Origin of the sequence: Cognatundibacterium rugosum, from assembly GCF_014284365.1 — a bacterium.
Classification (GTDB): Bacteria; Pseudomonadota; Gammaproteobacteria; order Burkholderiales; family Burkholderiaceae_D; genus Undibacterium; species Undibacterium rugosum.
The window spans coordinates 57,672-173,014 of sequence record NZ_JACOGG010000003.1; the positions used below are offsets into that span (position 1 = coordinate 57,672).

The 115,343-nt window shown below is 51.1% G+C and carries 104 protein-coding genes, 6 tRNA genes and 1 riboswitch (1 of these 111 only partly in view); of the genes, 76 read left to right on the top strand and 34 right to left on the bottom strand.

Annotated elements, in window-relative coordinates; genetic code table 11:
• Positions 1 to 43 precede the first annotated feature (43 nt).
• The 28 genes from H8K47_RS03485 (at position 44) to H8K47_RS03620 (ending at position 28,293) form a co-directional block, all read left to right on the top strand.
• Positions 44 to 1,759 carry an acetolactate synthase 3 catalytic subunit gene (locus H8K47_RS03485; RefSeq protein ID WP_186880048.1) on the top strand — a complete coding sequence of 572 codons (1,716 nt, stop codon included), beginning with the start codon at positions 44 to 46 and terminating at the stop codon, positions 1,757 to 1,759.
• Positions 1,759 to 2,250, top strand: a complete 492-nt coding sequence (ilvN, locus tag H8K47_RS03490; protein ID WP_186880049.1) for an acetolactate synthase small subunit — start codon at positions 1,759 to 1,761, stop codon at positions 2,248 to 2,250. The genes H8K47_RS03485 and ilvN overlap by 1 nt, the downstream gene beginning before the upstream one ends.
• Before the next feature lie 126 nt (positions 2,251 to 2,376).
• Positions 2,377 to 3,393, top strand: coding sequence for a ketol-acid reductoisomerase (gene ilvC / locus H8K47_RS03495; RefSeq protein WP_186880050.1), 1,017 nt, complete (start codon positions 2,377 to 2,379; stop codon positions 3,391 to 3,393).
• Positions 3,394 to 3,584: 191 nt separating this feature from the next.
• On the top strand, positions 3,585 to 4,319 hold the full coding sequence (locus H8K47_RS03500; RefSeq protein ID WP_186880051.1) for an SIMPL domain-containing protein: 735 nt from the start codon (positions 3,585 to 3,587) through the stop codon (positions 4,317 to 4,319).
• 132 nt (positions 4,320 to 4,451) lie between these two features.
• On the top strand, positions 4,452 to 5,309 hold the full coding sequence (pssA, locus tag H8K47_RS03505) for a CDP-diacylglycerol--serine O-phosphatidyltransferase (protein WP_186880052.1): 858 nt from the start codon (positions 4,452 to 4,454) through the stop codon (positions 5,307 to 5,309).
• Positions 5,310 to 5,660: 351 nt separating this feature from the next.
• Positions 5,661 to 7,199 (top strand): 2-isopropylmalate synthase, encoded by a 1,539-nt coding sequence (locus tag H8K47_RS03510; protein ID WP_186880053.1) that lies wholly within the window; start codon positions 5,661 to 5,663, stop codon positions 7,197 to 7,199.
• Positions 7,200 to 7,327: 128 nt separating this feature from the next.
• Positions 7,328 to 7,597, top strand: coding sequence for a 30S ribosomal protein S15 (rpsO, locus tag H8K47_RS03515; protein ID WP_186880054.1), 270 nt, complete (start codon positions 7,328 to 7,330; stop codon positions 7,595 to 7,597).
• Between the two features lie 245 nt (positions 7,598 to 7,842).
• Entirely contained in the window at positions 7,843 to 9,981 is a 2,139-nt protein-coding gene (gene pnp / locus H8K47_RS03520; RefSeq protein ID WP_186880055.1) for a polyribonucleotide nucleotidyltransferase, read from the top strand.
• Positions 9,982 to 10,169: 188 nt separating this feature from the next.
• Complete coding sequence (locus H8K47_RS03525) at positions 10,170 to 11,150, top strand: NAD(P)H-quinone oxidoreductase (RefSeq protein ID WP_186880260.1); 981 nt, start codon at positions 10,170 to 10,172, stop codon at positions 11,148 to 11,150.
• A 118-nt stretch (positions 11,151 to 11,268) separates the two neighbouring features.
• The gene (gene tpiA, locus H8K47_RS03530) at positions 11,269 to 12,021 is read left to right on the top strand and encodes a triose-phosphate isomerase (RefSeq protein ID WP_186880056.1); all 753 of its coding nucleotides are present in this window, start codon (positions 11,269 to 11,271) and stop codon (positions 12,019 to 12,021) included.
• Between the two features lie 39 nt (positions 12,022 to 12,060).
• Positions 12,061 to 12,420 (top strand): preprotein translocase subunit SecG, encoded by a 360-nt coding sequence (gene secG, locus H8K47_RS03535; protein WP_186880057.1) that lies wholly within the window; start codon positions 12,061 to 12,063, stop codon positions 12,418 to 12,420.
• A gap of 191 nt (positions 12,421 to 12,611) precedes the next feature.
• Positions 12,612 to 12,696: transfer RNA gene (locus H8K47_RS03540), tRNA-Leu, on the top strand.
• A 112-nt stretch (positions 12,697 to 12,808) separates the two neighbouring features.
• Positions 12,809 to 13,168 (top strand): NADH-quinone oxidoreductase subunit A, encoded by a 360-nt coding sequence (locus tag H8K47_RS03545; RefSeq protein WP_186880058.1) that lies wholly within the window; start codon positions 12,809 to 12,811, stop codon positions 13,166 to 13,168.
• Positions 13,169 to 13,174: 6 nt separating this feature from the next.
• The gene (locus H8K47_RS03550) at positions 13,175 to 13,651 is read left to right on the top strand and encodes a NuoB/complex I 20 kDa subunit family protein (protein WP_162020074.1); all 477 of its coding nucleotides are present in this window, start codon (positions 13,175 to 13,177) and stop codon (positions 13,649 to 13,651) included.
• Positions 13,652 to 13,680: 29 nt separating this feature from the next.
• The gene (locus tag H8K47_RS03555; protein ID WP_186880059.1) at positions 13,681 to 14,277 is read left to right on the top strand and encodes an NADH-quinone oxidoreductase subunit C; all 597 of its coding nucleotides are present in this window, start codon (positions 13,681 to 13,683) and stop codon (positions 14,275 to 14,277) included.
• On the top strand, positions 14,277 to 15,530 hold the full coding sequence (locus H8K47_RS03560; RefSeq protein ID WP_186880060.1) for an NADH-quinone oxidoreductase subunit D: 1,254 nt from the start codon (positions 14,277 to 14,279) through the stop codon (positions 15,528 to 15,530). Before H8K47_RS03555 ends, H8K47_RS03560 begins: the two co-directional genes overlap by 1 nt.
• Before the next feature lie 34 nt (positions 15,531 to 15,564).
• Positions 15,565 to 16,053, top strand: a complete 489-nt coding sequence (gene nuoE / locus H8K47_RS03565) for an NADH-quinone oxidoreductase subunit NuoE (RefSeq protein WP_186880061.1) — start codon at positions 15,565 to 15,567, stop codon at positions 16,051 to 16,053.
• Positions 16,053 to 17,348: an NADH-quinone oxidoreductase subunit NuoF gene (gene nuoF, locus H8K47_RS03570; protein ID WP_162020078.1), complete on the top strand. Its 1,296-nt coding sequence runs from the start codon at positions 16,053 to 16,055 to the stop codon at positions 17,346 to 17,348. The genes nuoE and nuoF overlap by 1 nt, the downstream gene beginning before the upstream one ends.
• A 32-nt stretch (positions 17,349 to 17,380) precedes the next feature.
• On the top strand, positions 17,381 to 19,687 hold the full coding sequence (gene nuoG / locus H8K47_RS03575) for an NADH-quinone oxidoreductase subunit NuoG (protein WP_186880062.1): 2,307 nt from the start codon (positions 17,381 to 17,383) through the stop codon (positions 19,685 to 19,687).
• On the top strand, positions 19,687 to 20,751 hold the full coding sequence (gene nuoH, locus H8K47_RS03580; RefSeq protein WP_186880063.1) for an NADH-quinone oxidoreductase subunit NuoH: 1,065 nt from the start codon (positions 19,687 to 19,689) through the stop codon (positions 20,749 to 20,751). The genes nuoG and nuoH overlap by 1 nt, the downstream gene beginning before the upstream one ends.
• Positions 20,752 to 20,764: 13 nt before the next feature.
• Positions 20,765 to 21,253, top strand: a complete 489-nt coding sequence (gene nuoI / locus H8K47_RS03585; RefSeq protein ID WP_162020081.1) for an NADH-quinone oxidoreductase subunit NuoI — start codon at positions 20,765 to 20,767, stop codon at positions 21,251 to 21,253.
• A 16-nt stretch (positions 21,254 to 21,269) separates the two neighbouring features.
• Positions 21,270 to 21,902: an NADH-quinone oxidoreductase subunit J gene (locus tag H8K47_RS03590; RefSeq protein ID WP_186880064.1), complete on the top strand. Its 633-nt coding sequence runs from the start codon at positions 21,270 to 21,272 to the stop codon at positions 21,900 to 21,902.
• Positions 21,903 to 21,904: 2 nt separating this feature from the next.
• Positions 21,905 to 22,213: an NADH-quinone oxidoreductase subunit NuoK gene (gene nuoK, locus H8K47_RS03595; RefSeq protein ID WP_162020083.1), complete on the top strand. Its 309-nt coding sequence runs from the start codon at positions 21,905 to 21,907 to the stop codon at positions 22,211 to 22,213.
• Between the two features lie 78 nt (positions 22,214 to 22,291).
• Complete coding sequence (nuoL, locus tag H8K47_RS03600; protein ID WP_186880065.1) at positions 22,292 to 24,343, top strand: NADH-quinone oxidoreductase subunit L; 2,052 nt, start codon at positions 22,292 to 22,294, stop codon at positions 24,341 to 24,343.
• Between the two features lie 26 nt (positions 24,344 to 24,369).
• Entirely contained in the window at positions 24,370 to 25,863 is a 1,494-nt protein-coding gene (locus H8K47_RS03605; protein WP_186880066.1) for an NADH-quinone oxidoreductase subunit M, read from the top strand.
• 77 nt (positions 25,864 to 25,940) lie between these two features.
• Positions 25,941 to 27,416 carry an NADH-quinone oxidoreductase subunit NuoN gene (gene nuoN / locus H8K47_RS03610; protein WP_186880067.1) on the top strand — a complete coding sequence of 492 codons (1,476 nt, stop codon included), beginning with the start codon at positions 25,941 to 25,943 and terminating at the stop codon, positions 27,414 to 27,416.
• A gap of 9 nt (positions 27,417 to 27,425) precedes the next feature.
• On the top strand, positions 27,426 to 27,749 hold the full coding sequence (locus H8K47_RS03615; RefSeq protein WP_230405004.1) for a DUF2818 family protein: 324 nt from the start codon (positions 27,426 to 27,428) through the stop codon (positions 27,747 to 27,749).
• Positions 27,742 to 28,293: an NUDIX domain-containing protein gene (locus H8K47_RS03620; protein WP_186880068.1), complete on the top strand. Its 552-nt coding sequence runs from the start codon at positions 27,742 to 27,744 to the stop codon at positions 28,291 to 28,293. Before H8K47_RS03615 ends, H8K47_RS03620 begins: the two co-directional genes overlap by 8 nt.
• Before the next feature lie 86 nt (positions 28,294 to 28,379).
• Here the strand turns inward: H8K47_RS03620 and H8K47_RS03625 are convergent, their stop codons facing one another.
• A complete protein-coding gene (locus H8K47_RS03625) occupies positions 28,380 to 30,008 on the bottom strand; it encodes an electron transfer flavoprotein-ubiquinone oxidoreductase (protein WP_186880262.1) in 1,629 nt (542 codons plus the stop codon).
• A gap of 486 nt (positions 30,009 to 30,494) precedes the next feature.
• Between H8K47_RS03625 and H8K47_RS03630 the strand changes: the two genes are divergently transcribed.
• Positions 30,495 to 31,271, top strand: a complete 777-nt coding sequence (locus H8K47_RS03630; protein ID WP_162020089.1) for an SDR family oxidoreductase — start codon at positions 30,495 to 30,497, stop codon at positions 31,269 to 31,271.
• Complete coding sequence (locus H8K47_RS03635; RefSeq protein WP_186880069.1) at positions 31,268 to 31,732, top strand: acyl-CoA thioesterase; 465 nt, start codon at positions 31,268 to 31,270, stop codon at positions 31,730 to 31,732. The genes H8K47_RS03630 and H8K47_RS03635 overlap by 4 nt, the downstream gene beginning before the upstream one ends.
• Positions 31,733 to 31,758: 26 nt before the next feature.
• Here H8K47_RS03635 and H8K47_RS03640 read toward each other — a convergent pair whose 3' ends face one another.
• Positions 31,759 to 32,310: a LuxR C-terminal-related transcriptional regulator gene (locus tag H8K47_RS03640; protein ID WP_186880070.1), complete on the bottom strand. Its 552-nt coding sequence runs from the start codon at positions 32,308 to 32,310 to the stop codon at positions 31,759 to 31,761.
• Positions 32,311 to 32,529: 219 nt separating this feature from the next.
• On the opposite strand from H8K47_RS03640, the gene H8K47_RS03645 reads away from it, so the two are divergent.
• Both H8K47_RS03645 and H8K47_RS03650 read left to right on the top strand, forming a co-directional pair.
• A complete protein-coding gene (locus H8K47_RS03645; RefSeq protein WP_186880071.1) occupies positions 32,530 to 33,231 on the top strand; it encodes a CoA transferase subunit A in 702 nt (233 codons plus the stop codon).
• Between the two features lie 14 nt (positions 33,232 to 33,245).
• A complete protein-coding gene (locus tag H8K47_RS03650) occupies positions 33,246 to 33,887 on the top strand; it encodes a CoA transferase subunit B (protein WP_186880072.1) in 642 nt (213 codons plus the stop codon).
• Positions 33,888 to 33,962: 75 nt separating this feature from the next.
• On the opposite strand, the gene H8K47_RS03655 is transcribed toward H8K47_RS03650, so the two are convergent.
• On the bottom strand, positions 33,963 to 34,757 hold the full coding sequence (locus tag H8K47_RS03655) for a 3-hydroxybutyrate dehydrogenase (protein ID WP_186880073.1): 795 nt from the start codon (positions 34,755 to 34,757) through the stop codon (positions 33,963 to 33,965).
• 200 nt (positions 34,758 to 34,957) lie between these two features.
• On the opposite strand from H8K47_RS03655, the gene H8K47_RS03660 reads away from it, so the two are divergent.
• The 13 genes from H8K47_RS03660 to H8K47_RS03720 all read left to right on the top strand — a co-directional run bounded on the left by H8K47_RS03660 (position 34,958) and on the right by H8K47_RS03720 (position 48,405).
• Positions 34,958 to 35,830, top strand: a complete 873-nt coding sequence (locus tag H8K47_RS03660; protein WP_230405006.1) for an alpha/beta fold hydrolase — start codon at positions 34,958 to 34,960, stop codon at positions 35,828 to 35,830.
• A 3-nt stretch (positions 35,831 to 35,833) separates the two neighbouring features.
• Positions 35,834 to 36,184 carry a RidA family protein gene (locus H8K47_RS03665; RefSeq protein ID WP_186880074.1) on the top strand — a complete coding sequence of 117 codons (351 nt, stop codon included), beginning with the start codon at positions 35,834 to 35,836 and terminating at the stop codon, positions 36,182 to 36,184.
• A gap of 17 nt (positions 36,185 to 36,201) precedes the next feature.
• Entirely contained in the window at positions 36,202 to 38,442 is a 2,241-nt protein-coding gene (locus H8K47_RS03670; RefSeq protein WP_186880075.1) for a RelA/SpoT family protein, read from the top strand.
• Positions 38,443 to 38,712: 270 nt separating this feature from the next.
• Entirely contained in the window at positions 38,713 to 40,104 is a 1,392-nt protein-coding gene (locus tag H8K47_RS18580) for a methyl-accepting chemotaxis protein (RefSeq protein WP_329604136.1), read from the top strand.
• A gap of 155 nt (positions 40,105 to 40,259) precedes the next feature.
• Positions 40,260 to 40,336: transfer RNA gene (locus H8K47_RS03680), tRNA-Val, on the top strand.
• Between the two features lie 222 nt (positions 40,337 to 40,558).
• The gene (gene thrS / locus H8K47_RS03685) at positions 40,559 to 42,469 is read left to right on the top strand and encodes a threonine--tRNA ligase (RefSeq protein ID WP_186880077.1); all 1,911 of its coding nucleotides are present in this window, start codon (positions 40,559 to 40,561) and stop codon (positions 42,467 to 42,469) included.
• Positions 42,470 to 42,492: 23 nt separating this feature from the next.
• Positions 42,493 to 43,062, top strand: a complete 570-nt coding sequence (infC, locus tag H8K47_RS03690) for a translation initiation factor IF-3 (protein ID WP_222610978.1) — start codon at positions 42,493 to 42,495, stop codon at positions 43,060 to 43,062.
• Between the two features lie 182 nt (positions 43,063 to 43,244).
• Positions 43,245 to 43,442 (top strand): 50S ribosomal protein L35, encoded by a 198-nt coding sequence (rpmI, locus tag H8K47_RS03695; protein WP_162020098.1) that lies wholly within the window; start codon positions 43,245 to 43,247, stop codon positions 43,440 to 43,442.
• 28 nt (positions 43,443 to 43,470) lie between these two features.
• The gene (gene rplT / locus H8K47_RS03700; protein WP_162020099.1) at positions 43,471 to 43,830 is read left to right on the top strand and encodes a 50S ribosomal protein L20; all 360 of its coding nucleotides are present in this window, start codon (positions 43,471 to 43,473) and stop codon (positions 43,828 to 43,830) included.
• 126 nt (positions 43,831 to 43,956) lie between these two features.
• Complete coding sequence (gene pheS / locus H8K47_RS03705) at positions 43,957 to 44,973, top strand: phenylalanine--tRNA ligase subunit alpha (RefSeq protein WP_162020100.1); 1,017 nt, start codon at positions 43,957 to 43,959, stop codon at positions 44,971 to 44,973.
• A gap of 165 nt (positions 44,974 to 45,138) precedes the next feature.
• Positions 45,139 to 47,565, top strand: a complete 2,427-nt coding sequence (pheT, locus tag H8K47_RS03710; RefSeq protein WP_186880078.1) for a phenylalanine--tRNA ligase subunit beta — start codon at positions 45,139 to 45,141, stop codon at positions 47,563 to 47,565.
• 42 nt (positions 47,566 to 47,607) lie between these two features.
• On the top strand, positions 47,608 to 48,021 hold the full coding sequence (locus H8K47_RS03715; protein WP_186880079.1) for an integration host factor subunit alpha: 414 nt from the start codon (positions 47,608 to 47,610) through the stop codon (positions 48,019 to 48,021).
• 9 nt (positions 48,022 to 48,030) lie between these two features.
• Complete coding sequence (locus tag H8K47_RS03720; protein ID WP_186880080.1) at positions 48,031 to 48,405, top strand: MerR family transcriptional regulator; 375 nt, start codon at positions 48,031 to 48,033, stop codon at positions 48,403 to 48,405.
• 82 nt (positions 48,406 to 48,487) lie between these two features.
• Here H8K47_RS03720 and H8K47_RS03725 read toward each other — a convergent pair whose 3' ends face one another.
• From H8K47_RS03725 to H8K47_RS03745, 5 genes are all read right to left on the bottom strand, one after another.
• A complete protein-coding gene (locus H8K47_RS03725) occupies positions 48,488 to 50,494 on the bottom strand; it encodes a methyl-accepting chemotaxis protein (protein ID WP_186880081.1) in 2,007 nt (668 codons plus the stop codon).
• Between the two features lie 464 nt (positions 50,495 to 50,958).
• Positions 50,959 to 51,034, bottom strand: a tRNA-Asn gene (locus H8K47_RS03730).
• Between the two features lie 152 nt (positions 51,035 to 51,186).
• A tRNA-Asn gene (locus tag H8K47_RS03735) sits at positions 51,187 to 51,262 on the bottom strand.
• 74 nt (positions 51,263 to 51,336) lie between these two features.
• Positions 51,337 to 51,412: transfer RNA gene (locus tag H8K47_RS03740), tRNA-Asn, on the bottom strand.
• Positions 51,413 to 51,468: 56 nt separating this feature from the next.
• Positions 51,469 to 52,683, bottom strand: coding sequence for an amino acid aminotransferase (locus tag H8K47_RS03745; RefSeq protein WP_186880082.1), 1,215 nt, complete (start codon positions 52,681 to 52,683; stop codon positions 51,469 to 51,471).
• Between the two features lie 258 nt (positions 52,684 to 52,941).
• Here H8K47_RS03745 and uvrB point away from each other — a divergent pair, with 258 nt between their 5' ends.
• Complete coding sequence (gene uvrB, locus H8K47_RS03750; RefSeq protein WP_186880083.1) at positions 52,942 to 55,047, top strand: excinuclease ABC subunit UvrB; 2,106 nt, start codon at positions 52,942 to 52,944, stop codon at positions 55,045 to 55,047.
• Between the two features lie 111 nt (positions 55,048 to 55,158).
• On the opposite strand, the gene H8K47_RS03755 is transcribed toward uvrB, so the two are convergent.
• The gene (locus tag H8K47_RS03755; RefSeq protein WP_186880084.1) at positions 55,159 to 56,040 is read right to left on the bottom strand and encodes an alpha/beta hydrolase; all 882 of its coding nucleotides are present in this window, start codon (positions 56,038 to 56,040) and stop codon (positions 55,159 to 55,161) included.
• 234 nt (positions 56,041 to 56,274) lie between these two features.
• Positions 56,275 to 58,698, bottom strand: coding sequence for an alpha/beta hydrolase family protein (locus H8K47_RS03760; protein ID WP_186880085.1), 2,424 nt, complete (start codon positions 58,696 to 58,698; stop codon positions 56,275 to 56,277).
• 317 nt (positions 58,699 to 59,015) lie between these two features.
• On the opposite strand from H8K47_RS03760, the gene H8K47_RS03765 reads away from it, so the two are divergent.
• From H8K47_RS03765 to H8K47_RS03780, 4 genes are all read left to right on the top strand, one after another.
• On the top strand, positions 59,016 to 59,219 hold the full coding sequence (locus H8K47_RS03765) for a hypothetical protein (RefSeq protein WP_186880086.1): 204 nt from the start codon (positions 59,016 to 59,018) through the stop codon (positions 59,217 to 59,219).
• Positions 59,220 to 59,270: 51 nt separating this feature from the next.
• Positions 59,271 to 59,987: a helix-turn-helix transcriptional regulator gene (locus H8K47_RS03770; protein ID WP_222612723.1), complete on the top strand. Its 717-nt coding sequence runs from the start codon at positions 59,271 to 59,273 to the stop codon at positions 59,985 to 59,987.
• 397 nt (positions 59,988 to 60,384) lie between these two features.
• Entirely contained in the window at positions 60,385 to 60,549 is a 165-nt protein-coding gene (locus tag H8K47_RS03775) for a hypothetical protein (protein WP_186880087.1), read from the top strand.
• 243 nt (positions 60,550 to 60,792) lie between these two features.
• Complete coding sequence (locus H8K47_RS03780; protein ID WP_186880088.1) at positions 60,793 to 62,949, top strand: TonB-dependent receptor plug domain-containing protein; 2,157 nt, start codon at positions 60,793 to 60,795, stop codon at positions 62,947 to 62,949.
• A 262-nt stretch (positions 62,950 to 63,211) separates the two neighbouring features.
• Here the strand turns inward: H8K47_RS03780 and H8K47_RS03785 are convergent, their stop codons facing one another.
• The gene (locus tag H8K47_RS03785; protein WP_230410144.1) at positions 63,212 to 64,483 is read right to left on the bottom strand and encodes a GGDEF domain-containing protein; all 1,272 of its coding nucleotides are present in this window, start codon (positions 64,481 to 64,483) and stop codon (positions 63,212 to 63,214) included.
• A 383-nt stretch (positions 64,484 to 64,866) separates the two neighbouring features.
• Between H8K47_RS03785 and H8K47_RS03790 the strand changes: the two genes are divergently transcribed.
• Positions 64,867 to 65,406, top strand: a complete 540-nt coding sequence (locus H8K47_RS03790) for a cysteine hydrolase family protein (protein WP_186880090.1) — start codon at positions 64,867 to 64,869, stop codon at positions 65,404 to 65,406.
• Between the two features lie 9 nt (positions 65,407 to 65,415).
• Here H8K47_RS03790 and H8K47_RS03795 read toward each other — a convergent pair whose 3' ends face one another.
• Entirely contained in the window at positions 65,416 to 66,450 is a 1,035-nt protein-coding gene (locus H8K47_RS03795) for a sulfate ABC transporter substrate-binding protein (RefSeq protein WP_186880091.1), read from the bottom strand.
• Between the two features lie 263 nt (positions 66,451 to 66,713).
• Between H8K47_RS03795 and H8K47_RS03800 the strand changes: the two genes are divergently transcribed.
• From H8K47_RS03800 to H8K47_RS03815, 4 genes are all read left to right on the top strand, one after another.
• The gene (locus tag H8K47_RS03800; RefSeq protein WP_186880092.1) at positions 66,714 to 68,282 is read left to right on the top strand and encodes a thioredoxin family protein; all 1,569 of its coding nucleotides are present in this window, start codon (positions 66,714 to 66,716) and stop codon (positions 68,280 to 68,282) included.
• Between the two features lie 184 nt (positions 68,283 to 68,466).
• Entirely contained in the window at positions 68,467 to 69,507 is a 1,041-nt protein-coding gene (locus tag H8K47_RS03805) for a methionine ABC transporter ATP-binding protein (RefSeq protein WP_186880093.1), read from the top strand.
• A 2-nt stretch (positions 69,508 to 69,509) separates the two neighbouring features.
• Positions 69,510 to 70,169, top strand: a complete 660-nt coding sequence (locus H8K47_RS03810) for a methionine ABC transporter permease (RefSeq protein ID WP_186880094.1) — start codon at positions 69,510 to 69,512, stop codon at positions 70,167 to 70,169.
• Positions 70,170 to 70,272: 103 nt separating this feature from the next.
• Positions 70,273 to 71,001, top strand: coding sequence for a MetQ/NlpA family ABC transporter substrate-binding protein (locus tag H8K47_RS03815; protein ID WP_408057822.1), 729 nt, complete (start codon positions 70,273 to 70,275; stop codon positions 70,999 to 71,001).
• Between the two features lie 240 nt (positions 71,002 to 71,241).
• Here H8K47_RS03815 and H8K47_RS03820 read toward each other — a convergent pair whose 3' ends face one another.
• The 3 genes from H8K47_RS03820 to gloB all read right to left on the bottom strand — a co-directional run bounded on the left by H8K47_RS03820 (position 71,242) and on the right by gloB (position 73,996).
• Positions 71,242 to 71,817, bottom strand: coding sequence for an elongation factor P (locus tag H8K47_RS03820; RefSeq protein ID WP_162020115.1), 576 nt, complete (start codon positions 71,815 to 71,817; stop codon positions 71,242 to 71,244).
• 120 nt (positions 71,818 to 71,937) lie between these two features.
• Positions 71,938 to 73,116 carry an elongation factor P maturation arginine rhamnosyltransferase EarP gene (gene earP / locus H8K47_RS03825; RefSeq protein WP_186880096.1) on the bottom strand — a complete coding sequence of 393 codons (1,179 nt, stop codon included), beginning with the start codon at positions 73,114 to 73,116 and terminating at the stop codon, positions 71,938 to 71,940.
• A gap of 94 nt (positions 73,117 to 73,210) precedes the next feature.
• The gene (gene gloB, locus H8K47_RS03830; RefSeq protein ID WP_186880097.1) at positions 73,211 to 73,996 is read right to left on the bottom strand and encodes a hydroxyacylglutathione hydrolase; all 786 of its coding nucleotides are present in this window, start codon (positions 73,994 to 73,996) and stop codon (positions 73,211 to 73,213) included.
• A gap of 8 nt (positions 73,997 to 74,004) precedes the next feature.
• Between gloB and H8K47_RS03835 the strand changes: the two genes are divergently transcribed.
• The 3 genes from H8K47_RS03835 to H8K47_RS03845 all read left to right on the top strand — a co-directional run bounded on the left by H8K47_RS03835 (position 74,005) and on the right by H8K47_RS03845 (position 75,695).
• Positions 74,005 to 74,766, top strand: coding sequence for a class I SAM-dependent methyltransferase (locus tag H8K47_RS03835; RefSeq protein ID WP_186880098.1), 762 nt, complete (start codon positions 74,005 to 74,007; stop codon positions 74,764 to 74,766).
• A gap of 3 nt (positions 74,767 to 74,769) precedes the next feature.
• A complete protein-coding gene (gene rnhA / locus H8K47_RS03840; RefSeq protein WP_186880099.1) occupies positions 74,770 to 75,213 on the top strand; it encodes a ribonuclease HI in 444 nt (147 codons plus the stop codon).
• A gap of 74 nt (positions 75,214 to 75,287) precedes the next feature.
• Entirely contained in the window at positions 75,288 to 75,695 is a 408-nt protein-coding gene (locus H8K47_RS03845) for a hypothetical protein (RefSeq protein WP_186880100.1), read from the top strand.
• 138 nt (positions 75,696 to 75,833) lie between these two features.
• Here the strand turns inward: H8K47_RS03845 and cphA are convergent, their stop codons facing one another.
• Both cphA and H8K47_RS03855 read right to left on the bottom strand, forming a co-directional pair.
• On the bottom strand, positions 75,834 to 78,404 hold the full coding sequence (gene cphA, locus H8K47_RS03850; RefSeq protein WP_186880101.1) for a cyanophycin synthetase: 2,571 nt from the start codon (positions 78,402 to 78,404) through the stop codon (positions 75,834 to 75,836).
• 160 nt (positions 78,405 to 78,564) lie between these two features.
• Positions 78,565 to 80,742 carry a cyanophycin synthetase gene (locus H8K47_RS03855; protein ID WP_186880265.1) on the bottom strand — a complete coding sequence of 726 codons (2,178 nt, stop codon included), beginning with the start codon at positions 80,740 to 80,742 and terminating at the stop codon, positions 78,565 to 78,567.
• A 385-nt stretch (positions 80,743 to 81,127) separates the two neighbouring features.
• Here H8K47_RS03855 and H8K47_RS03860 point away from each other — a divergent pair, with 385 nt between their 5' ends.
• Both H8K47_RS03860 and H8K47_RS03865 read left to right on the top strand, forming a co-directional pair.
• Complete coding sequence (locus H8K47_RS03860) at positions 81,128 to 83,386, top strand: cyanophycin metabolism-associated ABC transporter (protein ID WP_186880102.1); 2,259 nt, start codon at positions 81,128 to 81,130, stop codon at positions 83,384 to 83,386.
• Position 83,387: 1 nt separating this feature from the next.
• Entirely contained in the window at positions 83,388 to 83,858 is a 471-nt protein-coding gene (locus H8K47_RS03865) for a cyanophycin metabolism-associated DUF1854 family protein (RefSeq protein WP_186880103.1), read from the top strand.
• An 11-nt stretch (positions 83,859 to 83,869) separates the two neighbouring features.
• On the opposite strand, the gene H8K47_RS03870 is transcribed toward H8K47_RS03865, so the two are convergent.
• Positions 83,870 to 84,424: a GNAT family N-acetyltransferase gene (locus tag H8K47_RS03870; protein ID WP_186880104.1), complete on the bottom strand. Its 555-nt coding sequence runs from the start codon at positions 84,422 to 84,424 to the stop codon at positions 83,870 to 83,872.
• A 229-nt stretch (positions 84,425 to 84,653) separates the two neighbouring features.
• Between H8K47_RS03870 and H8K47_RS18585 the strand changes: the two genes are divergently transcribed.
• On the top strand, positions 84,654 to 86,531 hold the full coding sequence (locus tag H8K47_RS18585; RefSeq protein ID WP_186880105.1) for a methyl-accepting chemotaxis protein: 1,878 nt from the start codon (positions 84,654 to 84,656) through the stop codon (positions 86,529 to 86,531).
• A 21-nt stretch (positions 86,532 to 86,552) separates the two neighbouring features.
• Here H8K47_RS18585 and xth read toward each other — a convergent pair whose 3' ends face one another.
• Entirely contained in the window at positions 86,553 to 87,317 is a 765-nt protein-coding gene (gene xth, locus H8K47_RS03880) for an exodeoxyribonuclease III (protein ID WP_186880106.1), read from the bottom strand.
• Between the two features lie 108 nt (positions 87,318 to 87,425).
• The gene (locus H8K47_RS03885) at positions 87,426 to 88,934 is read right to left on the bottom strand and encodes a leucyl aminopeptidase (RefSeq protein WP_186880107.1); all 1,509 of its coding nucleotides are present in this window, start codon (positions 88,932 to 88,934) and stop codon (positions 87,426 to 87,428) included.
• Positions 88,935 to 88,984: 50 nt separating this feature from the next.
• Here H8K47_RS03885 and lptF point away from each other — a divergent pair, with 50 nt between their 5' ends.
• The 3 genes from lptF to H8K47_RS03900 are packed head-to-tail and all read left to right on the top strand — an operon-like array spanning position 88,985 to position 91,604.
• Positions 88,985 to 90,115, top strand: coding sequence for an LPS export ABC transporter permease LptF (gene lptF, locus H8K47_RS03890; protein ID WP_186880108.1), 1,131 nt, complete (start codon positions 88,985 to 88,987; stop codon positions 90,113 to 90,115).
• Positions 90,112 to 91,242, top strand: a complete 1,131-nt coding sequence (gene lptG / locus H8K47_RS03895; protein WP_186880109.1) for an LPS export ABC transporter permease LptG — start codon at positions 90,112 to 90,114, stop codon at positions 91,240 to 91,242. The genes lptF and lptG overlap by 4 nt, the downstream gene beginning before the upstream one ends.
• On the top strand, positions 91,242 to 91,604 hold the full coding sequence (locus H8K47_RS03900; protein WP_186880110.1) for a sirohydrochlorin chelatase: 363 nt from the start codon (positions 91,242 to 91,244) through the stop codon (positions 91,602 to 91,604). Before lptG ends, H8K47_RS03900 begins: the two co-directional genes overlap by 1 nt.
• Before the next feature lie 40 nt (positions 91,605 to 91,644).
• Here the strand turns inward: H8K47_RS03900 and cobA are convergent, their stop codons facing one another.
• The 7 genes from cobA to H8K47_RS03935 form a co-directional block, all read right to left on the bottom strand.
• The gene (gene cobA / locus H8K47_RS03905) at positions 91,645 to 92,361 is read right to left on the bottom strand and encodes a uroporphyrinogen-III C-methyltransferase (protein ID WP_230405008.1); all 717 of its coding nucleotides are present in this window, start codon (positions 92,359 to 92,361) and stop codon (positions 91,645 to 91,647) included.
• Positions 92,358 to 93,692, bottom strand: coding sequence for a sulfate adenylyltransferase subunit 1 (locus H8K47_RS03910; protein ID WP_186880111.1), 1,335 nt, complete (start codon positions 93,690 to 93,692; stop codon positions 92,358 to 92,360). Before H8K47_RS03910 ends, cobA begins: the two co-directional genes overlap by 4 nt.
• Positions 93,692 to 94,627 (bottom strand): sulfate adenylyltransferase subunit CysD, encoded by a 936-nt coding sequence (gene cysD, locus H8K47_RS03915; protein WP_186880112.1) that lies wholly within the window; start codon positions 94,625 to 94,627, stop codon positions 93,692 to 93,694. The genes H8K47_RS03910 and cysD overlap by 1 nt, the downstream gene beginning before the upstream one ends.
• A 31-nt stretch (positions 94,628 to 94,658) precedes the next feature.
• Positions 94,659 to 95,384 carry a phosphoadenylyl-sulfate reductase gene (locus H8K47_RS03920; protein WP_186880113.1) on the bottom strand — a complete coding sequence of 242 codons (726 nt, stop codon included), beginning with the start codon at positions 95,382 to 95,384 and terminating at the stop codon, positions 94,659 to 94,661.
• Positions 95,381 to 95,914 carry a DUF934 domain-containing protein gene (locus H8K47_RS03925; RefSeq protein WP_186880114.1) on the bottom strand — a complete coding sequence of 178 codons (534 nt, stop codon included), beginning with the start codon at positions 95,912 to 95,914 and terminating at the stop codon, positions 95,381 to 95,383. The genes H8K47_RS03920 and H8K47_RS03925 overlap by 4 nt, the downstream gene beginning before the upstream one ends.
• Before the next feature lie 14 nt (positions 95,915 to 95,928).
• Complete coding sequence (locus H8K47_RS03930; RefSeq protein WP_186880115.1) at positions 95,929 to 97,635, bottom strand: nitrite/sulfite reductase; 1,707 nt, start codon at positions 97,633 to 97,635, stop codon at positions 95,929 to 95,931.
• Between the two features lie 77 nt (positions 97,636 to 97,712).
• Positions 97,713 to 98,486, bottom strand: a complete 774-nt coding sequence (locus tag H8K47_RS03935; RefSeq protein WP_186880116.1) for a sulfite exporter TauE/SafE family protein — start codon at positions 98,484 to 98,486, stop codon at positions 97,713 to 97,715.
• A 274-nt stretch (positions 98,487 to 98,760) separates the two neighbouring features.
• Positions 98,761 to 98,918: riboswitch (FMN riboswitch) on the top strand.
• Between the two features lie 122 nt (positions 98,919 to 99,040).
• Between H8K47_RS03935 and ribB the strand changes: the two genes are divergently transcribed.
• From ribB to H8K47_RS03950, 3 genes are all read left to right on the top strand, one after another.
• Positions 99,041 to 99,766: a 3,4-dihydroxy-2-butanone-4-phosphate synthase gene (gene ribB, locus H8K47_RS03940; protein WP_186880117.1), complete on the top strand. Its 726-nt coding sequence runs from the start codon at positions 99,041 to 99,043 to the stop codon at positions 99,764 to 99,766.
• A 92-nt stretch (positions 99,767 to 99,858) separates the two neighbouring features.
• Positions 99,859 to 100,074, top strand: coding sequence for a hypothetical protein (locus H8K47_RS03945; protein ID WP_186880118.1), 216 nt, complete (start codon positions 99,859 to 99,861; stop codon positions 100,072 to 100,074).
• Between the two features lie 310 nt (positions 100,075 to 100,384).
• Positions 100,385 to 101,317 carry a methyltransferase domain-containing protein gene (locus H8K47_RS03950; RefSeq protein ID WP_186880267.1) on the top strand — a complete coding sequence of 311 codons (933 nt, stop codon included), beginning with the start codon at positions 100,385 to 100,387 and terminating at the stop codon, positions 101,315 to 101,317.
• A gap of 90 nt (positions 101,318 to 101,407) precedes the next feature.
• Here H8K47_RS03950 and yiaA read toward each other — a convergent pair whose 3' ends face one another.
• Positions 101,408 to 101,854, bottom strand: coding sequence for an inner membrane protein YiaA (gene yiaA / locus H8K47_RS03955; RefSeq protein WP_186880119.1), 447 nt, complete (start codon positions 101,852 to 101,854; stop codon positions 101,408 to 101,410).
• Between the two features lie 234 nt (positions 101,855 to 102,088).
• Here yiaA and H8K47_RS03960 point away from each other — a divergent pair, with 234 nt between their 5' ends.
• The 4 genes from H8K47_RS03960 to H8K47_RS03975 all read left to right on the top strand — a co-directional run bounded on the left by H8K47_RS03960 (position 102,089) and on the right by H8K47_RS03975 (position 105,116).
• The gene (locus tag H8K47_RS03960) at positions 102,089 to 103,000 is read left to right on the top strand and encodes a peptidylprolyl isomerase (RefSeq protein WP_186880120.1); all 912 of its coding nucleotides are present in this window, start codon (positions 102,089 to 102,091) and stop codon (positions 102,998 to 103,000) included.
• Positions 103,001 to 103,120: 120 nt separating this feature from the next.
• Entirely contained in the window at positions 103,121 to 103,786 is a 666-nt protein-coding gene (gene leuE, locus H8K47_RS03965; protein WP_186880121.1) for a leucine efflux protein LeuE, read from the top strand.
• Positions 103,787 to 104,215: 429 nt separating this feature from the next.
• The gene (locus H8K47_RS03970; protein ID WP_186880122.1) at positions 104,216 to 104,632 is read left to right on the top strand and encodes a hypothetical protein; all 417 of its coding nucleotides are present in this window, start codon (positions 104,216 to 104,218) and stop codon (positions 104,630 to 104,632) included.
• 58 nt (positions 104,633 to 104,690) lie between these two features.
• Complete coding sequence (locus H8K47_RS03975) at positions 104,691 to 105,116, top strand: GNAT family N-acetyltransferase (protein WP_186880123.1); 426 nt, start codon at positions 104,691 to 104,693, stop codon at positions 105,114 to 105,116.
• A gap of 54 nt (positions 105,117 to 105,170) precedes the next feature.
• Here H8K47_RS03975 and H8K47_RS03980 read toward each other — a convergent pair whose 3' ends face one another.
• From H8K47_RS03980 to H8K47_RS04005, 6 genes are all read right to left on the bottom strand, one after another.
• Complete coding sequence (locus H8K47_RS03980) at positions 105,171 to 105,851, bottom strand: Fe2+-dependent dioxygenase (protein ID WP_186880124.1); 681 nt, start codon at positions 105,849 to 105,851, stop codon at positions 105,171 to 105,173.
• 178 nt (positions 105,852 to 106,029) lie between these two features.
• Positions 106,030 to 108,300, bottom strand: coding sequence for a catecholate siderophore receptor Fiu (locus tag H8K47_RS03985; RefSeq protein ID WP_186880125.1), 2,271 nt, complete (start codon positions 108,298 to 108,300; stop codon positions 106,030 to 106,032).
• Positions 108,301 to 108,528: 228 nt separating this feature from the next.
• Complete coding sequence (locus tag H8K47_RS03990; protein WP_186880126.1) at positions 108,529 to 109,572, bottom strand: quinone-dependent dihydroorotate dehydrogenase; 1,044 nt, start codon at positions 109,570 to 109,572, stop codon at positions 108,529 to 108,531.
• Between the two features lie 98 nt (positions 109,573 to 109,670).
• Entirely contained in the window at positions 109,671 to 110,399 is a 729-nt protein-coding gene (locus H8K47_RS03995; protein WP_186880127.1) for an arginyltransferase, read from the bottom strand.
• Positions 110,396 to 111,112: a leucyl/phenylalanyl-tRNA--protein transferase gene (gene aat / locus H8K47_RS04000; RefSeq protein WP_186880128.1), complete on the bottom strand. Its 717-nt coding sequence runs from the start codon at positions 111,110 to 111,112 to the stop codon at positions 110,396 to 110,398. Before aat ends, H8K47_RS03995 begins: the two co-directional genes overlap by 4 nt.
• Positions 111,109 to 111,681 (bottom strand): NUDIX hydrolase, encoded by a 573-nt coding sequence (locus H8K47_RS04005; protein WP_186880129.1) that lies wholly within the window; start codon positions 111,679 to 111,681, stop codon positions 111,109 to 111,111. The genes aat and H8K47_RS04005 overlap by 4 nt, the downstream gene beginning before the upstream one ends.
• Positions 111,682 to 111,885: 204 nt before the next feature.
• Between H8K47_RS04005 and H8K47_RS04010 the strand changes: the two genes are divergently transcribed.
• From H8K47_RS04010 to nusA, 5 genes are all read left to right on the top strand, one after another.
• Positions 111,886 to 111,962: transfer RNA gene (locus H8K47_RS04010), tRNA-Met, on the top strand.
• 272 nt (positions 111,963 to 112,234) lie between these two features.
• Entirely contained in the window at positions 112,235 to 113,104 is an 870-nt protein-coding gene (gene scpB / locus H8K47_RS04015) for an SMC-Scp complex subunit ScpB (RefSeq protein WP_186880130.1), read from the top strand.
• Positions 113,094 to 114,632: a pseudouridine synthase gene (locus tag H8K47_RS04020; protein ID WP_186880131.1), complete on the top strand. Its 1,539-nt coding sequence runs from the start codon at positions 113,094 to 113,096 to the stop codon at positions 114,630 to 114,632. Before scpB ends, H8K47_RS04020 begins: the two co-directional genes overlap by 11 nt.
• Positions 114,633 to 114,850: 218 nt before the next feature.
• Positions 114,851 to 115,336, top strand: coding sequence for a ribosome maturation factor RimP (gene rimP, locus H8K47_RS04025; protein WP_186880132.1), 486 nt, complete (start codon positions 114,851 to 114,853; stop codon positions 115,334 to 115,336).
• A protein-coding gene (gene nusA / locus H8K47_RS04030) for a transcription termination factor NusA (protein WP_162020156.1) crosses the window boundary here: on the top strand, positions 115,333 to 115,343 show its 5' end (the start). It continues 1,549 nt past the right edge of the window; the window shows 11 of its 1,560 coding nt (coding positions 1-11); the start codon lies at positions 115,333 to 115,335; the stop codon falls past the right edge of the window. The genes rimP and nusA overlap by 4 nt, the downstream gene beginning before the upstream one ends.

The window sequence follows — 115,343 nt, forward strand, 5'->3', positions numbered from 1 at the left end:
GAGCATCCGATCAATTTCCTATGGACCTTGAAAGGACAACATAATGAGTTCAGAGTTTACAGGCGCAGAGATACTGGTTAAGTGTCTGGCCGAAGAGGGTGTTGAGCACGTTTTCGGATATCCGGGCGGCGCAGTACTCTACATCTACGATGCAATTTTCAATCAGGATAAGTTTCAGCACGTGCTGGTTCGCCATGAACAGGCTGCCATCCATGCTGCAGATGCTTACTCCCGTTCCTCCAATAAAGTCGGTGTCGCGATTGTGACTTCCGGACCCGGTGTAACCAATGCGGTGACCGGTCTGGCGACGGCTTATATGGATTCCATTCCTATGGTGGTAATTTCCGGTCAGGTGCCCAGCGCTGTGATTGGTCAGGATGCCTTCCAGGAATGCGATACCGTTGGCATTACACGTCCTTGCGTCAAACATAATTTCCTGGTGAAAGACGTCAGGGACCTGGCTGAAACAGTCAAAAAAGCATTTTACATTGCAACGACCGGGCGTCCAGGTCCGGTGCTGGTGGACATTCCTAAAGACATCAGCATGCATAAAACCTCTTTCCATTATCCGAAAGAAGTCGAGATGCGTTCTTACAAGCCGGTAGATAAAGGTCATGCGGGCCAGATCCGTAAAGCCGTGCAATTGTTGTTGCAGGCTGAGCGTCCTATGATCTATACCGGTGGCGGCGTGATACTCGCGCATGCTTCCGATGAGTTGAATCAACTGGTGGATATGCTGGGCTTTCCTTGCACCAATACCTTAATGGGTCTGGGTGCTTACCGCGCCAGCGATTCCAAATTCGTCGGTATGCCGGGCATGCATGGGACCTATGAAGCCAACATGGCGATGCAGCATTGTGATGTGTTGATTGCGATTGGCGCGCGCTTTGACGACCGTGTCATTGGTAATCCTAAGCATTTTGCTTCGCATCCACGCAAGATCATTCATATCGACATTGATCCATCGTCGATTTCCAAGCGCGTCAAGGTGGATATTCCTATCGTTGGCAACGTCAAAGACGTGCTGATAGAAATGCTGTCCCAGTTGCGCACAGTTGAGACCCGACCTGACCAGAAAGCGCTGGCTGCCTGGTGGAAACAGGTTGAGGAATGGCGTAGCCGTGATTGCCTGAAATATCCGACTTCAAGCGAAGTGATCAAGCCGCAATCTGTGGTGGAGAAAGTCTGGGAAGTCACGCAGGGCGACGCTTTCGTGACCTCCGACGTGGGCCAGCATCAGATGTGGGCTGCGCAGTACTACCGTTTCAATAAGCCACGCCGCTGGATCAACTCCGGTGGTCTGGGTACCATGGGTGTCGGCTTGCCGTATGCCATGGGTGTGCAAATGGCGAATCCGGGAGCAACAGTTGCCTGTATTACCGGTGAAGCGTCGATACAGATGTGTATTCAGGAATTGGCTACCTGCAAACAATATCATCTGACGCCTAAGATCATTCTGCTCAATAACCGCTTTTTGGGCATGGTGCGTCAATGGCAGCAGATCGATTACGGATCACGTTATTCCGAATCCTATATGGACTCTTTACCTGACTTTACTAAGCTGGTTGAAGCCTATGGACATGTGGGTATGAAGATAGAAAATCCTGCCGATGTCGATGGCGCAGTACGTGAAGCGTTTGCGATGAAGGACAGACTGGTATTCATGAATTTCATTACCGATCAGACCGAGAATGTCTGGCCCATGGTGAAAGCCGGCAAAGGGCTGACTGAAATGTTACTGGGTTCGGAGGATTTGTAATGAGACACATTATTTCTATTCTTCTGGAAAACGAAGCTGGTGCTTTGTCGCGCGTGGTCGGTTTGTTTTCTGCGCGTGGTTACAACATCGAAACCCTGACTGTGGCGCCGACTGAAGATGCGACGTTGTCGCGTATGACGATCGTGACTTCGGGTTCCGATGACATCATCGAACAGATTACCAAGCATTTGAATCGCCTGATTGAGGTGGTCAAAGTGGTGGATCTGACCGAGGGGGCGCATATTGAACGCGAACTGATGCTGATCAAAGTGCGTGCCGTTGGTAAAGAGCGTGAGGAAATTAAGCGTACCGCTGATATTTTCCGTGGCAGGATTATTGATGTCACAGAAAAAACCTACACCATAGAACTGACCGGAAATAAAGGCAAACTGGACGCGTTTATTGATGCGATAGACCGTGCAGCGATTCTGGAAACCGTACGTACAGGCGGCTCAGGCATAGGTCGAGGCGAGCGCATACTTAAAGTGTAATTCATCCCGGGCGGATTGCCTGCGACTCAGCACGAATGACACAGACAAGTAATGGCCGCAGTGCAGTTTGCTGAACACCACCCATTGAATCATTTAAAAAGTCAGACATTTAAACAGGATAAAAAAATGAAAGTTTTCTACGATAAAGATTGTGATCTCTCCTTGATCAAAGGTAAAAACGTAGCCATCATCGGTTATGGTTCCCAAGGTCACGCACATGCACAGAATCTGAATGATTCCGGTTGCAACGTGACCGTTGCTTTGCGGAAGGGCGGTGCCTCCTGGGCGAAAGCCGAAGGTGCAGGCCTGAAAGTGGCTGAAGTGAATGACGCTGTCAAAGCAGCGGATGTCATTATGATTTTGCTGCCAGATGAAAACATCGCTCAGGTGTATGCTGAAAATGTTGCACCGCATGCCAAACAAGGTGCAGTGCTGGCGTTTGCACATGGCTTTAATGTGCATTACGGCCAGGTTGTGCCACGTGCCGATCTGGATGTGATTATGGTTGCACCTAAGGCGCCAGGCCATACCGTGCGCGGTACGTACACCCAGGGTGGCGGTGTGCCGCACCTGATCGCTGTTTATCAGGATAAGTCCGGTGCTGCACGCGATATCGCCTTGTCTTATGCGATGGCGAATGGCGGTGGTCGTGCCGGTATCATCGAAACCAACTTCCGCGAAGAAACTGAGACTGATTTGTTCGGTGAACAGGCAGTATTATGTGGCGGTGCGGTTGAACTGATCAAAGCGGGTTTCGAAACCCTGGTTGAAGCAGGTTATGCACCTGAAATGGCTTACTTCGAATGCTTGCACGAGCTGAAACTGATCGTAGATCTGATCTACGAAGGTGGTATCGCCAACATGAATTATTCGATTTCGAATAATGCTGAATATGGTGAATACGTCACTGGTCCACGCGTAGTGACAGCAGCAACTAAAGATGCGATGCGCCAATGCCTGAAAGATATTCAGACCGGTGAATATGCGAAGAGCTTCATCCTCGAAAATAAAGCAGGTGCACCAACCCTGATCTCACGCCGTCGACTGACTGCTGAGCATCAGATTGAAGAAGTCGGTGCCAAACTGCGTGCGATGATGCCTTGGATTGCGAAAAACAAACTGGTTGACCAGTCTAAGAACTGATCGCTATCTGGGTCCTCACTGATGCATAAAAAGTCGCCTGCAAGGGCGACTTTTTTTATATGCATTGACATTCTGCGCTAAGCTGAGGTTGCTGCAAAGTTGTTAAAAAAAGTAAATCATGAACAGATGATGCAACTTTGATTTCTGAATCCAGTCTTACATAGGTATTAACTACACTGTCGGAGAGTACGATGAAAAAAATGATCTTGATTGCTGCTGCAATGAGCTTTGCAATTCCTGTCTATGCACAAAGTCTGGCCGGTACGGTATTAACGGTCGGTGGCAGTGCTGAAATAAAAGTCGACAACGATCAGGCAAATCTGAGTTTTTATCTGGAAGAGCAGGATAAAGATAAAGCACAGGCCGCTTCGCGCCTGAATCAGAAAATGAAATCTGGCACGGAGCTCATTAAAAAAGAGGACCCTCAGGCTGAGCTGATGACACGCAACTACTATACGTATCCAGTCTACTCTGATGAGGTACAGGTAGCGGGTGCCCAGCCTAAAAAACGTCAGATCACAGGTTGGCGCGTTGGTCAGTATCTCGAAGTCAAAACGATCAATCTGAAACAGTTGCCGGCGACCGTCGCATCGGCACAAAAAGTGATGAGTCTGAATGGCATCCATTTTGGCTTGTCGCCACAGGCCGCTGCTAAACTGGAAGAGTCGCGCATCCAGGCCGGATATAAGAACTTTTCTGATAAATTAGCGATGGTGGTCAATGCGATGGGCCGCAAATTGCAGGATGTGCAGATAGAGTCTGTGGATTTTGATGGTGCAGCATTGGAAATGCCTCAGGTGCAAATGGCCGCTGCGCCGATGATGTTAAAGGGTGCGCGCGTGGCAGATTCGGTCGCTGAGCCTAGTTTTGAGCCGGGTTCAAGCTCGCTGTCGATACGTGTCAATGGTAAGGTACGATTGAAGTAACCCTTATCAGCATGGGTTTTCCTGTGTAGGAATCAGGGTTATACTTGCCCGAACTTTTATTTATCGCCCGGTTAGTGTGGACTGGCCAAACAGTCCGCTCTGGTTCGGGCATATTTTTTCGGGCAAAAACGCATGTCATCTTCACCGCGACGCAAACCAAAAGGCAGTTTTAAACTTTTTCCTAAAGGTGCGCGCAAATCGCAGCAGCGAAATGATGGATCAGTGCTGCCTGCCGTACGTGAGCGTTCGCGAGGTATTTATCTGCTGCCCAATGCATTTACCACGGCTGCTTTGTTTTGCGGATTTTATGCCATTGTGATGGCCATGGATCAGCAATTTCATCAGGCCGCTGTGGCGATATTTATTGCTATGGTCTTGGATGGTCTGGATGGGCGCGTAGCACGCCTGACCAATACCCAGAGTGAGTTCGGTGCGCAATATGATAGCTTGTCAGACATGTTGTCTTTCGGGGCAGCTCCCGCATTGGTTGTGTATGAATGGGCCTTGCGTGGCATGGGCAAGCTCGGCTGGCTGGCCGCCTTTGTCTACTGCGCTGGCGCGGCACTCAGACTGGCACGATTTAATACCAATATCGCCGTGGTTGATAAACGTTATTTTCAGGGTTTGCCCAGCCCGGCGGCGGCGGCATTGGTAGCGGGTTTTGTATTGTTGATGGATGATCTGCAATTTGCGGGTACCGACTTACGCTGGTACGCATGGGCGATTGCGTTGTTTGCCGGATTGACGATGGTGACGAATGTACCGTTCTACAGTTTCAAAGAAGTGAATCTGCGCAAAACAGTGCCTTTTATGGCGCCGTTGCTGATCTTGCTGGTGTATGTGATTGTGGTCAGTGATCCGCCTAAAGTTTTGTTTGGGTTATTTGTGCTGTATGGCTTATCGGGCTACATCGTATTGTTGTGGCGCTGGCGCCGAGGCCGTCCTGTTAGTCTGATACAGACCAAAGCAGAGCACACAGACGAAAAATAAAATTCCGCATTTTCTGAGTCTAGCCGCAGTGAGCCAAATTCACTGCGGTTTTTTCTTTTTTGATCGGGATTTAATTTGGATTTTTGCTGCTATAAATTCTTGCACTTTTCTGCATTCACGCTTATAGTCTGAGGCATGAACTTTTCTTCTTCATCCTTCGCAGTTTTCACTTTAGCAGGCGCAACCCGTCTGCTATCGCTATTGGCATTTCTACTAGTGCGGTAACGCGCTAAATCCTCCCTACCCACAATCCGTGTATTGCCCCGCTCGTGCATATCCTGCAAGGGCAGGCCAAACAATAGGCAAAATCTGCATTTTTCTTATTCAAATTATTCGCTACTGGAGAGCAACATGGCTGACAAACTGATCATATTCGATACAACTTTGCGCGACGGTGAACAATCACCGGGAGCTTCGATGACTAAGGATGAAAAAATCCGTATCGCGAAACAACTGGAACGTCTGAAGGTAGATGTGATCGAGGCTGGTTTTGCAGCAGCTTCTCCAGGCGATTTTGAAGCGATTAAAGCGATTTCCGCAACGATTAAGGATTCCACCATCTGCTCGCTGTCGCGCGCGAACGATCGCGATATCGCGCGTGCAGCTGAGGCTTTGCAAGCGGCACAGCGCAAGCGTATTCACACTTTCATCGCCACTTCTCCGCTGCATATGGAAAAGAAACTGCGCATGTCACCGGATCAGGTGCTGGAGCAAGCGATACAGGCGGTACGCTATGCACGTCAGTTCACCGATGATGTGGAATTCAGTCCTGAAGATGGCAGCCGGTCAGAAATGGATTTTCTGTGTCGCGTGATTGAAGCGGTGATTAAAGAAGGTGCGACCACGATTAACTTTGCCGATACTGTCGGTTATGGTGTGCCTGAGTTGTACGGCAACATGCTGAAGTCCTTGCGTGAACGCATACCAAATTCCGATAAAGCCATCTGGTCGGTGCACTGTCATAACGATCTGGGTATGGCGGTCGCCAATTCTCTGGCGGGTGTGATGATCGGTGGTGCGCGTCAGGTGGAATGTACGATCAATGGTTTGGGCGAGCGCGCCGGTAATACCGCGCTGGAAGAAATTGTGATGGCAGTACGCACCCGTAAAGATTATTTCAATCTTGATCTGGGTATCGATGCAAGTCAGATCGTGCCCGCCTCTAAATTGGTTTCTCAGATCACTGGCTTTGCCGTGCAGCCGAATAAGGCAGTGGTGGGTGCGAACGCATTTGCGCACGCATCTGGCATTCATCAGGATGGTATTTTGAAAGCGCGCGATACCTATGAAATTATGCGTGCTGAAGATGTGGGCTGGAGTGCCAATAAAATCGTTTTGGGCAAGCTGTCCGGCCGTAATGCGTTCAAGCAGCGCCTGGAAGAATTGGGTATAGAGCTGGAATCTGAGGCGGAGGTCAATGCTGCATTTGCGCGCTTCAAGGAATTGGCGGATCGTAAATCAGAAATTTTCGATGAAGATATTCTGGCGCTGGTGTCCGATGAAGAGCATGCAAATGATAATGAGGCCTTCCATTTTGTTTCACTTTCTCAGCGTTCGGAAACCGGTGAGTTGCCGCTTGCAAAGGTGGTCTTTTCGCGTGAAGGCAGTGAAATCACTTGTGAGGCGAACGGCAATGGGCCGGTGGATGCGATAGTCAATGCCATTGAATCCAAAGTCGCAAGCGGTGCTGAATTGCTGCTGTTCTCGGTGAATGCGATCACGACCGGTACCCAGTCTCAGGGGGAAGTGACGATGCGTTTGTCTAAGTCGGGACGTATCGTGAATGGTGTCGGTGCGGATCCGGATATTGTGGTGGCATCAGCAAAAGCCTATTTGTCTGCATTAAATAAATTGCAATCAAAAACAGAAAAGCTGAACCCCCAGGTCTGAACGGCCAAACTTGTTCAATTATTCCGACTTATGGTATAGTTGCGGGTCCCGTCATTCCGGCGGGTGTTTATTCACGATAGCAGAGGTTGTTGTTGACTGACTTTTGCTATCGCATGTAAAGGAAAATTATGTCTATCGTTAAATCCCAGAAAGCCGCTATCGTTGCGGATAACGCACGTGGTCAGAACGACACTGGCTCTCCAGAAGTTCAAGTTGCTTTGTTGACAGCTCGTATCAACGATCTGAACTCCCACTTCAAAGCACACGGCAAAGATCATCATTCCCGTCGCGGTCTGATCATGATGGTTAACCGTCGTAAAAGCCTGTTGTCTTACCTGAAAGGTAAAGATCTGAACCGTTACCGCGCTCTGATCGAAAAACTCGGTCTGCGTAAGTAATTGTTGCTGTTTCTGGCAAAAAAATTGTAGCAAAAAGCCTGCGTCAGATGATGTCGCAGGCTTTTTGTTTTTGTGGTTTTGATTCTTCGGTGTCCGTAATGAATCGCGGATAAAAACGGTGCAGATTTGCTCTGCTGCGCACGGGATTTGTGTGTGGTAATGCAAAAAGGTGGCTCTCGGGGCCGCTTGTGGTGAGGTGAACGACAGCGCCTGAAAATCTGTCGGCAAAATAGAAAGGACACATTGTGTTTAATAAAGTTACTAAAACCTTCCAATACGGCCAACATCAAGTCAAGCTGGAAACCGGTGAAATCGCGCGTCAGGCATCTGGTGCTGTGATGGTTTCCGTTGAGGATACTGTTGTGCTGGCAACCGTCGTTGCTAAAAAAGATGCAAAGCCAGGTCAGGATTTCTTCCCATTGACCGTTGATTACATGGAAAAAAGCTACGCAGCTGGCCGTATTCCAGGTGGTTTCTTCAAACGTGAGGGCCGCCCTTCTGAAAAAGAAACACTGACTTCCCGCCTGATTGATCGTCCGATTCGTCCGCTGTTCCCGGAAGGTTACCTGAATGAAGTTCAGGTGATTGTGCATGTGCTGTCCGTCAATCCTGAGATTGATCCTGACATCGCTGCGATGATCGGTGCTTCTGCTGCGATCAGCCTGTCTGGTATTCCTTTCAATGGTCCTCTGGGTGCGGCGCGCGTAGGTTATACAAATGGCCAATACGTACTGAATCCAACGGCAACGCAATTGAAGACTTCCGAGATGGATCTGGTTGTTGCCGGTACTGAAGCTGCAGTGCTGATGGTGGAATCCGAAGCGCAGCAATTGTCGGAAGAAGTCATGCTGGGCGCGGTTGTGTATGGTCACGAGCAAATGAAAGTCGTGATTGATGCGATTCATGATCTGGTGCGTGATGCAGGTAAGCCTGAAGTGCAATGGGCGCCGGCTGCTAAAAACGAAGCGCTGATCGCTGCAGTAACAGCAGTGGCTGAGCCTCTGTTGCGCGCTGCGTATCAGACTAAAGAAAAACAGGCCCGTACTGAACAGCTGAAATCGGCTAGTTCTACCGTTACTGCTGCGTTGGCAGAGCAGGCTGCGGCTGCCGGTGTGGATGCACCGGATTCCGCTGAAGTTGGCAATATCCTGTTTGATCTGGAAGCTAAAATTGTGCGTTCCCAGATTCTGGAAGGCGAGCCACGTATCGATGGCCGTGACACCCGCACTGTGCGTCCTATCAGCATCAGTACTGGCGTATTGCCGCGTACTCATGGTACTGCTTTGTTCACACGTGGCGAAACACAGGCGCTGGTGATCGCGACGCTGGGTACTGCACGTGACGAGCAAAAGATTGATGCTTTGATGGGTGAATACTCTGACCGCTTCATGCTGCATTACAACATGCCTCCATTCGCTACTGGCGAAACCGGCCGTGTTGGTACGCCTAAGCGCCGTGAAATCGGCCATGGCCGTCTGGCTAAGCGCGCATTGCAGGCGGCATTGCCTGATCCGGAAGATTTCAGCTACTCCGTACGTCTGGTGTCTGAAATTACAGAGTCCAACGGTTCTTCCTCCATGGCGTCGGTATGTGGTGGCTGCCTGGCGTTGATGGATGCGGGTGTACCGATGAAAGCCCACGTCGCCGGTATCGCGATGGGTCTGATCAAAGATGACAATAAATTCGCGGTCTTGACAGATATTCTGGGTGATGAAGATCATCTGGGTGATATGGACTTTAAAGTAGCGGGTACTGCGGCTGGTATTACTGCCTTGCAGATGGATATCAAAATCCAGGGCATTACCAAGGAAATCATGCAGGTCGCTTTGGCGCAGGCGAAAGAAGGCCGTATTCATATCCTGGGCAAAATGCAGGAAGCTGTACCAACCGGTAAGACAGAATTGTCTGACTTTGCGCCGCGTTTGATCACGATCAAGATCAATCCAGAAAAAATCCGTGACGTCATCGGTAAGGGTGGCGCAGTGATTCGCGCATTGACGGAAGAAACCGGTACACAAATCGACATCAGTGATGAAGGTGTGGTCACTATCGCGTCTGTGGATGCTGCTGCAGGTCAGGAAGCGAAACGCCGTATCGAAGAACTGACTGCGGAAGTTGAGGTAGGTAAGGTCTACGAAGGTACCGTGTTGAAATTACTGGATTTCGGTGCCATCGTTCAAATCATGCCTGGTAAAGATGGTTTGCTGCACATCAGTCAAATTGCAAATGAGCGGGTGAATGCAGTTGCTGATTACCTGAAAGAAGGTCAGCAAGTGCGTGTGAAAGTGCTGGAAACAGATGACCGTGGTCGCTTCAAGCTGTCGATGAAGGCAGCAGTGACTGAAGGTGGTGAAGTTCAGCAGCAACAACAGCAACAGCAGTAATAGCAATTATCGGCGTTAGCTGAGATTGTGGAAAACGCCCGTATCATTGCGGGCGTTTTTTATTGGGGCTTAGCAAAAAATCTGACGAGTTGTAGTGGTAAGCTGAGGCGGGCTGGCTGGATGGCAGTCATCGCGTTGACCGGCGCCCTGTGTATTGTATTGGTGTGTGTAACGGTTGGAGGTGCATGATGCGTGCGATAGAGATGCGTGGTTTTGGTGGTCCGGAAGTGCTGCAGTTGTGTGAGCGTGATATGCCTGTGCCGGGTGAGGGCGAGGTGTTGATACGGGTTAGGGCGGCGGGTGTGAACCGGCCGGACGTGTTGCAGCGTATGGGGCTGTACCCGGTGCCGCCGGGCGCCTCGGATTTGCCTGGTCTGGAGGTGGCTGGTGAGATTGTAGCTGGTGACATGACTGTCAGTGATTTGCAGCCTGGTGATGCGGTGTGCGCGCTGGTGCAGGGTGGAGGCTATGCCGAATATTGTGTCGCACCGCTGGCGCAGTGTTTGCCTGTGCCGCGTGGATTGTCGATGTTAGAGGCGGCATCGCTGCCGGAAACGTACTTTACGGTCTGGAGTAACGTCTTTGATCGTGCTCGCTTGCTGCCGGGTGAAGGTTTGCTGGTGCAGGGTGGGGCTTCTGGCATAGGTGTGGCGGCGGTACAACTGGCGCGCGCAATGGGTAACCGGGTCTTTGCGACTGCTGGTTCGGATGAAAAATGCCGTGCGGTGGAGGCACTGGGCGCGGAGCGCTGCATTAACTATAAAACCGAGGATTTTGTACAAGTGGTGCGTGAGTTGACGGTCGGTCGGGGTGTGGATGTTGTATTGGATATGGTGGCGGGTGACTATTTGCCGCGCGAGATACAGTGCCTGGCGGACGATGGGCGGATCGCGATAATCGCCCTGCTGGGTGGGGCTAAGGCGCAAGTCGATCTGGGGCAAGTGTTGCGCAGAAGATTGACTATCACTGGCTCCACGCTGAGGCCACGTTCGGTGCAGTTTAAACGCGCTATTGCCGTCGAGCTTAAGGATAAGGTCTGGCCGTTGCTGGAAAATAGACAAATTCAACCCGTTATTCACACTGTGCTGCCTTTGCAGGCGGCAGCCCAGGCACATGCTTTGATGGAGTCAGGCCAGCATATAGGTAAGATAGTTTTGCAGCTTGATTGAATTCGTTTGTGTTGGCGTTTTATTTAAGCTTGAAACTTGTTGGATAATGCGGAGCTTGTGGTTTGACCACACTTGTTCTGCGGGATACAATAGACGGTTATTTACATTGAAACTGACTATGCGACGCACTCTTATAGCTGGTAACTGGAAAATGAATGGCAGCTTTGCTGCTAACCACTCCTTACTTACTGAAATCGTAGCTGGTTTGCCAGCTCTCTCGTCGGCAGATGTGCTGGTTTGTGCGCCTGCTCCTTATCTGGCTCAGTGCGCTGATGTGCTGGCTGCTTCGCCAGTCGCCTGGGGCGCGCAGGATTTGTCTGTGCATGCGCAGGGTGCGTACACGGGTGAGGTGTCTGCTGCGATGTTGCTGGATTGCGGCTGCCGATATGTCATCGTCGGGCACTCGGAGCGCCGTGCTTATCATGCGGAGTCCGATCAGTTGGTGGCGCAAAAGGCGTTGCGTGCAGTGGAGGCGGGTCTGAAACCTGTGGTTTGTGTGGGTGAGACCCTGGAGCAGCGCGAAGGTGGTTTGACGAATCAGGTGGTGGGTGCGCAGCTGGATGCAGTGCTTGCTTTGCTGACGGTAGAGCAGTTGCGCAATATCGTGGTCGCGTATGAGCCGGTGTGGGCAATTGGCACAGGTAAAACTGCAACGCCGCAAATGGCGCAGGATGCGCATGCCTTCCTGCGTCAGCAGCTTGCGGCAACAGACCTGGAATTGGGTGCGTCTGTGCAAATTTTGTATGGTGGCAGTATGAAGCCGGATAATGCGGTGGAATTGCTCGCGATGGCGGATATAGATGGTGGTTTGATTGGTGGCGCGGCGCTGAAATCTGCGGATTTCCTCGCTATCGTCGGCGCGGCGAAGTAATTTGCGAATTTGAGTATTTAATCTTTTTGGGTGTTTTGAATGCAAACTTTTTTTACGTTGATCGTTGTGGTGCAAGTGGTTTCTGCGTTGGCTATTATCGGTCTGGTGCTGCTGCAGCACGGTAAAGGGGCTGATATGGGGGCTTCTTTCGGTTCCGGTGCTTCGGGTAGTTTGTTTGGTGCGACAGGCTCTTCTAATTTTCTGTCGCGTTCAACAGGTATTGCTGCTGCGGTTTTCTTTTCGGCGACACTGGCTTTGGCTGTCGTTGGTGGTAAAGCTAAAGTAAGTGGTGGTGTGATGGATAATTTGCCTGTGTCGGGTGCACCGGCCAGTGCTGCGGCAACTGCTGTGCCGGCCTCTGCGCCTGCTGATACGCAGTCGAATCAAATTCCAAAATAAGTTGTGCAGGGCAGAGTGGATTGGTTGTGGTTTGACTTGGTTTTGGGTGTTGAAGATGCCTGAATGTTTGGTCGCCATAGTTTGAGCTGACTCTGCTGTGTATTTAATTTGTTGCTCAGCAAAAAAACTTCGATTTTATGCCCTTTGTGCGTTGAACAATGGGTGTGGAAGTAGTAGAATGCTGGGCTTAGGCCGACGTGGTGAAATTGGTAGACACGCTATCTTGAGGGGGTAGTGGCGCAAGCTGTACGAGTTCGAGTCTCGTCGTCGGCACCAAGCAAAAAGTCAGATTTTCTTTCCTGGCTTTGTCGAGGAAGTGGTTGTGGGTTTGAAGTCTCTTTCAAAATGCAATTCGCTTCATATGGCGTTCAATTACAGGTAGCCTAACGTGAACCTCGAAAATTATTTCCCAGTTCTTCTTTTTATTCTGGTTGGCATCGGTGTTGGTGTGTTGCCGCAATTGTTGGGTCGCATCCTTGCTCCTTATAAGCCAGACTCCCAAAAAACATCCGCCTATGAGTGCGGCTTCGAGGCATTCGAAGATGCGCGCATGAAGTTCGATGTGCGCTACTACCTGATTGCTATTCTTTTTATTCTGTTTGATCTTGAGACTGCGTTCTTCTTCCCGTGGGGGGTGGCAATGCGTGATCTGGGCTGGTCGGGCTTCCTGATTATGCTGGGTTTTGTCTTGGAATTTGCAGTTGGATTCTGGTACATCTGGAAAAAAGGCGCTCTGGATTGGGAGTGATGGATTATGGCAATTGATGGTGTGTTGAATGAAGGCTTCGTTACGACGACTGCCGATAAGCTGATTAACTGGACCCGTACCGGGTCGATGTGGCCGATGACTTTTGGTCTGGCTTGCTGCGCGGTTGAGATGATGCATGCGGGTGCTTCCAGGTATGATCTGGATCGCTTTGGTGTGGTGTTTCGTCCATCCCCGCGTCAGTCGGATGTCATGATTGTTGCTGGTACGCTGTGCAATAAGATGGCACCCGCGCTGCGCAAAGTTTACGATCAGATGGCGGAGCCGCGCTGGGTTATCTCTATGGGTTCTTGCGCTAACGGTGGTGGTTATTATCACTATTCGTATTCGGTTGTGCGTGGTTGTGACCGCATCGTGCCAGTTGATATCTATGTTCCGGGCTGCCCGCCGACTGCTGAAGCGCTGATGTACGGCATCATCCAGTTGCAGAATAAGATCAAACGTACCAATACTATCGCGCGTTGAGCGATAGGTTGCTGAGGCATTCGTAAATTATGACAACCAAATTAGAGAAACTTGAGGCTGCTGTTCAAGCCGTCTTGGGTGAGCGCATCGTTCAATCGAAAAATGCGCTGGGTGAGTTGACTATCGTTGTTGCGGCTGCAGATTATCTGCAGGTGATGCGTGATCTGCGTGATCATGCTGATACGCATTTTGAAGAACTGATCGACCTGTGTGGTGTTGATTACTCCACCTACGGTGATGGTGCATGGGATGGGCAGCGTTATGCGGTCGTGTCCCATTTGCTGTCTGTGAAGCATAACTGGCGTTTGCGTGTGCGTGTTTTTGCCGCAGACGACGACATGCCAGTCGTTGCTTCCCTGATCGATGTGTGGAACGCTGCTAACTGGTATGAGCGTGAAGCCTTCGATTTGTACGGCATACTGTTTGATGGTCACAATGATTTGCGCCGAATTCTGACCGATTATGGGTTTATCGGTCATCCGTTCCGTAAAGATTTCCCTGTTTCCGGATATGTTGAGATGCGCTATGACGCTGAACAAAAGCGTGTGGTCTATCAGCCTGTCACCATTGAACCCCGCGAAAATACACCACGTATTATTCGTGAAGAAAATTACGGGATGAAATAATGGCTGAAATTAAGAATTACACCCTGAACTTTGGTCCTCAGCATCCTGCTGCGCACGGTGTGTTGCGCCTGGTGCTGGAGTTGGATGGTGAGGTGATTCAGCGTGCTGATCCGCATATCGGTTTGCTGCATCGCGCGACTGAAAAATTGGCAGAACAAAAAACCTTCCTGCAGTCCGTACCTTACATGGATCGTCTCGATTACGTATCCATGATGTGTAACGAGCATGCCTATGTGATGGCAATCGAAAAAATGCTCGGTCTGGAAGTGCCTTTGCGGGCGCAGTACATCCGTGTCATGTTCGATGAAATCACGCGTTTGCTGAACCACCTGCTGTGGATAGGTGCGCATGCGCTGGACGTGGGTGCGATGGCGGTGTTCCTGTACGCATTCCGTGAACGTGAAGATCTGATGGATTGCTATGAAGCGGTTTCCGGTGCGCGTTTGCATGCTGCTTATTATCGTCCGGGTGGCGTGTATCGTGATCTGCCGGATCAGATGCCTCAGTTCACGACCTCTGCGTTAAAAAACGAAAAAGCAATGCGTCAGATGAACGAGAACCGTCAAGGCTCGTTGCTGGATTTTATTGAAGACTTTACCAATCGCTTCCCTGGCTACGTCGACGAATATGAAACGCTGCTGACTGATAACCGTATCTGGAAACAACGTCTGGTTGGTGTCGGTGTAGTATCGCCTGAGCGCGCACTGGCAATGGGGTTCACTGGTGCGATGTTGCGTGGTTCCGGTATCGAATGGGATTTGCGTAAAAAGCAACCCTACGAAGTGTATGATTTGCTCGATTTCGATATTCCTGTTGGTGTCAATGGTGATTGCTATGACCGTTATCTGGTGCGTGTCGAAGAGATGCGCCAGTCTAACCGCATCATTAAGCAATGCGTGGAATGGCTGCGTAATAATCCTGGTCCGGTGATCACCAACAATCATAAAGTGGCCCCACCGGCGCGTGTGAATATGAAGTCGAACATGGAAGAGCTGATCCATCACTTCAAACTGTTCACCGAAGGCTTCCATGTTCCTGCTGGCGAAGCATATGCAGCAGTTGAGCATCCTAAGGGCGAATTCGGTATTTATCTGATGTCTGATGGTGCGAATAAGCCTTACCGGTTGAAGATCCGTGCTCCTGGCTATGCACATTTGCAAGGTCTGGATGAGATGGCGAAGGGACACATGATTGCTGATGCGGTGACCATTATTGGTACTCAGGATATTGTGTTTGGTGAGATTGATAGATAAAGACGTTGGTTGACGTTGATTCGAGGCATGGGCTATGGTGTTATCAGAGCAGGCATTTAAAAAAATTGATCGTGAACTGGCAAAGTTCCCGGCAGACCAGCGTCAATCCGCTGTGATGGCGGCATTGGCTATTGCTCAAGACGAGACGGGATGGGTTTCCCCTGAAGTGATGCAGACCCTGGCAGACTATATTGGTATGCCAGCTGTCGCCGTTCAGGAAGTCGCCACCTTCTACAACATGTACAACACGAAACCGGTTGGCAAGTTCAAGATTTCTGTATGTACCAATCTTCCTTGCGCTTTGTCCGGTGGTGAGCGTGCAGCACATCACCTCAAGCAAAAACTGGGTCTTGATTACAAAGAGACCAGTGCGGACGGACAGTTCACGCTGGTTGAAGGCGAGTGCATGGGCGCCTGTGGCGATGCACCGGTTATGCTCGTGAATAACAAGCGTATGTGCAGCTTCATGTCGAACGAAAAAATCGACCATCTGGTTAATGAATTGAAAGAGGCAGGTAAATAATGACGAGTCTGCATAGTCGCCATATTAAGCCTTTGATTCTGGCTGGTTTGGATGGGAAAAACTGGCATCTCGAAGACTATGTCGCACGGGGTGGTTATCAATCCCTGAAGCGCATCCTTTCCGAAAAAATCCCGCCTGAACAGGTTATCGCTGAGCTCAAAGCGTCGTCGCTGCGTGGTCGTGGTGGTGCAGGTTTCCCGACTGGTCTGAAGTGGAGTTTCATGCCACGCCAGTTCCCTGGTCAGAAGTACCTGGTCTGTAATACAGATGAGGGTGAGCCTGGTACATTTAAAGACCGCGATATCATTCGCTATAACCCGCATGCCTTGATTGAGGGTATGGCAATCGGTGCGTATGCGATGGGTATCACTGTCGGCTACAACTACATTCACGGCGAAATTTTCGCAGATTACGATCGTTTCGAAGAAGCGATTGAAGAAGCCCGTGCGGCTGGCATGTTAGGTAATAACATTGCTGGTTCTGAGTTTTCTTTCCAGCTGCATGCTTTCCATGGTTATGGCGCATATATCTGCGGCGAAGAAACAGCTTTGTTGGAATCGCTGGAAGGTAAAAAAGGTCAGCCACGCTTTAAACCGCCATTCCCGGCCAGTTTTGGTCTGTACGGCAAGCCGACTACGATCAATAACACCGAAACCTTTGCTGCCGTGCCTTTTGTACTGGCCATGGGTGGTGAAGCCTATGCGGCATTAGGTAAGCCTAACAATGGCGGTACCAAGATTTTCTCTATGTCGGGTGACGTGGCGAAACCGGGTAACTATGAAGTGCCGCTCGGCACCCCGTTTGCGACCCTGCTGGAATTGGCTGGTGGCATGCGCGATGGTAAGAAGATCAAAGCGGTCATCCCTGGTGGTTCCTCCATGCCAGTATTGACTGGTGACGTGATGATGGCCACTGACATGGATTATGACTCCATCGCTAAAGCAGGTTCCATGCTGGGTTCCGGCGCGGTTATCGTGATGGATGAAACACGTTGCATGGTCAAATCCCTGCTGCGTCTGTCTTACTTCTACTTTGAAGAGTCCTGCGGCCAATGTACACCTTGCCGTGAAGGCACAGGCTGGTTGTATCGCATGGTACATCGCATCGAACATGGTCAGGGCCGTCCGGAAGATCTGGATATGCTCAACTCCATCGCCGACAATATTCAAGGTAAAACGATTTGCGCACTGGGCGACGCTGCTGCTATGCCGGTACGTGCATTCGTGAAGAACTTCCGCGAAGAATTTGAATATCACATCGAGCATAAGCATTGCTTGGTTCCCACTTACCTGTAAGCCAGCTTCGGTTAGCACACTTAGAGTAGACCATGGTTGAAATCGAAATAGACGGCAAAAAAGTCGAAGTCCTAGAAGGTAGTATGGTGATGGATGCTGCCAATAAGCTTGGCACTTATATTCCTCATTTTTGCTATCACAAAAAATTATCTATTGCGGCAAACTGTCGCATGTGTCTGGTTGAGGTTGAAAAAGCACCTAAGCCATTGCCTGCCTGCGCGACGCCTGTCACGCCGGGCATGATCGTGCGTTCCCACAGCGATAAAGCGGTGAAAGCACAAAAAGCGGTAATGGAATTCCTGTTGATTAATCACCCGCTGGATTGTCCTATCTGCGATCAGGGCGGCGAGTGTCAGTTGCAGGATCTGGCGGTAGGTTACGGCGGCACGACTTCACGCTACGAAGAAGAGAAGCGTGTGGTATTCCACAAGGATGTAGGTCCGCTGGTATCGATGGAAGAAATGAGCCGCTGCATCCATTGCACACGCTGCGTCCGTTTCGGTCAGGAGATCGCCGGTGTGATGGAGCTGGGTATGCTCAATCGCGGCGAACACTCCGAGATCACTTCCTTCGTTGGTAAAACGGTAGACTCCGAATTGTCCGGCAATATGATTGATCTGTGCCCGGTAGGTGCCCTGACGTCTAAGCCATTCCGCTACTCCGCACGTACCTGGGAATTGTCCCGTCGTAAATCGGTGAGTGCGCATGATGGCCTGGGTTCTAATCTGATCGTTCAGGTAAAGAATCATAAGGTGATGCGCGTTGTTCCTTTCGAAAACGAAGAGATCAACGAATGCTGGATTTCGGATAAAGACCGCTTCTCTTATGAAGGTGTGAACAGCGCTGAGCGCCTGACCAAGCCTATGATCAAACAAGGTGGTCAGTGGCAGGAAACAGACTGGCAAACCGCATTGGAATACGTGGCGCATGGCCTGCGCAACGTCAAGCATGAACATGGTGCTGATTCGATAGCTGCTGTCGTTGCACCTTATGCGACGCTGGAGGAAATGAGTCTGGCACAACGTATCGTGCGTGGTCTGGGTTCTGACAATATCGACTTCCGTCTGCGTCAGACTGATTTTGCACTGAACGGCACGGTGAAACCTTGGCTGGGTACCAGCATTGCGCAATTTGCGCAGCTGAAAAATGTATTCGTCATTGGTTCTTTCCTGCGTAAAGACCACCCTTTGCTGGCTGCGCGTCTGCGTCAGTCCGTCAAGCTGGGCGCGAAGTTGAGCGTGTTGAATGCAACAGACGATGACCTGCTGATCAAGCTGGCAAATAAAGTTATTGCTGCACCTTCCGCTTGGCTGGCAGAACTCGCCAAAGTAGCGGTAGCGGTCGCTGCTAAAAAAGAAGTGGCTGCACCAGCTGGTGTCGAACAGTTTGTCGCTGACAGCGCCGCAGAACATATCGCTGCCAGCCTGATCGCAGGCAAAGCCGGTGTTTTCCTTGGTAACGCTGCGGTAGCACATCCCCAGTCCGCGCAGTTGCACGCGCTGGCTCAGTGGATCGCTGAACAGACTCAGGCTGATTTTGGTTATCTGACTGAAGCAGCAAACACAGTCGGTGGCTACCTCGCAAACGCCTATCCGCAAAAGTCTGCACAAGCGGTTTTCGCGGCGCCTAAGAAAGCCTACATCGTATTGCACGCCGAGCCACTCTTGGACAGTGCCAATCCGGTTCAGGCCCAGGCTGCACTGGCTCAGGCCGATATGGTCGTAGTCATGTCGCCGTTTAAACACGGTGCTGAGTACGCCGACGTGCTGCTGCCAGTGTCACCATACACAGAAACAGCCGGTACCTTCGTGAGCTGCGAAGGTCGTGCGCAAAGCTTCCACGGTGTGGTTCGTCCTTTGGGCGATACCCGTCCGGCATGGAAGGTGTTGCGGGTACTGGGTAATTTGCTGACTTTGCCAGACTTTGAATTTGAAACGTCTGAAGCCGTGCGTGACAGCGTGCTGGCAGGCAAAGACTTGGCGGCTATCCTCAATAACCGTGCCGATATCGCTCCGCTTACAGTACAAACTGCAGGCGCCGCACTGGAACGTATTGCTGACGTTGGCATTTATCACACCGACGGTATCGTGCGTCGTGCGGAGTCGTTGCAACAGACGGCAGACGCGCGCGCGCCGCTGGCTTCGATCAGTTCTGCACTGGCGGCAAAGCTGGGTGCGCAGGATGGCGATTTGTTGAAATTCACTAAAGGTGGTTCGGTACTGTTGAATACACGTATCGATGCTGCATTGCCAGCGAATGTAGTCCGTGTTGCAGCAGCCAATGTGCTGACCGCAAATCTGGATGGTATGTTTGGCGAAATTAACGTGGAGCGTGCGTAATGGATTTGCTGCTCACTTTGCAAAATATGGGTCAGAGTGTATTTGGCTATTACTGGCCTTTTGTCTGGACCTTACTGAAGATCGTTTGCATTACTCTGCCGGTCATGGGCTGTGTTGCGTACCTGACTTTATGGGAACGTAAAATGATTGGTTGGATGCATATCCGTCTGGGCCCGAACCGTGTGGGTCCTGCCGGCCTGTTGCAGCCGATTGCGGATGCTTTGAAGCTCTTGCTGAAGGAAATCGTTGTTCCGGCTAAAGCAAATAAAGTCCTGTTTATCCTGGCACCGGTCATGACTATCATGCCTGCGCTGGCTGCCTGGTCGGTGGTTCCTTTTGGTCCGGAAACTGTGCTGGCGAATGTGAATGCTGGTTTGTTGCTGATCATGGCAATCACGTCCATGGAAGTCTATGGCATCATCATCGCGGGCTGGGCGTCCAACTCCAAGTATGCTTTCCTCGGTGCCATGCGTGCCTCGGCACAGATGGTCTCCTATGAAATCGCAATGGGTTTTGTCCTGGTGATCGTACTGATGGTGTCTGGCAGCCTGAATCTGACTGACATCGTGAATGCGCAGACAAAAGGTTTTGCAGCTAGCCATGGTTTCAATCTGTTCTCCTGGAACTGGTTGCCATTGCTGCCTATGTTTGTGGTGTATGTGATTTCCGGTATCGCTGAAACCAACCGCCATCCGTTTGACGTGGTTGAGGGTGAGTCTGAGATCGTCGCCGGTCACATGGTTGAATACTCGGGTATGTCATTTGCGATGTTCTTCCTGGCTGAATACGCCAACATGATTCTGATCTCCGCGATGGCATCCCTGATGTTCCTCGGTGGCTGGTCGGCGCCATTGGCTTTCCTGGACTTTATCCCTGGCTGGATCTGGCTTGGTATCAAGACTTTCTTTGTGGTTTCCCTGTTTATCTGGGCACGTGCATCTTTCCCACGCTATCGCTATGACCAGATCATGCGTCTGGGCTGGAAGGTATTCATTCCACTGACCCTGGTGTACTTGGTAATCGTTGCAGCTTGGATGCAAACCTCCTGGAATATTTGGAAGTAAGAGGCTAGAAAAAATGGAAGCAATTAAAGATTTTTTTGGCAGCCTGATGCTGCGCGAACTGATTAAGGGGCTGGCACTGACTGGTCGCTACATGTTCGCACGCAAAATTACTGTCCAATTTCCTGAGGAAAAAACGCCACAGTCCCCACGTTTCCGTGGTCTGCATGCACTGCGTCGTTACCCGAATGGTGAAGAGCGTTGTATCGCTTGTAAATTGTGCGAAGCAGTTTGTCCTGCAATGGCGATCACGATTGAATCTGACCAGCGTGAAGACGGCAGCCGTCGCACCACCCGCTATGATATTGATTTGACCAAATGTATCTTCTGCGGATTCTGCGAAGAATCTTGCCCGGTCGACTCGATTGTTGAAACGCATGTATTGGAATATCACGGTGAAAAACGTGGTGATCTGTATTTCACCAAAGAGATGCTGCTTGCTGTAGGTGATCGTTACGAAAACGAAATCGCCGCAGCCCGTGCTGCTGACGCTGCTTACCGCTAATTGGATAGAATTCGATATGGAATTTACCACTGCTTTATTTTATGTTTTTTCAGCGATTCTGGTGCTGGCAGCCACGCAAGTGATCACTGCCAGAAATCCGGTTCATGCAGCGCTGTTCCTGGTGCTGTCTTTTTTCACAGCGGCTGGTATTTGGATGCTGTTGAAAGCTGAGTTCCTGGCTATCGTGCTGGTACTGGTGTATGTCGGTGCTGTGATGGTGTTGTTCCTGTTCGTCGTGATGATGCTCGATATCAATATCGACAAACTGCGCGCAGGATTCTGGAGCCATTTTCCGCTGGCGGCGACTGTCGGTATCGTGATCGTACTGGAGATGTCTGCAGTCCTGTGGAAAGGTTTCCTGCGTCCGGTTAACCACGTACCGGCTGCTGCAGAGACCATCGGTAACACCAAGAATCTGGGTGTAGTTATTTTCACCCAGTATCCGTTTGCATTTGAAGTCGCAGCCGCGATTCTGTTGCTGGCTATCGTTGCTGCCGTTGCACTGACACTGCGTAAGCGCAAAGACAGCAAATATGTCGATCCTGCACAAGCCGTCAAAGTGAAAGCTGCTGACCGTGTACGGATCGTCAAGATGAAAGCTGAATCTGAGCGTGTGGCTGACGCATCCACCGCGACTAAGGGGAACTGATCATGGGTTTGTCTCTGACACACTACTTAATCCTGGGCGCGATACTGTTCGCAATTTCTATCGTCGGTATTTTTCTGAATCGCAAAAATATCATCGTTTTGCTGATGGCGATCGAGCTGATGCTGTTGGCTGTGAATATCAACTTTATTGCATTCTCCCATTATCTGGGTGATGCAGCTGGTCAGATTTTCGTCTTCTTCATTCTGACGGTAGCAGCGGCAGAATCGGCGATAGGTCTGGCTATCTTGGTCGTACTGTTCCGTAATTTGGATACGATCAACGTCGAAGATCTGGATGCATTAAAGGGATAATGATGGCGGGTCGTTACTGGATAACGACCCATCATTCGCTGGCGATTTAAAAAAGTAATAAGCTAACAAAGGGTCATCATGGCGGGGCAACTTAACCCACAACTATTATTGGCTGTACCTCTGGCTCCATTGGCAGGATCTGCCATTGCAGGTTTGCTGGGCACCAAGTTTTTCGGTAACGTCGTCGGGCGTAAAGTATCACACACGGCGACTATCCTTGGCGTTCTGGTCGCGTTCATCCTATCGTGTATGACGCTCAGTTCATTGCTGGATGGTGCACCAGTCTACAACGCGACTTTATATCAGTGGATGGAAGTCGCTGGTCTGAAGCTGGAAGTCGGTTTCCTGGTCGATAATTTGACGGCCATGATGATGTGCGTGGTGACCTTCGTGTCGCTGATGGTGCATATCTACACGATTGGTTACATGCAGGAGGATGAAGGTTATAACCGCTTCTTCTCGTATATTTCCCTGTTCACTTTCTCCATGCTGATGCTGGTGATGAGTAACAACTTCCTGCAGTTGTTCTTTGGCTGGGAAGCTGTAGGTCTGGTCTCTTATCTGCTGATCGGTTTTTGGTACACCAAGCCAACAGCGATCTACGCGAACATGAAGGCTTTCCTGGTTAACCGTGTCGGTGACTTTGGCTTCATACTCGGTATCGGTTTGCTGCTCGCTTACGCTGGTTCCATGAATTATGCGGAAGTCTTTGCTAAGAAAGAAGAACTGGCCAAAGTATTATTGCCAGGTACAGACTGGATGCTGATTACCGTTGCCTGTATCTGCCTGTTTATTGGCGCAATGGGTAAATCTGCGCAGTTTCCGCTGCACGTCTGGTTGCCTGACTCCATGGAAGGCCCGACCCCGATTTCCGCGCTGATTCACGCGGCAACCATGGTGACAGCAGGTATCTTTATGGTATCGCGTATGTCGCCACTGTTTGAGTTGTCTGATACTGCATTGTCTTTCATTCTGGTTATTGGTTCGATTACCGCCTTGTTTATGGGCTTCCTTGGGATTATCCAGAATGATATCAAACGCGTTGTTGCTTACTCTACGCTGTCTCAGCTGGGTTATATGACTGTTGCTTTGGGTGCTTCTGCTTATTCGGTGGCGGTTTTCCATCTGATGACGCATGCATTCTTTAAAGCGCTGCTGTTCTTAGGTGCAGGTTCTGTGATTATCGGTATGCATCATGATCAGGACATCCGTAATATGGGTGGTCTGCGTAAATACATGCCTATCACCTGGATCACCTCTTTATTGGGTTCCCTGGCGCTGATCGGTACCCCGTTCTTCTCCGGTTTCTACTCTAAAGACAGTATCATCGAAGCGGTGCAGGCTTCACATCTGGCAGGCGCAGGCTTTGCTCAGTTTGCGACGCTGGCAGGTGTATTCGTGACTGCCTTCTATTCTTTCCGTATGTACTTCCTGGTCTTCCACGGTAAGGAAAACTTCGGTCACGCCCATGATCACCATGGCCACGATGCCCACGATGCACATGATGATCACGGCGATCATCACCACGGATTGGCACCAGGTCAGAAACCGCATGAATCACCATTCGTGGTCTGGTTCCCATTGGTCGCGTTGGCTATTCCTTCTGTGCTTATCGGTTTTATCGCGATCGAACCGATGCTGTTCGGCAGCTTCTTCAATAACGTGATTTTCGTCAATGAAGCGCATCACGCAATGGAAGAACTGAAACACGAATTCCATGGCCCGGTAGCGATGGCGGTGCATGCACTGACTTCCTTGCCGCTGTGGCTGGCAATTGCAGGTGTTGCCTTGTCATATTTCTTCTATATGGTTAAGCCAGCTATTCCGGCTGCAATCAAGAAAAATGCAAGCGCAATCTATACGCTGCTTGATAATAAATACTACATGGATCGTTTCAATGAGATCGTATTTGCAGGAGGTGCACGCTTATTGGGTGGCGGCCTGTGGAATATCGGTGACAAAGGTTTGATCGACGGTCTGGTGGTCAACGGAAGTGCCAAAATTGTAGGCTGGTCTTCCCGTGTTATCCGCTTGTTCCAGAGTGGTTATATCTATCACTACGCGTTTGTAATGATTTTGGGCGTACTGGCATTCCTCGTCTATTTCATGCCTTTCCCTTTTGCTAAATAAGTGACCTCAGCGATAACAATATAATCATGATGCAGTCGACCTCTTCTTTACTCAGCCTCGCGATCTGGTGCCCTATCGCGTTCGGCATATTTGTCCTGGCGTTCGGCCGGGACAGCAATCCAGGGCTGGTGCGTGGCTTATCTCTGATAGGTTCCTTAGCCAGTTTCCTTGTGACTTTGCCTTTGATCAAAAACTTTGATAATGCTGCGCATGGCATGCAGTTTGTTGAGAAGTTTTCGTGGATAGAAAAGTTTAATGTTTTCTATGCGCTCGGTATCGATGGTATCTCGCTGTGGCTGGTACCGCTGACCGCGTTTATCACGGTGATCGTGGTGATCGCTGCATGGGAAGTCGTTGAGAAGCAGGTCGCACAATATATGGGCGCATTCCTGATTTTGTCCGGGCTCATGATCGGTGTGTTCTGCGCGACAGATGGTTTGCTGTTCTATGTATTCTTCGAGGCGACGCTGATTCCTATGTATATCATCGTCGGTATCTGGGGTGGTCCGAACCGTGTGTATGCAGCGTTTAAGTTTTTCCTGTACACCCTGCTCGGTTCTTTGCTGACTCTGGTTGCTGTGATTTACCTGTATATCAAAGCAGGTCATTCGTTTGATATTCTGGTATGGCACAAACTGCCTTTGCCACTGCACACACAGATTATGATCTTCTGTGCATTCCTGATGGCATTCGCGGTGAAAGTACCTATGTGGCCAGTGCATACCTGGTTGCCTGATGCGCACGTTGAAGCGCCTACCGGTGGTTCCGTGGTATTGGCTGCGATCATGCTGAAACTGGGCGCGTATGGTTTCCTGCGCTTCTCCCTGCCTATCGCTCCAGATGCCAGCCACTATATGGCAGGCTTTATGATTACCTTGTCGTTGATCGCAGTGATCTATATTGGTCTGGTTGCATTGGTGCAGGCAGATATGAAGAAGCTGGTTGCGTATTCTTCTATCGCTCACATGGGTTTTGTGACTTTAGGTTTCTTCATGTTTAATGACATGTCGGTACAAGGTGCTATCGTGCAGATGATTTCTCACGGTTTCATTTCCGGTGCCATGTTCCTGTGTATCGGTGTGCTGTATGACCGCGTTCATTCCCGTCAGATCGTTGACTACGGTGGTGTGGTCAACACAATGCCGCGTTTCGCTGCTTTCTTCGTGTTGTTCTCCATGGCTAACTGCGGTTTGCCAGCAACCTCCGGCTTTGTTGGTGAGTTCATGGTGATCCTGGGTGCAGTGAAGTTTAACTTCTGGATCGGTATGTTGGCTGCAACTGCTCTGATCTTCGGCGCAGCTTACTCGCTGTGGATGGTGAAACGTGTGGTATTCGGTCAGATTGTTCATGATCATGTTGCAAAGCTCAGTGACTTGAACATGCGTGAATTCTTCATGCTGGGCGTGTTGGCTATCGCAGTGTTGGCGATGGGCTTATATCCGGCAGTATTTACAGATGCGATGCAGGTGTCGGTATCTGATTTGTTGAAGCACGTTGCAACATCGAAGGTATTACCTTAACAGAGGATGTAGCCAGGTAAGCGGGCCGCAGCGGCTTATTGCTGCGGCAGCGATCAATGCTAGTAGAACGAAATAATATGAACTTCATACCACTTTATCCTGAAATGTTTTTGCTGGTGGCCATTTGCGCCATTTTGCTGATCGACATGTTCCTGTCAGATGGCAAGCGCAATCTGACCTATGTGCTCAGTTTGCTTGCGCTTGCTGTGACTGCCGCACTGACCGTGGGTACAGCTGAGACTGGCACATCGGTGTACGTCAGCAATAATATGTTTGTGTCTGACCCGATGTCGGTCATGCTTAAACTCGCGTCTTATGCAGCAGTTGCAATGACACTGGTCTACTCCCGTCAGTATGTGACAGACCGTGGTATGAGCAATGGAAAATTGGGCGGCGAGTTCTATGTGCTGGCACTGTTCTCCTTGCTGGGTCAGATGGTTATGATTTCTGGCAATAATTTCCTGGTGATTTATCTGGGTCTGGAGTTGATGTCACTGTCCTTGTATGCGCTGGTTGCCCTGCGCCGCGAACATACGGTGTCGACTGAAGCGGCGATGAAGTACTTCATTCTTGGTGCACTCGCATCCGGCTTTATGCTGTACGGCATTTCCATGTTGTACGGTGCGACGGGTTCTCTGGAATTGGCTGAAGTATCGAAAGTAGCTGCATCAGCAACTGCAAACAAAACAATTCTGGTATTTGGTATCGTATTTCTGGTAGCTGGTCTGGCCTTTAAACTCGGCGTTGTACCTTTCCACATGTGGGTACCTGACGTGTATCAGGGTTCACCAACCGCTGTGACTTTATTGCTGGGTGGTGCACCTAAGCTGGCCGCATTTGCGATTACCTTCCGTTTGTTAGTAGAAGGCTTGTTCCCACAAGCAGTTGACTGGCAACAGATGCTGGTCGTGTTGGCAGTCATGTCTATGGCGATCGGTAATATCACCGCGATCGCGCAGACCAACCTGAAGCGTATGCTGGCTTATTCCACTATTTCCCAAATGGGCTTCATGCTGTTGGGTCTGCTGTCCGGCGTATCGAATGGCAGTTCCGCTCTGGCGGCTGATGCGTACAGCGCCTCCATGTTTTACAGCATTACTTATGTATTGACTACATTGGGTACTTTTGGTGTGATCATGCTGTTGTCGCGCTCAGGGTTTGAAGCTGAGAATCTGGACGATTTGAAAGGCCTGAACAAGCGCTCGCCATGGTTCGCATTTGTGATGTTGCTGTTGATGTTCTCGCTGGCCGGTATTCCGCCACTGATGGGTTTCTACGCGAAACTGTCTGTGCTGCAGTCGGTGGTTGCAACTGGCCAGATCTGGCTGGCTGTGGTTGCGGTCCTGTTCTCACTGATCGGTACTTTCTACTATCTGCGCGTCGTTAAGCTGATGTACTTCGATGAAGCTCAGGATAGCAATCTGATTAACCCAACCGCAGACGTACGTATTGTATTGAGCCTGAATGGCCTGGCGGTTCTGGTAATGGGCTTGTTGCCTAGCGGCCTGATGTCCGCATGTCTGAACGCGATAGTCAAAACATTGGCTTCTTAAAGGTTCGTTTTGCAAAGTTCTGTTTTTGTCTGGTTAATGGTAGGTGTCGCAGTCCTGGCTGCGAACCTGCCATTTATAAATGAACGCTGTCTCGCGATTGTCGCGGTACAGCGTTTTTCTTCATCTAAGCCAGTCTTTGTGCGGCTGCTCGAATTGCTGCTGCTTTACTTGGTCGTGTTGGGTCTGGGTTTTTTCCTGGAGGCGCAGCTTGGAAATCGTTTTCCGCAAGGCTGGGAGTTTTATGCCACAACATTGTGCTTATTCCTGGTATTGAGTTTTCCCGGATTTGTACTGCGTTATCTGGTCAAGCGCAGGAGTCAACATCATGAGTGATGAGCAGCTCAGAGAACAGCGCGTAGACAGCAGACTTGCCTATGATGGCGATTTTTTGCAGGTGAATAAGGACACCATCTTACTGCCAGATGGAAAGACCGCAACCCGTGAGTACATCTTACATCCTGGTGCCGTGGTGGTGATTCCCTTACTCGACGATGGCCGGGTATTGATGGAGCGTCAGTTCCGTTACCCTTTAGATCGCGTATTCATTGAGTTCCCGGCAGGGAAAATTGATGCAGGTGAGGATATACTGACTTGCGCCAAGCGCGAATTGCAGGAGGAAACTGGCTATACTGCGACTGACTGGCAGCATGTATGTACCATCCATAATGCGATCGCTTACTCAGACGAGCACTTAGAAATTTATCTGGCTAAGGGATTGCAGGCAGGTCAGGCCAGCTTAGATGAAGAAGAGTTTTTAGAAACGTTTTTCGCTACGCCTGAACAATTGCTGAGCTGGGTCAGGGATGGCAGTATCACTGATGTGAAAACCGTCATTGGCATTTTCTGGCTGGAAAAAATGCTCAGTAAAACCTGGTGAAAGCCGCGACAATCAGCCCCTGACGCCAGTCCGCACCTCAGTGCTGTGCAGTATAAAAAAAGCCGTCGTTTGCGACGGCTTTTTGCTTACATATTCGGGTAGTTAGGGCCACCACCACCTTCAGGTGTCACCCACACGATATTCTGCGTCGGGTCTTTAATGTCACAGGTCTTACAGTGCACACAGTTTTGTGCATTGATTTGCAGCTTATCCTGACCATCATCCGTTTTGGTGAATTCATACACACCAGCCGGGCAATATCTGCTTTCTGGTCCGGCATATTTGGCCAGATTGACAGAGACCGGCACATCCGGATTTTTCAATGTCAGATGGATAGGCTGATCTTCGGCGTGGTTGGTATTTGAAATAAATACCGAGGATAGCCGGTCAAAAGTCAGTTTGCCGTCTGGCTTAGGATAATTGATAGGCTGGAACTCGGACGCCGGGCGCAGACATTCATGGTCAGCATGGGTGTGGTGTAAAGTCCATGGTGCTTTACCGCCTAACAGCACCTGATCTATCCCCACCATCAAGGTACCCAGGTACAAGCCTTTGCTCATCCAAGGTTTGAAGTTACGTGCGACATGCAATTCTTCATGCAGCCAGGAAGATTCAAATGCCGCGGAGTAGGCTGTCACTTCGTCGTACTGACGGTTTTCTTGCAAGGCATCAAACACCGCATTCGCAGCCAGCATACCGGTCTTGATCGCAGCATGGCTGCCTTTGATGCGGCTTGCGTTGAGGAAGCCGGCGTCACAACCGATCAAAGCGCCTCCCGGGAAAGTCAGTTTAGGTAAAGATTGCAAACCGCCAGCCGTGATAGCACGAGCGCCGTAGGCAATGCGTTTACCGCCTTCAAAGAATTTGCGGATTTCCGGATGCGTTTTATAGCGCTGGAATTCTTCATACGGCGACAGATACGGGTTTTCATAACCCAGACCCACCACATAACCCACTGCGACCTGATTGTTTTCCAGGTGATACAGGAAGGAGCCACCATAGGTGCTGCTATCCAGTGGCCAGCCAGCGGAGTGAATCACCAGGCCAGGCTGATGTTTGGCGGGATCAATTTCCCATAACTCTTTAATACCTATGCCATAGGTTTGTGGGTCTTTGCCTTTGTTGAGGTCAAATTTACTGATCAACTGCTTACCGAGGTGACCACGCGCGCCTTCTGCAAACAGGGTGTATTTTGCATGCAGTTCCATGCCAAGCTGGAAGGCCGGACCTGGCTCGCCTTCGCGATTGACGCCCATATTGCCGGTGGCGACGCCTTTGACTGAACCATCTTCGTTGTACAGTACTTCAGCTGCGCTGAAACCTGGGAAAATTTCTACGCCCAGATTTTCTGCTTGCTGGCCCAGCCAGCGCACAACATTGGCCAGCGAGATCACATAATTACCATGATTCTGGAAGCAGGTAGGCAGTAAAAAATTTGGTGTTTTATAAGCTTTGGTTTCTGATAAAAACAGGAAGCGATCTTCTGTCACTTCTGTGTTCAAAGGCGCGCCCAGCTCTTTCCAGTTTGGGATCAGTTCCGTTAATGCTTTTGGATCCATTACTGCGCCGGACAAAATATGTGCGCCCAGTTCGCCGCCTTTTTCCAGCACGCAAACAGACACTTCATTGCCTTTTTCTGCGGCCAGCTGTTTTAATTTGATTGCGGCAGACAAACCTGCAGGACCGCCGCCGACGATCACGACGTCATACTCCATCGCATCGCGGGGGCCGTACTGTTCAAGAATGTTTTGTGTCATGGCTGTAATCGCTTTCAGAAAATTTTTCGAACGAACGTGCTAAATTAGTCACAGCATGGTATATGCTGAAAACGCATTCTGCAAGTTCTGGATTAGGCGCGCGCCCCTAGAATCCCACCCTCAATTGCCTCATCTCCGGCAGATGATTATTTTCTGTGAACGGAGCCTGTGACAGATCAGTGCGATTAGCCTGAGAGTGTGACAAACTGCGGTTTGGTGTGTTTGTTGAGCTGATCGGGGTTAGCGAGCCGTCCTGTTTTGTTGCTTTGCAGGGTGGCTGAATTATGGCAGAGCCATGCAAAGATCGCATCAACTGCTGCTGCAAACCTGCATATTTTGTGAAAAAAAGCGATGTGTACGAATTCCATGCAACATACTTGTGATCTGTATGTCATCATAGCGAATTAAGAGAAGATCCGCATACCTAACAAAACGGAGAGACGAATGGGTATTGAAGTCAATTTCGAAGGCAAAATTGCGTTGGTGACTGGCGCCTCCAGCGGCTTAGGTGCACGGTTTGCCAAGGTGCTTGCACAGGCTGGTGCGCAGGTCGTACTCGCTTCACGCAGAATAGATCGCTTGAAAGAGCTGCGTGCAGAAATTGAAGCTGAAGGTGGCGCCGCGCATGTGGTGGCACTGGATGTGACCGATTATGCCAGCATTAAATCTGCCATCGCGCATGCTGAGACAGAAGCAGGCCCGATCGATATTCTGATTAATAATTCGGGTGTCTCTACCACCCAGCGGCTGGTCGATGTGACACCCGACGACTATGCCTATGTGATGGACACCAATCAGCGTGGTGCTTTCTTTGTCGCGCAGGAAGCGGCCAAGCGCATGATTGCGCGCCATAAAGGTGATCCTCGCAAGCAGCATCGTATCGTCAATATCGCCTCAGTTGCTGGTTTGCGGGTATTGCCACAAATTGGCATTTACTGCATGAGTAAGGCTGCTGTCGTTCATATGACTAAGGCCATGGCAGTCGAATGGGGTAAGTACGGCATTAATGTGAATGCGATTTGTCCCGGCTATATTTCAACTGAAATTAATTCCGACTATTTCGATACTGAGCAGGGGCAAAAATTGATTGAATTGTTGCCACGTCGCCGTGTCGGTAGTCCGGAAGACCTCGATGGTTTGTTGTTGCTGCTCGCAGCGGAAGAGTCACGCTTCCTGAATGGCGCTATCGTGACTGCGGATGATGGATTGAGCGTGCAATGACAGAAGTAATTACTGAGCGTAAGGCGGCTGATAAAAAGCTGGTTTATACCGTCACGATACCCATACGTTGGGGCGATATGGATGCGCTTGGCCATGTCAACAACACCGTGTATTTTCGCTTTATGGAGCAGGCGAGAATAGAGTGGCTGGCCATGATGGGCTGTTTGCCAGACGAGAATGGCAATGGTGCCGTGATCGTCAATGCGCATTGCACCTTCAAAAAGCCGCTGAAGTATCCTGATCAGGTGGAGGTCTGTACCTATATTGCCGCACTGGGCAGAACCAGCTTTGAAACCATACAGGAGATGCGCTCGGTCAATGGCGGGTACACTCTTTATGCGGAGGGTGGTGCCAAGGTCGTATGGGTGGACCGGCAGACTGAAAAAGCCACCGCGGTTCCGGAAGCAATACGGCAAAAATTTAATGAGTTAAAGCAGGCCGGGCGGCGCCGCAGGACTTGATTCAAGTACAGGCTAAGGCCTGAGTTTTATCGCATGATGCCCAGCAGCTTATGGACCAGTTCACTCGAGGTCGCAGCGCTGAACTTTTTCATCAGTTTGGCTCTGTGCATTTCGACGGTACGCGGGCTCAATTCAATTTGCCGGGCAATCAGCTTGCTGGTTTTGCCCTCAACCAGCAAAGCAGCAATTTCTCTTTCTCTGGGCGTTAATTCTGCCGATACACTGCGTTTGGCGCTCAGATCCTCAAAGGTCCAGATGCCCGCTGCATGGGGATGATCCTTTTGCAAACCACGGCCCGAAACATGGCACCAGAATAATTCCTGATTGGCGCGTTTCATAATTCTTTCGTCGGAATAGCAACCCTTGGCATTGATGATGGGGGTGATCCTCGCGCCAGTACGTTCAAATTCGTCGCTGCTCGGATACAGTATCTGGAATGAGGCTCCAATTAACGCTTGTTTCGTGTACCCAAACATGTCAGCCAACGCGTCATTGCAGGCATGGATCACGCGGTTTTGCGAGACGCACATGCCTATGGGCGCCAGTTGAAAAATCGTTTCAAAATCGATGGTTTGCATAGCTCTGACAGATAAATCCTGATGTGTTGCTTCAGTGGCCGGGTGTGCTGGAGCGCTAGGTAGTTTTACGGTATTGCGGAGTATAACGCAGCAATCTATGCTGCATGGCTAAGATTATAAGACGTATCATTTCTGATCTGGTCAGTATGCTTCGCGGTGCTCTTATTGCTGACGAAAATGCTGCCGATAGACGTAATTTCCTGTAGAGAGGGGACAAGTATGAATAAAGTGTATCCTGATGCGGCCAGCGCACTGGCCGGACTGGTTCAAGATGGACAGACCATCGCCGTCGGTGGTTTTGGTCTGTGTGGTATTCCTGAAGCGCTCATAGGCGCATTACGCGATTCCGGCGTGACTGGTCTGACCGCCATTTCGAATAATGCAGGCGTGGATGGCTTTGGTCTGGGTCAACTGTTGACGACACGTCAGATTAAGAAAATGATTTCCTCCTATGTTGGGGAAAATAAAGAATTTGAACGTCAATATCTGGCTGGTGAGCTCGAGCTGGAATTTACGCCGCAAGGTACCCTGGCAGAAAAGCTGCGCGCTGGCGGTGCTGGTATTCCCGCATTTTTCACTAAGACCGGCGTTGGAACGATCGTGGCTGAGGGCAAGGAAATCCGTGAATTTGATGGACATCAGTACGTGATGGAGCGCTCGCTGGTGGCGGATGTATCCCTGGTGAAGGCCTGGAAGGCAGATAAAGCCGGGAATCTGGTGTACCGTAAGACAGCACGTAACTTCAATCCTAATGTGGCGATGGCTGGTAAGGTCACTGTGGTAGAGGTTGAAGTGCTGGTAGAAACCGGTGAGTTGGACCCGGATGAAGTGCATACACCAGGTATTTTCGTGCATCGCATTGTTGTCAATGCACAGCCTGAGAAACGCATAGAACAACGTACAACGCGTCCAACTAAATAAGCAGGGAGATAAACATGGCGTGGAACCGAGATGAAATGGCTGCGCGTGCAGCCGCAGAATTGCAAGATGGATTTTATGTGAACCTGGGGATAGGTTTGCCTACTTTAGTGGCGAATCATGTGCCGCAAGGGATGGAAGTCTGGTTGCAATCTGAAAATGGTTTGTTAGGCATAGGACCTTTCCCTACTGAAGACGAAGTCGATGCGGATTTGATCAATGCCGGTAAGCAGACCGTAACGACGCTGGCTGGTTCTTCTATTTTCAGTTCTGCTGATTCGTTTGCGATGATACGCGGCGGTAAAATCAACCTGGCGATTCTGGGGGCGATGCAAGTCAGTGAAAAGGGTGATCTGGCGAACTGGATGATCCCTGGCAAAATGGTCAAGGGCATGGGCGGCGCGATGGATCTGGTTGCCGGTGTGGGTCGTGTCGTGGTGCTGATGGAACATGTTGCCAAAGGCGATGCGCCTAAAATTCTGCATCAATGCAATCTGCCATTGACAGGTGTTGCGGTGGTTAACCGTATCATCACCGATCTGGGTGTGATTGATGTGACCCCGGCTGGCTTGAAAGTCGTTGAGCTGGCCAGCGGCGTCAGTGCAGAAGAAATTCAGGCGAAGACCGAAGCCAGACTGGATTTCAGCGCCGTACAATAAACTGCGTTGTCAGTGAAAAAAAAGCCAGTCCGGGCAAGACCCGTGCTGGCTTTTTTGTTATTGACGCTGCGGACTTTATTGTGCGACCCAGCCACCATCCATATTCCAGGCTACGCCACGAATCTGTGTCGCTGCATCGCTGCAAAAGAATACTGCGAGTGCACCCAATTGTTCCGGCGTGACAAATTCGCCAGATGGCTGTTTTTCAGCGAGCAGGGCTTTCTTGGCGTCTTCATTGCTCAGATTGTCTTTGGCAGCACGTGCATCTACTTGTTTTTGTACCAGTGGTGTTAATACCCAGCCCGGGCAAATTGCATTGCAGGTCACACCGGTCTGCGCTGTTTCCAATGCCGTTGTTTTAGTCAGTCCTATCAATCCATGCTTGGCAGCGACATAGGCCGATTTTTGTGCGGAGGCGACTAAGCCATGCACAGACGCCAGATTAATGATTCGGCCCCAGTTTTTTTGTTTCATATAGGGCAATGCGAGGCGCGTGGTATGGAAGCAGGAGCTCAGATTAATCGCGATAATCGCGTCCCATTTTTCGACCGGAAAATCCTCAATCGCGGCGACATGCTGTATCCCGGCATTATTGACCAGAATATCGACACCTCCTGCTTGTGCTGCAGCATAAGCCATCATCGCTTCAATTTCGCTTGCTTTGCTGATGTCTGCACCGTGATAGCCGACGTCGACACCAAATTCAGTTTGCAGATCAGCCTGTATTTTAGCGATCTCATTTGCATCGCCAAAACCATTGAGAATGATATGAGCACCTTCTGCAGCCAGCGAGCGGGCTATGCCCAGTCCTATGCCTGAAGTCGAGCCGGTGATCAGCGCAGTTTTTCCACGTAAAGTTGAGGCAGACATAAGCTCTCCTGAAAATTGTTATTAAAGAAATGAGATTGAATGCGGATTAACAATGATTTTAAGCGCAACGATGGGTAAAATGGGAGTTTACTGTAAAGGCTAAAGCACAGTATGACAGCTCTGTGTGACAGCTCTGTATCCATGCAAGGTTTTTTCAATTAAACCAACTCTCATTCAGCTTCAATTGATAAGGTCGCCCTATGTCAGCAGATCGTAAATATGTGCAATGCCTGTCTCCTGCCGGACTTCATAAAATGGCATACCGGGAATGGGGTGCCCCATCGAACCCTAAGGTACTGATCTGTGTGCATGGCGTGACCAGGGTGGGGGATGACTTTGATGAGCTCGCGCGGCATTTCTCAGGTGAATACCGTGTGATTTGCCCGGATGTGGTGGGGCGTGGCTATTCAGATCGCTTGCGTAATCCGGCTTTTTACGTTTTACCGCAGTATGTGAGCGATATGGTGACGCTGCTGGCACGTAGCGGTGCGGAATCAGTCGACTGGATAGGGACCTCGATGGGAGGCTTGATCGGCATGGGGCTCGCTGCCTTAGAGGGAAATCCTATTCATCAGCTGGTGTTGAACGATGTTGGTCCTACTCTGAATCCGGAGGCCATGGTGCGTATCGGTTCTTACATTGGTCAGGATACCCAGTTTGCTGATTTTGCGGCTGGGCTGGCGTATATCAAGGCGGTATCTGCTTCATTCGGGCCGCATACGGATGCGCAATGGCGCAAGCTGGCACGGGATGTGCTGCGTGAAAATCCAGACGGTAGCTGGCGCAAGCATTATGACATGGGATTGGCTGAGCCATTTAAAGCGACAACACCGGAAATGGCGGCCGCAGGCCAGGCTGCTTTATGGGCTGCTTACGATGCTATCCGTGCCCGTACCTTGCTGATACGCGGTGAATTGTCTGACTTATTGTCACGGGAAACAGCCCTGGAAATGGGGCGGCGTGGGCCGCAGGCGCAGTTGACTGAGATTGCCGGTGTCGGGCATGCACCGACGCTGCAGGATGCAGGTCAGATACAGTTAATACAAGATTTTTTATCAGCATATGGAAAGTGAAATATGGAAGTTCAACGATTGCATGTAGGCCCACGCTTGTCAGAAACCGCCATTTATAACGGTGTGGTGTATCTGGCTGGGCAAATTCCTGAAAATACTCAGCAGGATATTTACGGACAAACTGCTGAAGTGCTCGGGCATGTTGATCGCTTGCTGGAAGAAGCAGGCAGCGATAAATCGCGTATTTTGTCCTGCCAGATTTTTTTGCGGGATATCAGCATGATCGGTGCGATGAATGAAGTGTGGGATCAATGGGTGGCACAGGGGAGTTCGCCACCGCGCGCTACCGTTGAGGCGCGGCTGGCTGATCCGGACTGGTTAATCGAAATCGTTGTTACGGCAGCGCAAAAATAAAGAAGAGTTTAGAGAACATGGTTTCCATATCTGTCGCAATGTCCGAGTCTCAATTGCTGGAGGGGTTGTCTGAAGCTGATAAGGACAGGTTGATTACTGCCCTCGAGTTTGTGACGCCTTTTTATCAGGCACGTACTATCATCACTGAGCAAAATGCCTTGCTGTTTGTGCGAGGCGTGGTGTCTACGCTGGCGATGTTGCGCGCTGATGTGGATTCCCGAATCGCTGCGTTGTTGTTTGAATTGCCGGATCTGCATCCTGAAGCAGCTAAGAAAATTGAAACTCTGTTCGGCAAAGAAGTCGATGAGCTGGTGACGGGTATACGGCGGCTGATGAAGTTGCGTGAAGCGGCATTGACGCAGCATGAATTTGGTAGTGGTAAAGATGCCGCTGAGAAGACTGCAGCGCAAATGGAGACCTTGCGGAAGATGGTGCTCGCGATGGCAAACGATATGCGTGTGGTATTGATACGGCTTGCTTCCCGTGTCACCACCCTGCGTTATTTTGCCGAGTGTAAGCGAGAAGATGGCGCGGCTCAGCAATACGCAAGTGAAACCATGGATTTATATGCCCCACTGGCCAATCGCCTTGGCGTCTGGCAATTGAAGTGGGAGCTGGAAGATTTATCGTTTCGTTTTCTCGAGCCGGCACAGTACAAGCGTATCGCTAAAATGTTGGAAGAAAAACGGGTTGAGCGCGAGAGCTTTGTGGTGAATGCGATTGCGCGCCTGAATTCAGAATTGAAGCTGGCCGGTGTGAGGGCAGAAGTGTCTGGCCGTCCTAAGCATATTTTCAGTATCTGGAAAAAGATGAAGGGCAAGTCGGTTAATTTTGATGAATTGTATGATGTGCGCGCTTTCCGCGTTATCGTCGATGATATTAAAGATTGCTATACCGTTTTAGGTATTGTGCACAATGCCTGGGCGCCGATTCCTAAAGAATTTGACGACTATATTTCCCGTCCAAAATCTAATGGCTACAAATCTTTGCATACAGTCGTTGTGGTTGAAGACGGGCGCCCGTTGGAGGTGCAGATACGCACCAAGGAAATGCATCAGTTTGCCGAATATGGCGTGGCAGCCCATTGGCGTTATAAAGAAACCGGCGGTTCTAATTTCACTGCACAGGAATATGACGAAAAGATTGCCTGGCTCAGGCAATTACTGGCTTGGAAAACCGATGTCACTGATGTCGTGGTGGAGCAGGAGGATGTGCAGCGTGAGTGGGTGGAAAAGCTGAAATCTGCCACTTTGGATGATCGTATCTATGTGCTGACGCCGCAGGCCAGGGTGATCGAGTTGCCAAATAATGCCACGCCGGTGGATTTTGCTTATCAGTTGCATACAGATGTGGGGCATCGTTGCCGTGGTGCGCGCGTTGATAACGTGATGGTGCCCTTGAATACCCGCCTGAAAAATGGACAGACGGTTGAAATTATTACACTGAAGGTGGGTTCTGCGCAGGCTGGTCCTTCGCGTGACTGGCTGAGTCCGGAATATTCCGCCAGTACCCGTACCCGCACCAAAATTCGCGCCTGGTTTAATGCGATTGATCAGCAGGAGACCTTGGCGAATGGCCGCGCTTTGATTGAGAAAACCTTGCAGCGCGAAGGTAAAACGGCGGTGAATCTGGAAGAGTTGGCGCGTAAGCTGGGTTTTGCTGCGGTGGATGAATTTTTCTTATCGGTCGGTAAGGATGAATTCAGTCTGCGTCAGGTGGAGACTGTTTTGCGTGACAATGTGGTGGTTCCGGAGGAGCTCAGTGAGCAAGCCATCACCAATAAGAGTCGTGCATCCAGCGTGACGCAAGGCGCAAAATCTGGCGTGCTGGTAGTGGGTACGGATGGCTTGATGACGCAATTGGCGCGTTGCTGTAAGCCGGCTCCGCCAGATGATATCGTTGGCTTTGTCACACGCGGTAAGGGTGTTTCTATCCATCGTCTCAATTGCAAAAACTTTGGGGAAATGCGCAACAGGGCGCCTGAGCGCGTGATCCAGACCACCTGGGGTGACGGTGGTAAAGATACGGTTTATCCGGTGGATATCTATGTGATGGCGCAGGACAGGCAGGGCTTGTTGCGCGATATTTCTGAAATTTTCTCTCGTGAAAAAATCAATGTGATTGGCGTCAATACCCAGAGTGCAAAATCCCAGGCACGCATGTCGTTCACGGTTGAGATTTCGGGAACAACGCAATTGCAAAAAGCACTGAACGTGATACGTGAGGTGGGGGGCGTTCAGGAAGTGCGCAGGCAATAGTTTGGTGAATGCCTTGGCAGATTGTTCGTGCATCCAAAGGAAAGGCCTACGCTCTGAACATATATCCCCAGCTGTATAGATTGATGGAGATTCATCCCCAGGTCACATTTTCTTTTTACCTATAAGTTTTTGCATAAATTTTATTGTGACCTAAACTTATGGCCGTACCTGCGGCAAAGGTGATGTTCTTGAACTGACTTTTGAGGGGAAAACCTGATGAACGATATTCAAACAATTTTAATGGTGAATTATCAAAGGGCGGACCGTCTTATGATGGGCGTCCTGTGGGCTTTGCTTCTGCTCGCATTTGCGCTGAGTGGTTTGCACAATACTTTATTCCTGGTGCTGGTGGTTGGGTTGCCGTCCGCCTTGATTCCTTCGGTGCTGATCTTCAGGATGCCGGGTGCCTTGCTAACGCGCTGTGTGGTCGCCACAGCGTTGATTGTTTTCTGCGCTCTTCATATACATCAGGCCAACGGCCAGACGGAGTTGCATTTCGGTATATTTGTGATGCTCGCTTTCCTGCTATGTTATCAGGACTGGAAAGTCATTATCGTTGCCTCGGCAGTTGCTGCTGTGCACCATCTGAGTTTCAATTACCTTCAAGAGTGGGGTTATGGCCCTATTTGTTTTACCAAGCCGGGCCTTGGTATTGTGATTTTGCATGCGGTTTACGTGGTTGTCGAAGCCTTAGTATTATCCTATCTGGCGGTCGTGCTGAGTCGTGAAGCCTTGCAGGCGGCTGAGCTGGAGGCGCGAGTGCGACAGATGTCCTGCAATGGGAATGGCATCATCAATTTAGTGACATCGCAGTACGAACCCAAAAGTGCGGTTTGCATGGAGTTGAACGAGGCCATGAGTAAGCTGCAAAATGCGATTCAAAGTGTACGCAGCGGAGCTGATGTTATCGCGACTGCATCCGAAACCATTGCCAGTAGTAACCAGGATATTTCAGCTCGTACCGCAGCACAGGCGGGCTCGTTGGTAGAGACAGCGGCCTCAATGGAGGAGTTCACCAATACTGTGAAGCAAAATGCAGCAAATGCAGGTGAAGCGAATCAATTGGCTGCTCTGGCTTCGGGTGTTGCGTCAAAGGGCGGTGGTGTCGTGTCAGAGGTGGTTGTGACTATGGGTTCGATCAATGAATCGGCTAAGAAAATCGTAGAAATTATCGGTGTGATTGATAGCATCGCATTTCAAACCAATATTCTCGCATTGAATGCAGCGGTAGAGGCTGCCAGAGCTGGCGAGCAGGGGCGCGGATTTGCTGTAGTTGCGTCAGAGGTCAGAAATTTGGCGCATCGTAGTGCTGCAGCGGCAAAAGAAATCAAGGTGCTGATTACCGATTCTGTCAGTAAAGTTGATCTTGGTTCTCAACTGGCCGACCAGGCGGGGGTGACGATGAGTGAGGTCGTGGGAAGTGTGAAGCGAGTTTCCGAAATTATCGCAGAAATCACCGTTGCCAGCCATGAGCAAGCCGCACGCATAGAGCAAATTAATCAGGCGATTGCTGATATGGATAGTGTGACTCAACAGAATGCAGGCTTGTTAGGCGATGCAACCGACGCGGCTCAATCCTTGCGTGAGCAGGTTGGCGGACTCACTAACATGTTAGGCATTTTCCGTTTGGATTCAATACACCCGGTGCGTTCGTTGAGATGAAGTGAGTCCCTGTGGTATTTAGGTTTGCCTTGCTTTCATCCATTTTTGGGTGGCGCGTACAACGGATATTTTGCTAAATTTTTTTGGTTGGGTAAAAAAATGCCTTGGGGGGACTAGCAATATTCATTCATGCTCTGCTATACTTCGGTTTCTTTAGACGCGTAGCTCAGCTGGTTAGAGCACTACCTTGACATGGTAGGGGTCGTTGGTTCGAGTCCAATCGTGTCTACCACAGATTTAGAAGTTTAACTTCTTAGATAAGAGCGAGAAAGGCATCCTGGTTATGACACCGCGAACTACCACTAGAATGGTTTGGGAGCGACTCTAGTCGGGGATCTTTTTCGTCTGAATCAAATTGGAAAAAGCACGGCTAGCCGTGCTTTTTTTTCGTCCAGATTTTTTCAAGTTTTCAATTACACATTTTCGGCAAACTTCTGCCACTTTGGAGAGTGACATGGTCTCAGTAAAACTTCCTGATGGTTCGCAACGTCAATTCGATGCGCCAGTGACGGTTGCGCAAGTGGCTGCCAGCATTGGTGCTGGTCTGGCTAAGGCAGCGCTGGCCGGGCGTGTGGATGGTCAATTGGTAGATACTTCTTTTCTGATTGAAAAAGATGTGGAACTGGCGATTGTGACTGATAAGGATGCAGATGGCCTGGATGTGATTCGTCATTCGACAGCGCATTTGCTGGCTTATGCGGTAAAGGAGCTGTTTCCTGATGCGCAGGTAACGATAGGCCCTGTCATTGAAAACGGCTTCTATTACGACTTTTCTTATAAGCGCCCATTTACACCGGATGATCTGGTGTTGATTGAAAAGAAAATGCAGGAGTTGGCTAAAAAGGATGAGCAAGTCGTGCGTAAAGTGGTGCCACGCGACGAGGCTGTAGCTTATTTTAAGTCTATCGGTGAGTCCTATAAGGCGGAAATTATTGCCTCCATCCCGGCCGACCAGGATGTGTCACTCTACACGGAAGGTAATTTTACCGATCTGTGCCGCGGCCCTCACGTGCCATCAACTGGTAAGTTAAAAGTGTTCAAGCTGATGAAGCTGGCGGGCGCTTACTGGCGTGGCGATTCAAAAAACGAAATGCTGCAACGTGTTTATGGTACTGCTTTCGCTAAAAAAGAAGATCAGGAAGCCTATCTGCATATGCTGGAAGAGGCGGAAAAACGCGATCATCGTAAATTGGCAAAAGCACTGGACTTATTCCATTTTCAGGATGAGGCGCCTGGCCTGGTGTTCTGGCATGCGAAGGGCTGGACGATCTGGCAGCAGGTTGAGCAATACATGCGCAAAGTCTATCAGGAGTGTGGCTATCAGGAGGTGAAGGGGCCACAAATTCTGGACAGTAGTTTGTGGGGTAAAACCGGTCACTGGGATAACTACAAAGACAATATGTTTGTCACTGAGTCGGAAAACCGCACCTATGCGTTGAAACCGATGAATTGCCCGGGACATGTGCAGATTTTTAATTCTGGTATGAAGAGCTACCGCGATCTGCCGCTGCGTTTTGGCGAGTTTGGTCAGTGTCACCGCAATGAACCGTCTGGTGCCTTGCATGGCATTATGCGCGTACGTGGCTTTACTCAGGATGATGGTCATATTTTCTGTACTGAAGAGCAGATTCAGTCTGAGGTGATGGCCTTCCACCCGCAGGCAATGAAAGTGTATGCAGATTTTGGCTTTGAGCAGATTTCTATCAAACTGGCATTGCGTCCGGATAACCGTATCGGTAGCGATGAGGTCTGGGATCGCGCTGAAGAAACCTTGCGTGCCGGCTTGCGGGCTTGTGGTGTGGAATCATGGGAGGAGTTGCCAGGCGAAGGCGCTTTCTATGGCCCTAAGATTGAATATCACCTGAAAGATAGTTTGGGCCGTCCGTGGCAAGTTGGTACGATGCAAGTTGACTTCTTCATGCCGGGTCGTCTCGGGGCAGAATATGTGGCGGATGACAATAGCCGCAAAGTGCCGGTGATGTTGCATCGTGCCATTGTCGGCTCGCTGGAGCGCTTCATTGGCATGTTGATTGAAAATCATGCTGGTGCGATGCCATTGTGGTTGTCTCCATTGCAAGTTTCTGTGTTGAATATTTCTGAATCGCAAGCTGAGTACGCACAGCATGTTGCAGAAATCCTGAAGAAACAAGGATTTAGGGTAAATACTGATTTGCGCAATGAGAAAATAACCTATAAAATACGCGAGCATTCTATTCAAAAAATGCCTTATATCATTGTTGTAGGTGATAAAGAGCGGGATGCAAACACCGTAGCTGTGCGTACGCGTGGCAATCTGGATCTGGGTGTAATGCCTATTGATGCCTTCATTTCTCGTCTGCATGACGAGATAGCAACTAAGGTTTAACAGATGCTCGGCAATCTTCCCTTTTGGCAAGATCGCACGGTAAAGATTTTATTTTTTTAAAGGAAACTGCAATAGCTACCGAAAGAACACATCGTATCAACGGTGAAGTTACCGCGCCTGAAGTGCGCTTGTCTGGCGTTGATAATGAACCTCTGGGGATCGTCAAACTGAGTGAGGCTTTTCGCTTAGCCGAAGAGGCCAATGTGGATTTGGTGGAAATTGCGCCAAACGCGCAGCCACCAGTTTGCCGCTTGATGGATTACGGCAAGTTTAAGTACCAGGAGCAGAAAAAAGCTCATGAAGCCAAACTGAAACAAAAAGTCATTTTGGTGAAAGAAGTGAAATTCCGTCCAGGTACTGATGATGGTGATTACAACATCAAACTGCGTAATCTGGTGAAGTTCCTTGATGATGGCGATAAAACCAAGATCACATTGCGCTTCCGTGGTCGTGAAATGGCGCATCAGGAAATTGGTATGCGTATGCTGGAGCGTCTGAAAGCAGATCTCGAGCCTTACGGTCAGGTAGAGCAGTTTCCAAAGATGGAAGGTCGCCAGATGGTCATGATACTGGCGCCGAAAAAGAAAAAATAAGCTTTAATGCTTAATGCTTAAAGCTTAATTCAGGTTTTGTGGGGCTCGCTTTGGCGGGCACTACAAGATCCGGTCTACAGGCCGGGTCACAATAAGTGAGAAGTAGGCATCCAAGAGTAGCGATCGTTGCTGCCACCTACCATCATATAAAATTGGAGCTGTCGTAAAAGACAGATAGTGCTATGCCAAAAATGAAGACGAAAAGCAGCGCGAAAAAGCGCTTCCGCGTCCGTCCAGGTGGTACCGTTAAACGCGGTCAGGCTTTCAAACGTCACATTCTGACTAAGAAAACCACCAAAAACAAACGTCAATTGCGCGGTGCTGTAGGTGTTCATGACACCAACATGGTTTCCGTAATGCGCATGATGCCAACTGCTTAACCTCATACTCATTATTTAAGGAGTTATTATGCCTAGAGTAAAACGTGGGGTTACAGCTCGTGCCCGTCATAAAAAAGTACTGAACCTTGCAAAAGGTTACCGTGGTCGTCGTAGTAAAGTATTCCGTATTGCTAAGCAAGCAGTTATGCGCGCTGGTCAATACGCATACCGCGATCGCCGCAACAAAAAACGTGTATTCCGCGCTCTGTGGATCACACGTATCAATGCAGCGACACGTCAACACGGTATGACTTACAGCGTATTCATGAACGGCCTGAAAAAAGCCGCGATTGAACTCGACCGTAAGGTATTGGCTGACATGGCAGTGACTGACAAACCAGCATTTGCTGCGATTGTTAACCAAGTCAAAGCCAACCTGGCAGCGTAATACAGTATCAGTAGTTGATGCGGTCTGTACGCGGACTGCATCTATCAAGCGGGGCAGAGGTTGATTCCTATGCCCCGTTTTGTTTTCAGCTCATTATTTCAGCTTCTATGTAAGCGGGAACAACGCATGAACCCATTAGATCAAATCGTCAGCCAGGCATGTGCTGATTTTCTGGCGGCCGTGGATGCCGCTGCACTGGAAAATGCTAAGGCCTTATACCTGGGCAAAAGTGGCCAGATTACCGAACAGATGAAGAGCCTGGGGAAATTATCCCCGGATGAGCGTAAGACACAGGGCGCGATTATTAATGCCGCCAAAGTGCAGATAGAAAATGCCTTGACTGAGCGCCGTGAAGCCTTGGCCAATGCGCAATTGCAGGCGCGCCTGAGCGCGGAAGCAATTGATGTGAGCTTACCTGGCCGTGGCCGTGGCGTGGGTGGTATCCATCCCGTCATGCGTACCTGGCAAAGGGTGGAAGAGATTTTCCGTTCTATCGGTTTCGATGTGGCAGATGGCCCGGAAATAGAAACCGACTGGACTAATTTTACTGCACTGAACAGCCCGGAAAATCATCCGGCGCGTTCTATGCAGGATACCTTCTATGTGGATGGTAATGATAGTCAGGGTAAGCAGTTACTTCTGCGTACTCATACCAGTCCTATGCAGGTGCGTTATGCACGTATGAATAAGCCGCCGATCAAGGTGATTGCACCCGGCCGTACCTATCGCGTTGACAGCGACGCGACGCATTCGCCTATGTTCCATCAGGTCGAAGGTTTGTGGATCGCAGAAGACATTAGCTTTGCTGATCTGAAGGGCGTGTATCTGAACTTTGTGAAAGCCTTTTTTGAGACCGATGATTTGCAGGTGCGTTTCCGTCCGTCTTATTTTCCGTTCACTGAACCTTCGGCTGAGATCGATATTGCCTTTGGCAGTGGTCCATTGAAAGGTCGCTGGCTGGAAGTGTCCGGTTCAGGACAGGTTCATCCTGCCGTGATCCGTAACATGGGTCTGGATCCTGAAAAATATATAGGTTTTGCGTTTGGTTCGGGTCTGGAACGTCTGACGATGTTGCGTTACGGTGTCAACGATCTGCGACTGTTTTATGAAGGTGATTTGCGCTTCCTGAAGCAATTTAACTGACGTAAGATGCCGGCCCCTTGGTTCCCGCTATTTCAGGCCCCTGGTGAATCCAGTCATGCTTTGATTGCCACGCCTTACCGGAACTGAGTTGCCTGAATCTTATGATGAAATCTGAATCAATCTGAACGCCAGGCGTTCAAACATCCAACATTAGACGGCTGAATTATGCAATTTTCTGAAAACTGGCTCCGTACTATGGTCGATCCGAAGATGACTTCGGATGAGTTGTCCCATTTGTTGACCATGTCTGGTTTAGAGGTGGAAGAAGTGGAGCCAGTCGCTCCTCCTTTCACCAATGTCGTGGTCGCAGAGATCCGCGAAATCAACAAGCATCCGGATGCCGATCGCCTGAATGTATGCCAGGTCGATGTCGGTACCGGCACCTTGCTCAACATCGTATGTGGTGCACCAAATGTGCGTGTCGGTATGCGTGTTCCTTGTGCCGTGGCTGGTGCTGTATTGCCGCCAGGCCCGGATGGTAAGCCTTTCCTGATCAAGGTTGGCAAGCTGCGTGGCGTCGAGTCGCAAGGTATGTTGTGCTCTGCACGTGAGTTGAAATTGTCGGAAGATCACGGCGGTTTGATGGATTTGCCATCGGACGCACCGGTTGGACAGAATTTCCGTGATTACTACCAGCTCAATGATTTGAAGTTCACGATCAAGCTGACACCAAATAAGGCAGACTGTTTGTCTGTACTGGGTGTGGCACGTGAAGTGTCTGCATTGACCGGCACGCCTTTGCATTTGCCGACGACTAAAGAATTGCCAGTTACCCTGACTGAAAAATTAGCCGTCAAGGTCAGTGCACCTGATCTGTGTGGTCGTTTCTGTGGTCGCGTGATTCGTGGAGTCAATGCAAAAGCAGAGACTCCGGACTGGATGAAGCAGCGCCTGGAGCGCAGTGGTCAGCGTCCGATTTCTGCCTTGGTCGACATTTCCAATTATGTGATGCTGGAATTAGGTCGTCCTACCCATGTGTTTGATCTGGACAAAATCCAGGGCGGCCTGGAAGTGCGTTGGGGTAAGGCGGGTGAATCGCTCAAACTCTTGAACGGCAATACCGTCGATGTGGATGAGTGGGTCGGCGTCATTGCGGATGAAAAAGAAATCGAATCCCTGGCCGGTATCATGGGCGGTGACTCGACAGCGGTCACACTCGATACACAAAACATCTATCTGGAAGCCGCTTTCTGGTGGCCCTCTGCGATACAGGGACGTGCGCGTCGCTATAACTTCTCTACTGATGCAGCCCACCGCTTTGAGCGCGGCGTGGATTTTGAAAACATCGTCGAGCATATCGAGCGCATCAGTGCCTTGATCGTTGAAATTTGCGGTGGCATTGAACAGGTCAAACTGGGGCCCGTAGATGATCAGATCATACAATTGCCACAGCGTAGTCCGGTTAAACTGCGTACTGCACGTGCGCAAAAAGTGATAGGCGTTGCGCTGACCGATGCGCAGATCGCTGACATCTTTACTCGTCTGAATCTGCAATTCACCCATCAGGAGGGTGAGTTCCTGGTGACGCCACCTTCCTATCGTTTCGACATTGAAATCGAAGAAGATTTGATCGAAGAAGTCGCACGCGTGTATGGCTTTGAAAATATCCCGGCCTTGCCACCGGTGGCTGCGAATGCGATGTTGATTGCGCCTGAAAATCAGCGTTCCTTATTTGCGATCCGCCGATTGATCGCTGATCAGGATTACCAGGAAGTGATCAACTACAGTTTTGTAGAAGAAGCCTGGGAAAAGGATTTCGCTGGTAATGCTGCACCTATACGTGTCGTCAATCCTATCGCCAGTCAGATGAGTGTCATGCGCACGAATTTGCTGGGCAGTCTGATTGCAAATGCCAGATACAATCTGAACCGTAAAGTCAGCCGTGTCCGTATTTTTGAAATGGGCGCAGTCTATTTGCGTGACGCAGCCGTACAGGATGGTCCATTAAGCGTCGCAGGCTATCATCAGCCTAAGCATTTAGCGGCGTTGGCGTATGGCCCGGTCGCCGAAGAGCAATGGGGCATGGCCGCACGAAATGCGGATTTCTTTGACGTGAAAGCAGATCTGGAAGCATTGTTTGCACCGCAGACTTTAAAGTTCATCAAAGATGAGCATGTGGCCTTGCATCCTGGTCGTAGTGCGCGCATCGAGCTGGCCGGAAAAGTGATAGGCTTTATCGGTGAATTGCACCCTCGTCTGCAGCAGAAGTATGACTTGCCGCTGGCACCGGTTGTGTTCGAGGTAGAAATTTCTGCCTTGCAAACTGTGCAGGTGCCGGTGTATCAGGAAATATCAAAATTCCAGGCCGTGTCACGTGATCTGGCACTGGTGGTGAAACAAGATATTCCGGCGCAACATCTGGCAGATGCTTTCGCTGCAGAGATACAAAAAAATCCAGCTTGCCATATCGTGCAGTCGGTTGCCTTGTTCGATGAATATCGCGGCAAAGGCCTGGCTGAAGATGAGAAAAGCCTTGCTTTCCGGTTTAGCTTGCAAGATACTCAATCTACCTTGCAGGATGATCGTGTTGAAGCGGCGATGTCAGCTTTGACAGCGGCGGCTGCGGCGCAGTATGCTGCGAAATTGCGTTAAGTTCTTGCTTGTGCTGTTACGTAACCTGAGAGAAGTTTGATAATGAATGATGTACATTCCGCTGAATTTCAGTCAGTACTGGATGCGGATCTGAATCGTGCCATGCAGGCGGCCAGAGCGCGCTCGCAGGCGGAAAAAGAATTACCTACCCTGACTAAGGCTGAACTGGCTGAACTTTTGTTTGAGCAAGTTGGCCTGAACAAGCGTGAAGCCAAGGACATGGTAGAGACTTTTTTCGTCGAAATCCGGGATGCGCTGGAGCGTGGCGAGGCAGTTAAGTTATCGGGCTTTGGCAATTTCCAGTTGCGTGACAAGCCACAGCGCCCGGGGCGCAATCCTAAAACTGGCGAGGAAATCCCGATCACGGCACGCCGTGTCGTGACTTTCCATGCCAGCCAAAAGCTTAAAGGTATGGTTGATGACACCAGTGGGCAAAACCTTGCTCACGCTGCTTAATGTGAATGTATGACGGAAATCAGGATAGAAACTCAGGCTTTGCCCGCTATCCCGGCAAAGCGTTATTTCACGATTGGCGAAGTCAGTGAACTTTGTGGCGTTAAGCCACATGTGCTGCGCTACTGGGAGCAGGAATTTTCCCAGCTCAAACCGGTCAAGCGACGCGGTAACCGACGTTATTATCAGCACCATGAAGTTCTGTTGGTAAGACGCATCCGCGAATTGCTATACGATCAGGGTTTCACCATCAGTGGCGCAAGAAATAAACTGGGTTCTCACGGTGGGCGTGCCAACGCGCAAGCAGAGGCACCAGTGGAACCACAAGTCAGCCTGCATCAGATACGGGATGAGTTAAAAGCGGTTCTGGCTTTGCTCGGTAGCTAAAACTGATCAGCTAAATAAGAAAACGGTACTGTGTTTTACAGTACCGTTTTTTTTGCCCTTCAGTGTTTGCCTCCTCAGGCAATTATGATCTTGCGACACGCAGTTTTTGATTGCGTAGAGCAGCCTGGTGGCCGCTGTGTTTTCTTGGTGCGGTTGCGTGTGCGACTGTTGTGGCAGCATGCTCCTGAATGCGGAAGGCACTGACTGCTTTGCTGAGCGTTGCTGCATTCTGCTCTAACTGCTCTGTAGAGAATTTTGCCTGCTCGACCAGGCTGGCATTTTCCTGGGTTAGTTGGTCGATGTTGCTAATTGCCGTATTGACGCTGGATATGCCTGCGCTTTGTTCCTGACTGGCGTTGGCCACATGATGAATCAGACTCGATACCTGCGCCACATTTTCTGCGATATCCTGCATCGTTTTGCCAGCGCTATTAATCAGGGTACTGCCTTTTTTGACTTCCGCACCCGAGGAGTCGATCAGATGTTTAATTTCTTTGGCAGCGTTCGCACTGCGTTGCGCCAGATTTCTGACTTCGCTCGCCACCACCGCAAAGCCGCGTCCTTCTTGTCCGGCGCGTGCTGCTTCCACTGCTGCGTTCAGGGCCAGAATATTGGTCTGGAATGCAATGCTATCCATCACACCTATGATTTCAGAAATCTTCTTAGAGCTGCTGGTAATGCTTTGCATCGATTCGATCGCGTTGCTCATTACTTGCAAGCCTTCCTGTACACTTTGTGCTGAGCCGCTGACTAGCTGACTGGCCTGGGCCAGATTTGCTGCGTTATCCCTGGTGGTGGTGGTCAATTGTTCCACCGCGCTCGCGGTTTCTTCCAGTGAGCCAGCCTGACTTTCGGTGCGGCCAGACAGATCACTGTTATCCTGATGAATTTTCTTGGTGATGGTATCGATGCTGTCAGCATTCAGGCGTATATCTGCCACCAGGCTGCCCAGGCCGCTCTTCATGTGATTCACAGCGCTTAGCAGTTGTGATATCTCATCTTTACCGGCTTGTACCTGATCCGGTACCAGATCGCCAGATGCGGTTTTTTGTATGCTGGCGGTGAGCTGCAGGATGTCGCGTGACAGTGCAAAATAAATCCCCGCCAGCAGATAAGTCGCGACTGCGATCAATGCAAAAATTCCTGCAAACATACGGTAAATTTTCCAGTCCAGTGCAGCTACTACTTGTGTCAGCCGGTTTTGTATTAAAGCGGCAAGCTTTTGGTTTTGCTCAGCAATCTGGTTTGCTGCTACGACGCCCGCGGTGAAAAACTCCGCCCCCGAACTTTGATTTACTGAGGCTAGCACTTCGTCTTGAGCACGTGCGAAAAATTTGTCGCTCTCCAGCAGCGCAGCACGTATCGACTGCAATGCTGGTTTGAGTTCACTTTGTCCCTGTTCTAGTGTGTTTAGCTGCTCTAGTAATTGTTTTTGCTCCGATTTGAAGTTCATGAGCAGGGAATTCAGCATGACGTCCTCTCCCGCTTCGAACAGTCCGCTGTCGATATAAGCCGCGCCGCGCGCAGTCATTATCATTAGCTTTTCTTCCAGCATTGGAAGTGAGCGTAGCTGTATCGTCAATAATTGATTGCTTGTGATGTTGGTATCCAGATTCAGCTTGCTATCGTTAGCCAGTTGGTGCGACAACTGATCAAGCATCTCGAGAAATTGGGTATGATTTTGAAAATTTTGAGCTGGTTTGCTATTGCTTTGTGCGGAGATCAGACTTTGCCAACCTGTTTTGAACTTGTCTGGCAGCGATGAAGACTGCAGTTGTTCATGAATTTGTTTTTCCAGGCTATGGAGCTTGTCGGTGATTTGCTTATTGCCCTGAGCTTGCATATGGCTCAATGCACGGTGTTGCCGCACGCTTGATTGAATCTGGTTGTGCGCCTGGATTTCACTCAATGCCGAGAGTTTTTCTCGTGCAATCGCACCCTCAGTGCGCATCTCCAGAAACAGCAAGCCAACCACGATCAACAGTGGGATCGCAAAGCTGATGGCGACAAAAGCGACTTTATGCGTAATGCGGAAGTGTTGCATCAGACGCATGGCGGGGGAGAGTATCGTGAGCAGGGCGGTTGTCATTGCAGATGTGTGTGAGGGTGAAACTTGATTTTCGGCAATATTAGTTACGAAATGTTACAGTGCGATGACGCAAGCTTGGGTTCCGTGAGAAATTCAGGAAATAGATTTTGAATTGTCGGAAAATCTTCTGTCAGGATTGGGCATTCTTAGCGAATGGCATGGTGCAAGAATTTCTTACTGGAAAGGTGGGGGCTTGCGTAATCGTGGCCAGGAGAATGAGTGTTGGGAAAAAGCTGGCCACAACTTTAGCCGCAACAATTACTCACTCAGATTACGCAAGTTGAGATGCGATCAGACTGGATAAAGCAGAAGTGTTACTGGGAATATGCCGCCATACTGAAGCAGACTGGCTGCGGTGTCTGTCTATGCCATATAAATGGCAGTTGTGACGAGCAGAGGTATATTGATCAGATATGCCACGCTGAAAAAAAGGCTTAACACCACAGATGTTAAGCCCTTGAATTTGGCTCCCCGACCTGGACTCGAACCAGGGACCTGCGGATTAACAGTCCGTCGCTCTACCGACTGAGCTATCAGGGAACAGAAGATAAGACTATCTTCAAAACTTTTCAATCAATGCTGCGAGTGATTTTTTTCTTAAGTTCACTGCTTACTTTGTCACTTTGCTTTTCTTCAGCGTATACCGCGCCCCGAAGAAAAAGGGCTTAACGATGAAGTTAAGCCCTTGAATTTGGCTCCCCGACCTGGACTCGAACCAGGGACCTGCGGATTAACAGTCCGTCGCTCTACCGACTGAGCTATCAGGGAATAGAAGATTTGATGATCTTCGGTAAACTTTATATAGTGATTGGTTTCAAGTTCACTACCTACTTTGAATTCTGTGGCTCCCCGACCTGGACTCGAACCAGGGACCTGCGGATTAACAGTCCGTCGCTCTACCGACTGAGCTATCAGGGAACAGAGACAAAAATTATATGCTTCGCAGCCATTCTTGTCAACAGCAGCCTACATAATTACAGCACACTGGCAATCGCTGTAATCACCTTATCGATGTTTTTGCTGTTCAGGGCCGCGACACAAATGCGTCCGGTATCGACGGCGTAAATCGAGTTTGTTTCACGCAGTTTACCTACCTGTTCCTTGCTCAGCCCGGAATAAGAGAACATACCGCGTTGCTGCATCACGAAGTCAAACTGATGTGCCGGCGCCTGTTCCTTGAGTTTGCTGACAAAAGCAGCGCGCATTTCGCGGATACGAACACGCATGCCCGCCAGCTCATCTTCCCACAGCTGACGCAGTTCCGGTGTGGACAGTACGGTTGCCACGACCTGGCCGCCATGGGATGGCGGGTTGGAGTAATTGGTACGGATGACACGTTTCAGTTGCGACATGATACGGCCCGCTTCTTCTGCACTCGCAGCCACGATGCTGAGTGCGCCTACCCGTTCACCGTACAGGGAGAAGGACTTAGAGAACGAGTTGGAGACAAACAAGGGGCCGCCGGCCGCTGCAAAACGACGCACCACCTGGCCATCTGCCTCAATGCCGTCGCCAAAGCCTTGATACGCCATATCCAGGAAAGGAATCAGGCCACGGGTCGTGACGACTTCAATAATTTGGGTCCATTGATCATTGCTGAGGTCAGCACCGGTTGGGTTATGACAGCATGCATGCAGCAACACGATCGAGGCTTGGGGCATCGCCTGCAATGCGGCCAGCATCGCCTCGAAGTTCACGCCACGCGTATTGGCATCGTAGTACGGATATGTATTGACGGTAAAACCAGCAGATTCAAACAAAGCGCGATGATTTTCCCAGCTTGGATCACTGATATACACCTGGGATTGCGGGCTAAAGCGCTGCAGAAAGTCGGCACCCAGCTTGAGTGCACCGGTACCGCCTATTGCCTGAGCAGTGATGGCACGTTTTTCAGTCACCACGGCACTGTCCGCGCCAAATACCAGATCCTGCACGGCACGATCATAGGCAGCCAGGCCTTCGATAGGCAAATAGGTGCGTGGCGCGTATTTTTCTATCAACAGTGCCTCTGCTTTTTTGACACATTCGAGTAAAGGTACTTTGCCATTGTCGTCATAATAGACACCAACCCCAAGATTGACTTTGGCCGGTTTTTGATCGGCATTGAATGCCTCGGTAATGCCAAGGATAGGGTCGCGCGGTGCCATTTCGATGGCGGAAAACAGAGCGGAAGAAGCTGGAGCAGTCATCGTGATAATATGAAATGTTTCTGCCGTTGCCGGCAAACAGGTTGGAATGAAATAACAATGCGTTACGGCCAGGGCTTACGCAAACAATGATTCCGGCAAGGTATGCAGAGCAAAACACAGAAAAACAGTACGGGTAGTACCTAGGGTGGCGCAGGGTAGGGCGCGCGTGTCGGTTTTGCGTAAATCCTCTGAGAGCAGAGTCAGCCTGTTGGCTGGCAATGCTGATAAACAGCTTATTTTAACAAAGGTATGGGTACCATGGCAGTCGCACCAGTGAATTCAGTTGCTTTATCTGATGAATTCGATGAGGAGAAGTTTATTTCTTTCCCGGATTCCCCATTTCAGTTGTATCAGATCTTCCCGCCGGCGGGTGATCAGCCTGCCGCCATCGGGCAATTAACAGAGGGCGTGCATGATGGCTTGTTTTTCCAGACGCTGCTGGGGGTGACCGGTTCTGGTAAAACTTACACCATGGCGAATGTGATCGCGCGTTGCGGGCGACCAGCCATTATTTTTGCACCCAATAAAACCCTGGCGGCCCAGTTATACAGCGAATTCAGGGAGTTTTTCCCGCGTAACGCGGTGGAATACTTCGTGTCTTACTATGATTACTATCAACCTGAAGCCTATGTGCCTCAGCGCGACCTGTTCATTGAAAAAGATTCAGCAATCAATGAACATATCGAGCAGATGCGCCTGTCCTGTACTAAGTCACTCATGGAAAGACGGGATGTGATTATCGTAGCGACCGTGTCGGCAATTTACGGTATCGGTAATCCCAACGAATATCACAAAATGATATTAACCCTCAGAGCGCGCGACAAGGTCAGTCAGCGCGACCTGATCGCCCGGCTGATCCAGATGCAGTACAGCCGCAATGAAGTCGACTTTGGCCGTGGTACTTTCCGGGTGCGTGGCGATACCATCGATATTTTCCCGGCTGAACATGCAGAACTGGCAGTCAGGGTGGAAATGTTCGACGATGAAATCGAAAATCTGCAGTTGTTTGATCCCTTAACTGGCCGGGTTAAGCAAAAAATCCCACGTTTTACGGTATATCCCGGTTCACACTACGTGACACCGCGTGAAACTGTGCTGCGGGCGATAGAATCGATTAAGGACGAATTGCGTGAACGGCTGGACTTCTTCCGTCGCGAAAACAAGCTGATTGAAGAACAGCGTATCGAACAGCGTACCCGTTTCGATCTCGAAATGATGGCTGAAATCGGCTTTACCAAGGGTATAGAAAACTACTCCCGCCATCTGAGTGGCGCCAAGCCAGGTGAGCCACCGCCAACTCTGGTTGATTATCTGCCACCTGATGCGCTGATGTTCCTCGATGAATCCCATGTGCTGACCGGACAGTTGAACGGCATGTATAACGGCGACCGTGCTCGAAAAACTAATCTGGTCGACTATGGCTTCAGGCTGCCTTCTGCGCTGGATAACCGGCCACTGAAGTTTGCCGAATTTGAAAGCAAGATGCGGCAAACCGTATTTGTCTCGGCTACACCGGGTGATTACGAGCATGAGCACGCCGATCAGACCGTAGAGCAGGTGGTGCGGCCGACCGGACTGGTTGACCCTGAGATTGAAGTCCGTCCGGCCCTGACGCAGGTGGATGATCTGATGGGCGAAATCACTGAGCGTATCCGCAAGAATGAGCGGGTGCTGGTGACCACGCTGACTAAGCGTATGTCAGAGCAACTGACCGATTTTTTGGGTGAAAATGGTATCAAGGTGCGTTATCTGCACAGTGATATTGATACTGTCGAGCGGGTCGAGATTATCCGTGATCTGCGTCTTGGTACCTTCGATGTGCTGGTCGGGATCAATCTGCTGCGTGAGGGCCTGGATATTCCCGAGGTGTCGCTGGTCGCGATTCTGGACGCGGACAAAGAAGGCTTTTTGCGTTCAGAGCGCAGCCTGATTCAAACCATAGGCCGCGCCGCGCGGAATTTGCATGGTAAGGCTATCCTGTATGCCGATCGTGTGACTGACTCTATGCGGCGCGCGATCGATGAAACTGAGCGGCGTCGTCACAAACAACTGGCCTTTAATGCGGCCAATAATATTACGCCAACTGGCATACGCAAGCAGATCAAAGACATCATCGATGGTGTTTATAATCCTCAGGAAGCCCGAGGGGATATGGCGGTGGCTCAGGAGCAGGCCAAGTACGAAGTGATGAGCGAGAAGCAGATCAGTCGCGAAATCAAAAAACTGGAAAAACAAATGCTGGAGCACGCGAAAAATCTGGAGTTTGAAAAAGCGGCTCAGGTCCGTGATCAGCTCGCGCATCTGAAGGAATTGTTGTTCGGCGCAGGCGGGCATGATGCATTGTCTGTCATCGCAGGGAAATAGCGTGCAGACCCAGCCATAAAGAATGGTCATGACGTATGCACGACATGTTTTTTTAAATAAAAATCCCGGCTAAAAACAAGCCGGGATTTTTATTTGCACGGCTAGCGGTGATCAGTCCGCTTGGCGCGCCACGTCTCGTATGTATTCACAGTAGGCCTGTTGCACATCTTCACGGCGCAATAGGCCGCTGTGTCCTGCGTCCTTGATGAACAGGTGTTTCTTATTTTTGGACGGGATAGCGTCAAACACTTTTTTTCCCAGCGCTGCCGGTGTCTGTACATCTTTCTCGGCGGTGATCACCAGTGCTGGTCCGGTATAGGAAGACATCGCTTTCACGTTGTCCACGCTGAGTATTCCCGGCTGAAATGAAAAACGTACAAAGGGTAGCGCATACCAAGGTGTGGACGCAGCGACGACTTCTTCTACAGTGCTTGCCGTCGTCTCTAAAATAATTCCGTCGGGTTGACGTTGTTGCGCGATATAGCCAGCAATGAAACTGCCTAAAGAGTGCCCATGTACCACCAGCTTACCACTGGTTTTTGCGCGGACGGCATCGTAGACAGCCAGTGCATCCTGCTGCAATGTAGGCGTGTCTGGCACGCCAGCGGTCCTGCCATAGCCACGGTAATCAACTGTGGTCAGGTTAATGTTGCAGCGACCTAAGTTTGCTAATGCGTAAGGGATGGAATTGTCCACATGTGACAGATTGCCACCAAAATACAGCACGCTGACCTGACTACCCGGAAGCTGGAACGATAGTCCTTCCAGTTTAGTCTGGCCGGTGGATGTGATACTGATTTCGTTGATGCTGACAGCAGAATTTACTTTTTGCAGATCAGCCAGCGTGACCCTGGCCGATGATTGATAGCCAGTCGCGCTGTCAGGGCGTAAGAATTGTTTATCGCCGACCTCAATATGCATGCAGCCGCTGACGGTAAGTGCCATCGTTGCGATCAGCGTGATTGGTATACTTGCAGATACTCTTGTTTTCATCGCGTTTCCTCCGAAAAAAGAGTAAATATTTTATCATTGGATTTGGCTTGTGTTGATCCGCTGACGAATGCATATGTCTGATTTCCTTTTTCAGGTGAGTATAAGATCGACGGGCCAGTAATAAAAAAAACCGGCGGAACGTAGTGTCCGGCCGGGATTTTTTATTGCTATGCCAGATCAGACAGGGCAAGCGGTTACTGCTGGCTAATGAGCGCTACATCAGGAAGAGCAGGCTTATTTTTTCAGGCATTTATCAAGGAACTGATCCTGTTCCCACAACAGATGCATGATGTTTTCACGGGCGGCATAGCCATGACTTTCCTTAGGCAGGATCACCATGCGGGCAGGTGCCCCCAGACCTTTTAAAGCCTGGAAATAACGCTCGGTCTGCAACGTGAAGGTGCCCGGATTGTTATCTGCTTCTCCATGTACCAACAGAATAGGTGTTGTCATTTTATCGGCATTCATGAACGGCGACATCTTGGTGTACACCTCCGGTGTTTCCCAGTAATTGCGCTGCTCACTCTGGAAGCCAAAAGGCGTCAGTGTGCGGTTGTAGGCACCGCTGCGCGCGATACCGCAGGCGAACAACTTAGAGTGTGTGAGCAGATTGGCCGTCATAAAGGCACCGTAGGAGTGGCCACCTACCGCCACACGTTGACGGTCGATATACCCTAACTGATCCACTGCATCAATCGCAGCTTCGGCGTTATCGACTAACTGAGGAATGAAGTTGTCATTTGGCTCGGTTTTACCTTCACCGATAATCGGGAAGGCCGCATCATCCATTACTGCATATCCTTTTGCAACCCAGTATACAAAGGAGCCATAGTTAGGGAAGGTGAACTGATTCGGATTGTGCGTGCTTTGTCCAGCGGAGTTTTTATCCTTGTATTCAGCCGGATAAGCCCAGATCAACAGGGGCAGTTTTTCTTTCTTTGTTTTGTCGTAGCCAGCTGGCAGATATAGGGTGCCGGATAACTCGACGCCATCTTTACGTTTGTATTTGATGACTTCTTTGCTCACATCTTTCAAGCCAATAAAAGGATTGGCGAAGCGTGTGATCGCAGTCAGTTGTTTGTCCGCCTGATCACCAGCCTTCAGATCACGGAAGTAAAAATTAGGGTAATCGGTTTTCGATTGCAGTTGTACCAGCACCTTACCTTTTTTCAGATCTTCTATCGACAAAATATTTTCGATTTTGTCAGTGTAAGCGGACTGATACAGCCGGTTCTTTTTCAAGCTCGTCAGATCGAGCTCATCAATAAACGGGAACTGACCTTTCTTACTGTGACCGGCACCGATCAGATAGGCCTTGCCGTCCTCTATAGCCAGCACGCGACGATCAAACTCATTGCGTTTAGTTTCGAAGCGACCCGGATCAGCATAAATATCCTGCATATTTCTGTCGCCGATGACGCGTGGCGTTGCGGACGGTGTGGATGGATTAAACAGATAGGTTTTTAGATTGCGAGTGTCATACCAGTTGTCGTAGGCAATTGCGACTTGCTCATTGCCCCAAATGACACCGCCGAAGCGCTGTGGCGTTTTGAGCAAGGATACTGGCTCCTGATCAAAGGGTGCATTCCACTGAAACAGTTCGTCACGATATTCTGTTTTGTTGGCCGGATCACCGCCATCCAGTGCCACCACATAGTACAGCGTGGCAGGCTTGTCACCACGCCAGCCCATGCTGCGCTTCCCCTTGGCTACAGCAGAAAATCCTTTAGGTATGATTTCATTCAAAGGCGTTTCATTGACGACCTTGATTACTTTGCCACTCAGATCGGTGACTGTGGCGCGGGTAGGGAAACGGTCGAGCGGAACAATGTAAGAAAATGGTTTTTGCAGGGTATCGAGCAGCAGAAATTTACCGTCCGGCGAAAAGCTGATGTCTTCATACATATCTGCTTTTTTGAACAAACTGCTTTTGCCATTGAGTGAGATTTTGACTAATTCAGAAGTGACCAGATTTTCAAAATTGGCCTCATCATTTTTATTCTTCAGCAAATCTGCATAAGTGCGGTTTTGCGAAACGCTGCCGGTGGCATTTGAAATGATGGCACCAGTTGGCAAGTCTTTGCTGTTATCGAGTAAAGCCGTACGGTTTTTTGGCAATACCTTGACCAGCAAATTGTCGCTGTCTTTAAACCAGCTGTAAGGCGCACCCAGATTGGCGTTCAGGTTGGCTTCGCTGATTTTTTTTGCAGTCGCGCTTTCTACGTCGATCACCCACAGCTCTACGCCTTTAGCGGCGGTATGGGTGAACGCAATTTTCTTTTCATTGGGTGACCAGCTGACATTCGCGATCAATGGATTGGCAGGCAAGCCCTTGACCTGGACTTCTTCACCGCCTGCGACTTTGCGCAGCTTGAGGTTGTTCACATAGGTCAGGGTGCTGCTGATATTGGTGACCGGATTAATACGCAAACCGGCCAGCCGCATTTCTGTCTGGCTCAGATCGCTCAGGGTTTTATAGGTATTGCGAAAACTCAGCAACAGATTCTGATTGTGATGATCCATGCTGACGGTTGGCGGGCGCTGGAAGTCGGCCAGATCGAGGATGGATTTGGGTGGTAACTGATAACTCAGATTTTCCTGCGCGCTGGCGTTGGCGCACAGGCCAGCCAGTAAAATCAGGCTTAATGAACGTTTCATGGCAATCCCTGTTATTTTAAAAAATGAAGTAGCTCAGCCCATGCCGGCGGAGAGAAACCCAGCCAAGTTGCTGCACGGAGTTGGCTGGTGAGGAGCTGGCTTAGAAGTGTAGCCGCTAAATTAGTTCAACTTACATGAATTCATACTGGCTCGTTCAATCCAGGGGCAGGTCGCCGATGTCTGACCTTGCGATAGTGCGCCCATGGTCATTCGCGTTATCTGAACACGTCAACAAGACTGGTTCAGGCATTGCACATCTGATGACGCTCACCGTGTTTAGCTGTGTATAGCATGGCATCCGTCTTCAGGAACAGTACATGTTCAGTTTTGCATTCAGGTTCGCAGCCAGCGATGCCGCCGCTGATGTTGGTCAGTCTGTTGTCTTGATGGCAGATGCCATCCAGTTTGCCCGGCTACCCAGCATCTGCCATGTGTTCGACACGATGGTGCTGGATCACGATGCTGCCGGCTTGCACTTAACGTTGTTTGGCAGCTACGCTGGAATCGCGTTGGCTATTTAATGATGTAATATTGCAAACTAGTGGGTTTGCTTACGTACAAAAGGAGATGAATTGCTGGAACAGGATCAACTGAATAAGTTACTGGATGCACAAAGTGAGTCACAATGGGCGACGACGTTGCAGACCCTGGCGGATCAGCTGGGTTTTGAACGTATGTTGTTTGGTGTCGTGCCGCACAAGGCTCAGCCCCTGGAATCAGCTTTTCTGATCAGCAATTATCCAACGGAATGGCGGGCGGTCTATCACAGTCAGAACATGCACCATGTTGACCCGACAGTCAGTCATTGCCTGCAGAGTGCGTTGCCCATCATTTGGGGACCCGCCGTTTTTCGGGGTGTTCAGTTGCAGCAATTTTACGAACAGGCTTGCAGTTTCGGTCTGCGCTCTGGCGTGACGCTGCCTGTTCATGGCCGTTCCGGCGAATTTGGCATGCTCAGTTTCGTGACTGATGTCAGCCATTGCGAGGACAGCAGGGTGGAGACGCTGGCTGACCTGACGCTACTGCGTGACTATGTCCTGGAATCGTCGCGCAAATTCACGCTGACGCAAACGCCGGCGGCCGGCTCCGTCATGTTGACGGCACGTGAGCTGGAATGCCTGAAGTGGGTTGCAGCCGGCAAATCATCCTGGGAAGTCTCGCGCATCCTGGGACGCTCCGAAGCCACTGTCAACTTCCATATGGCGAATATTATGCGCAAGTTCGATGTCAGCACTCGCCAGCAGGCAGTGGTCAAGTCAATTGCGGCGGGCTTGGTCGCACCTGGCTGAACCAGCGGCCTCTGACGCTGCTCTCAGGTCGCTTTGCCAATGACGCATACTCAAATACAAGGCCAACAGCATAACCATGGCGACGGCATCCAGCAAGCCTGTTCATAGCGCCCCATATGACGGTGTGAGGTCAGAGTGTCCCCGGAGTTTAGTCTGATCATGCGAAGTCTAGCCAGCGCACCTGCTGGCTCGGGGTGGCAACATCAGCGCGGGAAGTCTGCTCATGGTCTTGCTTAGCCCCTTGAAAAGTACTGGAAAGACGAGGCGGATAAAAAGCGACCGTCTTTTCCAGGCTAACACCGGAACCGGATAGTTTGAGCTAACAGATCTGCTAGTACCGATCTTATGCGTGCTGCATAACAATGAAGACTCTTGATCACCACTTCAAGGAGCCATCATGCAACTTAACGTCAAAATCGGAACACGTACCGTTTTCCCAAAATCCGAACTGTTCGTCATGCATCGTCTGCATACCAACGTCTTTAGCGGGCGTATTGGGGGCGTGCCCATCATGAGCGGCATGGAAATCGATGCTTGCGACGCGATGGACTCTGATCATTGACAGCAAACGCAATCGGGCAGGTGCTGCGCCGCGGTAGCGTGCTCCATCGCGACCCACTCAACTAATCTCGTTGTGCTTTTTGTTCGTGTGTTCGGATGTTTTGCTTGTCAATGCCAAGCGCTTTCAGCGAACTGCGCATACGCTTTTCAATCAATTCAGGCTAACCCACACATCACTTAAAAACAGAAAATGAAACAATTCAAGAATCTTGCATGTCGTTTACCTATTCCTGCGGCTGTCAGCATGGCGTTAGCATGGCAGGTAAGCTGCGCCCAGGATATGCCGGTCGGTGCAGACCCAAACTCCCGCTCTGCTTACGATAATAAGTTGTATCGGGTGGAGGTCAAGGGGCGGCCGCAAAGCGATGTGGACTTGCGACGCAACGCTGTCGTGGCAAAACAGATAGTCGGACGCGAAGAGATCGATCGGTTTGGCGACAGTAATGTCAATGAGGTAGTGCGCCGTCTGCCTGGCGTGGATATCCAGAATGGCCAGCCCCGCCTGCGTGGCATGGGGTCAGGCTATACGCAGATACTGATCAACGGCGAGCCTGCTCCAAGCGGCTTCTTGCTGGAACAGATCAATCCGGCGCAAGTTGAGCGTATCGAGATTCAGAAGGCCGCCACGGCGGACCAGAGCACGCAGGCGGTGGCAGGCAGCATCAATATCGTTCTGAAAACTGTAGCAAAGAAACGCCAGGCCAGTGTCAAGTTGGGTGTCGCATACAGCACCGGGCGGCCGACGGCGAATGTGAGCGCGCTCTATAGCGAGAGGGCGGGCGACCTCTCTTATTCATTACCCGTCTCAGCCTACGAGTATGACAGCAGTGCAGAAATGAAGGTGTCGCGGTACGTTGCAGGCAGCTTGGGTACTGTCGGCACAGCGCAGCAATTGGCGCAACAGCCTATGTGGGGCCATAGTATCAATGCCTCGCCGCAGCTTAACTGGCGTATAGACGATGACCAAAGCATCAACTTGCAGGCTTTCTTGCAGCGTTCCGATTGGCATAGCAAGGTGCAGTTCACCGATATTGCGGCCAGCAATCCATTGCTGTTTGAAGATTCCAGCAACAATGAGGGCCGCTTCGAGAACCACCGCTTGACTGGTCAATGGAGTGTGCGCTTCAGCGGTGAACGCAAACTGGATTTGAAGTTGATGATGGGGCAAGCCCTCAATGAATTCGTCAACCAGAGCTATCGCGCGAACCTGCCCTACCGGCATAGTGTGGGCGAGGGCAGGGATCGCACGCTGACCCAATCGGGTAAATATGGCCAACTGCTCGGTGACGCTCATCGTCTGTCAGCCGGATGGGAATTTGAATTCCGCCGCCGCGACGACGAGCGCAATGTTACAGTGCTTGGATTGCAGCAATTGCCGGGAATGGATACTCTTCCCCTGCATGCGAAGATAGACCGGCAGGCGTACTATCTTCAGGACGAATGGGAGTTGTCGGACCAGTGGCTGCTGTATGGCGGTTTACGGCACGAGACGATTGCTACGCGTAGCGACACTTTTGATGGTGCAGTGAGTAACCGCAGCCAGGTCATGTCGCCGTTATTACATGTCAATTTCAAGCCCGACCCCAAGGGGTGTGATGTGATACGCGGCAGTCTGACCCGTAGCTATAAGGCCCCCGATCTGTATTCGCTCGTACCAAGACCCACACTGAATAGCATTTATCCTTTGCCTACGCAGCAGAACGATCAGGTGGCTGCGGACCGGGCCGGGAATCCTGGGTTGCGACCAGAACTGGCGACAGGCCTTGATCTGGCGTATGAAATGTATTTCACCGGTGGCGGTTTGTTCAGCGTCGGCCTGTTCCATCGACGCGTCGAGGATTTGATCCGCTACGTCACCACTTTGGAAAATGTCAGCTGGGCCACTGTACCGCGTTGGGTCAGCCGTCCGCAAAATATCTCATCAGCCAACAGCAGTGGGATTGAACTGGAATTCAAGGGGCCGGCATCGCAACTCTTGCCTGGACTGGTTGACGCCAAGACGCGGCTGGATTTACGTGGCACGCTCAATCTCTACCGAAGCAAGGTCGATGCCGTACCGATGCCAAACAGTCGCCTGGACGGCCAGCAGCCTTGGTCCGCCACGCTAGGCTTTGACTATAAGGCGCAACATGTACCGCTGACTGTCGGCGCCAACTTGTCTTACACGCCCGGCTATGACACGCAGCAGACTTTGTCGCAAGCGTTGAAGCAAACGCGCAGTCGCGCACTGGACCTGTACGCGTTGTGGAATTGGAATCAACAAGTGAGCTTACGCTTTGGCGCTACCAATGCCGCCCCACAGTGGACAGGAAGGATCACGAGTACCGACGACGGCTCCAGCGTCCAGGTGCAGAGGAAGACACGTCCAAACTACACTGTCGCCATCGACATCAAACTCTGACTTGTCGGAAGGGAGGGGCGCTGGGACCGCCGTACCCTTCTTTCCGGACCCGGAGTACAGCCAGCGCTACAACCGCTACACCTACGTGTGGAAGCAGAAGACGAATCTGACCGATTCGACTTGGTTTCTGATGAATGATGATGCGATCGCAGCTGGATTGTTGCGCGTCAGTCTTCACTGAAAGCGGGAAAGCACATACAGCTACCTTCGTGTATCGCGGAGTTAGTGCATGCAAGCGGTGCGTACTGGTTCTGGTGTCGTCTTAGTTAGTGCAAACTTGATTACGGCCACCTTGCTTGGCTTGATACAGCATGGCATCTGCCTGCAAAAAAAGCTCATTTTCAGTCTTGCAGCTTGGGTAGGCGGCGATACCACCGCTGAAGCTGAATTGACGGAATTCGCCGGGTGTGACTTCAAACACGACTTTTCCAAAACTCTCGCGCATGGCGTCAAGCTTGAGCTTACCTTCGTCAAGTGAGCAATCCCAGAAGACGATGACAAATTCTTCACCGCCAAAGCGGCTTAGCAGATCACGTTCACCGAGCTGGGCGGATAGAACCAGGGACAGGCGTTTGATCACAATATCGCCGAAGTAGTGCCCCCAGGTGTCGTTGATGGTCTTGAATTTGTCGATATCGATAATGCCGTAAGCCAGCGATTTGTCTTCGCGTCCGGCGCGCCGTATCCATTCCTGTGCTTTCTTTTGCAGACCTATCTTATTGAGTAAGCCCGTGGCACGGTCGCGGCTGATTAAATCTTTACTGGCTCGAATTTTATTAATACGGTTAATTAATAAACGGGTCAGTACGTCGGCATCGCTGCTTTTCAGAATTTCGTCAAAGCCGCTATCCAGTGCCTGACGTGATAACGCGGATGTGCTTTGGTGCTGTAGCATGACGATCTCACGACCGCTATCAAATTCTATATTTTTCTTCAGTACGCGCACCAGCGCTTCTGTTTGCAGATAGTGTTTTTCATCAATCAGTACGATATCAGGTTGCGCTTCTTTCACCTTGATATGTAAAGAGCGCGCATCCTGATAATGCAGTAATTCGATGTCATGCTGACTCAGCATCTGTGTGTCGAATTGCGCATCTTCCCCGAGGTAGACGATGGTATTGGATTCGCCCCTTTGCTGGCGAGCGAATATGTTGAACAGTTTATCAACCAGCACTTCATTGCTGATCGGTTTTTCCGCGTAGGCGAGGCAATTGCTGTCGACCAGCTTTTGCTGAAGAAGGAAACGCTCACCCTGGCGCACGGTTTGCAGATAAATGTATTGCTGATGCGCAGGCAGCCTTTGCAGCAGATCACTCAGAAACATAGTCTGACGACGTTGCTGCTGCATGTCATCCTGCATGTTGTACAGCACGTCAAGATCAATCACAAACAGCGTATGCCCCTCTGCATTTTCGACTGCGCTGACAAACTCCCGCATCTGGTCGAAGAACAGTATGTCGAAGTCATACTTGTGAGCGCTGAGCAGTAATTCATCTTTATTGTCTTTGATGAAGAATGTTTGCGTCAAAAGCATCACTCTGTTTTTATATAACAATCCTGCTTCTGCCATTACAACTCCGTTTTATCTGCTGATGCGGCTGCTAAGCTGCGCTTTCTTCTTCGTAGAAGAAATTGAATGTTGCTGAATGTAAATGCGATTCTAATGTTTAATCTTACTTGCTGGGAATAGAAAAGCAGACTGTTTATGTTGAATGTTGTGTATTTGTTTGCGTATTGCCTACGTGGAATCTTTGGATAGAGGAATTTTCGCTTCATACCGTATCCATGCAATGCGTTGGGATTGGTATTGATGCAACATGTTGGCTGCAGAATGACTGAATTCCAGTCACGAGCGCGGCGAGTGGGCGATTTCTGTGCTACTTTTCTCACTCCGATTCTGGTCTGAACAGGTGCACTATGCGTTCTGCTTTACTGATCATTGATGTACAACGTGCTTTGTTTGATAAAGCTCCGCGGCCGTTTGAAGCGGATCTGGTGGTTGAGCGTATTAATGCGCTGGCCAGCAGAGCCCGTCACGCAGGGATACCGGTGGTGTTTGTGCAGCACGAAACGAATACGGGAAATTTACGTTTTGGCAGCGATGGCTGGCAACTGGAACAAGGATTATTGCTGGAAGATGGTGACACGGTTTTGCGTAAAACCACACCTGACTCGTTTTTGCGTACCGAACTTAGCAGTCTGCTGGCGTTATGGGAGGTTGAACAACTGGTCATCTGTGGCTACGCATCTGAGTTTTGCGTTGACACCACCACGCGCCGTGCTGCTGCATTGGGGTTTCCTGTCACACTGGTATCGGATGCACATACCACGCATGATAAGGCGCACGCCAGTGCCGCGGAAATCCGGTGCCATCACAATATGACTTTGCCGGACATCAGTAGCTTTGGGGTGGCAATACGGGCATTGCCATCTTCCCAGGTAGTGTTTGCACTGTGAGTGTGATACTTAGCGTTTGCCCTGATACAGTTTGTCAAACTCTGCACCGTCATCGAAATGCTTTTTCTGCGCTTGCTTCCAGCCACCAAACACTTCATCGATAGTGAACAATGTCACGGGCTTGAAGTTAGTCGCATATTTCTGAAATGCGGCTTCAGAGCGCGGACGGAAAAAATGCTTGGCGATGATTTCCTGAGCAGGCTCAGAATACAGGTATTGCAGATATGCAGTCGCCGTTTTGCGGGTACCTAATTTGTCGGCCACTTTATCCACTACTGCCACCGGTGATTCGGCCAGGATAGAAATTTTTGGATAAACCACTTCGTACTGATTGCCGAATTCCTGTTTGGCCAGCTGAACTTCATTTTCAAAAGTAACCAGCACATCACCAATTTCTCGCTGGGTAAAGGTGGTGGTGGCACCGCGTCCACCGGCATCAAGGACAGGCACGTTTTTGAAAATTTTATCAACCAGGGCACGCGCCTGCGCTTCATTGCCGCCGGACTTGATCACTGAGCCCCAGGCGGCCAGATAGCTGTAGCGGCCATTGCCTGAGGTTTTAGGATTCGGAATGATGACCTTTACACCCGGCTTACCCAGATCTTCCCAGTTTTTGATCTGCAGCGGATTTCCTTTGCGGGTCAGGAACACCATGGTGGAATAAAACGGTGCTGCATTGTTAGGAAAAGCTTTGGACCAAGTGGCTGGAATCAGGCCTTTTTCAGCAAGGATATCGATATCATTCGCTTGATTCATCGTGACGACTGAGGCTTCCAGTCCATCGATGACCGAGCGCGCCTGCTTGCTGGAGCCACCATGCGATTGGTTGATGGAAGCAGTCTCGCCGGTTTTTTTCTTCCAATCGGCCACGAATGCGGGATTGATATCCTTGAACAATTCACGCGTTACGTCGTAGGACGCGTTCAATATGGCGCTGTTGGCGTAGGCTGGCATCAGGCCGCTGACTGCCTGCAAACTAAATGCGGCAAACAGCACCAGAGAGTGGCGGCGTGTTGAGGATGCGGATCTTGCGGATGTCTTCATGGAATCTCCTGATTGAAGCCGCCATCTTGCACAGTTTGTGCGTGCAAAGGAAATACAGACTTTTTCTATGCATAGATGATTTGGCTATGAAGCGCAGATTGCGCATAAACACATGCGAAAAAAGTCTGCTTCGTCTGCCTGCAATGTTTGTTAAACTGCAGTTTTTCTTTTATCCGGATGGCTCGGACTACAGGCCAGTGACTGACAATTTGTCCGGTCGCGCCTTGCCTGGTTTGCAGCTGTTCTTTTTTGATATGGCTGGTATGAAAACACTCTCTGCTTTTTCCCTGAAATGCCTGCTGGGTCTGATGGTGGCGGCTTCCGTGCCGCTTGTGCACGCGGCCAACCCAACTGCAAGTGCCTCTGCGCATGCGGCAACTGGTGGTATAGACTGGCGCAAAGACAATAATGTCGAAGCAGCTTTTGCGCAGGCTAAGGCCAGCAAAAAGCCTTTATTCCTGTATTGGGGCGCAGTCTGGTGCCCGCCATGCAATCAGGTCAAGGCAACCATCTTTAATCGTCAGGAATTTATCGATAAGTCGCGCCATTTCATTCCTGTGTATCTGGATGGCGATAGTCCTGGTGCGCAAAAATTTGCTGCCCAGTTCAAAGTTCGCGGCTACCCGACCATGATTTTGTTTAAGCCGGATGGTACGGAAATCACCCGCCTGCCGGGCGAGGTTGATTCTGAACGCTATTTGCAAGTGCTGACACTGGCGCTGAACAGCTCAGCATCGGTGGCTGATACGCTCAAGCTGGCGCTGGCTGGTGGCAAAGGCTTGAAAGAAGATGACTGGAGTTTGCTCGCTGATTATTCCTGGGACGATCCGGAGCAAAAACTGGTGGCACCTAAGGAGCTGGCGACGACTTTGGTCAGGCTCGCAGAAGTCGCCCCGGCCGGATTGGCGGCAACCCGGATTTATCTGAAGTCCTTGTTTGTGATTGCCACTAGTAAGCCTGGCAGCAGCGTGCCGACTCTGGATAAGGCGCAGGCGACTGAGCGTTTGATTAAGGCACTCAGTGACAGCAAGGTGGCACGCGATAACCTCGATCTGGTCGCCAGTTCTGCTGCATCCTTGACCGAATATCTGACGGCAGCGAAATCAACTCAGCGTGCGACTTTGGTGCAGGCCTGGAATGGCGCCCTGGTCAAACTGGCGGATGATGCAAGTATTTCCAAAACTGATCGCCTGGGTGCGGTGATTGCACAGGTCGATCTGGCGAAGCTCGATGGTGGTAAACCATCGGCTTCATTCCAGAAAGACGTACAGAAACGTGTAGCTCAGATAGAGCAGGCTACTACAGACTCTTATGAGCGCCAGTCGGTAGTCAGCTCTGCTGCCTACGCCTTGGGTAATGCCGGCCTGCTGGATGATTCGGATACCTTGTTGAAAGCAGAGCTTAAACGTTCGCATTCCCCATATTATTTTATGTCGACACTGGGTTCTAACGCGAAGAAACGCGGTGATAATGCGGCTGCCATTAATTGGTATGAGCAAGCCTATAATGCCTCGAAAGGACCGGCTACCCGTTTGCAATGGGGCTCCAACTATGTGGCGAGTCTGGTCGACCTGGCACCTGCTGATGAAGCAAGAATACAAAAAGCGGTAAGTGGTGTGTTTGACGAAGTCGCGAAAACGGAAAATGCGTTTTATGAACGTAATCGCGCCTATTTGGAAAAACTGGGTAAGAAACTGCAGGATTGGAATAAAGATGGTAAGCATGCGCAAACCTTTCAAAAGGTGCAGGCTCAACTCGGCGGCATCTGCGCTAAGTTGCCAGCCAATGACCCTCAGAAAGCCAGCTGCCAGAATTTGCTGAATAAATCCTGATCCAATTCTGATTATTTTAAAAAGCGACTCCGTGAGTCGCTTTTTTTTCATCGCTGTTCCAGCTGGAGTTGCGGCTTCGAAAGTCTTTATATTTTATTGAGTATAAGCAAGTGAATTTATATGATTGGAAGTGATGATGCGAGCCCTTTAAAATACCAGTTCGATAGCAAGATGGGCAGTAAGTGTGATACAGATTTCTCAGTTAGAAAAAAAATACATCGTTAAAGGTCAGGCCGTGCAGGCACTGCGCAATGTCAGCCTGACGATAGAACAAGCCAGTATCTTTGGCATAATTGGTCGCTCCGGTGCGGGGAAAAGCACCTTGCTGCGCACCCTGAATTTACTCGAACGTCCGAGTGCAGGTCAGATCCTGTTTGAAGGTGAAGACATCACAGCGTATGACCAGGCGCAGTTGCTCAAATTGCGGCAACGGGTGGGTATGGTGTTTCAGCACTTTAATTTGCTGAATGCAAAAACCATCGCGGAGAATATTGCTTTTCCGCTGATCCTGAGTGGCAATACCAACGCGCAGCAACGCCGCGACCGTGTCAACGAATTGCTGGAGCTGGTTGGCTTGCAAGAGCATGGGCACAAGTATCCATCGCAGTTGTCAGGCGGGCAGAAGCAGCGCGTCGGCATCGCGCGTGCCTTAGCCAATTATCCGCATCTGCTGTTATGTGATGAGGCGACCTCAGCGCTCGATCCGGAAACGACGCAATCCATATTGCGCTTACTGTCTGACATCAATCAAAAGCTGGGCCTGACCATCGTCCTGATTACCCACGAAATGCAGGTAATACGCTCTATCTGCGACCAGGTCGCCGTCATCGAGGGTGGCGAGATCGTTGAGCAGGGCGCCGTGGCCGATGTGTTCCTGCATCCCAAACACAACGTGACGCAAAAACTGGTAGCAGAGCATCAGGCTTTCGATCTGGAGCAGCTGCCGCAATGGAATACCGCTACCGGCAGCCAGTTATTACGCCTGACTTATGTTGGTAATGCCGCGCATGAACCGATACTGAGCCGTATCGCGGCGCAGACACAGGCGGAGATCACGATTTTGCAAGGCACGATCTCGCGCGTGAAGCAGACACCGTATGGTCAGCTGATCGTTGCACTCAATGCGAGTGCGGCTGAGAGCGCGAAAGTGCTGCAATTATTACGTGAGATGGATGTCACGGTGGATGTGTTGCCTGCTGATCCGGCACCTGCACAGGGAGAATAAGTATGGATTTTTCGAATATTGATTGGGCCGATATTGCTCAGGCTACGCTGGATACACTGACCATGACCGGCTTCTCGCTGTTCTTCACGGTCTTGCTCGGTTTGCCGCTCGGTATTTTGTTATTTGTGACGGGGAAGAATCAATTGCTGGAGCAGCGCGGTATTTATGCCTTGCTATCGGTAGTTGTGAATATCCTCCGCTCCGTGCCTTTCATCATTTTGCTGATTGTACTGATCCCTTTTACCTTGTTGCTGGTCGGAACTTCATTGGGCGTAGCGGGTACCATCCCGCCGCTGGTGATCGGTACCACACCGTTTTTTGCGCGTCTGGTCGAGAACGTGTTGCGCGAAGTGGATCGCGGCATTATCGAAGCCTGTCAGGCCATGGGTGCGCGCAACTGGCAAATCATCTGGCATGCCTTATTGCCGGAAGCCTTGCCGGGTCTGATCGCAGCCGGCACCGTTACTACCATCGCGCTGGTGTCATATGCCGCGATGTCGGGTGTGATCGGCGGCGGCGGTCTTGGTGATCTGGCGCTACGTTACGGATATCAACGGTTTCAGACGGATGTGATGGTAGTCACCGTACTGATACTGATTTTGCTGGTTCAGGTGTTGCAATGGGCAGGAGACAAACTGGTATTGCGTTTTACACGTCATTAATGTTGTTTAACTTATTGGAGTATTTATGATTTCACGTATTTCCCATCAATTACGTCGCGTTGCCGCTGCCAGCGCTTATGCCGTGTTGTTTGCTGGTTCCGCTATGGCAGCTGACACCCTGAGCATTGCTGCGACACCTGTGCCGCATGCAGAGATTCTCGAATTCATTAAGCCACAGCTGGCCAAAGAAGGCGTGGACCTGAAGATTAAAGTGTTCACAGACTATGTGCAGCCAGCGGTACAAGTCAATGAAAAACACCTTGACGGTAATTTCTTCCTGCATCAGCCTTACTTAAACGAGTTTAAAAAGAGCCATCAAAACGATCTGGAAGTGCCGGTTGCTAAAGTGCACGTAGAGCCGTTTGCAGCATACTCCAGCAAGTATAAGAAAATCGCCGATATCCCTGCCGGTGCAACGGTCGCTATTCCAAACGATCCATCTAACTCTGGTCGTGCTTTGCTGCTGCTGGCAAAACAAGGTCTGTTGAAACTGAAAGACCCAAGCAATATTTCGGCAACTAAAAAAGACATCATCGACAATCCTAAGAATCTGAAATTCAAGGAATTAGAAGCCGCTACATTGCCACGCGTGTTGAACCAGGTTGACCTGGCGCTGATCAACACGAATTATGCGATCGAAGCAAAACTCAATCCTGTCAAAGATTCCCTGTTCATCGAAGATGCAAATTCTCCGTATGCGAATTTGCTGGTGGCACGTGAAGATAATAAAAACAGCCCGGCATTTAAAAAACTGATCGCTGCGCTGAATTCGCCGGAAGTGAAGAAGTTCATTGAGGAGAAATACAAAGGTGCAGTCGTTCCTGCATTCTGATTATTCAGTTCGGTTCAGTTCAGTTAAGCTGAAGTAGTGCATGTCGCTTTGCACTATTGAGCGTGGCAGATTGAAGTGCAAAATTAAAACGCAGCATGCCGGCCGGCATGCTGCGTTTTTTTTATCTGCTCTGTGCTGTTCGATATGGTTTAGAACGCGCAATAAAAAACGCTGCCGGTAAGGGCAGCGCTTTCGGGTACTTCAGATACAAATTCGCTGAAATCAGCGTCGCAGGCAAGATTAGTTGCGTACTGTTTTTTTGTATTCGTTAGTACGTGTATCGATTTCGATCATGTCGTCCTGGCTCACGAACAGTGGAACCTGGATAGTGAAGGTGTAAGCTTCGATCGCGTTTTCGATTTTCGCTTCTTTCAGAACGTTACCGGAAGTATTGCCCTTCACAGCTGGCTCAGAATAGATCACCTGACGAACGATAGTAGTTGGCAATTCAACAGAGATTGCTTTGCCGTCGTAGAAAACGGCTTCGCATTCCATACCGTCTTTCAGGTAGTTAACTGCTTCACCCAGGTTTTCTGCTTCGATTTCGTACTGGTTGTATTCTTCATCCATGAATACGAACAGTGGATCAGCGAAGTAAGAGTAAGTCACTGGTTTTTTGTCCAGAACAACAACGTCAAACTTGTCGTCGCCGCGGAAAACGTTTTCCTGTGGGCTGTTAGTCAACAGGTTTTTCATTTTCCACTTGTAAGTGAAACCTGTGCGGCTGGAACCGTTCACGTCGGAACGCAATACGATCATCGGCTTGCCATCAACCATAATAATGTTGCCAACGCGAATTTCTTTTGCAAATTTCATAGCGAATATACGTAAAAAGTAGGTTGCGTAAAAATCATCAGTTGCCTACAGGTTGAAGCCCGGCAAGCCCACGTTTGATTCAATTTGGTGATACCTGAAAATTTAACCGCACATTTTACCTCATTTTTGCCTTCTGTCTTGCGCTTGTGCATGCGCAAATTGCAGTAAATTCGTCGCCAGATCACCAATTTCGGCCATTTTTCTTTGCCAGTCGGGTGAAAGCTTGCTGATATCTGACAGGCTGGCGCTGAAATCCCGCCATAAATCCTGCCATTGCATATCGCCTTGCGTAACGCCGTTCCAGGCCAATGTCAGTGCTTGAGCTGCTGGCAGACTGGGCTGATGCGTGCTCAGAAAGGCGCGCAGTTTTTTATGATGCAGGTTCTCATCTTGCGGATAAATATGCCAGATAAACGGCCGGCAAGCCCATTGTGCGCGCACGAAGGAGTCTTCACCACGTACGAAATTGATATCGCAAGCCCATAACAGACGGTCATAATCAGGTTGAGGAATGAAGGGTAAGACCCTTACTGATAAAGCGCCGCGGCGCAGTTGTATACCAGCGCGTGCCGGTTGTCCCAGAAAAGCGCTGATCTCAGTTTGTGCCACGCCTTCAGGAACCAGCAGTGCAATCGCCTGTTCTTGCTGTTGCCAGGCTTCCAATAAGGCGGCTACCGGTGCATGCGGGTAGCAAAACAGAGAAATTTTTTGTGCAGCGATCTCTTCTGCTGTGAGACCCAGTTCGCGCAAAAACAGCGTGCTGTGTGCTGTGTCAGACTGGAAGTGGCTGCGTTGCGGCGCAATCTCTGCCTCGCATAGCAAACCGCCGGTTTTGATGTTAAATCCGGGGAAAAAGAAATGCTTGGTAATCGGCAGCGAGGGATGTGGGGAGGGCAAGGTGTGGCAACCTTCCACCCATTCTTCCGCCGTTAAGCCTTCCAGGTTCAGCCACACCGGGCGTGGCTCACATTGCGCCATGGCCTGTATATAGCCTGGTGGTATATCACAGGCAAAAAATTCAATCACGATATCGGCGATCTGTTCAGTGGAAAATTGCCCCTCCTGGCTTTGCCAGTGCCGTATCTGTATGCCTTGTACCATCTGGTGTGCTGCATGCATATCCACTTCGGGGCAAATGCGGCGGAAGCTTTGCAGATCATCGACCCATAATTCAACTTGCAATATATGCTCGTGTGCCAGCTGGCGTGCCAGGCGCCAGCAAATACCGATGTCGCCATAGTTGTCGACGACTTTGCAAAAAATACTCAGACGGGTAACAGGGGAGTTTGCCAGATGCATACGTGGTGTTTTTAGCTATAGTTGGTGTGGTATTGCGATGTTATTTTGCATTTGACCTGGTTTGAAAATCAGATTCGGTTCTTATACTTCATCCTCAGGCAAAATGATTTTTCCAGTTGCGCAGCGCGGCAAAACTGGCGACCGGATCCTCACTGTTTTCCAGTTTTCCAGTCGCAATCAAAGTCGAGATCACGGAGGGTACCCGACTGCGTAAGAAAGGATTGGTGCGTTTTTCCAGACCAATCTGGCTTGGAACCGTTGGCTGGCGCAGTGCTCGCTTTTCAGTTTCTGATTTCATGCGGTCTTGCAGTGCGACGTTGTCTGGTTCTACAGCCAGTGCAAAGCGCAAATTGGACAAGGTATATTCATGCGCGCAGTAGACCTCGGTGTGATCCGGTAAGGCCGCTAAAAGTTCCAGCGAAGCCAGCATTTGTGCTGCCGTGCCTTCAAACAGCCGACCGCAGCCACCGGCAAACAAGGTATCGCCGCTGAACAGCCAATGTTGTGCCTCAGCATAATAGGCGATATGGCCGGCGGTATGTCCTGGCACATCAATCACTTGCAATTGCAATCGTGGCGTATCTATGCGCACCACGTCGCCCCCAAACAATGCATGGTCTACCTGCCGTATGCCATCACGTGCCGGGCCGTAGACCGGCACAGGCTGGTGGGCTAGCAGTGCGTCGACACCACCGGTATGATCAGCATGATGATGCGTTAGTAAAATCGCAGTCAGCCTCAGTTGGCGGGCTTCCAGCACATGTAAGATAGCGTTTGCATCACCCGGATCGATGACGAGGGCTGAGTCGCCATCATGAATGATCCACAGATAATTGTCGTCAAACGCAGGGACAGTCAATATACTCAGGGAATTCTTCATAAACGCGCATGGATGCATTGGAAAAGCACATTATAGACCTCGATGCCTGGTTATCGTTGCCAGCAGGTAAATACATCAAGGATTGGGAGCAGGCTGCGTTGTCACGTCTGGTCGTTGATATCTTTGGTTTCCATGCTTTGCAGATTGGCATGCCGCAAATCGATGCTTTATCCGCCAGCCGTATGCCGCATCGCTGGCAAAGCGTGGGGCCGCATACACCGCGTGCTTCCAGACCGGCCACCCGTGCGATTGCGGTGGTGCATGAATTCACTGAATTACCATTTGATTCGCAATGTATGGACTTGGTGATTCTGCCGCACGTGCTGGAGTTCGCTGACGAGCCGCATCAAATTCTGCGCGAAGTCGAACGCGTTCTGATTCCGGAGGGCAGGTTATTGATCACCGGTTTCAATCGTGCCAGCAGCTGGGGGGCGCGGCAGGCGTTGGGGCGTTTGCGCGACAGTTATTTCCTGCCAAAAGAAGGCGAATTCATCAGCCCCGCGCGTTTGAAAGACTGGTTGAAATTACTCAGCATGGAAGTTGGCAGTCTGGAATATGGCTGTTATGCGCTGCCGCTACGCTCAGAGAGATGGCTACAAAGGAATGCCATGCTGGAGAAAATCGGCAAACGCTGGTGCCCTTTTATCGGTGCCGTGTATATGATGCAGGCTGTCAAGCGGGTGCGAGGCATGCATTTGATTGGCCCGGCCTGGAAAAACAAAAAACGGGCAAGGGTACAGGCGGTACCGGTTGCCAATAGCAAAAAATGAATTATGGACACAATTGACATTTATACAGATGGCGCATGCAAGGGAAACCCCGGTGTCGGCGGTTGGGGTGCCTTACTGGTTGCGGGCAAGCACGAGAAAGAATTGTTTGGCGGCGAGCGGGAAACAACCAATAACCGCATGGAGCTGATGGCGGTGATACAGGCGCTGGGCGCCTTAAAACGCCCTTGTCATATTCGTCTGCATACCGATAGCCAGTATGTATTAAAAGGGATTACGGAATGGATCTCAGGCTGGAAGGCCAAGGGCTGGCGTACTGCCTCTAAAGCACCGGTCAAAAATGTCGACCTGTGGCAGAGTCTGGATGCCGCCCAGGGAACGCATCAGATCGAATGGATCTGGGTTAAGGGGCATGCTGGGCATGCCGGTAACGAGCGGGCTGATGCGCTGGCTAATCGTGGTGTGGAAAGCGTGCTGAGTCCCAATTAGATGGGCGCCGGGCTTGTGTTAATATTGTGTTTATTAATTTGCATGTTTGATATGCACGTACAATGAGCCAAATCATGAATCTTAAATGCGTCCTGCTGCTGGCTGTAATCGCGGTGCTGACTGCCTGCGGAAAGTCTGAAACGAAGCGACACCTCGGCGATGGAGTCATTTATCCTCCGGTGCCGGGTAGCCTGACGTTTAGTCTGGAGAGCACAGATATGGGTAAAATTGATTGTGTGATCCAGCAGGCAGGTAGTCACAAGATATTGGTAACACTCAAAAAGACTGAAACGGAGGTGATGCAGACAGCGCCGGGCGCACCTGCACCGCGGATACCGACGCAATATGTGGTGAGCGGTATGTGGGAGGTCAGGGGGGATAGTGCGGAGTTGAGCCAGTTTAGTAAGGCGCTGACTACCTGTCAAAGTAGTCCGGGTGACGATGGTGCTAATCTGACGACCACATTTACGACCAAATCCTAAGGGCTTATGTTTCACTGCGCGCCGTAAGCAAAGATGTTTACTGAGCACAGCGTTATCGGGAAGCAACACCAGAAAATACGCAGATAAAAAATGCCGGACTTAACCGGCATTTTTATTCACCGCTAACGTAGCGCTACGTCAGGCTTCAGCGCAGCGTTTGCTGATATGGGCCAGTGCCTCTTCGACCTGATCGATCAGGATCAGGCACAAATCGCCAGCTTGTAGGCGTTCCAGCGCGAGGTCGATCGCGACGAATTCACCCGTGATTTCATCAACGCGCGTCGTTTTCTTCGCTGCCTTGAGGCCTTCACGCAGCAAGGCAAGCACTTCGCCATCGGCGCGGCCTCGCTGACACTGATCCTGATACAAAATCACGTCCTCGAATGCATCGCCCAGAATTTCTGTCTGTTGACGGATATCCTGATCACGGCGGTCACCGGCACCGCTGATCACTACGGAGCGGCGTTGTGCAGGCATGGTTTCTACTGCCTTGACCAGAGCCAGCATCGCGTCCGGATTGTGGCCGTAATCTGCAATGACAGTAGCACCACGGAAATCAAACATATTGAAACGTCCGGGCGCATTGTCATTTTCATTCGCAAAGCTCTTCAGACCCGCGCGGATTACGTCGAAGTCCATGTTGACGGCCCAGGCTGCAGCCACCGATGCCATCACATTTTCAACCTGGAAGCCTATGCTGCCATTACGCGTGATCGGGACTTCAGACAAAGGAATGCTGTGTTTCATTTTGCCTTCTGCTGCGATCAGATGGCCGTTCTCGACATAGACAGCGCGTTTGCCCTGGGCGCGGTGCGCTGCCATCAGCGGGATTTGTGGGTCGGCTGCAAAGAAGATGACTGCTGCCGGACTATTCGCTGCCATACCTGCGACGATAGGATCTGCGGCATTCAATACCGCGTAGCCATCGTCCGCTACGTTTTGGACAATCACGCGTTTCAGTACTGCCAGGTCCTCAACGGTTGTGATGTAATTCAGACCCAGATGGTCGCCGGAGCCGATGTTGGTAACGACCGCAACCTGGCAACGGTCATAGGCCAGACCTTCGCGCAACACGCCACCTCTGGCAGTTTCAAAGACGGCTGCATCGACATCCGGATGCGAGAGCACATTGCGTGCGCTACGCGGACCACTGCAGTCGCCGCTGTCGATCTGGCGGCCATTGACATAGACGCCATCGGTATTGGTCATGCCGGTACGCAGACCACTGGCAGTCATCAGATGGGCGATTAATCTTACCGTCGTGGTTTTGCCATTGGTACCAGTCACGGCGATGATAGGAATGCGGCCATCATTGCCTGGCTCAAACATAGAGTCGACAATGGCTTCGCCGACTGCGCGTCCTTTGCCGAACGAAGGTGATAAGTGCATACGCAAACCAGGTGCTGCATTGACTTCAACGATGCCGCCATTGAGTGCCTCTATCGGTTTTAACACGCTGTCACAGACCAGGTCTACACCACAGATATCGAGGCCAACCATCTGTGCCGCTGCAATTGCACGGGCAGCTACTTCCGGATGCACATCATCGGTCACATCGGTGGCGGCGCCACCAGTAGACAGATTGGCGTTGTTACGCAAAATAACGCGTTGTCCTTTAGGTGGTACCGACTCAGCCGTATAGCCTTGTTTTGCCAGACTGGCGAGCGCGATATCGTCGAAGCGTATCTTGGTCAGTGAAGTCGAGTGACCGCTGCCACGGCGTGGATCTTTATTGACTTGCTCCACCAGTTCGCGCACGGTTTGTTTGCCGTTACCGACAACTTGTGGCGGATCACGTCTGGCCGCTGCCACCAGTTTGTTACCGATGACCAGTAAGCGAAAGTCATTGCCTGGTAAAAAGCGTTCGACCAGGATGTCATCGCGGAATTCGCTGGCCGCCAGATAACCCGCATCCAACTGTTCGCGCGTTGTGACATTGACGGTTACACCTTTACCCTGGTTGCCGTCCTTAGGTTTAATCACAACCGGCAGGCCGACTTCCAGCGCTGCAGCCCAGGCATCATCAGGGCTGGACACGGCGCGTCCCATCGGTACCGGTACACCGGCTGCGTGTAATAATTTTTTGGTGAGTTCTTTGTCCTGTGCGATCGCTTCGGCAATAGCACTGGTGCCATCCATTTCTGCTGCCTGAATTTTGCGCTGACGTGAGCCCCATCCAAATGCGACCAGGCTGCCATCGGTCAGACGGCGATAAGGAATGTTGCGTGCAATTGCGGCATTCACGATAGAACCGGTGGATGGGCCCAGGCGCACGTCTTCATCTAATTCACGCAATTGTTCAAGAGCTGCTGCCAGATCAAAGGCGCTGTTATTGACCGCGGCCTGTATCAGTTTTTCAGCCAGTTCCAACGCCAGGCAGCCAACGGCTTCTTCTGAATATTCGACTACGACCTGGAACACACCTTGTTCCAGTGTTTGTGTCGTACGGCTAAACGTGACCGGGCAACCGGCCTGCGCCTGTAAGCCTAATGCAGCGAGTTCAAACACATGTGCAATCGGAATGGCGTCATTGTGACCGGTGGGCTGAAGTATGCTCAGTTCCGGGAATAAGGCACGCAGGCGGTCTTCAAATCCGGCCAGTTCTGCGATAGCGCATTCCGCTTCGCTACATTTAACGATGGCTTCAACGGCCGTATGGTGGCTCCAGAGATTGGGGCCGCGCAAGGCACGAATGCGTGATACTTCCATAAAAACTTAGTCCTGTCGAAAAGGGCAGAATTCAGGTCTCATTTATCATCCGGTCAGCATGGTTTGCCTGATCCGGATTGTCCTGAGCCTGCAACAAAAATTAGTCTGCCGCTATCTGATGACTGAATGCATCGACGGCGGCAGGTGGATTAGCCAAAAATCAAAATGCTGCTTTGGTGCTGGTGTCAAAGGTGCGCAAACCCGCCGCGATCAGTTCCGGCGACACTTGCAGCGCCCAGGCGGCAGCAACAGCAGCCAGCACGCTCAAGGCTTTTTCTGCTTTCGCTGGCTTTAGCGCAGACACTGGCATGAGTTGGATTTCTTCTGCGCCGGTCGCCAGTATGATCTGCCCGTCACGAATGAAGGCCACGCGCTTGCCTTGTTCACGGTGTGCGACGATGGCCGGGAGTTCTGCTGAACTGCCATAGAAAATCACATCGCCGTCACACAGTTCAGCGAGTTCCACCACGGCAGCTTCATCCGCATTTAAGACGGCTACGCCATCCGGTAAGACGACATCGACCTGCGTGCGCATGATCTTATACATCTGATCCTGCTCATGGATATAGAATTCACCGAGCTCTTCTGCGCCATCGAAATCTGTTACCACAGCGACGCTGCAGCGGTCATAGGCCAGACCGTCGCTCAGAATGGCACGTGCATTGGTCTCAAATACCGCGGCTTCGACCGAGCGATTGATCAGCAGACGCTCACCGGCATTCCAGGTAGCACAATTGCCTTCAGTGACCAGTCGTTTATTCAGGAATAGCCCGTCCTGGCAGGCCACGCCGGTTTGCTCACCGTGCATATGCAGCAGACCTGCGATCAGGCGCGAGATCAGGCTGGTGTGGCGACTGCCTGCCACGCCGATGATATCGATGCGACCGGATTCTTCTTCAGCGAACAAATGGTCGATAATCGCCTTGCCAACTTCACGGCCTTCGCCATTGGCGGGCTTGATATGAGCCAGTAAGCCAGGGCTGGCATTGACTTCGATAATTGCCCCGATTTGTGCAGATAGCGGTTTGGAAATATCTTCGACCACCAGATCCACACCAGCGATATCGAGACCAACGATACGTGCTGCCAGGCAGGCCGTTTCTGCGATATCAGGATGGATGTCGTCCGTCACATCCAGTGCGACATTGCCATTGATTTGAATTAACACCTTCTGTTGCAAGGCCGGTACCGAGGTGCTGGTCATGCCCTGACGTTTTAATTCCAGTACCACTTCCGCAGCGACGGCTGGATCGATGATGTTCAGAGGGAAATCTTCTGTGGTGCCGCGTCTTGGATCGGTATTGATCTGGCTATCGACCAATTGTGTGACCGTGGATTGACCATCGCCAGTTACCCAAAGGGTTTCACCTTTACCGACTGCCACCACTTTATTGCCAACGACCAGTACGCGATGTTCATCACCGGTGATGAATTTTTCTACGATGACGGATTTGCTGCCACCTTTGCGTACTGCCAGCTCATACGCAGCATTGACATCAGCCTGCGTCATCAGATTCAGCGAAACGCCGCGACCATGATTGCCGTCATAGGGTTTGATTACCACCGGCAGGCCGATATCCTGCGCTTCCTCCCAGGCTTCTTCAGCACTGCGTACGATGCAGCCTTCCGGCACGGGTACGCCACAGGATTTGAGCAGGGTTTTGGTCAGATCTTTATCGCTGGCGATGCTCTCTGCAATCGCGCTGGTGCGATCAGTTTCTGCTGTCCAGATGCGGCGCTGCGCTGCGCCATGGCCTAACTGCACCAGATTGCCATCGGTCAGGCGGATAGACGGAATGCGGCGCGCGGTTGCAGCATCGACAATATTGGCGGTACTCGGCCCCAGACAGCGCGCATCGACCAGATCGCGCAATGCTGTGAGCTGCGCTTCCAGATCAAATGCTTCATCGTTGATCGCTGCCATCAGCAAGTCGCGGCCGATGGCGAGTGCACGGCGTCCGACCTGTTCTTCACGGGTGCGGAAGGCCATTTTGTAGACGCCGATTACATTGGTCGAGCGGGTTTGGCCAAAACCAGTACGCATGCCAGCCAGATTTTGCAGTTCGAGTACCACATGTTCCAGGATATGACCTGACCAGGTGCCTTCACGCAGACGCTCGAGGAAGCCACCGCGTTCACCGACACCGCAACGATGTTCCATCAGACCCGGTAGCCAGCTGGTCAGTCGCTCATAGAGTCCGGGCAGCAGGTTGGAGGGTGTGTCTTCGAGAGCACCGATGTCCAGCCAGGTTTCTATCACTGGGCGGTAAGTCCAGATATTCGGGCCGCGCAAATGGTTGACGCGGAGAATGCTGATGTCTTTCTTCTTAGTTGTCATGTAAGTCATTTCTAGCCGATCCGGACAGATGTCCGGATCCTGTCATAGGTAGAATCATACTTTGCTGCTCAAGCGTATTCAGCTTCAACGATGGACTTGGCGTGTCAACCGATTTGCTTTCCTGTCGTTATCAGGCCACCGGCATAGATATATTCATCACAAAGCGGGAATGTAAGACGCGCTTGCTGATATACTTGCGCGCCAGCGCAACAGCTTGAATCCTCTTGATCAGTTTCGTCTGATTATTCTTCTTTCGATAGAATACCGTAAATTGCCACCTCCGTGATATGGCTTATTGCCATTACGGAAGCAAGAAATCTGTTTTTTCAAAATTTTCAGTCCCGTTTTCCCCGGGAATAGCGCATCTGCCGGAGTTTGCTTCACGATGACCACTTTATTACCTAGTTCCGAGCAATCCATTTTATCCCTGAGCGCCGAGTGGCAATCTGCGCTCGCACAACAGATCGCCAAAGGCGAAAACGTACAAAGTGCGTTTGAGGTTGACCTCGATAACAAACTTCATTTTGTTAAAGGCCTTATCGTTGTCACTGATCAGGCTATTTTGAGCAGGCCGGCCGGCGAATCCGCCTGGAAGCGCTGGGCATTTGAGCCGGGCTTGCAATTAAAGCACCATGATCATGCTGGTGTCGGTCATTTGCAGTTGACGAATCAACAAGGTCTGTTGGCCAGCTGGCGTTTTACGCTGGGGCAGAATCTGCATGCCATTCGTTTGCTGGATCATTTTAAAGAGCAGCTTGACAGCTTTGTCACGGGCCAGCCAGTACAGCGTGCTGAGCAAAATACCTGCCCTAGCTGCAAGGCGGTACTCGACGCGGATCAGGAGGAGTGTCCTGTCTGCACCAAGGTAATTTACACACCGCCGTCCACCTGGACCTTGCTGCGCCTGTGGCGCTTTGCTCATCCTTACCGTTTGCAGCTGTTTATCGGTTTCGCCCTGATGCTGCTGGGTACGGCGGCACATATGATTCCGCGCTATCTGACCAAGCCGCTTACAGATGAAGTGCTGATACCGTTCCAGCATAAAGATTTTGTCGATCCTAAGCTGGTGTATCTGTATATCGGTGGCTTGTTGGGCTCAGCCGTGATTGCCTGGTTGCTCAGCTGGGGTAAAACGTACATATTGGCGCTGGTATCCGAGCGTATCGGTGCTGATCTGCGTACCACCACTTATGAGCATCTGTTGAAATTATCTCTGGAATATTTCGGTGGTAAGCGTACCGGTGATTTGATGTCGCGTATCGGTAGTGAGAGTGATCGTATCTGTGTCTATCTGTCGCTGCATTTACTCGATTTTGCAACGGACGTGCTGATGTTCGTGATGACTGCGGTCGCGCTGTTGCAGATCAATACCAAGCTGGCGCTGGTGACCTTATTGCCACTGCCGTTTATCGCCTGGATGATCCATTTGGTGCGTGACAAATTACGTACCGGCTTTGAGAAGATAGACCGGGTCTGGGGCGAGGTGACCAATGTACTGGCCGATACCATTCCTGGTATCCGTGTGGTGAAAGCCTTTGCGCAGGAAAAGCGTGAGGCAGGTCGTTTCCGCGAAGCGAATAAGCATAATCTGGCAGTGAATGACCGGCTGAATAAAGTCTGGTCACTGTTTTCGCCTACCGTTTCCTTCCTCACCGATTTGGGTATTCTGGTGGTGTGGGCCTTTGGTATCTGGCAGGTCGCCCATGAAGAAATTACGGTCGGTGCGCTGGTCGCAGCAGTCGCTTTCATCAGTAACTTCTATGGCCGTATCGATTCTATGAGCCGTATCGTATCGGTGACCCAGAAATCGGCGTCGGCAGCAAAGCGTATTTTTGACATCCTGGATCATGTGTCCAGTGTTCCCGATCCTCAGCATCCGGTGAAAGTACAGGAAGTTCAGGGCAAGATAGAGTTGCGTGAAGTCGGCTTCCGCTATGGTAACCGCGCCGTGAATCGCGGCATTAATCTGACCATACAACCCGGTGAAATGATCGGCCTGGTGGGACATAGTGGTTCAGGTAAGAGTACTCTGGTCAATCTGATCTGCCGCTTTTATGATGTCTCAGAAGGCGCGATTCTGCTCGATGGCAAAGATATACGCTCATATGCGGTATCCGACTACCGCAGCCAGATTGGTCTGGTATTGCAAGAGCCGTTTCTGTTCTTTGGCACCATTGCTGACAATATCGCGTATGGCAAACCCGACGCGACCCGTGAAGAAATCATCGCTGCAGCAAGAGCCGCTCATGCGCATGAATTCATTCTGCGCCTGCCGCAAGGCTATGATTCTATGGTGGGTGAGCGCGGTCAGGGCTTGTCTGGCGGTGAGCGCCAGCGTATTTCGATTGCACGTGCTTTGCTGATTGATCCTAAGATCCTGATCATGGATGAGGCGACTTCTTCTGTCGACTCGCAAACTGAAAAAGAAATCCAGAAAGCACTGGACAACCTGGTGCAAGGCCGTACCACGATCGCGATTGCACATCGTCTGTCTACCTTGCATAAGGCGGACCGTCTGGTCGTGTTGGATCGCGGCCAGGTCGTGGAAGTCGGTGGTCATGACGAATTGATGGCGAAGCAGGGGGCGTATTTTGATTTGTACACCGCGCAGGCCAGAAACGCGCAATTAGCAGGAGATGAATGAGATGGCGACTACGCAATTTAATTTACACAGAAATCCATTTGCGCAGTTAATTCTGACCAGTCAGGCCGGAGAAGTATTTGAAGGTGTCAGCCCGGTGCGCGCATTTCCTATCCAGTCACCCGCCGGATGTATTTCCCTGGTCACGACAGATGGTCGTGAAGTGGCCTGGATAGATAGCCTGGACGACTTGCCAGAAGGGGTACGTCAGCTGGTGCTGGAAGAATTGGGTGGGCGTGAATTTATGCCGGAAATTCAGGCGATTACCGGCGTCAGCAGCTTTGCCGTGCCTTGTACCTGGACTGTCAGCACCGATCGCGGTGTGACTGCCTTCGTTCTCAAAGGTGACGAGGATATCCGTCGTATCGGACAGGCCTCTTTGCTGATTACGGATAATCACGGCATCCAGTATCTGATTCGCGATATGTTCACGATAGATAAACACAGCCGGAAGATACTGGACCGCTTCCTGTAAGCACAGACTTCTCAGCTGTGTATGCCTGATGCGCCCTGATCATTCGGGGCGTTTTTTTTACTTTCACGGAAATACACATTGCTGAGTCTGGTCTCGCCAGGCAGTGTCAGCACTTGCTGCAGGCTAAAACCGAGTAAATTCAGCAAGTGCTTGGAGCGTTCATTGTCCGGATCTGTCATGGCTGCCAGTCGCGTCAGATGCAAATCCTGTTCTGCGTGCAGCACCACTGCCTGTGCGGCTTCCAGTGCATAGCCCTGGCCGGTAAAACGCGGCAGAAATGCGTAGCCGAGGTCGATGCAAGGCAGCGTATCACGCTTGATCAATCCGCACATCCCCATCGCAACCCCTTGCTCGCGGTCGCAGACGACATAAAAGCTATACCCAAATTGCTGCTGACTTGCAATTGGGCGGGTTTGTATCCAATCCTTCGCCTGTTCACATGTTCTGACGCCTCGGTCACCGATAAAGCGCAGCCAGGACGGATCATTCAGCAGCTCCAGTACAAAATCTGCATCGGCGATGTTGAAGACTCGCAACACTAGTCGTTTGGTTTGTATAGGTAACATACTTCTCCTTAAGTCCTTGTCCAGATTCATTTTCAGACTGGTAACAAAAGTTTCCACGCCCAATCGGATCCTGAATGAAATGATAATCGAATAACAAATTGTTTTTTAAAATTAAATTTCTTTTGGGCACATGCCTTGATGCGGCGTAAGATGAAAACATGAAGTGAATTTATACAGTAGAAGCGCTTGTTGCGGTCAGCCTTCATATCAGCCAACCCAGGAGAGCACAATGAATATCAAGTCGTTAAAAAGCAGGTTGATCTTTGCGATTGCCAGTCTGATCACAATCTGTACCGTGATATTGACGATAGGCAGTTATATACGTATGAAGTCACAGATAGAAGCGGGGTTGGCCAATGAAGTGCGCGGTGTGGCCGCTGGTTATGACGCCATCCTGGGTAACTGGATACAGATCAACACCTCCATGGTGGCAAGTCTGGCAAATGCGGTTGGCGATGGCGCAGATTTGAATACCAGCCTGGTCATGACGCGTACCGGCGGCAGCTTTCTGAGTGTATATCTGGGTACGCCAGACAAAACCTTTACCAATAATCCACCCAATCCACCGCCGGCAGGCTACGACCCGACCGTACGCCCCTGGTATAAGGCAGCGATGGAAGCGAAAAAGCCCATCGTGACCTCAGCCTATATGGGGGTCAATCCACCCGGCCTGATGATTTCATTTGCCGCACCGGTAAAAGGTGGTGAAGCGGGTGTGGTGGCAGCGGACGTGTTTCTGACCAAAATTGTTGAGCAGATTTTGAATATTAAGCTGGCTGGCGATGGCTACGCCTTCCTGTTGGATAAATCGGGGCAGGTACTGGCCCATGCGGATCAGGCGAAGGTGTTGAAGCCTGCCAAGGAAATTGCTGCTGAACTGGCACTGGAGAATCTGGCCAGCCTGGCGGGGAAAAAAGAGTTAGTGGAAAGCACGGTTGCCGGTAAGTCCAGCTTTATCTATCTGCAACAAATTAATGGGTCAGATTTATATCTGGCCTTGGTGGTGGATAAGCAAAAGGCGCTGGCTTCGCTGGATCAGCTGGTGATGATTTCCGTGGTCGTGTTGCTGGTTTTGCTGGCGATTATATTGCCTGTCACTACCTGGCTGGTCGGTCATATGCTGTCCGGCTTGCAGCGTGTACGGGATGCCATGCTGGCGATTGCAGCCGGTGGTGGTGACCTGACCCGCAAGATTGAAGTAGAGGGCGAGGATGAGGTGGCACAAACTGCTGATGCGTTTAACCGTTTTATGGATCAGCTGCGCGTGATGGTGGTCGATGTACGTAAGGCGACCGATTCGATTACGGTAGGAGCAACTGAAATTGCGACTGGCAATATGGATTTGTCAGGACGGACTGAACAGCAAGCTTCTTCGCTGGAACAAACCGCAGCCAGCATGGAAGAGCTGACTGAGGCAGTACGCAATAACGCGGAAAATGCGCGTGAAGCGAATCGTATGGCGGTGAATGCCTCGGATGTGGCAACCCAGGGTGGGGAAGTCGTGAATAAAGTGGTAACGACTATGCAGGGTATTTCGGACAGCTCGCGCAAGATCGTTGACATCATCAGCGTCATCGAAGGTATTGCGTTTCAGACCAATATTCTGGCCTTGAATGCAGCGGTTGAAGCCGCGCGTGCCGGTGAGCAGGGGCGCGGTTTCGCGGTGGTGGCAAGCGAAGTCCGCACGCTGGCGCAGCGCAGTGCGGCAGCAGCTCAGGAAATCAAGAGCCTGATTGAAGACTCGGTTACCAAAGTCAATGAGGGGTCGGAACTGGTCGATAAAGCGGGTGCCTCCATGACACGTATTGTGTCAGCAGTCGATCAGGTGGCTGCAATCATTAATGAAATTACCTCTGCTTCGGCCGAGCAAAGCGATGGTATTCAACAAGTGAATCAGGCGCTGGCGCACATGGATGAAGCGACTCAGCAGAATGCGGCGCTGGTTGAACAGGCTGCCGCAGCGGCCGGTTCGCTGGAAGAGCAGGCTAACTTATTGAAAGTGGCAATGTCTGCCTTCCGTATGGAACACAATGCGCCTGCCACAAGGGTGAGTGCAGCAAGCGGCGCACGCTCAGGGCGCCAACCTAGTCTGGGCTATGACGCCTGATTGTATGATTGACGTCGTGTTTTAACTCAGGGTAGCAATCACCGGCGCATGATCCGAGGGTTGCTCCCATTTTCGTGGCGCCCGGTCTATCACACAGGCAGTGCAACGCGCTGCCAATGACTGACTCAACAGGATATGATCTATCCTGACTCCCTTGTTCAGACGGAAGCCGAGTGCTCGGTAATCCCACCAGCTGAATAATTTGTCGGCTTGTTCAAATTGTCGGAAGCTGTCGCTCAGACCCAGTTGTAGTAACTCCTGGAAGGCGGCACGCTCTTCCGGTGAGACTAGATTCATGCCAAGCCATGCAGCCGGATCGTGCACGTCGCGGTCATCCGGTGCGATGTTGTAATCACCTAGCAAAGCCAGTTCAGGATATTGCTGCATTTCTGCCTTCAGCCAGTTGTGCAGCGCCGCCAGCCACTTGAGCTTGTACTGAAATTTGTCAGAATCAGGTGCCTGCCCATTGGGAATATAGGCGCAGATAATCCGCATCCCCTGTATCGTGGCAGCGATGATTCTTTGCTGTTCATCCTCAAACAAGGGATTGTTTTTTTGGATGTCAGTCATAGGATGGCGCGACAGGATCGCGACACCGTTATAGGTTTTCTGACCGGTATAGGCGACGTGATAACCGGCTGCCTCAATCTCCGCTTGCGGAAATTTATCGTCGGTCAGCTTGGTCTCCTGTATGCACAGAATATCGACAGGATTCGTGTCCAGCCAACTCAATACCTGAGGCAGGCGTACCTTCAGGGAGTTGACGTTCCAGGTGCTCATTTGCATAGTGCTACCTCTAAAAAAGAAAAGCCGTGCTCCAGGTGGAATGGAGCACGGCCTGATTCAAACACTTAGCGCTGCGGGTACGGAATCAGCGAACTGACTCCGACCTGATCAGCCTGCGCGGTTGATCAGGAAAGTGGTCAGCAGCGGTACCGGACGACCGGTGGAACCTTTTGCTGCGCCGGATTTCCAGGCTGTGCCAGCGATATCCAGATGGGCCCAGGTGTATTTCTTCGTGAAACGCTCCAGGAAGCAGGCTGCGGTAATGCTGCCGCCAGCAGGGCCGCCGATATTGGCCATGTCGGCAAAATTCGATTTCAGTTGCTCGTTGTAAGCTTCTTCTATCGGCATACGCCACGCGGTATCACCGCTTTGTTTGCCGGCTGCCAGTAATTCATTCGCCAATACATCATGTGTTGCATCGTGACGTGTGAACAGGCCGGTATTGTGATGACCCAGCGACGTCACGCAGGCACCCGTCAGGGTCGCAACGTCGATGACAGCTGCAGGGTTGAAGCGCTCAGTGTAGGTCAGAGCGTCACACAGAATCAGGCGACCTTCGGCGTCCGTGTTCAGGATTTCTATCGTCTGGCCAGACATTGAAGTCACGATGTCGCCAGGACGCGTCGCGGAACCGGATGGCATGTTTTCGCAAGTAGGGATCACTGCGTAGACGTTTAGCTTGAGTTTCATTTCGCCGATGGCACGCATGGTACCCAGCACAGATGCGGCGCCGCCCATGTCGTACTTCATCTCATCCATGCTAGCGCCTGGCTTCAGAGATATACCACCGGAATCGAAAGTGATGCCTTTACCGACCAGTACGACCGGTGCATCTTTCGCTTTGCCGCCGCTATGCTTGAGGACGATAAACTTGGGTGGCTCAACCGTGCCATTGGTCACGGACAGGAAGCTCCCCATTTTGAGTGCCTGTATCTGTTTGCGATCCAGTACTTCAACCACCATCTTGTAGTCAGTCGCGATTTGTTTGGCAGTATTGGCCAGATAAGTCGGTGTACAGACATTCGGTGGCAGATTGCCGAGTTCTTTAGTCAGATCAACGCCGTTCGCCAAGGCGATGCTTTGTGCTAACGCGGATTTGGCTGCAGTCGCTTCTGCGGCAGCAACCGCAAATGCCACTTTTTTGACTCCTGCAGTGCTGGTGTCTTTTTTGCTCTTCAGTCCATCTGCGCGGAAGATGCTGTCGCGGAAGGCCAACACAGCGGCATTCAGTGACCAGCTGATGGTGCGCTCTTTCACGCCTGGCAGAGCAATAACTGTATCGTTTGCGCCTAAACCTGCTAAAGTACGGGCTGCTGCGGCAACGGCGGACTGATAGGCTTTTTCAGTGACCAGTTCAGATTCTTCACCCAGACCGACCAGTAACACGCGCTCAGCGGCGATGTCGCTGATATTGCGTAACAACAGGGAGGAGCCGGGTTTGCCTGTGATGTCGCCGGATTTCAGCGCTGCAGCGATGGCGCCGGACGCATCCAGTGCAGTAGCAGCGACCGACAATTTTTTATTTTCGAATACACCAACAACGATACAAGCGGTTTTGATCGCCTTGTGGGCAGTTGAGGCACTTTTTGCGTCGATTGATTTTATGCTAAAGTCCACGTATTACTCCTCTTGGTAAGTCTCGTAAAACAGACATTATAATCCTTCTCATGATTTTTCAACGCGCGCTTCGACGTGAATTGCTGAGTGCAGCTGGCGCAGTCCTTGCAACCCTCTTCGTTATAACTGTCACCTGGATGCTGATCCGCGTGCTGGAGCAGGCCGCCGGCGGAAAAGTGGCCTCATCGGATGTACTGGCGCTGATCGGTTTTATGTCCCTGATGTATCTGCCTATTTTACTCATTCTGACCGGCTTCATTGCGGTGCTGCTGGTCGTCACCCGCAGCTACCAGGAATCTGAAATGGTGGTCTGGTTTGCGTCCGGTCTGAGTCTGACACAATGGATTAGTCCCGTCATCAAATTCGGTTTTCCTATTGTGGCATTGACTGCATTCCTGAGTTTTTTTGCGAGCCCCTGGGCTAACCGGCAGAGCGTGGAATTTGAAGAGCGTTTTCAAAAGCGTTCTGATATCGCTAAAGTCTCACCCGGTAAATTTCAGGAATCGTCCGCTTCGGATCGTATTTTCTTTGTCGAAGAAGTCGCGGGTGATCTCAGTAAAGTGCAGAATATCTTCATCAACACCGTGAAAGATGGCCGTTCCAGCGTGGTGGTGGCGAAAGAGGGCATGATAGAGATCGACAAATACGGAGACAAGTTCCTGGTCATGGATAAAGGTCGCCGTTACGATGGTTTGCCGACTGCACCGGATTTTCAAATGATGCAGTTTGAACGTTACGGTGTGTTGGTGTCGAGTCAGTCGAATGCCTTGAATAGCGATAACTCCGCTAAGTCCATGCCCTTGTCTGAATTGTTGTCTCAGCCAGATCCGCATAAACGGGCAGAGCTGTTGTGGCGTATCTCGCTGCCGGTGATGGCCGCGGTCTTGATGTTGCTGGCCATTCCCCTGGGTTTTGTCAACCCACGTGTCGGGCGCTCAGCCAATCTGATCGTTGCCTTGCTCGCTACGGTGTTTTATCTGACGATGGTGAATATTTCTCAATCTCTGGTGTTACAGGGACGTGCCGCCTTTGCCTTAGGCTGGTGGCCGGTACATGCTGCAGTGGCAGTCCTGGTCTGGTTGTTGTTTGTGTGGCGATTAAAAATCAATAGCCGCTGGCATCCTGCCGGCATCTGGGCGCGCTGCAAGTCTGGTGCAACACGCAAAGCGAGCGTAGCATGAAGATTTTACAAAAATATTTTGGTACCGAGATTATCCGTGCAGTGGCATTCGTGATGCTGGCTTTGCTGGCGCTGTTCTCTTTCTTCGATTTGATGAAGGAGTTGCAGTCGGTGAACAGTGGCAGTTATCGCCTGTTGAACGCAGTATTTTATGTATTGATGGGCTTGCCCGGCTATGTCTATGAGTTTATGCCGATTGCGGTACTGATCGGTACTATTTATGTGCTGGCGCAGTTTGCATCAAATTCAGAATTTACCATCATGCGCTCTGCCAGTATGTCCACTGTAACCGCGATGACGATGTTAATGAAGGTAGGCTTGATCTTTGTCGCGCTGACCTTTTTGTTTGGTGAGGTCATTGCACCGGCTAGTACCAAGTTCGCCGAGAGCATGAAGCTGAAAGCATTGGGCGCATCGCAAAAAAAAGAATTCCGCACCGGTCTCTGGACTAAGGATTTGGTCCGTGAAAATGGACTCAGCGGTGAGATTACCGGATCCCGCTTTCTGAATGTGAAAGAGATCACGGCTGCGCGGCAGCTTAAAGATGTGCGGGTCTATGAATTTGATAAAGAATTCCGCCTGAACCGTGAGGTTACTGCTGTGACTGCGGACTATATAGGCAAAAATACCTGGCGTCTGACCGATGTGGCTGAAACTTCGTTTCCGCTCACTTTGTCGAGCGAAGATATCAATAAAGTAAAAACGGCGCGCTACCCAAGCCGGGATGTGATTTCAGAAGTGACGCCGGAAATACTGACGGTCTTGTTCGCTGATCCGGATCGTATGTCTGCCGTTGATCTGGCTGCCTATACCCGTCATCTGGTTGATAATAAACAGGATAGCGAACGCTATGAAATAGCATTCTGGAAAAAAGTCACTTATCCGCTGGCCATCCTGGTGATGATGGCGCTGGCTTTACCTTTCGCTTATCTGCACGTGCGCAGTGGCGGTGTGAGCTTTAAAATTTTTAGTGGCATCATGATAGGTATGGTGTTTTATCTTATTAATAGTTTGTTTTCCCACATCGGCTTACTCAATACCTGGCCGCCCTATGTCACGGCATTGGTACCCAGTGTCTTGTTTATGGCGTTGGCGCTGACAGGTTTGCGTTACGTGGAAAGGCACTAATGAAAGCGATAGTATTATTTGCGCATGGTGCACGGGACCCACGTTGGGCCGCACCGTTTGAACGCTTGCAGAAACTGACCCAGGATGCATTGCCCGAGGTTGCGGTCAGGTTGTCGTTTCTGGAGTTTATGTCCCCCGCGCTGCCAGCACTGGTGGCCGAACTGGCGCAACAAGGCTGTCAGCAGATTTCTGTGGTACCGGTTTTCCTGGGGCAGGGCGGCCACGTGTTACGCGACCTGCCGCTGATACTGGACAGTTTGCGCGCAGACTACCCGGCAATCCAGTTCCGTCACTCTGGCGCCGTTGGTGAAGATGCTGGGGTGTTAATGGCAATGCGTGATTATTGCGTGACGCAGATATAATTCATCAGGCAGAGTATGCGGTCCGGGTGCTCTGCGCAGCTTAAAGTCGGCGCTGACGCATGGCTTCGCCCATCATCACCAGTACCGGTCCGGACGAAGTGTGCAAGCCCTGTGCTAAATCCTGCAGCGTCATGTGGGTAATGACTTCGTCGGCACGACTGCAGTTTTCTACCACCACAACAGGATGCGTTTCGGGATGACCGGCATCCAGCATACGATGTGCCGTCAGCATGGCTTCGCGTCCGCCCATGTATTGCACCAACGTGTCGCATTCCGGGATGCGGGTATCCGCTGCTTCGCCAGGCGCGGTGCTGGAGGTGAATAGCGCCACACTGCGCGCAATACCGCGCTTGGTCAGAGGCTGACGCACGCTGGCGGCCGCAGCCAAAGCGGTGGTGATGCCGGGTACGATTTCATAACTGATACCAGCTGCTTCCAGCGCTCGGATTTCTTCATCAGCGCGCCCGAATAACATAGGGTCTCCACCCTTTAAGCGCACCACCAGACGGTGCGTCTGTGCCTGACTGATGATTTGCTGATTGATCTCATCCTGTAAGGCAGAGCGTTGACCGCTGCGCTTGCCGACCGAAATCAGCAGCGCCTGCGGGCATAATTCCAGCATCTCTGCTGTGACCAATGCGTCATACAGCACGACATCGGCCTGCGCCAGCAGACGCGCGCCGCGTACGGTGATCAGATCCGCAGCGCCGGGGCCGGCACCGATCAGAAATACCTTGGCAGTCGCTGCCTGACTCAAGCGGCTTCTCCAAGTCGTATCATGCCCGCTGCAACGGTCTGATGCGTGACTTCGTCGATCAGGATGAAAGAGCCCGTCGAACGTAAATCATTGTAATCGTCCGCGGCCAGCGGCTGCTGCACGTTGATCGAGACACTGGCGATATCATTCAGTTTCAGGCTGTCAGCCGGACGACGTTGCTGGGTATTGATATCAAGGATGGTATCGATGGCTGTTACCCGCGCAGCAACCTGGCGGGTCGTATGTTTGAGCCAGTATTTGCGGCGCACATCCAGCGCATCTTCTGATAACCAGCACAAATCAGCCTTGACAGTTTTCTGCAGGGTGGCTGGGCGTTGTGCATCCACCAGCATATCGCCGCGTGAAATATCCAGATATTCATTGAGCAGGATAGTGACTGACTGACCGACCACCGCGGTATCCAGCGAGCCGTCCAGGGTCAGGATGTCTTTAACGGTCGCTTGCTGATTGCCGGGTTGAACCAGCAACTGATCACCTTTACTGACTTTGCCAGCCTCTATGCGCCCCATGTAACCACGGAAGTCGTTGGCTTCATGGCCGTTGTGACGCGCCACTAATTGTACCGGGAAGCGGAAGGCTTCATCCTGCGAGGCATCATAGACGCTTAAGGATTCCAGCAGGTCGATCAGGGTCGGTCCCTGATACCAAGGCATCTTGTCCGAGGCCGCGACCACATTGTCACCTGCCAATGCCGACAGCGGCACTGCATGGATATCACGCAAACCAAGTTGTGCAGCAAATTTCAGATATTCAGCGACGATGCGTTCATACACAGACTGGTCATAATCGATCAGATCCATTTTATTGACAGCCACAATGACATGCTCGATCTGCAGTAACTGGGCGATGGTGGAATGGCGCTTAGTCTGTACCAGCAAGTCCACGCTGCCATCTTCGTGCAGTTTAACTTTAGATACGTCAATCAGAATGATCACCGCATCTGCAGTCGATGCACCAGTCACCATATTGCGTGTGTACTGCTCATGGCCAGGTGTATCGGCGATGATGAATTTACGCTTAGGGGTGGCGAAGTAGCGGTAGGCCACGTCGATCGTGATGCCCTGCTCGCGCTCTGCTTCCAGACCGTCGGTCAACAGCGATAAATCAATGGTGTCGCCCACAGTGCGTTTGTGTTTTGCACGTGAAATGGCGTCGAGCTGATCGGCAAAAATGCCCTTGCTGTCGAACAGCAGACGGCCGATCAGGGTGCTTTTTCCATCATCCACGGAGCCCGCGGTGATGAAGCGTAACAGTCCGCGCTCGCTCAGGCCGGCGGCGTTGCTGACGGTGGAGGTGCTTGCTGCAGTCATCAGAAATATCCTTCTTTTTTACGTTTTTCCATGGAGGCTTCGGAAGTCTGGTCGTCCATGCGGGTGGCACCACGTTCAGTAATCTGGGTAATCGCGGTTTCTGCAATGATGGCAGACACGGTTGCCGCATCCGACGAGACCGGGCAGGTGCAGGAAATATCGCCAACAGTACGGAAGCGTACCACGCGGGTTTCGACCGTTTCTCCGGCGCGTGGCGGGGTCAGATCCGTCAGTGGAACCAGCAGGCCATTACGCGGGATGACTTGACGTTCATGGGCAAAATAAATCTCAGGCAATTCCAGCTTTTCACGTGCAATATACTGCCAGACATCCAGTTCAGTCCAGTTGGAAATTGGGAATACCCGCATGTTTTCACCGGGATGGACGCGGGTGTTATACAAGTCCCACAGCTCAGGACGCTGGGCTTTTGGATTCCACTGGCCGAATTCATCGCGGAAGGAAAAAATACGTTCTTTGGCGCGCGCTTTTTCCTCGTCACGACGGGCACCACCTATGCAGGCGTCAAAGCGATGCTCAGCAATGGTTTCCAGCAGCGTCACAGCTTGCGCAGCATTGCGCGAATCGGTCGCCGGATTGCGCAGGCGTACTGTGCCTTTTTGTATCGATGCTTCCACGGAGCCGACGATCAGGCGTTCACCCAGTTCCGCCACGCGTTTGTCGCGGAAAGCGATCACTTCCGGAAAATTATGACCGGTATCGATATGCACCAGCGGGAAGGGGAATTTACCCGGACGAAAGGCTTTTTCAGCCAGACGCAGTAATACGATAGAGTCTTTGCCGCCCGAGAATAACAGAGCCGGATTGCTACACTCTGCCGCGACTTCGCGCATGATGTGGATGGCCTCGGATTCCAGCCAGTCGAGATGGCGATTGCTCGCGGCATCAATGAAATGATTTTCTGTCACAGTGTTCATAGTCTTCCTTAATGTTCTGCCTGCCGCAGGTTTATTCAGCGGCGACCGACGCAGCGCGTATCCGAATTAATTTGCCATCTACCACATGCAGGCCGCATTCTTTGGATTCCGGATTTTCCCACCACCAGCGCCCGGCACGTACATCTTCACCGGCTTGTATAGCACGGGTGCAGGGCTCGCAGCCTATCGACGGATAGCCCTTGTCATGCAAGGGGTTGTAAGGTACCGCATTGCTGCGGATATAGTGCCAGACATCGTCTTCCGACCAGTCTGCCAGCGGGTTGAATTTTTGCATGCCGTGCGCGACATCGTCTTCCTGTATTGCCAGTTCGGTACGGGTTGCCGCCTGCGCTTTGCGTTGCCCGGTGATCCAGGCGGCTTTACCCGCCAGCGCACGGTTCAAGGGCTCTACTTTGCGGATGCGGCAGCATTCTTTGCGTAAATCCACGCTGTCATAAAACGCATTCAGGCCATGACGTGTCACGTAGTCATTCACTGCTTGTTCGTCAGGCAGAAATAAGCTGATGTCTTTTCCGTAGTGCGCTTTGACTCGCTCTATCATGCCCAAGGTCTCTGCATGCAGGCGACCGGTTTGCAAAGAGAAAATCTCTATATTCAACTGATTGTTCAGTATCAGATCGGTCAACACCATATCTTCTGCTGCCAGGCTGGAAGCAAATACCGCCGGGCTGAATTCGCCTTCTATACGTCGCAAGGTGTGCAGCGTCAGGCTGAGTTTATCTGCAAATACACTCATGCGGTCACCACACTGCGATCGACACGACGGAACAGCGGATTCTTCTGATCCCAGGAAGTCTGGTAAGCATCGCTGAAATCGGTCAGGCCCTTGAGTGCATCCTGGATGCTGCGGTCTTCACGCGTGGCGAAGGCGTTGAAGCCTACGCGCTGCATGAAAAACAGCTGGTCGCGCAATACATCGCCGATCGCGCGCAGTTCACCGCTGTACGCCAGGCGGGAGCGCAGGGTATAGGCGATAGAATAACCACGGCCATCCGAGAATTTAGGGAAATTGACCGCAATCAACGTAAACAGGCTGGCATCCTCTGCCAGGTCCTGCGCGGCTTCATCACTGCTGAACCAGACTGCCAGATCCTGTTGCTGTTGCAAACGTGTGATCAGTGCCGTGCGTTGTAATAGCCAGACTTTTAAAGGAATGATGGTTTTACCAGCCGGTACCTCAACTGCATCCGGGGTTTCATTTTCTGTCAGTCGTAATACTGTCCAGTCATCCTGAACTATCGCTTTATCTTTAATAATTTCACGCATGATGACTTCCTTTTTTAGTAAGCAACGGCGGCACCAGCATCTTCGCCGTGATGTACCAAAGTCTGAATCGGGGTGGCATATACATATTCTTTGAACGGTGTGATGCCCAGGCGTTGTGCGGTATCGATGAAGCGCTCATTGTCTACCCGGTGGTCCAGGTAGACCTTGACGATACGCTCTATCACTTCCGGCATTTGACCGGCAGAGAAAGAGGGCCCGATAATTTTGCCGATTGCCGCCTGGTTGCCTTGTGCACCGCCGATGGATACCTGATAAAACTCGCTGCCATCTTTATCCACACCCAAGATGCCGATATTGCCGATATGGTGATGACCGCAGGCATTGATACAACCCGACATATTCAATTCCAGATCACCGATATCGTATAAGTAATCGAGGTCAGAAAAACGGTCGGTGATGTCCAGCGCGATAGGGATGGATTTCGCATTCGCGAGTGAGCAGAAATCACCGCCTGGGCAGCAGATCATGTCAGTCAGCAGACCAATATTGGGTGTGGCCAGACCATGTGATTTGGCTTCCTGCCATAAGTCAAACAGCGCAGCCTGCTGCACGTCGGCCAGTACCAGGTTCTGTTCATGTGTGACACGCAATTCACCAAAGCTGTAACGCTCGGCGAGATCAGCCACGAAGTCCATCTGATCTGCAGTTGCATCGCCAGGTGGTACACCAGGTTTTTTGAGCGATAAGACGACGCTGTTGTAACCGGCAACCTTGTGTGGTTTCACGTTTCTGCGTACCCAGTTAGCAAAGGCTTTATTGTCTGCCAGTTGCTGCTCAAAACCTGCATCCGATGCAGGCAGGCTTAGATAGGCTGGTGTGGTGAAGTAGGACGACACACGTTTAAATTCTGCCTCGGTCAGCGTCGCCGGACCATCTTTAATCGCCGCCCATTCGTCTTCAACCTGCTGAGCAAACACATCGGCACCGATTGCTTTGACCAGGATCTTGATACGTGCTTTGTACTTGTTATCGCGGCGACCGTGCAGGTTATAGATACGCAGTATCGCTTCCAGATAAGTCATCACATGCTGCCAAGGCAGGAATTCACGGATCACACTGCCCAATATTGGGGTACGGCCCATGCCGCCACCAACCATCACTTTAAAACCGACTTCGCCCGCTTCATTGTGCACTACGGTCAGGCCAATATCGTGTACTGCAATCGCGGCGCGATCTTCCAGCGAACCGTTAATCGCGATCTTGAATTTACGTGGCAGGTAAGCGAATTCAGGATGGAAGGTGGTCCATTGGCGCAGGATCTCCGCATACGGCCGTGGATCGATCACTTCATCATGCGCGACACCGGCAAATTCATCGGATGTGATATTGCGCATGCAGTTACCGGAAGTCTGAATCGCATGCATTTCTACCTTGGCCAAATCTTCCAGGATGGCCGGTGTGTCTTCCAGATTGATCCAGTTGAACTGTATGTTTTGGCGGGTAGTGAAGTGACCATAGCCACGGTCATAATGACGTGCGATATATGCGAATTGACGCAACTGTGCTGAAGACAGCATACCGTAGGGGACCGCGATACGCAGCATGTAGGCATGACGCTGATGGTACAAGCCATTTTGCAGGCGCAAAGGCAGGAATTCTTCTTCAGTGAGTTCATTGGCCAGACGGCGGCGCACCTGATCCCGATATTGTGCGATACGCTCTTTGATGATCTGGTGATCGTGTTGGTCGTAACGATACATCTCTTTTACCTTTTAGTTGCGCACCGATGGTGCAAGTGGTGATTCTGTAAATTATGGCTAAAAAACTTGGCTGAAATTTATAGCACCAGTTTGGCTGCCACGGCAGTCAGCGTAGTGGCCAGTATGCCGCGTAATAATTTTTCCGGTACCGCCCGCGCAGCGAGTGAACCAATGGTGATACCCGGGACGGAACCGATTAGCAGGGTGCCCAGCAATTCCCAGTTAATCGAGCCTAGCCACCAGTGACCAATGGCCGCAATCGCTGTCAGCGGCACTGCATATGCAATATCGGTACCAGCGATGTGAGCTGCAGGCATGCGTGGATACAGCATTACCAGGATGGTCGCGCCGATCGCGCCGGCGCCGATAGAGGAAATGGTTACCAGCGTACCCAGTGTGGCGCCTGCGATCACAGTTGCCAGATCCAGTTTGAAACCTTGCAATTGTTTTTCCGGATGCGCATTCAGCCAGTTCACCATGCGTGCTTTAAACAATAGTGCGATCACCGTCAGTAACACGGAACCTGCTATCGAGTAGCGAATAATCAGACCAATTTCTTTGTTCAGTGCGCCGAACTGCTTTAAAAATAAAGTCGCCAGCAAGGCTGCAGGCAGCGCACCTATGCATAACAGCCGAACCACTCGCCATTCCACGGTGCTGCGCATCTTATGGGTCAGGGTACCTGCGACTTTGGTGACTGAGGCGAATGCCAGGTCGGTGCCAACAGCAACCGATGGGCTGACGCCGAACAGCAGGGTCAGCAACGGCGTCATGAGTGAGCCACCGCCCACACCGGTCAGCCCAACCAGCACACCTACAGCAAATCCGGATAACACATAAGTCAGCGTCATATCATCTCTCTATCAACGAAATCGCATCGTAATCAAGTCGCTATCTATTGCAAACTACTTAGTATTTATTTGCTTATATGTGAAATTGGTATATGAACATGCGCAGAAGGTATGAATTTGTATCTTAGTTCATTGCTTGTAATTTGCTACACAATTCCATGTCCTTGCCGTTGTCTGCGCAGATGTGCAGTCTTGCTTGTATCCGTGTTTGCTGGCGCAAGAAAACAGAATTTTCTCAGCCGCGTATAATGAGCGCCGCCAGCCCTTATGCTGGCAACGTCTTCAGGGCGGGGTGAAATTCCCCACCGGCGGTAACACTGCTTGCAGTGCAGCCCGCGAGCGCCTGAGTGGGAACGCAATTCCTGAGCAGGGTCAGCAGATCTGGTGCGATGCCAGAGCCGACGGTCATAGTCCGGATGAAAGAAGATGCGCATGAAACTGTGGACCGCTGAAACCGGTCCGGCAGGGCCTGTTGACGACTCGGCAGACCCTGGTTGCTGCTATGCGTTTTCCCTGAAACGTCTTTTACAAATCTTTTGTGGAGCGTTTCAACGATGTCTCAAGTAACTCAAACTACTCAAACTATTCAGAACCTGCCAACTGATGCAAGCGCTGCTGTGTCAGGTCACGATCTGCACGACCTGTACACCCAAACGCCTTGGTCAGAGCGGCTGCAAAGAGCAATACACGACTTGCGGCTAGGACGTCCGGTATTGCTGATGGACGATTTCGACCGCGAAAACGAAGCGGATCTGATTCTGGCTGCTGAAAAAATCAGCGTTGAGGCTATGGCGCGCCTGATCCGTGATTGCAGTGGTATCGTCTGCCTGTGTTTGCCAGATGAAAAACTCAGGCAACTCGATCTGCCGCCTATGGTCAGCGATAATCAAAGCCGTTACGGCACCGCATTCACGGTCTCGATCGAAGCGAAACAGGGTGTGACGACCGGCGTCTCCGCGGCTGACCGTGTCACCACGATACTGACTGCGATCGCGGACGATGCACGCCCAGAGGATTTGGCCCGTCCCGGCCATGTCTTCCCTTTACGTGCAGTGCCGGGCGGGGTGCTGGAGCGACGTGGGCATACCGAGGGCTCGGTCGATCTTGCCCTGCTGGCTGGAATGAAACCCGCGGCGGTCTTGTGTGAGCTGATGAATCCGGATGGCAGCATGAGCCGGGGTCAGCAGGTGTTGGAGTACGCGCTGACGCATGATCTGGTGATACTTACCATCGCCGAGCTGGCGCAGTATCGTGCCAGCATTGAAGCTGGATCAATCTGATCTGCAGACTATCGTTTGCAGTGACGTATGATTTGACATGAAGTATGCAGCCTGACCCAATCCGGTCTGGCTGCTTTTTCAGTGAGGCCAGGATGAAGCATCTTCTGAATAAAGCAGGTTTATGCGGCATCTTGTGCGCCGCTTTGTTTTCGCCGATTTGGATGGCGCAGGCGGCACCGGCTGATTGGTATTGGTGGAGCAGTAAAACCAGTGATGCCAGAGTGTGCGCGCAGACTTCGCCCGGTGAAGGCTGGACGCAGGAAAAACAAGCCTACAGCGACGCACGCTGCGAAAATAAAAAACGGTAAGCCGCTTTCGTGCCAGGCCGCCTGGCTATGCCGTATTCGCGTTAGCTGCCAATTCGGCCAGGCTGATACGGTGCATTGTTAAAGCGTTCGCCTTGACCTATAGTGCAGACAGGGCGAATCATGCGCAAAAGCCCGAACAGAGTGCTTTTTTTCGTTTAACTCTCAGTATTGTTTTTTTCGTTCCACAGGATAATCAGACAATCGAACCTGAGCTGGCTGCCGCGCTGCCTCTGCTCCGGATGTCGAAGCGCACCCTGTCCTGTTGGCGATAGGCAGGTCTATGATGAAACCGAACCTGGAAGGAAACGCTATGTTGAATGAGCGTGAAGCTGAGAGCTGTTATCTCGGGCAATTTATCCCTTTGCAGTACCATCACAATATGCTGATGGATGCAAACCGCATGGACAATTTCAAAGCTGCGATTCAACGCCAGGTCTTTGAAGGCGCCAAGGTACTGGAGTTAGGTGGCGGTACCGGTGTGCTGTCCTGGTTCGCGGCACAGAGCGCGGCCAAAGTCTATTGCGTCGAATTCAATCCGGATATGGTCGCCGAGGCGCGCCGCTTGCTCGCGAAAAATCGCTACGGCGAACGGGTCGAGGTGATCCATGACGATGCGTTTGAATACCTGCCGCCTGAGCCGGTCGACGTGGTGATCTGCGAAATGATACATGTCGGTATGCTGCGTGAAAAACAGGTTGAGGTCATAGAGAATTTCAAAAAACGCTATGCTGCAAAATTCGGTGACAAGATGCCGGTATTTATTCCGGAAGCGGTAGTCATGGCGGTGCAGCCTTTACAGCAAACCTATGACTTCCTCGGTTATCAGGCACCGATCATACAATTCACCCAACCCGGCGTGTTCTCTGCTGATACCCGTGAGCTGGGGCAGCCTGCTTTGTACAGCGTGATCGACTTTTGTCAGCCGAATGACTTACACATCAGCTGGCAGGGAAGTATCACCATAGAACAAGCAGGTACCCTGACCGCACTGCGTTTTGTGACCAAGAATATTCTTGCAGTGTTGATGGAAAGCTCATCGACCATAGACTGGCTGAATCACTACATGGCTTTACCAGTAGCAGAACCCTTGGCCGTCCAGCCTGGTGATGTGATCGACATCAGCTTCCAGTACCGCACCGGTGGCTCGATTCAGTCTTTGCAACATGCCTTGCAAGTCAGCTTGCGCAATTCAGCGACTGAAGCAATTGCAGATGTTGTGACTGCGCCTGCTGTTGCTGCCTGATCTGCGTCTCAGTCTTGCCTCCCTTGTGACTGCGTTGCGGTGACAAGGGGGCAATGCGCGTGTTTGATTTCAGGTTGATTTTAGGTTGAATTATGACTGCTGGTCCGGCAGCTCATACTCTGCCTGATCCGGATGCAAGCGTCGTATCACCGCCAGGTCACGTATGTTTTTTTGCACGGCGACAGCACCAAACAGGCTTAGTAAAAAGCCCATGGCATAAAAGCCTTTTTCACTATTACTCAGACTCGCGTTCCACAAGCCCACGCCCAGCAATAACAGCGAAATACCTACCGATAACCAGCACAGGCCAAAATAAATGCCGGTCACTGGTATGCCTTCGAGTTTGTCACGCACCGACTTTTGCAGGGATACAGCGGAAAACAAGCCGTACATCAAAATGGTGAAGTAATAGCCTTTTTCATTGAGCAGCATCGCTGCATTCCAAAGGCCGACCACATAGGTCAGGGCACCGACAAACATAGCGACCCAGGACGCGGCGATAAATGCAGCAGTGGGGGGCTGATAGTGTGGCTTCATTTGACTTTCCTTTCTGTGAGCGTTGCGTCAGACCTTGGCCGCCAGTAAAGTGTGGCTAACTGATGGCTTGCCAATATAGCAAACGGAACCTGACTTGATAAAAGAATTTACAGTTTGTCGGATTTTAATGTGGTTTGGTCGCGCCGCGTGATACGCAATCAGACTGGACAAATGGGCGCAGTCAGCGTAAGTTTTGCGACCTGTCCTGTAAACTTTTTAACAATGGAGTGAGCAATGCGTATGTCAAGAATGATGTGCCTGGTGGTCGCTGTATGCGCCAGTTTCTCTGTCCACGCGGCGACACCAGTCAAGTCCGCAGTCAGTATGAGTGATGTGTTAAAAGCCTCATCTGCGACGGACTGGCGTGCGCTGAATCCGGATAACACCTTATATCTGGAACTGGAAAAGGGCAGGGTGGTAATGGAGTTGGCCCCTGACTTCGCACCGCGCCATGTGGAGAATATTAAAAAGCTGGTACGTGAATCTTATTTCGATGGGCTGGCCATCGTGCGTGCGCAAGACAATTATGTCGTGCAATGGGCTGATCCGGATGAAAAGCGCGAAGTCAACACTGCGCAACGTAAGCTTGATGGCGAATTTACTGTGAAGTACAACGCAACATTGCCTTTTACACGCTTACCGGATGTGGACGGTTACGCGCCGCAAGTCGGCCACAGCAATGGCTTTGCAGCGGGGCGTGATCCTAAAGCTGGCACCACCTGGCTGGCACATTGTTATGGTGCGCTGGGCGTGGCACGCGGCAATGAGAATAACAGCGGTGACGGTACTTCGCTGTATGTGGTGACGGGCCATGCGCCGCGTCAGCTGGATCGCAATATCACGGTGGTCGGCCGCGTGATGCAGGGCATGGAGTTGCTGACCAGTTTGCCACGTGGTACCGGTGCACTGGGCTTCTATGAAAAGCCGGAGCAGCATACCCGCATTGTCGCGATCAAAGTGGCAGCGGATTTACCAGTAGCCGAGCGCAGTCAGCTGGAAGTGATACGTACCGATACCCCGACCTTTCAGAAACTGGTGGCAGCGCAGCGTAACCGTGGCGGTGACTGGTATAAAGTCCCGGCCGGACATATTGATCTGTGCAATGTTCCTTTACCGGTGCGCGCAGTGAGTAACAAGGTGCAGTGAGCAGGTGCTGCAAGCTTGCAGCCCTGTGCTGCTTCGCTGGCAGTGTTATGATGCGAAGCAGTCCTTTGCGGGCTGCAACTGCAGCGCCTTCTTTACACTGACCTCACCACTACATTTCCTATGAATGCACTGATACACGCCACTTTTGGCATTTCTGATTTCTGGACTTTTGTGATCGGGACGATATTTATCGTCTTGTTGCCAGGGCCGAATTCTCTGTATGTGCTGAGCGTGGCTGCACAGCGCGGCGTGCGTCAGGCTTACCGTGGTGCCTGCGGGATTTTTCTGGGCGATCTGATCCTGATGGTATTGTCTGCGGGCGGTATGGCATCCTTATTGAAAGCTAATCCAGCGCTGTTCTACGTCGTCAAGTATATAGGTGCAGCGTATCTGGCCTGGATAGGCTTGCAGATGCTGCGTGGTTGCTGGCTGGGCTGGAAGAACCGTCATCAGGCGGTGAGCGAAGTGCAGCGCGCGGTCGAACCAGGTGATCCGTTCACAAAGGCACTGGTCATCAGCCTGATGAATCCTAAGGCCATCCTGTTTTTTATTTCTTTCTTCATTCAGTTTGTTGATCCGGCGTTTGAGCATCCCTTGCTGTCTTATGGTTTGCTGGCGCTGATCTGCCAGATTTGCAGCTTTACTTATCTGACCGTGATTATATTTATCGGCGTGCGCCTGGCAGAAACCTTCCGTCAACGCCGCCGCTTGTCGGCCGGTGTGACCGGTGGAGTCGGTGCCATGTTTATCGGCTTCGGTGCCAAGCTGGCCAGCGCCACGCTGTGATGTTATCCGCGTCCAGTGTCATGTAGCTCATCACATTACGTTGGGCAGAGCGTGACACCTCTTCTTTATTGTGCAGGTCTGTATCAGGTCACAGTAAATGCCGCTGAAGTTGGCAGTGAAGGCGGTTATTTGCCATCACTGATGACAAATAAAAATTTGAATTCGCTTTTGCAAATATTAAGCTTCAGAGGGGCGCCAAAGGAAGAGCCGTAAGACTGTCGGGGTTTGCTGACATATTTGCAAATTCCTGTTAATGAGGAATTAACGGGGCTGCATTTTATTGATGGATTTTTTCTGTCACGCTTTTACACTAAACATGGGCAGTTTTGTTTTGATTTAAGTTTTAGCATTGAAAATTATTCGAATTAAACGATTACTGTAAACTTGCTCCTCCTTTCATTTAAGTGGCACAAGTGTGCCTAAACCGGTATGTCCAACTTATTCATTGCTTCTGCCGCCTTATTGGCGATTGCTGCCAGCTCACTTGCGTTCGGCTTACGTTATCTGTTTGCTAGGGAATATTTGTTTTACCATGCTCAACTGACGGGCTTGGCCTGGGGCGATATTCCTTCTCACTATCAGGCGATTATTTTGGGTATGCTGAAAATGGTAGGCGCTGGCTTACTGGCATTTGGCTTGGCCTTAGCCTGGCTGGTGCTGCCTTTCAGCCGTGGTGAGAGCTGGTCTTTTTGGGCGATTTTGTCCTTAGTCAGTGTTCACGGGTTCATTTCGATTTACGTCACGATAGTCTTACGTAAAATTAATCCTTCCGCACAGACCAATGTTTTCGCATCCTTTGTCGGGGTTGCTGTCGCTATGACAGCACTGGTGATCGCGCAGTTTTGACGCTTACAAGGTGGGTGGGTCTGACCTGTATCGATCGAATAAATAATGAGGCAAAACGATGAAAATCGTCACCACTGAAATGGCGACTGAGGCTGAGCAGGCTGTGCTCAGGGAGGGGATCGTCCGCTTCAATCACGAAGCCGTGCCGGATCTGGAGCCTGAGAGTGCAGAAGTACGTTTCTTTGTTTTGGCGCGTGATGAGCAGGACGTGGTGGTTGGTGGCATCCGTGCCAGCTGTTTCTGGAACACGCTGCATGTCGAGTTGCTTTGGTTGTCGCCCGCAAGCCGGGGTGCCGGGCTGGGGAGGCAATTGCTGAGCGCTGCGGAAGAAAAAGCGAAGCAGCATGGAATGGAGCTGGCGCTGGTAATGACGACTAGCTGGCAGGCTAAGCCATTTTATGAAAAGCAAGGCTACACCTTGTTATCCAGCCTGGAAGGGATGCCTAAGGGGCATACTTCTTACACTCTGCAAAAGCGGTTTTGAATGCCACTGTCCTGATCATGCCGCCTGTGCATGGTGCCAGGCGGACTGATTGCTTCAGGTTTCGGCCCACATGCGTAACAGGTTGTGATATTGCGCAGTCAGGCTTACAACTTCACGGCTGTCGCCTAGCTGAGCACGCAGGCGCGTGATGTTTTGGTCCATGTCAAACAACATGCTGCGGCGCGCGTCGTCACGTATCATGCTCTGACTCCAAAAGAATGAGCAGACACGTGTGCCACGTGTGACAGGCGTCACCTGATGCAGGCTGGTTGATGGGTAGACGATCATGTCACCGGCCGGCAGTTTGACTTCATGGGTGCCATAGGTGTCGACTACCATCAATTCGCCGCCTTCATACTCTTCTGGATCGGTCAGGAACAGCGTAGTGGAGACATCCGTGCGCAGGCTTTGGCCTGTGCCGGGTACCCGCCTGACTGCGCCGTCTACATGCAGTCCATAATGTTCCCCGCCCGAATAGGCATTGAACAGCGGCGGCACGATGTGTAAAGGCAGGGCTGCGGAAAAAAATACAGGATGGCGTTTGACGATGTCGAGCAATTCCTGACTCAGTTCGCGCGATACCGCAGAGTGCTCCGGTAATTGCCGGTTTTGTTTTACCTGCGCACCTTGTGCACCGACGGTTTCTTTTCCATCGACCCAGTCGGTGGCAGCCAGGCGACTGCGGAAACTGGCGACTTGTTCCGGTGTGAGTACGCCGGGGATATGTAGCATCATTTTCTAACTCCAAATAGTCATGACGGCTGATCATGTCGATCTGCTGATACGAGAGCTTCTCATCATGCAGCTTATATGCATTGCCGTCATGATGTTGCTTAAGCCAGCTTACTTTTTTTCTCTGATCCAGAAAAAAAGCCCCTCCTGAGAGGGGCGTTAATTACAACAGAGTGGGGTATCAGAACTTCACATTGACACCCAGGCTGATCGCACGTGGTGCGCCTGGTGTGTAGCGGTAGCCGCTCTTATTGATGGCAGCGACATAGACTTTGTCAGCCAGGTTGCTGATGTTGAGCTGCAGATCAATGTTCTTTGTGATTGCATAGCTGCTCATCGCATCAAATACCCAGTAAGACTCGGTCGAGGCCGGAGTGCCGATTGCGCCATCTGTACCACGCAATAAGGCATCCACAAAACGTGCGCCACCACCGACTTTCCAGTCTTTATTGATCTGGTAAGAAGTCCATGCAGTGAATGTCTGCTTAGGGGCATAGGCCAGATTGTTTTCGCCATTCGCAGTGACTACCGGACCTGCTGCCACTTTGGTATTCATGCGGGCATAGCCTGCGCTGACCAGCCAGTCGCGGTTGATCGCGCCGGTCAGGCCCAGTTCTATACCTTCTACACGTTTTTCACCCGTCTGGTAGTACATCAGATCAGACAGATTTTGTACGACTTCGTTAGAAATCGTCGTGCGGTAAATCGCGGCAGTGAAGGACAGTTTTTCTTTCAGCAGATCCCATTTGGTGCCGATTTCTACGTTCTTGGTTTCCTGGGGATCGAACTTAGGATTCGCTGCGCTGCTCGCAGCAGTGCTCAGTGCAAAGTTCGAGCCACCTGGTGGTTGTTTGGACGTCGAGAACGACGTGTAAACACTGCTGCTTTCGGTTGGCTTGTACAGTGCACCCAGTTTCCAGTTCAGCAAATTGCCGCTGGTATTCAGGTTAGTCGGTACTAAAGTATTGACTGGCAGCGTAGGGTTAGAAGCCGCAGTGGACAAGGAAGCCGCTGTGTAATCGGTATTGTAGCGATCAACGCGCACGCCACCGTTAACTTGCCATTGTGGTGTGAACTTGATGGTGTCAAATACATAGGCGCTGACGGTGGTGGTTGCACCACGGCTGAATACGCCGTTTTTGACCAGATTCAGACCGCTGATCGCATCAGCCGGATTTGGCTTGTACAGATTTGCTGCTGGCAGAGTGCCGGTGCCATTGTAGCCCCAGGTATTTTGCTTTTCAGAAGTCAGTTCCACGCCGCCCAGCAAAGCATGCTGCACGCCAGCCAGGGTCAGATCGGCCTGGATGTTGGTCTGGTTAGTCAGAATTTCATTTTCCTGATCTTTCAGCGTGCGGATGCTACGCGCCAGATTCCAGCTGGACAAATCGCTGGCGCCAGGTGTCAGTAAGTTAGCCTTGGACGCCATGAAGGAAGTCAGCAGATAATTTTGCGTGGTCTTGCCATAACGTGCGGTATTGATCAGTTTGACGTTTTGAGAAAAATCATGCTCGATGCGGCCAGTCAGCATGTCTGCCTGAACTTTATCGAAATCGCTATTTGATCCGTAAAAGTTTTTTGGATCGACTTTTGGTGCATTGCTGATGTAAGGGCGGCTAGCGTCCGGGCTGGTATAGCCAGGCAGACCGATGGTAGGAACGCCACCATCCGGAATATTGTCTTGTTTTACGTGCAGGAAGTTGGCATAGAAACGCGTGTTGCCACCCAGACCCCATGCCAGCGAAGGCGCAATCGCCCAGCGTTTGTTATTGACTTCGTTACGGCCAGGCACGCCGCTATCCTGCACCATGGCATTCAGACGGAAAGCAGAGCCGCTTTTTTCATCGAGTACCACGTTGGTATCTGCTGCTACGCGCTTTTGCGAGCCGCTGCCGAAAGTCGCGTTAACCGAAGTGATGTTATCCATTCTGGCTTGCTTGCTGCTCAGATTGATAGAGCCTGTCGGTGCGCTGCGGCCGCTGTCGGTGCCTGCGTTGCCTTTCAATACGTCGATTTGTTCGATATTAAACAGATCACGTGAGATAGAGCCGAGGTCACGTACACCATCAACATAGATGCTGCTGGAGGTATCAAAGCCGCGCATGTAAATCGCGTCGCCAGTATTGGTGCTGCCGTTTTCGCCCAGGAAGAATGCGCCCACGCCTGGTGTATTGCGCAGCGCGTCAGTCAGCGTCAGTGCGCCTTGCTGGTCGATCAGTTCACGTTTAATGACCGAGATAGTTTGTGGCGTATCAACCAATGGCTGCGTGTATTTGGCAGAAGCCGCTTTTTCCGCCTTGAATTCGTTTTCGGCTTTGCCTTTCACTGTGACTTCAGGCAGTTTGTCCGCTGCATGGACTGCAACTGGTAACAGCAGCGCTGCCGCAATGGCTGCGCTCATGGTGTGTTGAATCGGGGAACTGGCGTGCTTGCGGCTCTTGATATGCGACATCGGAATTTCCAAAAGTAAGTTTAACCACAAAATACCTGTTGGCTTTTCCAGATGGGAATGGCTGGTATTTCAAATTCAGCGTGGGATTGTAACGAACTTTATTGAAAATGTAAATGAGAATGATTGCTAGTTGCGATTGAGTGTTGATTTTGATTTTTGTGCTTTGCGCAGGATCAAAAAAGGTGGCATGAGCCACCTTTTTTTCGCGCCATCAAGCTTGTGTGAGCTTTAGCGCATGCGGCGCAATGCGCTTGCACAGTCTTTGATCAGTCCCGGGCCTTGATAAATAAGGCCAGAATACAGTTGCACCAGCGAGGCGCCGGCTTGCATCTTGGTGATTGCATCCTCACTGGAAAAAATACCGCCTACACCGATGATGGGCAGAGCATCGCCCAGTTCAGCTTTTAAGGCGCGAATGACGCGATTGGATGGCTCAAATACGGGTTTACCTGACAAGCCACCAGCTTCTTCTGCGTGCTCCAGGCCTAATACTGCATCGCGTGTGATGGTCGTGTTAGTCGCAATCACGCCGTCGATACGATGACGCAGCAGTGCATCGGCGATAGTCTTAATTTGCTCGGCATCGATATCCGGTGCGATCTTCAGGGCGACTGGCACGTAGTGTTTGTGCTGGTCAGCCAGACGTTGCTGCGCCTCTTTGAGCTGGGACAGCAGGCTGTCTAATTCGCCGGCACCTTGTAGCTGGCGCAGGTTCTTGGTGTTGGGCGAGGAAATGTTGACCGTCACATAGCTGGCATAGGGATAGACTTTACTCAGGCAGTGCAGGTAATCGTCGGCGGCACGTTCTATCGGTGTGTCAGCATTCTTGCCGATGTTGAGGCCGAGCACACCCTGCTTATCCTGAAAAAAGCGCGAGCTTTGCACATTACGCACGAACGCATCCACGCCGCCGTTATTAAAACCCATGCGGTTGATGATGGCCTCTGCCTTAGGCAGGCGGAACATGCGTGGCAAGGGGTTGCCCGGTTGAGCACGTGGTGTGACCGTGCCGATTTCTATCGAGCCAAAGCCGAGTGACGCCAGTCCATCGATATAAGCGCCATCCTTATCCAGTCCGGCGGCCAAACCAACGGGGTTGGGAAAGCGTATTCCCATCACGGTACGTACATCTTCCTGTGGCTTGCTTATCAGGCTGGAGAGGCCCAGCTGATGTAGTTTTTGCAGGCTTGGTAAGGTGAAATGGTGGGCTCTTTCCGGGTCCATGGAAAACAGGGCGGGCCGGATGAGGGAATATAAAAGGCTTTCGGACATAGTGTGCTTAAAATTAGCTAATAGCTGATAGAGAAAAACGATGGAGTATTGGTCTGGCTGAGAAAAGGCTTGCCATTATCCTTCGCAGGTGGCTGATGTTAGGTATGTAGTTCCTGCCATCTTCCATGCAATAGAGCGTCCAGAGGTTTGAAATTGGTCTTATAGGCCATTTTCGGGCTGGCGGCTATCCAATAGCCGAGATAGACGTAATCTAATTGCAATTCCTGAGTCTGCTGGATTTGCCAGAGGATATTGTAAGTGCCGTAGGAGCAATTCGTGTCATCCGGATCAAAAAAAGTATACACCGATGACAGACCGTCATTCAGTATGTCAATGATGCTGACCATTTTGAGTGTATTGGCGGCGTCGCGGAATTCCACCAGACGGGTGTTGACCCGACTTTGCAGCAGAAATTGCGCGTATTGGTCGCGGCTGTCCTGATCCATGCCGCCACCGGCGTGGCGTGACTGTTGGTAGCGTTGATACAACTCATAGTGCTCGGCTGAATAGGCCAGGTTGGCCACATAGGCGCTCAGTCCGCAGTGCTTGTGCCAGGCACGGCGCTGGCTGCGGTTGAGTTTGAAGTCATGGGCCCGGACTCGGACAGGTGTGCACGCCCGACAATTATCGCAGTGGGGGCGGTATATAAAAATGCCGCTGCGCCGGAAGCCATTTCTGACTAATTCCGCATAGGCGTCGCTATGAATCAGGTGGGCTGGCGTGGCGACTTGCGAGCGCGCCTGTACCCCTTCCAGATAGCTGCAAGGATAGGGGGCCGTAGCATAAAACTGTATGCTCGTCAGTGGAAGTTCATGCAGTTGTGTCACTTGCTTCTGATCCCGGGTGCTTGCCAGTCCGTGATGGCAGGCTGTTTTGTTGCGATATCGAGCCATTCCAGAAACGCGGCTCTGCTGATGGGCTGGGCGCCCAGTGAGCTGAGATGCGCTGTTTCCTGTTGGCAGTCTATCATTTGCACACCTTGCTCACGCAAAAAAAACACCAACTGGCTCAAGGCGATTTTAGAGGCATCGGTGACGCGTGCAAACATGGACTCGCCATAGAACATTTTGCCTATGCAGACACCGTATGCGCCACCGACCAATGTATTGTTCAGCCACAGTTCGGAAGAATGTGCATAGCCTTGGCGATGCAGTGCGCTGTAGCCTTGAATAATCTCTTCTGATATCCAGGTTCCGTGTCCATCTTTTCTGGGGGCGGCACAGGCGCGCATGACAGCTTCAAAAGCGCTGTCAAACCTAAGTTCCCAGGCTGAGTCATGACTGATTTTATTGAGTTTCTTGCGCAGGCTATCTGAAAGCTTGAATTCGGCCGTCTTTAGTACCATGCGTGGATCGGTAGACCACCATAAAATTGGCTGGCCCTCAGAGAACCAGGGAAAAATGCCGCTACGGTAGGCAAGGAGCAGGCGCTCTGCAGACAAGTCGGCGCCGGCTGCGAGCAGACCAGCGGCGCCCTGCGCCTCAGTCAGTGCAGTACTTACATCCGGAAAAGGGCTGTTTGTGTCCAGCCAGGGGATCACAGATCACTCCGCATGGGTTTAAAAATATCATGCTCATGCAATTGATAGCTGCCGCCCTGAGCGACCAGGCGCTGATTGTCAAAGAAAAATTTCAAGGTCTCGCTGACGGTCGGGAAGGCAATGTCTTGCCACGGAATCTCGGCTTCAGAAAATAACTGAACTTCCAGACTTTCGGTGCCTGGCTGAAAATTCAGGTCCAGCAGGGTGGCACGATAAAATAAGTGTACCTGATTTACATGAGGCACATTCAGTATAGAAAACAAATCATGCAGACGGATGTTGGCGCCGGCTTCTTCCTGGGTTTCGCGCTCAGCTGCGGCGCTGCTGGTTTCACCGTTTTCCATAAATCCTGCTGGCAGTGTCCAGTAGCCATGGCGCGGCTCAATGGCGCGCTTGCACAGTAAGACTTGCAGTTGACCGTTTACTTCCCATACAGGAATGGAGCCTACGACTAATTTGGGGTTTTGATAGTGCACTGTATGGCAGGCGGGGCAAACAAAGCGTTCACGGTTATCGTCGGGTGGAATTTGTATGACAACCGGTGTCGCGCATTCGGAGCAGAATTTCATGGCTGAATTCGAATAGATAAGCAATGACCTGAGTGTACCACTGGCTTTGCCTATGGTAATCAATGCGCATGATTTCTTGTTGTGATGCGAATGCAGACTTTGATGATGCGGTGCATTATAGAGTAAGAATATCGTTAATTTAGGCTGCATTTGGTGCGGGCATTGCGCGCAGCAGCAAAGTCGTGTATAGTTTCATTCTTCAGACGCGGGGTGGAGCAGTCTGGCAGCTCGTCGGGCTCATAACCCGAAGGTCGTAGGTTCAAATCCTGCCCCCGCAACCAAGATTCAAAAAAAGCCACGTTGTACGTGGCTTTTTTATTAGCTGCGTGATTGAAATTTTTTGATTGTCACCCGCATTCTGGACTACAATCTGTTATCTACTGATTTTGCAGGGCTTGCATATTCAAGATATGCGTCTTAATTAGCCTCGATCTTTAGCCCCGATCTGCCCTGAGAATGGGTGAAGCCAGCGAAGTGCTTGGTAATACGTAATGGTGAGTGATGGATCTCGTCCCGCCATGTGACATCAATATAAACCCGTGTAATAGATTGCATGAATACTGCTGAGGCAAAACGAGTCCTCGAAACGGCTTTATTGTGCGCACCTGAGCCTTTGACGGTCGGTGCCATGAAAAAACTGTTTCAGGAGACGGATGAACAGGCTGATGTAATTGGTGCTGATACGATCAGGATGATGTTGGAGGATTTGCGTCGTGACTGGTCGGGCAAGGGAATAGAGTTGGTTGCCTTGTCGACTGGCTGGCGTTTCCAGAGCCGGCCTGAAATGCGCGCTTATATCGACAGGCTCAATCCTGAAAAGCCTCCCAAATATTCCCGGGCAACGCTGGAAACCCTGGCGATTATCGCTTATCGGCAGCCGGTAACGCGCGGTGATATCGAAGAGATTCGTGGCGTGACGGTATCGTCGCAAATGATAAAAACGCTGGAGGATCGCGGCTGGATTGAAACTATTGGTCACAGAGATGTGCCGGGGCGGCCAGCCTTATTTGCGACCACTAAACATTTTCTGAGTGATTTGGGCCTGGGCTCTCTCGATCAGTTGCCGCCTTTGCAGCAGATTAGTAAGGAGCAGGTTGCGCCGGAATCGGGTGCGGAAGATTTGCTGGCATTGGCGACTGATGCTGTGGCTGATATCGAGTCGGGTCAGCCGGGTGGCGTGCAGGTAGTGCTTGCGCAGGTGGAGTCTGATGGTGAGGCTGATGCGGTCGGATCTGGGTTTGCTTTGTCAGCCGAAGAGTTAAAGGCTGATGCGCAGGAAGTTGAACAAATAGTAGCTGAAGAATTAGTGGCTGAGTCGGCGCCAGTCGCTTTACCTCAGATGATAGAGCAGGCGGCTGAATTGCATCAGCAGCCTTTAGTAGAATTAGAAATAGAATTAGAAGATAAATCCAATGAATTCTGAAGATATGGGCGCAGATCGCGCACAAGATAGTGATCAGTCTGCTGCTGACAACGGCCGGCCGGCCAAGCGTGGTGTGCGTGGTCCGCGCAATATGCGCAGGAATAGTCGTCCGCGTTCTGAGGCTGGTGAGCAGCAGGCCGCGATAGCTGGTGCTGGCTCGACTGAGCCTGCTGAGGCGTTTGCGAAGCAAGCAGCACCACGTAAACGTCAGTCGCGTAATGAGGTGGGAGCTGATTCTGGTGCGGTAAGAAAAGAGCGTGCCCCGCGTGATGCATCGACGCGGAATAAGCCAGCGGCTAAGCAGGGGCGTGCTCCTCAGGCGCGTGGTGGTCGCCGTGATACAAATGCGCCCGATGACGTGTTTTCTTTCGTGACTTCCGATGCGTATGATGCCATTGATGAGGGTGGTGCTAAGGGGCGTGGGCGTCAACAAAAAGTGGTGCGTCGTGATTTGACTGCGGATGATGATGCGCCTAAATTGCATAAGGTGCTGGCGGAAGCGGGTCTGGGTTCGCGGCGTGATATGGAAGAGCTGATTGTGGCTGGGCGCGTGTCTGTTAACGGTGAGCCAGCGCATATCGGTCAACGTATTTTGCCAACGGATCAGGTGCGCATCAATGGTAAGCCGATTATGCGCAAAGTGACGAAAAAGCCGCCACGTGTGCTGATTTATCATAAGCCTGCCGGTGAAATCGTCAGCACTAATGATCCTGAGGGGCGTCCTTCGGTATTTGGTAGTTTGCCTACCATGAAGGTGGGTAAGTGGCTGGCGGTTGGGCGTCTGGATTTTAATACTGAAGGTTTGTTGTTATTCACGACTTCCGGTGATCTTGCGAATCGTCTGATGCATCCGCGTTATGGTATTGAGCGTGAATATGCGGTGCGCACCCTGGGTGAGTTAGAAGAGGGTATGCGTCAGCGTTTGCTGGCTGGTGTTGAACTTGAAGATGGTATGGCGCAATTCTCTAAAATTGCCGATGGCGGTGGTGAGGGTGTGAATAAGTGGTATCGCGTGATTATTGGTGAGGGCCGTAATCGTGAAGTGCGCCGTATGTTTGAGGCGGTTGGATTGACTGTCTCTCGCCTGATCCGTACCCGTTACGGTGCCATGACTTTGCCGGCAAATCTCAAGCGTGGCCGTTGGGAGGAGCTGGAAGAGGATGCGGTACGCAGCCTGCTGAAGCTCAGTGGTCTCGAGAAGTCTGCCTCAGATAAGCCTGCGCCAAGAACGCAGCATGCACAAAAGCCGATTTCCAATAAATCTGCGGTGCCATCCTTTGCGCAGCGTCAACCTAGTTTGCCGATGAGCTCCGGTCGTTCTGAAATGGGCTTGGGGCGTGCTGCGAATGGTAATAAAATGAATTCTGGTAACAAGGTGTCTGGTGGTAAAAAGCGTCAGCCCGATCCTTTGCAAACTGCCTTGGGTTATCCGGATGTTGCGCCACAACGTCGTGGTCCGACGCAGCGTGGCAGTGGTCAGGCGATCGGGCAGGGAATCGCAGCCCGCCGCCGTTCGCGTGGTGCCTGAGATAGCACCTGATGCGTGTCTGAATTGTGTTTGTTTGTCCCTGTTTTTCCATTGCGACAGGGTAAATAATCGTTTATAATCTGGTAGTTAGCAGATTATGCCTAAAGTTGTAAAGTTCAGGCGCTAAAAAAGATGGGCAGTTGCCCATTTTTTTTTGGTTTTGCCGCTTGTTTGCGTGAACTTTCTGCTGTGTTGGCTTATGTGAATCGGAGAATAGTTTGGTTTTATTGGAATTGATAGAGAAAACCGTCAATGGCACCGGCTATGAGCTGGTGGACTTTGAGCAGGCCGAGCGTGGGTTGTTCCGGGTGTACATTGATTTTTTGCCCGCTGATTGGGAAAAGGGCAATATCACAGTTGAAGACTGTGAAAAAGTCAGTCACCAATTGTCGCATGTGCTGATGGTTGAGAATGTTAATTACAGTCGCCTGGAAACTTCGTCTCCCGGTATGGATCGCCCATTGAAAAAGCTGAGCGACTACGTGCGCTTCGCTGGTTGCAAAGCAACCGTCAAATTGCGTATGCCTATGCCGGGAACGCCGAATCGCAAAACCTTTGAAGGGGTTTTGCATGAGCCTGAAGGCGATAATTTGAAGCTGGAATTTGAAGTAAAAGATGGGTCGGCCATGCTGGAGTTTACGCTCGCCGATGTGGATAAGGCACGTCTGGTGCCACAAGTGGATTTTAGGAGTCGCAAAGCATGAGTCGTGA

Coding starts and splice junctions, on each gene's coding strand:
- H8K47_RS03485 (WP_186880048.1), top strand. CDS start 44: ATGAGTTCAGAGTTTACAGGCGCAGAGATACTGGTTAAGTGTCTGGCC.
- ilvN (WP_186880049.1), top strand. CDS start 1,759: ATGAGACACATTATTTCTATTCTTCTGGAAAACGAAGCTGGTGCTTTG.
- ilvC (WP_186880050.1), top strand. CDS start 2,377: ATGAAAGTTTTCTACGATAAAGATTGTGATCTCTCCTTGATCAAAGGT.
- H8K47_RS03500 (WP_186880051.1), top strand. CDS start 3,585: ATGAAAAAAATGATCTTGATTGCTGCTGCAATGAGCTTTGCAATTCCT.
- pssA (WP_186880052.1), top strand. CDS start 4,452: ATGTCATCTTCACCGCGACGCAAACCAAAAGGCAGTTTTAAACTTTTT.
- H8K47_RS03510 (WP_186880053.1), top strand. CDS start 5,661: ATGGCTGACAAACTGATCATATTCGATACAACTTTGCGCGACGGTGAA.
- rpsO (WP_186880054.1), top strand. CDS start 7,328: ATGTCTATCGTTAAATCCCAGAAAGCCGCTATCGTTGCGGATAACGCA.
- H8K47_RS03525 (WP_186880260.1), top strand. CDS start 10,170: ATGCGTGCGATAGAGATGCGTGGTTTTGGTGGTCCGGAAGTGCTGCAG.
- tpiA (WP_186880056.1), top strand. CDS start 11,269: ATGCGACGCACTCTTATAGCTGGTAACTGGAAAATGAATGGCAGCTTT.
- secG (WP_186880057.1), top strand. CDS start 12,061: ATGCAAACTTTTTTTACGTTGATCGTTGTGGTGCAAGTGGTTTCTGCG.
- H8K47_RS03550 (WP_162020074.1), top strand. CDS start 13,175: ATGGCAATTGATGGTGTGTTGAATGAAGGCTTCGTTACGACGACTGCC.
- H8K47_RS03555 (WP_186880059.1), top strand. CDS start 13,681: ATGACAACCAAATTAGAGAAACTTGAGGCTGCTGTTCAAGCCGTCTTG.
- H8K47_RS03560 (WP_186880060.1), top strand. CDS start 14,277: ATGGCTGAAATTAAGAATTACACCCTGAACTTTGGTCCTCAGCATCCT.
- nuoE (WP_186880061.1), top strand. CDS start 15,565: ATGGTGTTATCAGAGCAGGCATTTAAAAAAATTGATCGTGAACTGGCA.
- nuoF (WP_162020078.1), top strand. CDS start 16,053: ATGACGAGTCTGCATAGTCGCCATATTAAGCCTTTGATTCTGGCTGGT.
- nuoG (WP_186880062.1), top strand. CDS start 17,381: ATGGTTGAAATCGAAATAGACGGCAAAAAAGTCGAAGTCCTAGAAGGT.
- nuoH (WP_186880063.1), top strand. CDS start 19,687: ATGGATTTGCTGCTCACTTTGCAAAATATGGGTCAGAGTGTATTTGGC.
- nuoI (WP_162020081.1), top strand. CDS start 20,765: ATGGAAGCAATTAAAGATTTTTTTGGCAGCCTGATGCTGCGCGAACTG.
- H8K47_RS03590 (WP_186880064.1), top strand. CDS start 21,270: ATGGAATTTACCACTGCTTTATTTTATGTTTTTTCAGCGATTCTGGTG.
- nuoK (WP_162020083.1), top strand. CDS start 21,905: ATGGGTTTGTCTCTGACACACTACTTAATCCTGGGCGCGATACTGTTC.
- nuoL (WP_186880065.1), top strand. CDS start 22,292: ATGGCGGGGCAACTTAACCCACAACTATTATTGGCTGTACCTCTGGCT.
- H8K47_RS03605 (WP_186880066.1), top strand. CDS start 24,370: ATGATGCAGTCGACCTCTTCTTTACTCAGCCTCGCGATCTGGTGCCCT.
- nuoN (WP_186880067.1), top strand. CDS start 25,941: ATGAACTTCATACCACTTTATCCTGAAATGTTTTTGCTGGTGGCCATT.
- H8K47_RS03620 (WP_186880068.1), top strand. CDS start 27,742: ATGAGTGATGAGCAGCTCAGAGAACAGCGCGTAGACAGCAGACTTGCC.
- H8K47_RS03625 (WP_186880262.1), bottom strand. CDS start 30,008: ATGGAGTATGACGTCGTGATCGTCGGCGGCGGTCCTGCAGGTTTGTCT.
- H8K47_RS03630 (WP_162020089.1), top strand. CDS start 30,495: ATGGGTATTGAAGTCAATTTCGAAGGCAAAATTGCGTTGGTGACTGGC.
- H8K47_RS03635 (WP_186880069.1), top strand. CDS start 31,268: ATGACAGAAGTAATTACTGAGCGTAAGGCGGCTGATAAAAAGCTGGTT.
- H8K47_RS03640 (WP_186880070.1), bottom strand. CDS start 32,310: ATGCAAACCATCGATTTTGAAACGATTTTTCAACTGGCGCCCATAGGC.
- H8K47_RS03645 (WP_186880071.1), top strand. CDS start 32,530: ATGAATAAAGTGTATCCTGATGCGGCCAGCGCACTGGCCGGACTGGTT.
- H8K47_RS03650 (WP_186880072.1), top strand. CDS start 33,246: ATGGCGTGGAACCGAGATGAAATGGCTGCGCGTGCAGCCGCAGAATTG.
- H8K47_RS03655 (WP_186880073.1), bottom strand. CDS start 34,757: ATGTCTGCCTCAACTTTACGTGGAAAAACTGCGCTGATCACCGGCTCG.
- H8K47_RS03660 (WP_230405006.1), top strand. CDS start 34,958: ATGTCAGCAGATCGTAAATATGTGCAATGCCTGTCTCCTGCCGGACTT.
- H8K47_RS03665 (WP_186880074.1), top strand. CDS start 35,834: ATGGAAGTTCAACGATTGCATGTAGGCCCACGCTTGTCAGAAACCGCC.
- H8K47_RS03670 (WP_186880075.1), top strand. CDS start 36,202: ATGGTTTCCATATCTGTCGCAATGTCCGAGTCTCAATTGCTGGAGGGG.
- H8K47_RS18580 (WP_329604136.1), top strand. CDS start 38,713: ATGATGGGCGTCCTGTGGGCTTTGCTTCTGCTCGCATTTGCGCTGAGT.
- thrS (WP_186880077.1), top strand. CDS start 40,559: ATGGTCTCAGTAAAACTTCCTGATGGTTCGCAACGTCAATTCGATGCG.
- rpmI (WP_162020098.1), top strand. CDS start 43,245: ATGCCAAAAATGAAGACGAAAAGCAGCGCGAAAAAGCGCTTCCGCGTC.
- rplT (WP_162020099.1), top strand. CDS start 43,471: ATGCCTAGAGTAAAACGTGGGGTTACAGCTCGTGCCCGTCATAAAAAA.
- pheS (WP_162020100.1), top strand. CDS start 43,957: ATGAACCCATTAGATCAAATCGTCAGCCAGGCATGTGCTGATTTTCTG.
- pheT (WP_186880078.1), top strand. CDS start 45,139: ATGCAATTTTCTGAAAACTGGCTCCGTACTATGGTCGATCCGAAGATG.
- H8K47_RS03715 (WP_186880079.1), top strand. CDS start 47,608: ATGAATGATGTACATTCCGCTGAATTTCAGTCAGTACTGGATGCGGAT.
- H8K47_RS03720 (WP_186880080.1), top strand. CDS start 48,031: ATGACGGAAATCAGGATAGAAACTCAGGCTTTGCCCGCTATCCCGGCA.
- H8K47_RS03725 (WP_186880081.1), bottom strand. CDS start 50,494: ATGACAACCGCCCTGCTCACGATACTCTCCCCCGCCATGCGTCTGATG.
- H8K47_RS03745 (WP_186880082.1), bottom strand. CDS start 52,683: ATGACTGCTCCAGCTTCTTCCGCTCTGTTTTCCGCCATCGAAATGGCA.
- uvrB (WP_186880083.1), top strand. CDS start 52,942: ATGGCAGTCGCACCAGTGAATTCAGTTGCTTTATCTGATGAATTCGAT.
- H8K47_RS03755 (WP_186880084.1), bottom strand. CDS start 56,040: ATGAAAACAAGAGTATCTGCAAGTATACCAATCACGCTGATCGCAACG.
- H8K47_RS03760 (WP_186880085.1), bottom strand. CDS start 58,698: ATGAAACGTTCATTAAGCCTGATTTTACTGGCTGGCCTGTGCGCCAAC.
- H8K47_RS03765 (WP_186880086.1), top strand. CDS start 59,016: ATGTTCAGTTTTGCATTCAGGTTCGCAGCCAGCGATGCCGCCGCTGAT.
- H8K47_RS03775 (WP_186880087.1), top strand. CDS start 60,385: ATGCAACTTAACGTCAAAATCGGAACACGTACCGTTTTCCCAAAATCC.
- H8K47_RS03780 (WP_186880088.1), top strand. CDS start 60,793: ATGGCGTTAGCATGGCAGGTAAGCTGCGCCCAGGATATGCCGGTCGGT.
- H8K47_RS03785 (WP_230410144.1), bottom strand. CDS start 64,483: ATGCTTTTGACGCAAACATTCTTCATCAAAGACAATAAAGATGAATTA.
- H8K47_RS03790 (WP_186880090.1), top strand. CDS start 64,867: ATGCGTTCTGCTTTACTGATCATTGATGTACAACGTGCTTTGTTTGAT.
- H8K47_RS03795 (WP_186880091.1), bottom strand. CDS start 66,450: ATGAAGACATCCGCAAGATCCGCATCCTCAACACGCCGCCACTCTCTG.
- H8K47_RS03800 (WP_186880092.1), top strand. CDS start 66,714: ATGAAAACACTCTCTGCTTTTTCCCTGAAATGCCTGCTGGGTCTGATG.
- H8K47_RS03810 (WP_186880094.1), top strand. CDS start 69,510: ATGGATTTTTCGAATATTGATTGGGCCGATATTGCTCAGGCTACGCTG.
- H8K47_RS03815 (WP_408057822.1), top strand. CDS start 70,273: ATGGCAGCTGACACCCTGAGCATTGCTGCGACACCTGTGCCGCATGCA.
- H8K47_RS03820 (WP_162020115.1), bottom strand. CDS start 71,817: ATGAAATTTGCAAAAGAAATTCGCGTTGGCAACATTATTATGGTTGAT.
- earP (WP_186880096.1), bottom strand. CDS start 73,116: ATGCATCTGGCAAACTCCCCTGTTACCCGTCTGAGTATTTTTTGCAAA.
- gloB (WP_186880097.1), bottom strand. CDS start 73,996: ATGAAGAATTCCCTGAGTATATTGACTGTCCCTGCGTTTGACGACAAT.
- H8K47_RS03835 (WP_186880098.1), top strand. CDS start 74,005: ATGGATGCATTGGAAAAGCACATTATAGACCTCGATGCCTGGTTATCG.
- rnhA (WP_186880099.1), top strand. CDS start 74,770: ATGGACACAATTGACATTTATACAGATGGCGCATGCAAGGGAAACCCC.
- H8K47_RS03845 (WP_186880100.1), top strand. CDS start 75,288: ATGAATCTTAAATGCGTCCTGCTGCTGGCTGTAATCGCGGTGCTGACT.
- cphA (WP_186880101.1), bottom strand. CDS start 78,404: ATGGAAGTATCACGCATTCGTGCCTTGCGCGGCCCCAATCTCTGGAGC.
- H8K47_RS03855 (WP_186880265.1), bottom strand. CDS start 80,742: ATGACAACTAAGAAGAAAGACATCAGCATTCTCCGCGTCAACCATTTG.
- H8K47_RS03860 (WP_186880102.1), top strand. CDS start 81,128: ATGACCACTTTATTACCTAGTTCCGAGCAATCCATTTTATCCCTGAGC.
- H8K47_RS03865 (WP_186880103.1), top strand. CDS start 83,388: ATGGCGACTACGCAATTTAATTTACACAGAAATCCATTTGCGCAGTTA.
- H8K47_RS03870 (WP_186880104.1), bottom strand. CDS start 84,424: ATGTTACCTATACAAACCAAACGACTAGTGTTGCGAGTCTTCAACATC.
- H8K47_RS18585 (WP_186880105.1), top strand. CDS start 84,654: ATGAATATCAAGTCGTTAAAAAGCAGGTTGATCTTTGCGATTGCCAGT.
- xth (WP_186880106.1), bottom strand. CDS start 87,317: ATGCAAATGAGCACCTGGAACGTCAACTCCCTGAAGGTACGCCTGCCT.
- lptF (WP_186880108.1), top strand. CDS start 88,985: ATGATTTTTCAACGCGCGCTTCGACGTGAATTGCTGAGTGCAGCTGGC.
- lptG (WP_186880109.1), top strand. CDS start 90,112: ATGAAGATTTTACAAAAATATTTTGGTACCGAGATTATCCGTGCAGTG.
- H8K47_RS03900 (WP_186880110.1), top strand. CDS start 91,242: ATGAAAGCGATAGTATTATTTGCGCATGGTGCACGGGACCCACGTTGG.
- H8K47_RS03910 (WP_186880111.1), bottom strand. CDS start 93,692: ATGACTGCAGCAAGCACCTCCACCGTCAGCAACGCCGCCGGCCTGAGC.
- cysD (WP_186880112.1), bottom strand. CDS start 94,627: ATGAACACTGTGACAGAAAATCATTTCATTGATGCCGCGAGCAATCGC.
- H8K47_RS03920 (WP_186880113.1), bottom strand. CDS start 95,384: ATGAGTGTATTTGCAGATAAACTCAGCCTGACGCTGCACACCTTGCGA.
- H8K47_RS03925 (WP_186880114.1), bottom strand. CDS start 95,914: ATGCGTGAAATTATTAAAGATAAAGCGATAGTTCAGGATGACTGGACA.
- H8K47_RS03930 (WP_186880115.1), bottom strand. CDS start 97,635: ATGTATCGTTACGACCAACACGATCACCAGATCATCAAAGAGCGTATC.
- H8K47_RS03935 (WP_186880116.1), bottom strand. CDS start 98,486: ATGACGCTGACTTATGTGTTATCCGGATTTGCTGTAGGTGTGCTGGTT.
- ribB (WP_186880117.1), top strand. CDS start 99,041: ATGTCTCAAGTAACTCAAACTACTCAAACTATTCAGAACCTGCCAACT.
- H8K47_RS03945 (WP_186880118.1), top strand. CDS start 99,859: ATGAAGCATCTTCTGAATAAAGCAGGTTTATGCGGCATCTTGTGCGCC.
- H8K47_RS03950 (WP_186880267.1), top strand. CDS start 100,385: ATGTTGAATGAGCGTGAAGCTGAGAGCTGTTATCTCGGGCAATTTATC.
- yiaA (WP_186880119.1), bottom strand. CDS start 101,854: ATGAAGCCACACTATCAGCCCCCCACTGCTGCATTTATCGCCGCGTCC.
- H8K47_RS03960 (WP_186880120.1), top strand. CDS start 102,089: ATGCGTATGTCAAGAATGATGTGCCTGGTGGTCGCTGTATGCGCCAGT.
- leuE (WP_186880121.1), top strand. CDS start 103,121: ATGAATGCACTGATACACGCCACTTTTGGCATTTCTGATTTCTGGACT.
- H8K47_RS03970 (WP_186880122.1), top strand. CDS start 104,216: ATGTCCAACTTATTCATTGCTTCTGCCGCCTTATTGGCGATTGCTGCC.
- H8K47_RS03975 (WP_186880123.1), top strand. CDS start 104,691: ATGAAAATCGTCACCACTGAAATGGCGACTGAGGCTGAGCAGGCTGTG.
- H8K47_RS03980 (WP_186880124.1), bottom strand. CDS start 105,851: ATGATGCTACATATCCCCGGCGTACTCACACCGGAACAAGTCGCCAGT.
- H8K47_RS03985 (WP_186880125.1), bottom strand. CDS start 108,300: ATGTCGCATATCAAGAGCCGCAAGCACGCCAGTTCCCCGATTCAACAC.
- H8K47_RS03990 (WP_186880126.1), bottom strand. CDS start 109,572: ATGTCCGAAAGCCTTTTATATTCCCTCATCCGGCCCGCCCTGTTTTCC.
- H8K47_RS04005 (WP_186880129.1), bottom strand. CDS start 111,681: ATGAAATTCTGCTCCGAATGCGCGACACCGGTTGTCATACAAATTCCA.
- scpB (WP_186880130.1), top strand. CDS start 112,235: ATGAATACTGCTGAGGCAAAACGAGTCCTCGAAACGGCTTTATTGTGC.
- H8K47_RS04020 (WP_186880131.1), top strand. CDS start 113,094: ATGAATTCTGAAGATATGGGCGCAGATCGCGCACAAGATAGTGATCAG.